Here is a 110,258-nt window from a genome sequence, read left to right as displayed (position 1 = left end):
GACGCTCGCCGTTCTCGAAGCGACCCGGGCCCACGGCCAGGACGACGCCCTCCTGGGGCTTCTCCTTGGCGGTGTCCGGGATGACCAGGCCAGAGGCCGTGGTCTGCTCGGCGTCGAGCGGCTGGACCACAATGCGGTCCTCAAGCGGCTTGATGGCAACCTTGGAGCTGGTGGTCGTCACGATCCGGCCTCCCCCTTCGGAGATCTCGGGGTTAACTGCGGGGTTAACTGTCTGGGGTGGCGACCAGGTGGATCCGTCGTCGCGGGTGCCGGACCTGCCAGTCGCGCAGTACTGCTGGCACTCTCCAGTGGGGAGTGCCAGAGCCGAGACTATGACCGCGATTAGCACTCGGTCAAGCGGAGTGCCAATTCCGTGCGGTCGTGGCGTGGCAGCCCAGGCAAAGCCCCCCCCGGGCGCGGTCCAGGAGCATGCGCCCTGGGCGAGGCCCGCAGGGTGAAGTTCGCGGGCGCGCGAAGTCCACGGGCACGCGTTACCGCCGCTCGCACCCGGCGCCGGGATCCACGGCGCCGTACGACTCCGGCCGGTCCGGCCACCGGTGCCGCTGCCTCTGCGGTGGCGACGGCCGGGAGTCCGCGGGCTCCTGCGACTGCTCCCGCCGCCCGCAGGCGGTGACGGCCCATGACCCGGGTGCCCCGCGATCACCCCGCGCGCCCGCCTTCGGCCCCGACTCCGACGTCCCCCCTGGCCCCGCCGCCGGTACCCGGTGCGGGCCCTGCACCTTCTGGGCGGCCTTCCGGCCCAGTCGTTCGATCGGGTCGACCGACTGCGCGCACCCGGCGGTGGCGGTCAGGAGAGCACCGGCCGCCAGCAGTCCGGCGAGCAGCCGGCGCGCCCGGCTCATGCGCGGCCCTCCGGCCGTGCCACGGCGTACCCCCTTGTCCGCCCCGCCCGGCCGGCCCGCGGTGGGCCCGGCGGCCCGGCGCTCGGCGCGGTCGCCGGACCCGGAGGCGCTACCGGAGCCGACAGCGGCGACGGGGGGCACGACCGGAACCGCGCATCCCGGCCTCCGCCGCAGGTCGACCTGGCTGCGACGGATCGAGCCCGACCTCCGCCCCGTCATGGCAAATTCTTCCTTTTGTCGTAAGACCGCATGATCTTGGATACTGGCAGCAGTCGAACGATCACTCGGCCCGACGCCGCCGCCGGACCCCGAACGGTCCCCCGGCTGGCTCACAATGGGCCGGTGAACGCCTTCGCCCCGACCGGCCCGACAGACCCGCGCGACCCGAGCAGCCCGAGCGCCCCGTCCGGTGCCGCCGACCCGCTCACCGACCCGCTCGCCGCCTTCACGGCGCTGCGCGCCCCGGAGGGCACGGCGCTGCTGACCGAACTGCGGTCCTACGACCCCGCCCAGGAGCTCGCCACCGCGACCCGGCTGCGCCGCAGCCACCCGGCCGCACTGGTTTCCGCGGCGCTGGGGCAGGCGCGGCTGCGGCAGCGGGCGGTGGCGAAGTTCGGTGCCGAGGACGCGTACCGGATGTTCTTCACGCCGAACGGTGTCGAGCAGGCGACCCGTACGTCGGTCGCCACGTACCGGGCCGGCCGGTTCGCCGCGGCCGGCGTCCGCAGCGTCGCCGATCTCTGCTGCGGGATCGGCGGTGACGCCATCGCGCTCGCCCGCGCGGGCATCTCCGTCCTCGCGGTGGACCGCGACCTGCTGACCGCCGAGGTGGCCCGCGCCAACGCCGCCGCGCTCGGGCTGGACGCCCTGATCGAGGTCCGGTGCGCCGATGTCACCGAGATCGACACCGCCGCGTACGACGCCGTCTTCGTCGACCCGGCCCGGCGCGGCGGACGCGGCAGGATCTTCGACCCGGAGGCGTACTCCCCGCCGCTCTCCTGGGCGACCGGCGCCGCCCTGAAGGCCCCCCGCGCCGCGCTGAAGATCGCCCCCGGCATCCCGCACGAGGCGGTCCCGGCGCAGGCGGAGGCCGAGTGGATCTCGGACGGCGGCGATGTGAAGGAGGCGGTGCTCTGGTTCGGCGCGGGATTCACAGCCGGCTCGTGCCGCGCCACGCTGCTCCCGTCCGGCGCGACCCTGTCGGCTCCGGCCACGCTGCCCGCTCCGCCCGTCGGCCCGGTCGGCCGCTATCTGTACGAGCCGGACGGTGCCGTCATCCGTGCGCATCTGGTCGCCGACATCGTGGAGCGGTCGGGCGGCCGGCTGATCGACGAGACGATCGCGTACGTCACGAGCGACGAGCCGTACGACTCCCCGTACACCTCCGCGTACGAGATCACCGACCGGCTGCCGTTCAACATGAAGAAGCTGAAGGCGCTGCTGAGGGAGCGGAAGGTCGGCGTCCTGACCGTCAAGAAGCGGGGCTCGGCCGTCGAACCGGAGGAGTTGCGCCGCAAGATGAAGCTCCAGGGTCCGAACGCCGCGACCGTGTTCCTGACCCGGGTCGCCGGGGCGCCGACCATGCTGATCGGCCACCCCGTGCGGCCGGAGATGCCCTAAGCCAGGTCGGTCAGGTCGTCGGCATACACCTGGGAGAGCGGCTGCGGGCCCACGTACTGCTGGCAGTTGCACTGCCCGGCTTCGAAGCGGACCGGCTTCTTGCTCTCGTCCCAGGCCGTCGGCACCTCGACCCGCTCATGGCACTTGCCCTGCTTGTCATGCTTCGCAAGATGGTGCGTGCAGCCGCAGACCGGCTCAGGCGGCCGGTTCACCGCCTCGACGGCGAGGCGTTCCTGCTTGCTCGCCTCCAGCAGTTCCAGCTTGCGGGTGTGCCGGTTGCGCAGCGCCGTACGGACGTTGTCGACCGCCCATCCGAAGCCGCCGGTCCAGAAGACGATGAGCACCCACCAGTACCACTCCATGTGACACCCTCCCCCTGCGCAGATCCTGCTGCCAGGATAGGGGCGGGGGCGGCGGTGGGCGCCGCCGACGACGGAGAACAGCGGCTCGGGCCCGCGAGCCCCGACGAACACCCGACCGCGGTGCACGAACGCCTTGGTGACGCCGGTCGGACCGAGCGGCCGGCCGATCGTCCGGAGGCCCATGAACGACAAGTGGGACGGGCGGGGCCGGTCGGCAGCGGGGAGCCTCGCCCGTCCCGGTCCGGTTCAGTCGTACTGCTCACTGTCCAGGTAGTCGTCGTACGCGTCGGGCTCGTCGGCCGAGCCGATGTACTCGGAGTCGTGGACGGCATCCGCCACGTCGGGATCGTGCTCCGGTTCGCCGCTGTAGTCGTACGGATCGGACATGGCGCCTCCTCTCTCGACGGGCACCCGATGCGCCCGGTCACGCGGTCAACGAGGCCGCCGAGCCGCTCGGTGCGCCCGCGCGATCGGACTGACTCCATGCGGATGACCGGGGCCACCTCAGTGGCGTACAGCTCGAGCGGACGGTTGACCGGGTGCGACGGCAGACCGGCCGAGTCGGCCACGACCCGGAACGTCAGGCGTTGAGCAGCGCCTCGATGTCGAGCTTCTTCATGCCGAGCATGGCCTTCATGGCCCGGTCCGCCTTGGCCCGGTCCGGGTCGGAGAGCGCCTCGGACAGCCCGCGCGGGACGATCTGCCACGACAGCCCGTACTTGTCCTTGAGCCAGCCGCACTGACTCTCCTCGCCGCCGTCGGTGAGCTTGGCCCACAGCTCGTCGACCTCCGCCTGCGACTCGCAGTCGACGGAGAGCGAGATCGCTTCGGTGAAGGGGAACTGCGGGCCGCCGTTGAGTGCGACGTACTCCTGGCCGGCCAGCCGGAATTCGACGGTCATGACCGCGCCCGGCTCGCCCGGCGACGCCTCGGTGTAGTACGTGACACCCAGCACCTTCGAGTCCCCTCCGAAGATTGAGACGTAGTGGTTCGCGGCCTCCTCGGCCTGGTTGTCGAACCACAGGAAGGTCTTGATCTTCTGCATGGCCTGCTCCTCGGCGACTCGTACGGGAGGTGGTTGTGCAAGGTAGACCGTGCCACCGCCCGGAACTCATCGCGGCGCGCCGCCCTCCACCGCCTCCTTCTCCGCCCGCGCCAGCAGCAGCGCCCGCTCGCGTGCGTTACGGGTCAGCGCCGCCGCCCGTACGAATTCCGCCCGCGCCTCGTCCGCGCGCCCGAGCCGTGCCAGCAGATCGCCGCGCACGCTCGGCAGCAGGTGGTACGCCGCCAGCGCCGGGTCACCGGCCACGGCATCGACCAGTACGAGCCCGGCCTCCGGCCCCTCGGCCATCGACACCGCGACGGCGCGGTTCAGTTCCACCACCGGTGACGGGGCCGCCTTGGCCAGCAGGCCGTAGAGCGTGGCGATGACCGCCCAGTCCGTCTCCTCGTACGTCACCGCGTGGGCGTGGCACGCTGCGATGGCGGCCTGCAGGGCGTACGGGCCGGGGGCCCCGCCCAGCGCGTTCGCCCGCTCCAGGGCCGCGTACCCGCGCCGGATCAGCAACCGGTCCCAGCGGGACCGGTTCTGGTCGGCGAGCAGGACGGGCTCGCCGTCCGGGCCGGTCCTGGCCGCGGTGCGGGACGCCTGGAGCTCCAGCAGGGCGACCAGGCCGTGCACTTCGGGTTCCTGCCCCATCAGCCCGGCCAGCACCCGGGCCAGCCGCAGCGCGTCCTCGCAGAGCCCCGGGCGCAGCCAGTCGTCGCCCGCGGTGGCCGCGTATCCCTCGTTGAAGATCAGGTAGATCACTTCGAGCACGGAGCCGAGCCGGGCCGCGCGGTCGGCGCCGTACGGCACTTCGAAGGGGACGCCGGCCCGGCCCAGGGTGCGTTTCGCGCGGACGATGCGCTGGGCGACGGTCGGCTCGGACACCAGGAACGCCCGGGCGATCTCGTCGGTGGTGAGGCCGCCGAGCAGCCGCAGGGTGAGCGCGATCCGGGCCTCGGTCGACAGCACGGGATGACACGCGGTGAAGATCAGCCGCAGCAGGTCGTCGTCGATGTCGTCGGCGCCGGCGATGTCGTCCGGCCCGGGCGACTGCACGTCCTCCAGGGTCCGCCCGACCTCGGCGAGCTTGCGGGCGTACGTCTCCTTGCGGCGGACCAGATCGATTGCGCGATGCTTGGCGGTGGCCATGAGCCAGGCGCCCGGCCGGTCCGGGACACCCGACTCCGGCCACTGCTCCAGCGCCGCGACCAGGGCGTCCTGCGCGAGTTCCTCGGCAATGCCCACGTCCCGCACGATGCGGGCGACACCGGCGATGATCCGCGCGGACTCGATCCTGAATACGGCCTCGACCGCCGCGGTCGCGCTTGCTTCCGTCACGGCCACCCATCAGAGCAGCCGACCGGAGGCGGAGCAAGCGCGACCGGACCGGAGTCGGGAGCGCGTACTCGCTCAGCCCTCGGCGATCTCGCGGACCTCGGCGGTGACCGTCCAGTTGTTCGGGTGGATCTCCAGGAACCGCTTGGTCCACTCCAGCGCCTCGGCCTTGTCCTTGCACTGCATGAGGGCGTAACCGCCGACGACTTCCTTGGTCTCGGTGAAGGGTCCGTCGGTGTAGCTCAGCTTGCCGTCCTCCCAGCCGACCCTGGTGCCCTGGGAGGTCGGGGCGAGCCCGGCCGTGTCCAGCATGACCCCGGCCTTGGTGATCTCCTCGAACAGCGCCCCCATGCGCGCCTCGAACTCGGGGTCGGGGGTCTGGGCGGGCAGGTTCTGCTCATCGATGCGGATCATCGACAGGAAGCGCGGCATGGTGACTCCTCGGTACGGGAGGGCGGGGGCTTTCCCTGCCTCTCACCCTTGCGTCGAACGGGAGACCCCGCAATCGACACACCTCCGGAAGATTTTTTCGGCCTTTATCGCAGGGACGCCCAGAGCCTGCTCGCGGCGGGCTCCTGCGCCACCACCCGGTTGGGGTCGGACGGGGCCGTGACGACGGGCATGGTGACCGTGGTCAGCCCGGTCACGGGGATGGCGCCCAGGCCCTGCGCCAGGCCCCTCAGCTCGCCGAGCGAGTCGAGGCCGGTGTCCGTGGTCAGACTGCCGGTGATCGCGTCCGCCATCTGGTAAAGGCCGGCCGGGTCGGTCAGCAGATCGGTCTTCCCGGCCTCTTTCAGCAGCGCCTCGACCAACTGCTGCTGGAGCTTTATCCGGCCCAGGTCGCTGCCGTCGCCGATCCCGTGGCGGGTGCGGGCGAAGGCCAGGGCCTGGGTGCCGTCGAGCCGGTGCGTGCCCGCGTCGAGGTGGAGGTGGCTCCTGTCGTCGTCGATGTCCTGCGTCGTGGTGACGGTCACTCCGCCCAGCGCGTCGACGAGACCGGCGAAGCCGGCGAAATCGATCTCGATGTAGTGGTCCATCCGGACGCCGGTGAGCTGCTCCACCGTCTTGACCGCGCAGACGGGGCCGCCGACCGCGTACGCGCTGTTGAACATCGCCCCGTACGCCGCCGCGGTGGTGCCGCCCGAAGACGTCGGACACGAGGGGCGCGTCACCAGGGTGTCGCGCGGGATGCTGACGACCGTGGCCTTCGTACGGTCGGCATCGAGATGGACGACCATCGCCGTGTCGGAGCGGGCGCCCGTGCTGTCACCGCCGCCGAGCGCGGAGTTCTCGCTGCCGCTGCGCGAGTCCGACCCGAGAACCAAGATGTTCAGCGCCCCCGTCGGCAGTGGGGACGCGGAGGCCGATGGCGACGCCGACGCCGAGGGGGCCGCGGTCGGGACGGTGACGGGCGCCCTGGCGGGGCGGTCGTCGCCCAGCGCGCTGTCGATGTCCACGCTGCGGATGTTCTGGTTCAGATGCCAGTACGCCCACGCCGCCCCGGCCGCGGCGAGCACCAGGATGCAGCCCATCACCGCCGCAGCAGCCTTGAGCCGACGGGAACGGCGTCTCTTGTCTCCGGTCACGTCGAGGAACGTAAGTCCGAATTATTACGCCCGGAACCCTTGTTCGGTTTTCTTTCGGGAAATCTCAGGATCCGTTGAGTTTTCTCATGTCCGGCCGACGTCCCGGCCGATGCCCGGACCGGCGACCTCGAACCGCCAGCGGTGCACCGCCCGGGTGATCAACTCCGGCTGGGGCTCGGGAAGTTCGGGGAGCACGTCGCCGTACGCCGCCTCCCACCAGGTGATGACCAGCACCCGGTCCTGCGGCGCGCGCAGCAGCTCGTACCGCAGCGGCTCGTACGCCAGCTCGCCCGTGCGCGCCCGCGCCCACTCCAGCAGCTCGGTGCCCCGGCCGGCCACGGCCCGGGCCTCCCACATGAGGGCGACGGTCATGAGTAGAGGTTGTCCTTGCTGACCTCGTGCACATGATCGTGGTCGTGGTGGTGCGCGCTGCCCGGCACATGCGTGTCCGTCACCGGCAGCGACGAGTCCGCCGACAGCTCCAGGTCCGACGCCGACCGGTTGCGGGCCACCATCTCGGCGCCCAGCGCCGCGACCATCGCGCCGTTGTCCGTGCACAGCCCCGGCCGCGGCACCCGCAGCCGGATACCGGCCCGCTCGCACCGCTCCTGGGCCAGTGCCCGCAGCCGCGAGTTGGCCGCGACCCCGCCGCCGATCATCAGGTGGTCGACGCCCTCGTCCTTGCAGGCCCGGACGGCCTTGCGGGTGAGCACATCCACCACGGCCTCCTGGAAGGACGCCGCCACATCCCGTACCGGCACCTCCTCGCCCGCGGCCCGCCTCGCCTCGACCCAGCGGGCGACGGATGTCTTCAGGCCGGAGAAGGAGAAGTCGTACGCGGGGTCGCGCGAGCCGCTCAGTCCGCGCGGGAACGCGATGGCCTTCGGGTCGCCCTCCTTCGCCAGCCGGTCGATGACCGGCCCGCCGGGGAAGCCGAGGTTCAGCACCCGGGCGATCTTGTCGAAGGCCTCGCCCGCCGCGTCGTCGATGGTCGCACCCATCGGCCGTACGTCATTGGTGATGTCCGGCGCGAGCAGCAGCGACGAGTGGCCGCCACTGACCAGCAGCGCCATCGTCGGCTCGGGCAGCGGGCCGTGCTCCAGCTGGTCGACGCAGATGTGCGAGGCGAGGTGGTTCACGCCGTACAGCGGCTTGTTCAGCGCGTACGCGTACGCCTTCGCCGCCGAGACGCCGACGAGCAGCGCGCCCGCGAGCCCGGGACCGGCCGTGACGGCGATGCCGTCGAGGTCGCGGGCGCTGATGCCGGCTTCCTTCAGGGCGCGTTCGATGGTGGGGACCATCGACTCCAGGTGGGCGCGGGAGGCGATCTCCGGGACGACACCGCCGAAGCGGGCATGGGCGTCGACGCTGGACGCGATGGCGTCGGCGAGCAGCGTCGTACCGCGGACGATACCGACGCCGGTCTCGTCGCAGGAGGTCTCGATGCCGAGTACGAGCGGTTCGTCAGCCATCAGTCAGTCTCTGTCTCTTGTACGGGCTCTTGTGCGGGCTCTTGCACCGTCAGGCGCATGACGAGCGCGTCGATGTTGCCCGGCTGGTAGTAGCCGCGGCGGAAGCCGATCGGTTCGAAGCCGAAGCGTTCGTACAGCTTCTGCGCGCGGGTGTTGTCGACCCGGACCTCGAGCAGCACCTCGGCGCACTCGAAGGCCGTGGCGTGCTTCAGCAGGTCGGTGAGGAGTTCGGAGCCGAGGCCGCCGCCCCAGTGGTCGCGGGTGACGCCGATCGTCTGGACGTCGGCGAGGTCACCGGCCGCGGCGAGCCCCGCGTATCCGACGATCCGGCCGGTGACCGGGGACTCGGCGACGACGTAGCGCCGGGTCGCCCGCGGTCCGCGCGCGTGCGCCAGCTCGGACCAGAACATACCGGCCGACCAGGCGTCCTCCGGGAACAGCTCGTGTTCGAGCTCCAGCACCGGATCGATGTCCCACCAGCGCATTTCGCGCAGTACGGCAGTCGGGGGCGTCACTTCGGGGTGACCACCTTGTAGTTCTTCGGGACCTGGGCGTCGGGCCTGCGCAGATACAGCGGCTGCGGCGGCAGCAACTGCGCTCCCGCGGCGAGTCGCTCGGCGGCCAGGGCTGCGAGCGCACCCGCGGAGACGTGCTCGGGACCGCGGGCGTCCGGGAACGCGTCGGGGTAGAGCGCCGCGCCCGCCCCGACCACCGGAAGACCGGCGAGCTGTTCGGCGATGTCGGCGGGCCGGTCGACGGCGGGCTCGCCGGTGCGGGTACGCGGATCCTCGTACCGCGCCCAGTAGACCTCCTTGCGGCGGGCGTCCGTCGCGACGGCGAACGGCCCCTCCAGGCCGCTGCGTCCGGCGGCGTACGCGAGGCCGTCCAGCGTGCACAGCCCGTACACCGGCACGGAGAGCACCGAGCCGAACGTCGCGGCCGTCACCAGCCCGACCCTCAGGCCCGTGTACGGTCCCGGGCCGACGCCCACGACCACCCCGGTCACGGCGTCGAGTCCCGTCCCGGCCTCGCCGAGGACCCGGTCGACAGCGGGCAGCAGCAGCTCCCCGTGCCGTCGGGCGTCGACCTGACTCGACTCGGCGACGACGGCGGTCCCGTCGTGCAGGGCAACGGTGACGGCGGGGGTGGCGGTATCCACAGCGAGCAAGAGCACGCAAACAGCCTACGGCTCCGGCGACGGCACCACGGCTCCCCGTACGGAGTCCCGTTCCCACCGGTCGCTGCTGCTACCGTCACCCGGTGTACGCGGGTACGACGTAAACGCTTGTACGACATGCGACATACGAAGCGCTTGCGTGACAGACGAAAGCGAAAGGGGCGCGCACGGTGGCAAGGGGCAGCTCGGGAATCGTGGCCGGGCTCACTGCGGCGGCACTCGCCGCGGTCGGTTTCCTGGCCTACCAGGCATCGGCGAACGTCCCCGAGACACTCGCCGCCCCCAGTCCGAAGGCGACCAGCACCGCCCCGCCCGCCGGACATGCCGCCCGGCACAAGGACAAGAAGGACCCGCTCGCGGTCCCCGCCGACTCCGGCACCGGGGCGCGGGTCGTGTACGCGCTGGACGACCAGCGGGTGTGGCTGGTCAATGCGAAGGGGAAGACGATCCGGTCCTTCGCGGTCATGCCGAGTTCCGTGGACCCGCGGCCCGGGTCCTACAAGGTGCGTTCGCGCACGGGCGTCATCAAGGGCTCGGACGGCGTGCCGATCGAGCACGTGGTGCTGTTCGCGGTGGCCGACGGGGGTGTACCCGTCGGGTTCAGTGCGGCGCAGGACGGCTCCATGAAGAGCCCCGACCCGAAGCGGAAGACCGGCGGGGTGCGGATGAAGCGGGCGGACGGCAACGCCATGTGGGCGTTCGCGACGGTCGGCGCCAAGGTGGTCGTCGTCCCGTAACGCCCGTGCGGAAGCCGGCTGCGCGCCGTCTCGCGCGGATACCCGCTACGCGGCGTCGCGCTCCTCGGACGCCGGCGGCTCCGCCGACTCCTGCCGTTCCTCGGACGGCGGGGTGGAGACCGCGGTGGCCGCGGCGCAGGCCGCCAGCAGATCCTTCATCGACACCGCGGACGGCACTGGCGGCTGCGGCTGCGCTTCACGCTCGGGCGTCGGCATGGATGCCTCCTGGGGCTCCGGTGGAAGGCGCGGTTAGGTAGACCTAACCCGCTCTCGGCATCCATGTGACCACGCCCGGCCCGCCCCGCGCAACAATATGCCGACACCCTGTCGGAAAACTGTCCGCGCGGGCTCAGTGCGCCGCTTCCAGCTCCGCCCGCAGCCCGGACCAGCGCGCGCCGATCCCGACCAGCGTCACCGAGCGCCGTTCGTCGTCCGTATCGCCGACCGCACGGTGGATCACCACGTGCAGCCGGTCGTCCGACAGCTCCTCGACCTTGCCGTCGCCCCACTCCACGACCACCACCGACTCCGGCAGCGACACGTCGAGGTCCAGGTCCTCCATCTCGTCCAGCCCGCCGCCCAGCCGGTACGCGTCGACATGGACGAGCGCCGGGCCGGTGCCCAGCGACGGGTGGACACGGGCGATCACGAAGGTGGGAGAGGTCACGGCGCCACGCACCCCGAGCCCCGCACCGAGGCCCCGGGTCAGCGTCGTCTTCCCGGCGCCGAGCTCACCGCTGAGCATCACGAGGTCGCCGGGGCGCAGCAGGCCGGCGATCCGGCGGCCCAGGGCCTGCATCTGTTCGGGGGAAGTGACGTCGAGGCGGGCGGTGACCGGGGGTTCCCCGGCCGGGGCTGCTCCGGCCTGCGTCTCCCCGGGCGCGGCATGCGCGGCCGGGGCGTTCGCGGCGTCAGCCGCCAGGCTGTTGTGCGGTGCTTCCATGCCCGCCAACGTTAGCCGCTGCCGGTACGGCTCCGATCCGGACCAGCAGGTCCGCCATCCGGTCCGTCACCGTCTCCGGGTGCTCCAGCATCACCAGATGCCCGGCGTCCGGCACGATGACCAGCTCCGCGTCCGGCAGCTCGTCGGCGATGGCCTCGCTGTGCGAGCTGGGCGTCACCAGGTCCTTGTCGCCCGCCAGGATCAGCACCGGGATGTCGCGGAACGCGGGCAGCGCCGCACTCTTGTCGTGCTCGGTGAAGGCCGGGTAGAACTCCGCGACCACATCGATCGGGGTGGACTCGATCAGCCGCTCGGCGAACCGCTCGACCGCCGGATCCACGTCCCGCGAACCGAACGAGTACCGCTTGATGAGCCCGGCGAAGAGATCGGCGGTCGCCCGCCTGCCCCGCTCCACCAGCTCCGCCTGCGAGCCGAGCGCCTTCAGCACCCCGGGCAGCACCCGTCGTACGGCGTTCACGCCCGCGACCGGCAGCCCGAAGTTGACCTCGCCGAGCTTCCCGCTCGACGTGCCGACGAACGCGACAGCGGCGACCCGGTCCCGGATCAGCTGCGGGTACTGATCGGCGAGCGCCATGATCGTCATGCCACCCATCGAGTGCCCGACCAGCAGCAGCCGGCCCTCGGGGGCGGCCGCGTCGATGACCGCCTTCAGGTCACGGCCGAGCTGGTCGATGCCGACCGTCACACCCTCGGCCTGCGCCCGGCCGCGCTCGGAGCGGCCGTGGCTGCGCTGGTCCCAGTGCACGGTGCGCACCAGCCCACGCAGTGCCGCCCGCTGGAAGTGCCAGGAGTCCTGGCTGAGGCAGTAGCCGTGGCTGAAGACGACGGTGACGGGACCGGGGGCCTTGCGGCCGAAGAGCCGGCGCCGCCGCGGTCCGGTACCGGTGGCCCCGGCACCCGCCCCCGGTCGGGTGCCCGCGCCCGTACCACCGTCCGGTTCGACCTCGTCGGTCTCGTAGTACAGCTCGGTGCCGTCGTCGGCGGTGGCCCGGCCGGGCATGCCGCGCAGCGACCCGTACGGCCCCGAGGCGTCCAGCGCCAGCCTGGCCCTCCTGCGCATACCCCGGCCGACAGTCATCCGCTCGACCGCGACACCGGCCGCCGCACCGGCCGCGATCACGCCTATGGCGGCTCCGGCAATGCCTGCCCGGCGCCAGCCGACCGCCACAGCGGCCGCAGTCGCCATCGCGTCCCCCGCACTGCTCTCGCTCACCGTGCCGCGCTCCTCGTCGATCGTTGTCCGTCAGGTCTGGTCGGGAGATGCAGGACGTGCCGGATCGGGCTGGATCAGGTCGGATCGGGCGGGGTCTCGTTCTCGTCGGCCCGGATCCCGACCGGGCCGGCCTGGGCGTCGATCTCGTCGGCCGGGGTCTCGTTCACATAGACGCGCGGTACCCGCCCGCCGATGCGGGTGACGATCTCGTACGCGATCGTGCCGGCCGCCTCCGCCCAGTCCTCGGCGCTCGGCTCGCCCCGGTCCCCCGGGCCGAACAGCACCGCGTCGCTGCCCACCTCGACGACGTCCCCACCGAGGTCGACGACGAACTGGTCCATCGCCACCCGGCCCGCGACCCGCCGCAGGGCGCCGCCGACGAGGACCGGGCCGCGCCCGGAGGCGTGGCGCGGGATGCCGTCCGCGTAACCGAGCGGGATCAGGCCGAGCGTCGTCTCGGCGGACGTCGTGTAGTGGTGCCCGTAGCTGACACCGTGACCCGCCGGCACCTGCTTGACCAGAGCGATCGACGCGGCGAGCGTCATCACCGGGCGCAGCCCGAAGTCCGCCGGGGTGCCCAGCTCGGGGCTGGGCGAGATGCCGTACATGGCGATCCCGGTCCGTACGAGGTCGAAGTGCGACTCGGGGATCGTCAGCGTCGCCGGAGAGTTCGCCATGTGCCGTACCTCGGGTTCGACGCCCGCCTTCTCCGCGTACGCCACCATGTCCCGGTACACACCCAGCTGGGCGGCGATCGACGGGTGGCCCGGCTCGTCGGCGCAGGCGAAGTGGGACCAGAGACCGGTGATCCGGACCGTGCCCGCCTGCTCGGCGGTGCGGGCGGCGGAGACCAGCTCCGGCCAGTCGGAGGGCTGGCAGCCGTTGCGCCCGAGGCCCGTGTCTGCCTTGAGCTGGATGCGGGCCGTGCGGCCGGCCTCCTCGGCCGCGGCGACGACCTCGCGCAGTGCCCACATACCGCTCACCGACACATCGATGTCGGCCTCGATCGCCTCGCGCCAGGGGCCGCCCGGCGTCCACAGCCAGCACATCACCCGGCCGCCGAGCCCGGCGGCGCGCAGGGCCAGTGCCTCATGCGGTGTCGCGGTGCCGAGCCAGGTCGCCCCGGCTTCGAGCGCGGCCCTGGCGCAGGGCACCGCCCCGTGCCCGTACGCGTCGGACTTGACGACGGCCATGAGTTCCGCGCCGGCCGCCCTGGCACGCAGCGCACGCACGTTGGCGCGCAGTGCGGCGAGGTCGATCTCGGCTCGGGCTCTCAAGGACGCTGTCTCGTTCATCGCGCCCAGTCTCTCAGAGGCGTACGACAGGGCCCTCAGGTACCGGGCCCGAGGCGCGTCAAGGGCGTCCGGACCGCGCACGACGCCGCCGACGTCACCGGTGGCGCAGCTCATGTTCCACATGGTCGACGAGGACCGGGACATGACTGTGCGGGACGTCCTTCACCGCCGTGACCAGGGTCACCGGCCTGCCCGCGCGGACCAGTTCCACCAGCTCGTCCACCGCCGCGGTGTGCACGGGGTCGGCGAGCTCGGCGCGGTAGCGGTCGACGAAGTCGTCGTAGCGGGTGCCGGTGCGGTCCTCGTGGTACCAGGAGCGGAGTTCGTTCGACGGGGTGAGGTCCTTGAGCCACCGGTCGATCCTTGCCCGCTCCTTGGCGACGCCTCGGGGCCAGAGCCGGTCGACGAGGACGCGGGTCCCGTCACCGTCCTCCTGCGGGTCGTACACCCGGCGTACCCGTACGGAACTGCTGCCCACCGTCGACCACTCCTCACCGGCTCTCATCTGCGGTTCCCTGCCTGCTGGTGCTCAGGATCGCTCAGGCCCGTACGTCCCGCCACGCCGCCGGGATCGCGTCCGCGACGTCCTGCGCGGCGACCGGGCCGCCGTCCGAGGCGTGCCGGGCCGCCAGACCGTGCAGATGGGCACCGACGGAGGCGGCGTCGCGCGGGCCGAGGCCCGCGGCCAGCAGGGATCCCGTCAGCCCGGAGAGGACGTCGCCGCTGCCCGCCGTGGCCAGCCAGGAGGTGCCGGTCGGATTGACCCGTACGGGAGTGCGCTCGGTGTCGGTGGCGACCAGCGTCGTCGACCCCTTGAGCAGCACGGTGGCGCGGTAACGCGCGGCGAGTTCCCGTACGGCGGCGAGCCGCCCCGCCTCGACCTCCTCGCGCGGGACGCCGAGCAGCGCGGCAGCCTCCCCGGCGTGCGGGGTGAGCAGCGTCGGAGCGGTGCGCGACCGCACGACGGAGGCGTCGAGCAGCCGCAGCCCGTCCGCGTCCACCAGCACCGGCACATCGGCGGCCAGCACGTCGACGACCGCCGAGACGGCCGCCGTACCGTCACCGAGCCCGGGGCCGACGACCCATGCCTGCACCCGCCCCGCCTTCGACGGCGGCCCCGAGTGGACCAGTGTCTCGGGATGCCTGGCGATCACGGCGTCGGCTCCCGGGCCGACGTACCGCACCGCCCCCGCGCCGCCCCGCAGCGCCCCGCCGACGGCGAGCACCGCCGCCCCCGGATACCGGGCGGACCCGGCGACGATGCCGACGACCCCGCGCCGGTACTTGTCGCTCTCACTGGCGGGAACGGGCAGCAGCGCGGCGACGTCCGCGTACTGCAGCGCCTCCAGATCGGGTACGCCGGGCAGCTCGTCGTCGAGCCCGATGTCGACGAGGTGCAGGGCGCCCGCCCGGTCGGCAGCCGGATCGATGAGCAGCCCCGGTTTGTACGTGCCGAAGGTGACCGTCGCATCGGCCCGCACGGCGTCGCCGAGCACCTCACCGGTGTCCGCCTCGACACCGCTGGGCAGATCGACGGCGACGATCGGCGCCCCGGTCGCCTCGAGGACCCGCACCAGCGCGGCCGCACCCTCACGCAGCCCGCCGCGGCCGCCGATGCCGGTGATGCCGTCGATGACGAGATCGACACGGCCGATCAGGTCCGTGCTCACCCGGTCGGCGCCGTCCACACGCCCGCCCGCCGCGCGGAGCGCCGCGACGCCGCCCTCGTGGGCCCGGTCCGGCGCGAGCAGCAGGGCGCGGACGCCCGCGCCGCGCCGGGCCAGCCGGGCCCCCGCGTACAGCGCGTCGCCGCCGTTGTCGCCGCTGCCGACGAGCAGGACGACCCGGGACCCGTACACCCGGCCGCTCCGCCGCAGCAGATCGGCGCAGGCCGCCGCGAGACCTGCGGCGGCCCGCTGCATCAGGGCGCCGTCGGGCAGCCGTGCCATCAGGGCGCGCTCGGCGGCCCGTACGGTCTCCACGCTGTACGCAGTTCGCATACGGTCAACCCTCCGCGATCACCACGGCCGACGCCACCCCCGCGTCATGGCTCAACGAGACGTGCCAGTGCCGTACGCCCAGCTCGGCGGCGCGCGCGGCGACCGTGCCGACGACTCGCAGCCGGGGCTGCCCGCTGTCCTCGACGAACACCTCGGCATCCGTCCACAGCAGCCCACCGGGCGCCCCCAGCGCCTTCGCGATGGCCTCCTTGGCGGCGAACCTGGCGGCCAGCGAGGCGATCCCACGCCGCTCGCCGCTGGGCAGCAGCAACTCGCTGTCCAGAAACAGCCGCTGAGCCAGATGCGGCGTACGCTCCAGCGCCGCGTCGAACCGCTCGATCTCCGCCACATCGATCCCGACCCCGATGATCACGCGCTCACTCACTCATTCATTGGTTCACTCGACCGTCACGGACTTCGCCAGATTGCGCGGCTGGTCCACCTCGTTGCCGCGGGCGGTGGCCAGTTCGCAGGCGAAGACCTGCAACGGCACGGTTGCCACCAGTGGCTGAAGCAGCGTAGGCGTAGCGGGGATCCAGATCATATGGTCGGCGTACGGGACGACCGCCTCGTCGCCCTCCTCCGCGATGACGATGGTGCGCGCCCCACGGGCCCGGATCTCCTGGATGTTGGACACGATCTTCTCGTGGAGCACCGACCGGCTGCGCGGCGACGGCACGACCACCACGACCGGCAGATCGTTCTCGATGAGCGCGATCGGCCCGTGCTTGAGCTCACCGGCCGCGAAGCCCTCGGCGTGCATGTACGCGAGTTCCTTGAGCTTCAACGCGCCTTCGAGGGCCACCGGGTAACCCACATGGCGCCCCAGGAAGAGGACGGTGTCCTGGTGCGCCAGCGAGCGGGCCAGCTCACGCACCGGCTCCATCGTCTCCAGGACCCGTTCGACCTGCCCCGGGACCTCGGAGAGCTGCCGGACGACGGTCCGGATCTCGTCGCCCCACTTCGTTCCGCGGGTCTGGCCGAGATACAGGGCGACGAGATAGCAGGCGACGAGCTGCGTCAGGAACGCCTTGGTCGAGGCGACGGCGACCTCCGGTCCGGCGTGCGTGTACAGCACAGCGTCGGACTCACGCGGAATGGTCGACCCGTTCGTATTGCAGATGGCGAGGACCTTCGCCCCCTGCTCGCGGGCGTGCCGCAGAGCCATCAGCGTGTCCATCGTCTCCCCGGACTGGGAGATCGCGATGACGAGGGTGCGCTGGTCGAGGATCGGGTCGCGGTAGCGGAACTCGCTGGCGAGCTCCGTCTCGCAGGGCAGCCGGGTCCAGTGCTCGATGGCGTACTTGGCGATCATCCCGGCGTGGAAGGCGGTCCCGCAGGCGACGATGACGACCTTGTCGACCTCCCGGAGCACGTGCGGCGGGATGCGCACCTCGTCGAGGTGGAGCGAGCCCGCGCGGTCGATCCGGCCCAGCAGGGTGTCGGCGACCGCCTTGGGCTGCTCGGAGATCTCCTTGAGCATGAAGTAGTCGTAGCCGCCCTTCTCGGCCGCGGAAGCGTCCCAGTCCACGTGGTACTTGCGGACATCGGCGGGCTGTCCGTCGAAGTCGGTGACCGTGACGGACTCCCGCCGCAGCTCGACGACCTGATCCTGCCCCAGCTCGATCGCGGACCGGGTGTGCGCGATGAACGCGGCCACATCGGAGGCCAGAAACGCCTCCCCCTCCCCGACCCCGACCACCAGCGGCGAGTTCCGCCGGGCCCCCACCACCACATCCGGCTCATCGGCATGCACGGCCACCAGGGTGAACGCCCCTTCGAGCTGTCGGCAGACCTGCCGCATCGCCTCCGCCGGATCGCCACTCGACGAGTACGCCTCGGCGAGCAGATGGGCGACGACCTCGGTGTCGGTCTCGGACACCAGATCGTGGCCGCGCTCGGCAAGTTCGGCGCGCAGCGCGGCAAAGTTCTCGATGATGCCGTTGTGCACGACGGCGACGCGCCCCGCGTTGTCGAGATGCGGGTGGGCATTGGCATCGGTGGGAGCGCCATGGGTGGCCCAACGGGTGTGCCCGATCCCGGTGGTCCCGGCCGGAAGGGGCTGCTCCACCAGTGCCTTCTCCAGATTGACGAGCTTCCCGGCCTTCTTCACGGAGGCCAGCCCGCCGTCCGCGAGAACGGCGATGCCCGCGGAGTCGTATCCCCGGTATTCGAGGCGCTTGAGCCCGGCGACAACAACATCAAGCGCGGACTGCCCACCGACGTACCCGACGATTCCACACATAACGATCCTTTCGTGGTCGCCCTCCCCTCGCTTGGCATCGTCGCAGAAGGGGCGCGGGGTGGCCGGGATCATTCGTCGGCGCAGTCGCCCTAATCCTCTGCCGGCCGCAGCCCAGGTCCGCTTCCCACTCCTGCGCCCACCGCTGAAGCACTACGATCCGGTGGCCGCTCAGGCGCGGGCCTCGAACTCGGCACCGTCGGTCCGGTACGCCCCGGCCGGCCGCGCCGACGGTCCACGAGGGAGAAGCGGGCACCCGCATTCATCTGGCCGCAGGTGTCGGAGACGCCGGGCGTCGGTGTGGCCTTGACGTGAGGTGAAGTCCCCGACGCTGTACGACCGGCTCGGCCCGGACCGGTTCGCGGTGATCGACGCAGGGGTGCCGGCCGCCGCGGTGGTACGGATGCCGGAACGTTACGCCGACTCCATCCCCCGGCCCGCGTCCTCGCCCGGCGGCGGGCTGAAGAGCCGGACCCGGGCCGTGCTGAGGTCGCTGCGGATCGGCCGCAGAAGCTGATGCCCCCGCGGCTGCGGGCGGGGGCCCGGCGTCCGCCACAGAGGTACGGACAGCGGGCCCCTGCCATCGACGGCGGACACCCACGGGTGCAACATGTCGCTGCCGGATGTCAGCCCACCGGCCGAGCACTCGGGGGTGAGGGCGCATGTCCGGCGCCGAGAGACCGGACGCACCGACACACCCGCCATGGGACCTCCGGCCTTCTCAGCCGCACCCGGGGCCTCCTTCGCCCCATCGGCCGAAGCGCCCGATGACGAACGGGACCGCCGTCGTGCTGGGGCTGTGCATCGGTGCGGGCCTCGTGGTGCTCGTTCCCTTCGGTCTGGTCATCCTGCTGTTCAGCCTGCGCGCCGTGAACGTTCCCCCGGAGCCGGACGGCCCCCCGCTCGTCCTCACAAGGAGCCGGCTGCGGGGAACCTGGCAGGACGACCAGGGCGGACAGCTCGTATTCGCCGAGAACGGCACGTTCAGCGCCACGGATGCCTGTGGCGACTACCGGGACGCCCGCACCGACGCCAGTTCCGGATTCGATTTCCCCTCCACCATGACCGGGACCGGAACCTGGGACTCGCGAGTGTCCGAGTACGACGACAACGCTACGGAGGTGTCCGTCGAGTTCGCCCCCGGCGATGTCAGTGGCGAACTCGTGGCCAGGGGCGAACCCGATACCGCCCTCCTGTGGACCTTCATCGGTGACCCCGACAGCGGAGAGCTCTGTGTGCTCAGGAAAGTGAGCACACAACCGTAGTCGGCACGCCCGGAACGAACCCATTCGTCTCTCCACGTGACCGACCCCACCCCCCACTCCGTTCAAACTCCCGCAACAATGAACCTGTGATCACTTCGCCGCCACGGAGCACCCAGCGACGCGCCGAGCACGCTTCGACGCCGTACGTCGACCTGTCGCGTGCCGAATGGAGTGCCCTGCGCGACAAGACCCCGCTGCCGCTGACCGCCGCCGAGGTCGAGCAGCTGCGCGGGCTCGGGGACGTCATCGACCTCGACGAGGTGCGGGACGTCTACCTGCCGCTCTCCCGGCTCCTGAACCTCTACGTCCAGGCCACCTCCGGCCTGCGCGGCGCCCTCAACACCTTCCTCGGGGACGCGGGCAACGGCCACGGCGCGCAGCGCGGCACTCCCTTCGTCATAGGGGTCGCGGGCAGTGTCGCCGTCGGCAAGTCCACCAGTGCCCGTATCCTCCAGGCGCTGCTGGCCCGCTGGCCCGAGCACCCCCGGGTCGAGCTGGTGACCACGGACGGGTTCCTGCTGCCCATGAAGGAGCTGCAGGCGCGCGGGCTGATGTCGCGCAAGGGGTTCCCGGAGTCCTACGACCGGCGCGCCCTGACCCGTTTCGTCGCCGACATCAAGGCCGGCAAGGACGAGGTGACGGCGCCCGTCTACTCGCACCTGATCTACGACATCGTGCCGGGCGAGCGGCTCACCGTACGCCGCCCCGACATCCTGATCGTCGAGGGCCTCAACGTGCTTCAGCCCGCGCTGCCCGGCAAGGACGGCCGCACCAGGGTCGGGCTCGCCGACTACTTCGACTTCAGTGTGTACGTGGACGCGCGGGCCGAGGACATCGAGACCTGGTATCTCAACCGCTTCCGCAAGCTGCGCGAGACCGCGTTCCAGAACCCGTTCTCGTACTTCCGCAAGTACACACAGGTCTCCGAGGAGGAGGCCATGGAGTACGCCCGCACGATGTGGCGGACCATCAACAAGCCCAACCTGCTGGAAAATGTGGCGCCCACCCGGGGCCGTGCCACTCTGGTGCTGCGCAAGGGCCCGGACCACAAGGTCCAGCGTCTGTCGCTGCGCAAACTCTGAGTCGCCGAGCCTCCCGGGGGTACCCGCGTGCTGCACCTGCGCCTGATCGTCCCCGCCGACCGTACGGACGAGGTGCTGCATCTCGTCGAGCAATCGGTCGGCACCACGCATCTGGTGGTGCTCCCCGCGGCCGCCCGTGACCCGGCGGGCGACGTGGTGCTGTGCGACGTGGCACGCGAGGCGGGTGACGAGCTGATCGGCGCCCTGCGCGCGCTCGGTATCGACGAGTCCGGTTCCATCACCGTCGAGCACTCGGACCTGACGCTCTCCGCCCGCGCCGACCTGGCCAAGGAGGAGGCACCGGGCGAGGGTGTGGATGCCGTGCTGTGGGAGAAGCTGACGGACGCGACCCACGAGGAGTCGACTTTCAGCGTCACCTATGCGGCGTTTCTCGCGGTCGCGACGATGCTCGCCGCCTGCGGTGTGATGCTCGACAACGCGATCCTGATCGTCGGCGCGATGGCGGTGGGCCCGGAGTTCGGGCCGCTGGCCGGTATCTCCACGGCACTGGTGCAGCGTGCCCCGCGTCTGGCGTGGCGGTCACTGTGGACGCTGATCGCCGGGTTCGCCGTCGCGATAGTGGTGACGGTCGGGTTCGCGTGGATGATGAACGCCTTCGGGCTGTTCACGGAGGCGATGATCGAGGCGGCCCGGCCCAACACGGCGTTCATCTGGAAGCCGGACTGGATGTCGTTCGTGGTGGCCTTCCTGGCGGGCATCGCCGGGACGCTCTCCCTCACCTCGACGAAGTCCGGGGCGCTGATCGGCGTCGCGATCTCGGTGACGACCGTGCCGGCCGCGGCCAATGCGGCGGTGGCGTTCAGTTACCGGGACTACGGGCAGATGTGGGGCTCGGTGGGCCAGCTGATGGCGAACCTCGGCGGGATCGTGCTCGCGGGGACGCTGACGCTGCTGCTCCAGAAGGCTCTGTGGGCAGCCCACCGCCACTGGACCGCCGCCGCTGCCCCGGGCGCCGGACGGGCCTGAGAGGAGCGCCGGAGGGGCCCGATGCACGCATCGGGCCCCTCCGGCGTTCTGTGACAGCGGAACGACGCGCTATCCGAGCGCGGACTTCACCACATCGGCCAGCCGCCCGGCCACAGACCGCGCCTGCTCGATGTCGGCCGCCTCGACCATGACCCGCACCAGCGGCTCGGTGCCCGACTGGCGCAGCAGTACGCGGCCGGTGTCACCCAGCTCGCGCTCCGCGTCGTCGATCGCGGCCGCCAGCTCCGCCGACGTCTCCACCCGGGACTTGTCGACGTCCGGGACGTTGATCAGGATCTGCGGGAGCCGCTGCATGACGCCGGCGAGTTCGGCGAGCGTACGGCCGGTGGCGACGACCCGGGCCGCCAGCAGCAGGCCGGTCAGCGTGCCGTCACCGGTCGTGGCGTGGTCGAGGACGATGACATGGCCGGACTGCTCGCCGCCCAGCGCGAAGCCCTCGGCCTTCATCGACTCCAGTACGTACCGGTCGCCGACGGCGGTCTGGACGACGTGTATGCCCTCGCGCTCCATGGCGATCTTGAAGCCGAGGTTGGACATGACCGTGCCGACCACGGTGTCCTTGCGCAGCTGTCCGGCCTCGCGCATGGCGAGGGCGAGCACGGCCAGGATCTGGTCACCGTCGACCTCCTCGCCCGAGGCGTCCACGGCGAGGCAGCGGTCGGCGTCGCCGTCGTGCGCGATACCGAAGTCGGCGCCGTGCTCGACGACGGCGGCCTTCAGCAGGTCCAGATGGGTGGAACCGCAGCCGGCGTTGATGTTCAGACCGTCCGGGGCCGCACCGATCGTGATCACCTCGGCGCCGGCCCGTGCGAAGGCCTCGGGCGAGACCCGGGCGGCCGCGCCGTGCGCCTCGTCGAGGACGATCTTCAGCCCGTCCAGCCGGTTCGGCAGGACCGCGACGAGGTGCGCCACATACCGGTCGAAGCCTTCCGCGTACTCCGTGACACGACCCACACCGGCACCGGTCGGACGCTCCCACGGCGCACCGGTGCGGTGCTGCTCGTACAGGGTCTCGATCCGGTCCTCGAGCTCGTCGGAGAGCTTGTGACCACCGCGGGCGATGAACTTGACCCCGTTGTCCGGCATGGCGTTGTGGCTGGCGGAGAGCATCACGCCGAGGTCGGCGCCCAGCGCGCCGGTGAGGTACGCCACCGCGGGGGTGGGCAGCACACCGACGCGCAGGACGTCCACGCCGGCACTCGCCAGACCGGCCACGACAGCGGCCTCCAGGAACTCTCCCGACGCGCGTGGGTCACGGCCCACCACGGCTGTCGGCCGCCGTCCGCCGTCGAGGGTGCCCGTCTCAGCAAGCACATGCGCCGCCGCGACCGACAGACCGAGCGCGAGCTCGGCCGTCAGATCCGCATTGGCGACACCGCGTACACCGTCCGTACCGAAGAGTCGTCCCACTGATGTCCTCCGAAGATGCTCCGAAACCGAACCGCAAAGACAAAACAAGCCATCACAAGTCAAAACGACTCAGGGCAAGACGCAAGGCGAGACGCGTGGCAACGCGAAGAATGATGCCGACCAGGGCGGGCCTATGAACGTCTCATGCCCTTATGCGCCCGAGGGCGTCTATAGACGAACGCCCCGGAGGCACAAGAAGTGCCGCCGGGGCGAACGTGTAAAGCAGCTGAGCAGGCGGTTTAGCGCTTGCTGTACTGCGGGGCCTTACGGGCCTTCTTGAGACCGGCCTTCTTGCGCTCGACCGCACGGTCGTCGCGGGAGAGGAAGCCGGCCTTCTTCAGCGGGGCGCGGTTGTTGTCCACGTCCGCCTCGTTCAGCGCACGGGCGACACCGAGGCGCAGGGCACCGGCCTGACCCGAGACGCCGCCACCCGAGATGCGGGCGATGACGTCGTAGCGGTTGTCGAGCTCGAGCACCTTGAAGGGCTCGTTGACTTCCTGCTGGTGCACCTTGTTGGGGAAGTAGTCCTCAAGGGTGCGACCGTTGATCTTCCACTTGCCGGTGCCCGGAACGATCCGGACGCGGGCGATGGCGTTCTTCCGACGGCCAAGGCCGGCGGCGGGCTGCGGGTCGCCGAAGCGGGACGCCAGCGACTCGCTGGTGTACTCGCCCTCGACGGGAACCTCGGACTCGAAGGTGGTCACCTCGGCGAAGACCTCTTCGCCCTCGGTGCCCTCGATGGGGTTCTCAACAGTGGTCTCGGCCACGATTCTCCTCAGATCTTTCTTTATGTCTTAGGGGGAGGCCGGAACTACTGCGCGACCTGGGTGATCTCGAACGGGACCGGCTGCTGAGCAGCGTGCGGGTGCTGGTCGCCCGCGTAGACCTTGAGCTTCGAGAGCATCTGACGGCCCAGGGTGTTCTTGGGGATCATGCCCTTGATGGCCTTCTCGATGGCCTTCTCCGGGTTCTTGGAGAGCAGCTCGTCGTAACGCACGGAGCGCAGACCACCCGGGAACCCGGAGTGGCGGTACGCCATCTTCTGGGTCTTCTTGTTGCCGGAGAGGTGAACCTTCTCGGCGTTGATGATGATGACGAAGTCACCCATGTCCATGTGGGGGGCGTAAATCGCCTTGTGCTTGCCTCGGAGGAGGTTCGCGGCCGTGGTGGCCAGACGACCCAGGACGATGTCCTCGGCGTCGATGATGTGCCACTGGCGAGTGACATCGCCGGGCTTGGGGCTGTACGTACGCACTTCGTAGCCTTCGCTTCTTCAGTGGATGAGGTCCAGACACATGGCACCCCTGAAGCGATCATGCAGCTGGGGCCCACAATGCCGGGAACGCTGTCCGTATGCGAGCCACTGGTAACTGCTCCAGAGAACCTACGTAAGGGCTCTTCGCGTGAGAACGACGAAGCCGATACGTATAACAACCCCCGACAGTACCCGCCCCGCCCGGGACGGGTCAAAACGCGCCGGCCCTACCGCTCCCGCTCGACCCTGCGCTCGTCCCACACCGGCTCCACGGTCTCCCGCACCACCCCGTCCGACCCGAACACCAGATAGCGGTCGAACGACTTTGCGAACCACCGGTCGTGCGTGACAGCCATCACAGTTCCGTCGTACGCCTCGAGACCGTCCTGCAGCGCCTCCGCCGACTCCAGGTCCAGGTTGTCCGTCGGCTCGTCCAGCAGCAGCGCAGTGGTCCCCGCCAGCTCCAGCAGCAGGATCTGGAACCGCGCCTGCTGCCCGCCGGACAGCTTCTCGAAGGGCTGGTCCCCCTGCCGCTCCAGCTCGTACCGGCGCAGTACGGACATGGCCCCGCCCCGGTCCTTCGCGTGCCCGGTCCACAGAATCTCGACGAGTGTGTGTCCCATCAGCTCCGGATGGGCGTGCGTCTGCGCGAAGTGCCCGGGCACGACCCGCGCGCCCAGCTTCCACTCGCCCGCGTGCGCCACCGGCTCCCCGGCCAGCAGCCGCAGGAAGTGAGACTTGCCCGACCCGTTCGAGCCGAGGACGGCGACCCGTTCCCCGTAGAAGATCTCCAGGTCGAACGGTTTCATCAGCCCGGTCAGTTCGAGCCCCTTGCAGGTCACGGCCCGCACACCGGTCCGGCCACCGCGCAGCCGCATCTTGATGTCCTGCTCGCGCGGCGGCTCCGGCGGCGGCCCCGCGTCCTCGAACTTCTTGAAGCGGGTCTGCATGGCCCGGTAGCGCGACGCCATGTCGGGGCTGATCGCCGCCTGCTGCCGCAGCCGGTGGACCAGCGCCTTCAGCCGGGCGTGTTCCTCCTCCCAGCGCCGCAGCAGCTCCTCGAACCGCGCGAACCGGTCCTTGCGGGCCTGGTGGTACGTATCGAAGCCGGCGCCGTGCACCCACACATCGCTGCCCGCCGGGCTGGGCTCCACGCTGACGATCTTCTCGGCCGCCCGGGACAGCAGCTCCCGGTCGTGGGAGACGAAGAGCACCGTCTTCCGCGTCTCCTTGAGCTTCGACTCCAGCCACCGCTTGCCGGGGACGTCGAGGTAGTTGTCCGGCTCGTCGAGCAGCAGCACCTCGTCGGGACCGCGCAGCAGCGCCTCCAGCACGAGCCGCTTCTGCTCACCTCCGCTGAGCGTCCGCACCTCACGCCACTGCGCCTTCTCGTACGGAACACCGAGCGCGGCCATGGTGCACATGTCCCAGACGGTCTCGGCCTCGTATCCGCGGACCTCCGCCCAGTCGCTGAGGGCCTGCGCGTACTTCATCTGCGCGGCCTCGTCGTCGACGGTGAGGATCAGCTCCTCGGCCCTGTCGACCGCCTGCGCGGCCTCACGGATGCGCGGCTGGGCGACGGAGACGAGCAGATCCCTGACCGTACGGTCGTCCCGGACCGAGCCCACGAACTGCGGCATCACCCCGAGTCCGCCGCTCACCGACACGGTGCCGCCGTGCGGCTGGAGCTCCCCGGACAAGAGTCGCAGCAGCGTCGTCTTCCCGGCGCCGTTCGCCCCGACGAGGGCGACGACGGCCCCATCCGCGACCCGGAACGAAGCATCGCCGAGCAGCACCCGCCCGTCCGGTAGGTAGTACTCCAGATGGCCCGCTTCAAGATGTCCCATGCACAGCATTGTCACGGCCCGCGAAGCCCTGGCCCAACCGGTTTACGTTCCGTCTAGGATTCGCCGCATGAGCTTTGGGCAAGGGGGGCCCTCCTGGGGGCCCGGGGGCAATCAGACTCCGGACTGGGCGGCGCTGGCCGAGGCATCCGCCGCGCGGAGCCATCGTAAGAAGTGGCTGCTGATCGGCGGCGGCGCGCTCGCCACCGCCGCGGTCGCGGCAATCGTCGCCACAGCCGTCATCTCGACCAACGGCAACGGCGGCTCCACCGGCTCGGACACGAACGCGAGCCAACTGCCGGGACCCGCCGATCTGCCGACCGACTCGACCGCGCCCGAGCCGTCCTTCTCCACGGTGGCGCCGCCGCCCCCGCCGGACCCGAAGGACTACGTCTCCGACGTGAAGAAGGACAAGGCGCCGCTCACCATCGACTCCTTCTACCCGGGCAAGAAGCTGACGATGGGCGACCGCGTGTACGCCAAGGGCGCCACGCACCGCACCACGAACTGCGCGGCGACCACGCAGGGCGCACTCGGCTCGATCCTCACGACCAACGGTTGCGACCAGGTCATCCGTGCCACGTACAGCAGGGCAGGGGTCGCCGTCACCGTCGGTGTCGCGGTCTTCGAGACGGAGGCGCAGGCGAAGAAGTCGGCGCAGCAGGCGTCCGGCGGCCTGGCCTCGCTGAGCGGCGCGGGCGTGCCGACGTTCTGCCGCGGTGGTTCGATCTGCCGTCGTACCACCAACTGGTACGGCCGCTACGCCTACTTCACCATCGGCGGTTTCACGAACGGCAAGAACGTCTCCAAGGCCGACAAGAACGTATTCACCGTCGGCGACGACCTACGGAACTTCACGTTCCGTCAGATACGCCACCGCGGCGAGGTCCAGGCCTCCGCCGCGGCCACCGCATCGACCGGCTGATCCGGTCCCGAGACGTCGTGCGCCTCCCCTTCCTGCTCACGCTGCCCCGGGTACTGCGGCACAGCGCCACGATCGGGGCGGACCTGCCGCCGGACGAGGCCGTGGTCGTCGACCCGCCGGACGCGTCGCTGCGTGCGGCACTGGCGGCGGCCACCGCGGGCGACCACGGCCCCGCCCGTGACCTCCTCGCCGCGACCCGCGCGCACGCCCAGTGGGAGCTGAGGGACGGGTACGTCACGCGTCTCGCCGAGGCCGCGCTGCACAACCCCGGCTGGCTGGACGCATGGCTGGACGGGGCGCCCGATGATCCGGACGCGGCCCTGGTCAAGGCCGAGCTCTGTGTCGACCAGGCCTGGGAGATACGTACGGCGGCCCGCGCCCGGCATGTGTCGCGCGACCAGTTCCAGGCCTTCTTCGCGCTCCTGGAGGACGCGGCCCCGGTGATCGGCGCGGCGGCCGAGCTCAACCCGGCCGACCCGGTCCCCTGGCGCATCGCCCTCACCCACGCACTCGGCAGTCAGGCTCCACGTGCCGTCTTCGACGACTACTGGGCCGAGGCCATCGCCCGCGATCCGCACCACTACGGCTGCCACGCCGCGGCCCTGCAGTACCTGTGCGCGAAGTGGCACGGCTCGCACGAGGAGATGTTCGCCTTCGCCGAGAGCGCGGCCGACACGGCCCCGCCCGGCTCGAAGTTGCACGCGCTGCCCCTGTCGGCGGCGCTGGAGTACGAGGTCCTCACCACCGGCCCGACGACCGCCTCCGCCGGCCCCGACCCGTTCGCGCCCCGCGTGGCGGCCGCCGTCACCCGCGCCCTGGCCCTCTCCGCCGAATACGCCCCGGGCAGCCGCGAGGCCGCCGGCTTCCGCAACCAGCTGGCCCTGATGATGCTGCGCCAGGACCGCTGGCACGACGCCCTCGACACGTTCCGCGCCATCGGCACCGCCGCCACCAAGTACCCCTGGGCGTACTTCGGCGACGACCCGCGCCAGGAGTTCCTCGAGACCCGCTCGGGCGTCCGTATCCATGTCGCGACCAGGACCCCGTTCTTCGCCCGCCCCTCGCACCCCCACTCCGTACCCGCCACCGGCTGGACGGCCGACGCCCCCTGCGCGCTCGCGATAGCGGCCGCCCGCCCGGAGGACGTGGCGCAGGCCGCGCTGATGTGCGGCATCTCCCTGCGTACGGCCCCGGCATCGGCGACGCACACGTACATCGAGGCCGTCCCCGATCTCAAGCCGGCCAAACGCTCGGTCCTGTCCACGGAGGACCGGCTGACGACGGCGGCCGACAACTTCACCACCGGTGAGAAGTGGCCGACGCTGGTCCTGCGCCGCGCCCCCGAGCGCTGCGGCTTCACCGTGTTCCACAAGGGCAGACCGCTGGCAGCGCACGAGTGGAACACCACGTCCCCGGCTCCGGACCACACCACGGTCACCGCCACGGCCGCCACCCTGTCCCGGCTCTTCGCCGTCGCGGACCCGCGCCCCCTGACCCACATCCTCCGCTCCACCGGCAATCCGCCCCGGCACCAGTCCGACCTGCTGGCAGCCCTCGCCCTCCCGCCGCTCCCCACGGCCTTCGGCACCCGCCCGGAGATCCTGGACACCCTCCCCGGCGCCCGGGTCCTCACCCGCCGCGGACTGCTCGCCGGGATGCGCGACACGATGACGACGGAGGACGGCAGCCACCCACCGGCCCCGGGCACCTACGAACCCCGCCCGGCCCGCTGGTGGCTGCTGCGCGCCCTGGGCCTGCCGCTGTTCACGGCGGCCGCGGCCTACGCCTGGTGGAGCCCGGGCATCGGCCCGGTCCGGTCGACGCTGTCGACGCTCGCCGCACTGTTCCTGGCGGGACAGCTGACAGCAGCATGGCGCCGACGGCGAGCACACGCGGGGAAGATGTCCAGCTGAGCCCGGTCCGCCTCAGCAGCACCCGCGTCCCGGCAGCGACCGCACATTGCGCGCCTCCTTGTTGCGTGCGGCAAGCAACTCATCGGCCGGGTAGGCGACTTCCTCCAGCGTCAGGCCGTGCGGCCGCACCACGTGCACTCCCGGATCCCGCACCCCGGCAGCCAGCACCTGGGCGGGCCACGGGTCGGGGCGGCGCCCGTCGCCCACGAACAGCATCGCCCCCACCAGCGCACGCACCATGTTGTGACAGAAGGCATCGGCCTGCACGGTCCCCGTGACGACCCCGGACTCCGCGTCCCGTACCCAACTCAGCTTCTGCAGCGTACGGATGGTCGTCGCGCCCTCGCGCTTCTTGCAGTACGCGGCGAAGTCGTGCTCCCCGAGCATCCGGGCCGACGCCGCATTCATCGCGTCCACGTCCAACGGCCGGTCGTGCCAAAGCACATGACCACGCGTCAGTGGATCGGCCCCACCGGGCCGGTCGGAGATCCGGTACGCGTAACGCCGCCACAACGCGGAGAATCGCGCGTTGAACCCCACCGGGGCCTCGGCCACCCGCCAGATCCGTACGTCGGGTGCCATCCGCCCGGCCATTCGCCGCAGGAGCAGCTCGCCGTGCTCGGCCCACACCTCGGCCGGCAGGTCGACATGCGCGACCTGGCCACGGGCGTGCACCCCGGCATCGGTGCGCCCGGCGACCGTCAGGTCGTACGTCCGCGACGACCTCGTCACGGTCCGCAGTGCGTCCTCGATCTCCCCCTGCACCGTGCGCCGGGCGGTCTGCTTCGCCCAGCCGGAAAAATCCTTGCCGTCGTACGCAAGGTCCAGCCGTACCCGCACGGACCCGGGCTCTACTTCGTCACTCACCCAACGATCCTCTCAAGCCTGAACATACGGAACGGGCCCGCACCGCCCCGAAGGGTGGTGCGGGCCCGTCCAGTGGTCTCAGAACGCTCAGGCGTCCTTGGACTCCTCCGCCGGAGCGGCGTCCTCGACGACCTCAGCGGACTCGGCCGGAGCCGCGTCCTTCTTGAGGGAGTCTTCCTTGACCGCACGCTTCGTCGCGGCCTCGGCCTCACCGGTGGCCTGCTGCGCCACGGTCAGCGCCTCGACCAGCTCGATGACGGCCATCGGGGCGTTGTCGCCGCGACGGTTGCCGATCTTGGTGATGCGCGTGTAACCACCGGGGCGGTTCTCGTAGCGCGGAGCGATCTCGGTGAAGAGCGTGTGCACGATGCCCTTGTCCGTGATCGACTGCAGAACCAGGCGACGGTTGTGGATGTCGCCCTTCTTCGCCTTGGTGATCAGACGCTCGGCGACCGGACGCAGGCGGCGGGCCTTGGCCTCGGTCGTCGTGATGCGGCCGTGCTCGAACAGCGACTTCGCGAGGTTCGCGAGAAGCAGACGCTCGTGCGCGGCGCTGCCGCCCAGACGGGCACCCTTTGCGGGACGCGGCATGGTGTTTCTCCTTGTGTGCTGCACCGGCCGTATCAGGTACCGGTGTCAGTTCCCGTGAAGCGGCCGCCTCACGGAAGATCATGGGCCGTCGGGGCTCGTGGAACCCGTCCGGCGATCGAGGCCGGAGCCTCACCCCGGTCCGGGGTGCCCGGAAATCCGGACACCCCGGCCGGAGGCGTACTAGTACTGCTCGGTCTCGACGAAGCCCGCGTCCGCGTCGTCGTCGGCGCCGAAGGCGTCGGCAGCGGCGGTCGGGTCGAATCCGGGCGGGCTGTCCTTGAGCGCCAGGCCCATACCGGCCAGCTTCGCCTTGACCTCGTCGATCGACTTCGCACCGAAGTTGCGGATGTCGAGCAGGTCGGCCTCGGAACGAGCGACGAGCTCACCCACGGAGTGGATGCCCTCACGCTTGAGGCAGTTGTACGAACGGACTGTGAGCTCGAGCTCCTCGATCGGCAGCGCCAGATCGGCAGCGAGCGCGGCGTCCGTCGGGGACGGGCCCATGTCGATGCCCTCGGCATCGATGTTGAGCTCGCGCGCCAGACCGAACAGCTCGACCAGGGTCTTACCGGCCGACGCCATGGCGTCACGGGGACGCATGGCCTGCTTGGTCTCGACGTCGACGATCAGCTTGTCGAAGTCGGTGCGCTGCTCGACACGGGTCGCCTCGACCTTGTACGTGACCTTGAGCACCGGCGAGTAGATGGAGTCGACCGGGATACGGCCGATCTCCTGGCCCGCCTGCTTGTTCTGGACGGCGGAGACGTAGCCGCGACCGCGCTCGACGGTCAGCTCCATCTCCAGCTTGCCCTTGCTGTTCAGCGTGGCCAGGACCAGGTCCGGGTTGTGGACCTCGACACCGGCCGGCGGGGCGATGTCAGCAGCGGTGACCAGGCCGGGACCCTGCTTGCGCAGGTACATCACGACCGGCTCGTCATGCTCCGAGGAGACGACCAGCTGCTTGATGTTGAGAATGAGGTCGGTGACGTCCTCCTTGACGCCCGGCACGGTGGTGAACTCGTGCAGGACACCGTCGACCCGGATGCTGGTGACAGCAGCGCCGGGGATCGAGGAGAGGAGCGTACGGCGGAGAGAGTTGCCGAGGGTGTAGCCGAAGCCCGGCTCCAGCGGCTCGATCACGAACCGGGAGCGGAACTCGTCAACGACCTCTTCGGTCAGCGAGGGACGCTGAGCGATAAGCATGCTTGGATCCTTCAGTCGTGGGCGCCCACTATTTGACGCCCCCAGATACTGACAAGGGTACGGGCGGCACGACCCGAAAGAGCCGTACCGCCCGGACCCACGAGCTCTCCTACTTGGAGTAGAGCTCGACGATCAGCTGCTCCTGCACCTGGGTGTCGATCACCTGGCGCTCGGGCAGGGAGTGCACGAGGATCCGCATCGTCGACGGCACGGCTTCGAGCCATGCCGGAACGGTGCGCTCGCCGGCCTCGGCCTGGGCCACCTGGAAGGGGGTCAGGGCCTTGGACTTCTGGCGGACCTCGACGACGTCGTTCGCGGCGACGCGGGCCGACGGAATGTCGGTCTTCGTGCCGTTCACGGCAATGTGTCCGTGACGCACCAGCTGACGGGCGTGGTCGCGGGACTTGGCGAAGCCGGCCCGGTAGACCACGTTGTCGAGGCGGGTCTCAAGGATGCGCAGAAGGTTCTCACCGGTCTTGCCGGACTTCTGGTTCGCTTCCTTGTAGTAGTTCACGAACTGCTTTTCAAGGACACCGTAGATCCGCGAGCACTTCTGCTTCTCACGAAGCTGAAGAAGGTACTCGCTGTCCTTGGTGCGCCCGCGTCCGTGCTCACCCGGGGGGTAAGGACGGATCTCGATCGGGCACTTCGCGCTCTCGCACTTGCTGCCCTTAAGGAACAGCTTCTGCTTCTCCCGACGGCAACGCTTGCAGTCGGCCCCGGTGTATCGCGCCATTTTCCAGTTGTCTCCGTTGCTTCAGTGCGTCAGACGCGACGGCGCTTGGGCGGCCGGCATCCGTTGTGCGGAGTGGGGGTGACGTCCTGGATCGAACCGACCTCGAGGCCCGTGGCCTGGAGGGAGCGGATCGCGGTCTCGCGGCCGGAGCCCGGACCCTTCACGAAGACGTCCACCTTGCGCATGCCGTGCTCCTGCGCGCGGCGGGCGGCCGACTCGGCGGCCATCTGCGCGGCGAAGGGGGTGGACTTGCGCGAGCCCTTGAAGCCGACGTGGCCGGCGGAGGCCCAGGAGATCACGTTGCCCGCGGGGTCCGTGATCGAGACGATCGTGTTGTTGAACGTGCTCTTGATGTGCGCGTGGCCGTGAGCGACGTTCTTCTTTTCCTTGCGACGCACCTTCTTGGCTGCGCCCTGACGACCCTTGGGGGGCATGTCTTGACTCCAGATGGAGAGGGGAGGTGATCGGTCCTACAGCGAAGACCGCTGGATGCTGCGACGATCCGGGGATCCGGACTGCCGCAGTGCGTCCGCTGAGGACTACTTCTTGCCCGGCTTCTTCTTACCGGCGATCGCGCGACGCGGGCCCTTGCGGGTACGGGCGTTCGTGCTGGTGCGCTGGCCGTGGACCGGCAGACCACGACGGTGGCGGATGCCCTGGTAGCAGCCGATCTCGATCTTGCGGCGGATGTCGCCCTGGATCTCGCGGCGAAGGTCACCCTCGGTGCGGAGGTTGGCGTCCACGTACTCGCGGATCTTGACCAGGTCCTCTTCGGCCAGGTCACGAACGCGGGTGTTCGGGTTCACGCCGGTGGTGGCGAGGATCTCCTTGGACCGGGTGCGCCCGATACCGAAGACGTAGGTGAGGGCAACCTCCACGCGCTTTTCGCGCGGGATGTCAACACCTGAAACGCGTGCCATTCAATGGCTCCAGTTGTTATTTCGGGGGTCTTCCGCAGTGCCACTCCCGGCCGCCGACCGCTCCGTGGAAGGAGAGGTGGTACGTCCGGGTCCCCGGCCCCCGCCGGAGGTGTCGTCAGCCGTGGCTTGGACGGGCTCTGCGTATGTACGTATTACGTGCGTCGCGCGAAGTGCTGCGAGATGCAGGGGGTCGTGCGTCAGCCCTGGCGCTGCTTGTGGCGCAGGTTGTCGCAGATGACCATGACCCGACCGTGACGGCGGATCACCTTGCACTTGTCGCAGATCTTCTTGACGCTCGGCTTGACCTTCATGGGATGTCAGGTTCTCCGGGTCAGTGCCACCACCCTGCCGAAGCAGGGCGTGGGCAAGATCTACTTGTATCGGTAGACGATCCGGCCACGCGTCAGGTCGTACGGAGAGAGCTCCACCACGACCCGGTCGTCCGGGAGGATTCGGATGTAGTGCATCCGCATCTTGCCGGAGATGTGCGCGAGGACCTTGTGACCGTTCTGGAGTTCCACCTTGAACATGGCGTTCGGGAGGGACTCGATCACGGTGCCCTCAATTTCGATGGCACCTTGCTTCTTGGCCACGCTTCGCCTTTCGAATCGGCTACCTTGATCGACCCTCTACCCCGTATGTGGACACACGGATGCACGAGAGCCGACGAGTCAGTCTACGTCAGCGGACCGCAAAAGACGAATCCGTCAAGTTTGCCCACCAGAGTAGATCCTTAGACCTGCTCGGGGGCGCGTTCTCGGCCCAGCGGGTCGGGGCCACCTCGATGCCGGCCCCTCCCTCACGCAGCCCTCGCGGGCTCGGCGCCGGAGCGCCTCACAGGGTTCGGCCCGCTGAGCCGGACTCCGTCCGCCGGATGGGCGATCAGCCCAGCGGGTCCGGCGCCGCCTCGATGCCGTACTGCGCGAGCTTCGCGCGGCCGCAGTCGGGGGCCGTCAGGACCAGGGGGCCCTGCTCGGTGAGGGCGATCGAGTGCTCCCAGTGGGAGGACCAGGTGCCGTCCGTCGTGATGACCGTCCAGTCGTCCTGGAGCACCTCGGTCTGCGCCGTACCGAGCGAGACCATCGGCTCGATCGCCAGGCAGACCCCGGGCACGAGCTTGATGCCCTTGCCGCGCTTGCGCGCGACATAGTTCAGCAGGTGCGGGTCCATGTGCATCTCGGTGCCGATGCCGTGGCCGCCGTAGTCCTCGATGATTCCGTACTTGCCGGTGGCCGGGCGGGGCTGGCGGCGGATGTAGGACTCGATCGCCTTCGAGATGTCCACGAGGCGGTTGTTCACCTTCATCGCGGCGATCCCGGCCCACATGGACTCCTCAGTCACCCGGGACAGCTCGATGAGCTCCGGAGCGTGACCGGTGCCGACGAACGCGGTGTACGCGGCGTCGCCGTGCCAGCCGTCGACGATCGCGCCGGCGTCGATGGAGATGATGTCGCCGTCCTTGAGGACGGTCTTGTCGTCCGGGATGCCGTGGACGACGACCTCGTTGACCGAGGTGCAGATGGTCGCGGGGAACCCGCCGTACCCCAGGAAGTTCGACTTCGCACCGTGGGCGGCGATCACCTTGCGCGCGACCTGGTCCAGGTCCTGGGTGGTGGCACCCGGCACCGCCGCTTCCCGCGTGGCCGCGTGAATGGCAGCGACCACCAGCCCTGCCTCACGCATCTTCGCGATCTGCTCGGGGGTCTTGATCTGCACCATTACGCGGCGCCTCTCTGCATCGGACGGGTATCGAAGGGTGACGGGTGCTGCGGCGTACTCCACGATACGGCGCAAACAGAGCCGGCCGCGGCGCCCAAGGACGCCGCGGCCGGCTGTACAGCTACTACGAGTGCTTCCTCAGTCCTCGCCGGACTTCTTGAGGGCCTCCATCGCCCGCTCGGTCACGTCCGTGACCTTGCCGAGCGCGGAGATCGTGACCACCAGGCCCTGCGACCTGTAGTAGTCGATGATCGGCTCGGTCTGCGTGTGGTAGACCTCGAGCCGGGTGCGGACCGTGTCTTCCGTGTCGTCGTCGCGCTGGTACAGCTCGCCGCCGCAGATGTCGCAGACACCCTCGGTCTTCGGCTGGTTGTACGTGACGTGGAAGACGTGCGAACCGTCGTTCCGGCAGATGCGGCGGCCGGCAATGCGCTTGACCACCTCGTCCTCGGGGACCTCCAGGTCCAGGACCGCGTCCAGCTTGGTGCTCTCGTCCTTGAGCATCGCGTCAAGGGCCTCGGCCTGTCCCACGTTGCGGGGAAAGCCGTCGAGCAGGAAGCCGTTCGCGGCGTCCGGCTGGGCCATGCGGTCCTTGGCCATCCCGATGGTGACCTCGTCCGGCACCAGCTGACCTGCATCCATGTAGGCGCGGGCCTGCTTGCCAAGGTCAGTGCCCTGGCTGATGTTGGCGCGGAAGAGGTCGCCCGTGGAGATCTGCGGAATCGACAGGTTCTTGGCAAGGTACGCAGCCTGCGTTCCCTTGCCGGCACCGGGCGGCCCGACGAGGACGATTCGCATCAGCGGAGGAACCCTTCGTAATTGCGCTGCTGGAGCTGACTCTCAATCTGCTTCACGGTCTCCAGACCCACACCCACGATGATGAGGATGCTCGTCCCGCCGAACGGGAAGTTCTGGTTAGCGCCACCGAAGCCTGCCAACGCCATCGTCGGCACCAGAGCGATCAGACCCAGGTACAGCGAGCCCGGCCAAGTAATCCTGTTGAGCACGTAGCTCAGGTACTCGGCAGTAGGTCGACCAGCCCGGATACCCGGGATGAAGCCACCATACTTCTTCATGTTGTCGGCGACTTCCTCGGGGTTGAACGAAATCGCCACATAGAAGAAGGCGAAGAAGACGATCAACAGGAAGTACGCCGTGATGTAGTACGGGTGGTCGCCCTTGACGAAGTGGTCCTTGATCCATGTGGCCCAGCCCGCCGTGGAGTTGGAGAACTGGACGATCAGGGCCGGGATGTAGAGCAGCGAAGAAGCGAAGATGACGGGAATCACACCCGCCTGATTCACCTTCAGCGGGATGTACGTGGACGTACCCCCGTAGGACCTGCGGCCGATCATGCGCTTCGCGTACTGCACCGGAATCCGGCGCTGGGCCTGCTCGACGAAGACCACGAGGCCCACCATCACGAAGCCGACCAGGATGACGGTGCCGAACTCGATCCAGCCGTCGGCCAGCTTGCCGCTCTGCTTGATGGCCCACAGGGCGCCGGGGAAGCTGGCGGCGATCGAGATGAACATCAGGATCGACATGCCGTTGCCGATGCCGCGGTCGGTGATGAGCTCACCGAGCCACATGACGGCAGCGGTGCCCGCGGTCATCGTGACCACCATGACGATGGTCGTGAAGATGGAGTGGTTCGGGACGATCTGGTCGGCGACCGGGCAGCCGCTGAACAGCGCGCCGCTGGTGGCGGTGGCCACCAGGCCGGTGCCCTGGAGGATGGCGAGCGCGACGGTCAGATAACGCGTGTACTGCGTGATCTTGGTCTGGCCGGACTGCCCCTCCTTCTTGAGCGCCTCGAGTCGGGGAATGACCACGGTCAGCAGCTGAAGAATGATGCTGGCCGTGATGTACGGCATGATGCCGAGCGCGAAGATCGTGATCTGCAGCAGTGCACCACCGCTGAACATGTTCACCAGGCCGAAGAGGCTGTTGTTGCCCTTACTTGCCTGGTCAACACAGGTCTGGACGTTCTCGTAGCTCACTCCCGGTACCGGGATGTGTGCCCCGAGCCGGTAGAGCACGATGATGCCGAGCGTGAAGAGCAGCTTCTTGCGCAGGTCGGGCGTCTTGAACGCCCGGGCGAACGCGGTGAGCACGGTGCCTCCTGCGACCCCTGCGCAGAGCGAGAGGTGACGGTCTTGAGGATCGACGAATACGTAACAGTCAAAGATTCCCGGGCGTGTGCCCAGGGGTTACCACAGCAACAGTGCTGGCCACCTTACCGGCGACCATGCCCCCCTAGGAACGACCAACCGGGGATGCCCCAAATAAGAGGCATCCCCGGTCGGATGTTCAGGCCATCGAGTTGTCCGAGTTGTCTCAGACGAGCTCAGTGACGGTGCCGCCGGCGGCGGCAATCTTCTCCTTGGCGGAGCCGGAGACGGCGTCAACCGAAACCTGCAGCGCCACGGAGATCTCGCCCTGTCCGAGGACCTTGACGAGGTGGTTGTTGCGCACCGCACCCTTGGCGACCAGGTCGGCCACGGTGACCTCTCCACCCTCGGGGTAGAGCGTCGCGAGCTTGTCCAGGTTCACGACCTGGTACTCGGTGCGGAACGGGTTCTTGAAGCCCTTGAGCTTCGGGAGACGCATGTGGAGGGGCATCTGCCCACCCTCGAAGCGCTCCGGAACCTGGTAACGGGCCTTGGTGCCCTTGGTGCCACGACCGGCGGTCTTACCCTTGGACGCCTCACCACGACCCACACGGGTCTTGGCGGTCTTGGCGCCCGGGGCGGGCCGGAGGTCATGGGCCTTCAGCGGCTTGTTCTCCGCCATGTCAGTCGACCTCCTCAACCGTCACGAGGTGGCGGACGGTGTGCACCATTCCGCGGAACTCGGGGCGGTCCTCCTTGACAACCACGTCGTGCAGGCGCTTGAGCCCGAGCGAACGAAGGGTGTCGCGGTGGTTCTGCTTGCTGCCGATGTACGACTTCGTCTGCGTGATCTTGAGGCGAGCCATTACGCACCCGCTCCCGCACGTGCACGAAGCAGAGCCGCGGGGGCGACGTCCTCGAGGGGCAGACCACGGCGAGCCGCGATCTCCTCGGGACGCTGCAGGCCCTTGAGGGCTGCCACGGTCGCGTGCACGATGTTGATCGCGTTGGACGAGCCAAGCGACTTCGACAGGATGTCGTGAACGCCGGCGCACTCCAGAACGGCGCGCACCGGGCCACCGGCGATAACACCGGTACCGGGGGAAGCCGGCTTCAGCAGCACGACACCCGCGGCCCGCTCGCCCGTGATCGGGTGAGGGATGGTGCCCTGGATGCGCGGAACCTTGAAGAAGTTCTTCTTGGCTTCTTCCACGCCCTTGGCAATGGCCGCGGGAACTTCCTTGGCCTTGCCGTAACCGACACCGACGGTGCCGTCACCATCGCCCACCACGACCAGCGCGGTGAAGCTGAAGCGACGACCACCCTTCACAACCTTGGCGACGCGGTTGATCGCGACAACGCGCTCAACGTACGCGGTCTTCTCGGCGGCAGCTGCGCCGCCGTCACGGCCCTTCCGGTCCCGCCGCTCGCCGCCACCGGCACCGCTTCCGCGGCGCTGGGGTCCAGCCATTGGATTTACCTCTCTCTGTTACGTCCGCTGTGCGTAGGAACCGGGGCTTAGAACTTCAGCCCGGCTTCACGGGCGGCGTCAGCCAGAGCGGCAATCCGCCCGGCGTACTGGTTACCACCGCGGTCAAACACGACGGCCTCGACGCCTGCGGCCTTGGCACGCTCGGCGACCAGGGCCCCGACCTGCTTGGCCTGGGCGCTCTTGTCACCCTCGCCACCACGGATGGACACGTCCAGGCTCGACGCCGACGCGAGCGTGTGGCCCGCGATGTCGTCGATCACCTGAGCGACCATGTGGCGGTTGGATCGCGTCACGACCAAGCGGGGACGCTCCGGCGAACCGGAGATGTGCTTGCGGACGCGGATGTGGCGACGCTTGAGGGCGGCACGCTTGTATGCGTCGCCCTTGGCGATCTTTACGCCGTATGCCATCGCTACTTACCAGCCTTTCCGACCTTGCGGCGGATGACCTCGCCGGCGTACTTGACGCCCTTGGCCTTGTACGGGTCAGGCTTCCGCAGCTTGCGGATCTTGGCCGCGGTCTCGCCGACCTTCTGCTTGTCGATGCCCTCGACGGAGAACTTCGTGGGGGACTCCACCTTGAAGGTGATGCCCTCCGGGGCCTCGATCAGGATCGGGTGGCTGTAGCCCAGGGCGAACTCCAGGTTGGAGCCCTTCGCCTGGACGCGGTAACCGACACCACTGATCTCGAGCGCCTTGATGTATCCCTGGGTCACACCGGTGATCATGTTCGCCACCAGCGTGCGGGACAGGCCGTGAAGGGCCTTGTTCTGACGCTCGTCGTTCGGGCGGACGACGTTCAGAACGCCGTCCTCACCCTTGGTGACCTCGATCGGCGACGCAACGGTGTGCGAGAGGGAACCCTTGGGGCCCTTCACCGCGACCGTACGGCCATCGATGGTGACGTCCACACCGGCGGGAACCTGGATGGGGAGCTTGCCGATTCGCGACATGAGCTATTCCTCCGTTCCCGACTACCAGACGTAGGCGAGGACTTCCCCACCTACGCCCTTCTTCTGAGCCTGCTGGCCGGTCAGGAGACCGTGGGACGTGGAGATGATCGCCACGCCCAGGCCGCCGAGGACCTTCGGCAGGTTGGTGGACTTTGCGTATACACGCAGACCCGGCTTCGAGATTCGCTTGATGCCGGCGATCGAGCGCTCGCGGTTCGGGCCGAACTTCAGCTCGAGGACGAGGTTCTTGCCGACCTCGGCATCCTCGACCTTCCAGCCGGTGATGAAGCCCTCCTGCTGGAGGATCTCCGCGATGTGCGACTTGATCTTGCTGTGCGGCATCACGACGTCGTCGTGGTACGCCGAGTTCGCGTTACGCAGACGCGTGAGCATGTCTGCGATGGGATCAGTCATGGTCATGAATTGGCCTTCGGCCTCTCTCGCCGGGGTTTCCTGTATGCGCCATCCCTCTCCCCACTCAGTGGCGGGACGGGTGCGGTGCGGGGACCTACGGCGTAGTAAGTCGGTCTTGGGCGGCAGGCGCCCAACCCCACAAGCCTACGGCATGTGAGGCCGGGATCCTGCCGACCAGATGCTTACCGAGAGCTTCCGTCAATTCCCAACGCCCAGAGGGCGAAGAAGAATTACCAGGAACTCTTGGTCACGCCCGGCAGCTCGCCACGGTGAGCCATCTCACGAAGGCACACGCGGCACAGGCCGAACTTGCGGTAGACGGAGTGGGGCCGGCCGCAGCGCTGGCAGCGGGTGTACCCGCGAACGCCGAACTTCGGCTTACGGGCGGCCTTAGCGATCAGAGCCTTCTTCGCCACGGTCAGTTCTCCTTGAACGGGAAGCCGAGGTGACGAAGGAGGGCACGACCCTCGTCGTCATTGGTCGCCGTGGTGACCACGGTGATGTCCATGCCCCGGACCCGGTCGATCTTGTCCTGGTCGATCTCGTGGAACATGACCTGCTCCGTGAGACCGAAGGTGTAGTTGCCACGGCCGTCGAACTGCTTCGGCGACAGGCCACGGAAGTCACGGATACGCGGCAGCGCGAGCGACAGCGTGCGGTCCAGGAACTCCCACATCCGGTCACCACGGAGGGTGACGTGGCAGCCGATCGGCTGACCCTCGCGCAGCTTGAACTGCGCGATGGACTTGCGGGCCTTGGTGACGGCCGGCTTCTGGCCGGTGATCGTGGTGAGGTCGCGCACGGCGCCATCGATCAGCTTGGAGTCGCGGGCGGCATCGCCCACACCCATGTTGACCACGATCTTGACCAGACCGGGAACCTGCATGACGTTCTCGTACGAGAACTCCTCACGCAGCTTGCCGGCGATTTCCTCGCGGTAGCGCGTCTTGAGACGCGGCGCAGTGGTGGCAGTCATCAGATGTCCTCACCGGTCCGCTTGGCAACGCGGATCTTCTTGCCCTCGTCGTCAAAGCGGTAGCCGACGCGGGTGACGACCTTCTTGCCGTCCTTCTCCACGATCAGCTGAACGTTGCTGACGTGAATCGGGGCCTCGGTGGTGACAATGCCACCGGTCTGCGAGCCGCGAGCCGTCTGACCGGCCTTCGTGTGCTTCTTGACCCGGTTGACACCCTCGACGAGGACACGGTTCTGCACGGGATAGGCCACGATGACCTTGCCCTGCTTGCCCTTGTCCTTACCGGTGATGACCTGAACCAGGTCGCCCTTCTTGATCTTCATGCTTACAGCACCTCCGGCGCGAGCGAGATGATCTTCATGAACTTCTTCTCGCGCAGCTCACGGCCCACCGGGCCGAAGATACGGGTGCCGCGGGGGTCGCCGTCGTTCTTCAGAATGACGGCGGCGTTCTCGTCGAAGCGGATGTACGAGCCATCCTGACGACGACGCTCCTTGACGGTGCGAACGATGACGGCCTTGACGACGTCACCCTTCTTCACGTTGCCACCGGGGATCGCGTCCTTGACGGTGGCGACGATGACGTCACCGATGCCCGCGTAGCGGCGACCCGAACCACCGAGAACACGGATGGTGAGGATTTCCTTCGCACCCGTGTTGTCGGCGACGCGAAGTCGCGACTCCTGCTGGATCACGTCTATCTCCTGATCGTCTGCCGGTTCCCGGCGGGGTTCGAACCTGGGTAGGTACGAACCCCACCGAGCCTGGCGGAACTTGCCTGAGGGGAGTGCCCCTCAGGAATTACTTGGCCTTCTCGAGGATCTCGACGACGCGCCACCGCTTCGTGGCGGACAGCGGCCGGGTCTCCATGAGGAGGACACGGTCGCCGACGCCGGCGGCGTTCTGCTCGTCGTGCGCCTTGAGCTTGTTCGTACGGCGGATGACCTTGCCGTACAGCGCGTGCTTGACACGGTCCTCGACAGCGACGACGACGGTCTTGTCCATCTTGTCGCTGACGACCAGACCCTCACGGGTCTTGCGGAAACCGCGGTCGGTGTTCGTCTCAGTCACAGTCTTCTCGCTCATCAGGCGCTCTCCACCGTCTCGATGCCCAGCTCGCGCTCGCGCATCAGGGTGTAGATCCGGGCGATGTCCTTACGGACGGACTTGAGCCGGCCGTGGTTCTCGAGCTGACCGGTCGCCGCCTGAAAGCGGAGATTGAACAGCTCTTCCTTGGCCTCGCGGAGCTTGTTGAGGAGCTCCTCGTTGCCCAGCTCGCGCAGCTCGGACGCCTTGGTACCGGCCGACATCACGACTCACCTGCCTCGCGCCGAACGATCCGGCACTTCATCGGAAGCTTGTGAGCAGCGCGGGTAAGCGCCTCACGAGCAATCTTCTCGTTCGGGTAGGACAGCTCGAACATCACCCGACCGGGCTTGACGTTCGCGATCCACCACTCGGGAGAACCCTTACCGGAACCCATGCGGGTCTCGGCAGGCTTCTTCGTCAGGGGGCGGTCCGGGTAGATGTTGATCCAGACCTTGCCGCCACGCTTGATGTGGCGGGTCATCGCGATACGAGCTGCCTCGATCTGGCGGTTCGTCACGTACGCCGGGGTCAGCGCCTGGATGCCGTACTCGCCGAACGCAACCTGCGTGCCACCCTTGGACATACCGCTGCGCTTCGGGTGGTGCTGCTTGCGGTGCTTGACCCTACGGGGGATCAGCATTTCGGTCAGGCCTCCGTTCCGGTGCTCTCAGCCGGAGCAGCGGCGGCGGGAGCCTCGGCCTTGGAGGCCTCGGCTGCCGGCGCGGACTGCTGCGGCTTGCGACCGCGACCGCCACGCTCGCCACCGCGGCCACCACGGCCGGCCGGGCGGTCAGCGCCGCCACGGGCCGGGCGGTTGCCAGCGCGGGCAGCAGCGTTCTCGGCGCGGACCTCGGCGATGTTCTTGACGTCGCCCTTGTAGATCCAGACCTTCACACCGATGCGGCCGAAGGTCGTCTTGGCCTCGAAGAAGCCGTAGTCGACGTTCGCACGGAGCGTGTGCAGGGGCACACGGCCCTCGCGGTAGAACTCCGAGCGGGACATCTCGGCGCCGCCGAGGCGGCCACCGCACTGGATCTTGATGCCCTTGGCGCCGGCCTTCATCGAGCTCTGCATGCTCTTACGCATGGCACGACGGAAGGAGACGCGGGAGGAGAGCTGCTCGGCGACGGCCTGGGCCACCAGCTGAGCGTCCACCTCGGGGTTCTTGACCTCGAGGATGTTCAGCTGGACCTGCTTGCCGGTCAGCTTCTCCAGCTCGCCACGGATGCGGTCGGCCTCGGCGCCACGGCGACCGATGACGATGCCCGGGCGGGCGGTGTGGATGTCGACGCGGACGCGGTCGCGGGTGCGCTCGATCTCAACCTTCGAGATGCCGGCCCGCTCCATGCCCTTCGTCATCATGCGACGAATGGCGACGTCTTCCTTGACGTAGTCCTTGTACAGCTTGTCGGCGTACCAACGGGACTTGAAGTCCGTGGTGATGCCGAGCCGGAACCCGTGCGGGTTTACCTTCTGGCCCATTACCGGGTTCCTTCCTTGCTGCTGACGACCACGGTGATGTGGCTGGTCCGCTTACGGATCCGGTAGGCACGGCCCTGAGCACGCGGACGGAACCGCTTCAGGGTCGGGCCCTCGTCCACGTACGCCTCGCTGATGACCAGCGAAGAGGCGTCGGTGTGGTCGTAGTTGTGTGCAGCGTTGGCAATGGCGCTGTCAAGCACCTTGCCAACCGGCACGCTCGCGGCCTGCGGGGCGAAACGCAGGACCGCCTGAGCCTCCGTGGCATCCATGCCACGGATGAGGTCCACCACGCGGCGGGCCTTCATGGGCGTGACGCGGATGTACCGCGCCTGGGCCCTGGCTTCCATGGTTGTCCCTTCGGTGTAAGTCATAGTCAGTCACCCCGCGTTAGCGGCGCTTCGACTTCCGGTCGTCCTTGACGTGGCCGCGGAAGGTGCGAGTCGGCGAGAACTCGCCGAGCTTGTGGCCGACCATCGACTCGGTGACGAACACCGGGACGTGAATCTTGCCGTTGTGCACCGCGATGGTGTGACCCAGCATGGCCGGGACGATCATCGAGCGACGGGACCAGGTCTTGATGACGTTCTTGGTGCCTGCCTCGTTCTGTACGTCCACCTTCTTGATGAGGTGGCCGTCGACGAAGGGCCCCTTCTTGAGACTGCGCGGCATCTAAACCCGCTCCTAGCGCTTCTTGTTCGTCTTGCGGCGGCGGACGATGTACTTGCTCGATGCCTTCTTCGGCGAGCGAGTACGACCCTCCTTCTGACCCCACGGCGAGACCGGGTGGCGACCACCGGAGGTCTTGCCCTCACCACCACCGTGCGGGTGGTCAACCGGGTTCATCGCGACACCGCGGACGGTCGGGCGAACGCCCTTCCAGCGCATGCGGCCGGCCTTGCCCCAGTTGATGTTCGACTGCTCGGCGTTGCCGACCTCGCCGATCGTGGCGCGGCAGCGGGCGTCGACCAGGCGGATTTCACCCGACGGCATACGAAGGTGGGCCATGGTGCCCTCCTTCGCCAGCAGCTGCACGGAGGCACCCGCGGAACGGGCGAACTTCGCGCCGCCGCCGGGCCGCAGCTCGATGGCGTGGATGGTCGTACCGACCGGGATGTTGCGCAGCGCCAGGTTGTTACCGGGCTTGATGTCGGCGGCCGGGCCGTTCTCGACACGGTCGCCCTGCGACAGTCCACGCGGCGCGATGATGTAGCGCTTCTCGCCGTCCGCGTAGTGCAGGAGCGCGATGCGCGCGGTGCGGTTCGGGTCGTACTCGATGTGCGCGACCTTGGCCGGCACGCCGTCCTTGTCGTGACGACGGAAGTCGATCACTCGGTAGGCGCGCTTGTGGCCACCGCCCTGGTGGCGAACGGTCACACGACCGGCGTTGTTACGGCCGCCCTTGCTGTGCAGGGGGCGGACCAGCGACTTCTCCGGCGTGGACCGCGTGATCTCGACAAAGTCGGCGACGCTGGAGCCACGACGGCCCGGGGTCGTCGGCTTGTACTTGCGGATACCCATTTCTCAGTCCTCGTCCGATTTCGGACGATCCAGACCGCCCTTAGGCGGTCGGACCGCCGAAGATGTCGATACGGTCGCCCTCGGCGAGGGTCACGATGGCGCGCTTCGTGTCGGCGCGCTTGCCGAAGCCGGTCTTGGTGCGCTTGCGCTTACCCTGCCGGTTGATCGTGTTGACCCCGGTGACCTTGACCGAGAAGACCGCTTCCACGGCCTGCTTGATCTGGGTCTTGTTGGAGCCGGGCGCGACGATGAACGTGTACTTGTTCTCGTCGAGCAGCGCGTAGCTCTTCTCGGAAACGACCGGCTTGACGAGAACGTCGCGCGGGTCCGTGAAGGTCTTGCTGGTTACGGTCGCCTCGCTCATCAGGCGTCGCTCCCTTCGGTCTCATCGGCCTTGGGGCCAGACACGAAGGACTCGAAAGCGGCCTGGGTGAAGACCACGTCGTCGGAGACGATCACGTCGTACGTGTTGAGCTGGCCCGGCTCCAGGATGTGCACCTGGGGCAGGTTACGGGCGGACAGCCACGCGGCCTCGTCGGCGCGGTCGACGACCAGGAGCAGGTTCTTGCGCTCCGAGATCTTGCCGAACAGCGTCTTGGCGGCCTTCGTGGAGACTGCACCGTCGACCACGCCGGTGACGACGTGGATGCGGGAGTGGCGTGCCCGGTCGGAGAGGGCACCGCGCAGGGCGGCGGCCTTCATCTTCTTCGGGGTGCGCTGCGAGTAGTCACGCGGCTGCGGGCCGTGGACGACGCCACCGCCGACGAACTGCGGCGCACGGGTCGAACCCTGGCGGGCGCGGCCGGTGCCCTTCTGGCGGTACGGCTTGCGGCCACCACCACGGACTTCGCCGCGACGCTTGGTCTTGTGCGTGCCCTGACGGGCAGCAGCCAGCTGAGCGACAACGACCTGGTGGATCAGCGGAACGCTGGTCTTCGCGTCGAAGATCTCCGCGGGGAGGTCGACGCTACCGGCCTTGTCGCCTGCCGGCGAAAGGATGTCAATGGTGCTCATTACCTCAAGCCCCCTTGGCCGCGGTACGGACCAGGACGAGGCCGCCGTTCGGACCGGGGACTGCGCCCTTGATGAGGAGCAGACCCTTCTCCGCGTCAACCGCGTGGATGGTCAGGTTCTGGGTGGTGACGCGCTCGTTGCCCATGCGACCCGCCATGCGCATGCCCTTGAAGACACGGCCGGGGGTGGCACAGCCACCGATGGAGCCGGGCATGCGGTGCACACGGTGGGCACCGTGGGACGCCTTGCCACCCTTGAAGTTGTGGCGCTTCATCACACCGGCGAAGCCCTTGCCCTTGCTCTTGCCCGTGACGTCAACCTTGACGCCGGACTCGAACACTGCGGCAGTGACCTCCTGGCCCAGCGTGTACTCGCTGGCGTCAGGGGTGCGGAGCTCCACCAGGTGGCGGCGCGGGGTCACGTCGGCCTTGGCGAAGTGGCCCTTGAGGGGCTTGTTCACCTTGCGCGGGTCGATCTCGCCGAAGGCGATCTGGACCGACTCGTAGCCGTCGCTGTCGTTGCTGCGGACCTGGGTGACGACGCAGGGCCCGGCCTTGACGACGGTCACCGGGACAACCCGGTTGTTCTCGTCCCAGACCTGGGTCATGCCGAGCTTCTCGCCCAGGACGCCCTTAATGTTCTTAGCCATCTCGCGCGTCACCTCAGAGCTTGATCTCGATGTCGACGCCGGCCGGCAGGTCGAGACGCATGAGCGAGTCAACCGTCTTCGGCGTGGGGTCGAGGATGTCGATGAGGCGCTTGTGCGTGCGCATCTCGAAGTGCTCGCGCGAGTCCTTGTACTTGTGCGGCGACTTGATGACGCAGTACACGTTCTTCTCAGTGGGCAGCGGCACCGGGCCTGCGACCGACGCACCAGTGCGGGTCACCGTCTCGACGATCTTCTTCGCCGAGGAGTCGATGACCTCGTGGTCGTAGGCCTTGAGCCGGATGCGGATCTTCTGTCCCGCCATGGCTACTAGTAGTCCTGTCTCTCGTAACGCTCTGGAACCCGAGGGCTCTCGTAACTCCACCTCCGACCCACGCGGTCGGGCGTGTCGCATCCCCTCTACGCAGAACTCCCGAAGGAATTCCCAACCAAGGGGGTGCGGGCCGTAAGACCGCGGAACCGGGGGCGGAACACCCACCGGGTGCCTGGTCGGCGCCCCACTGTCACTTCCCGGAAGATTCCCGTACGTCCGGCCCGCATGGGGCCGACGAGTACTGTGGGACTCGCTTCCGGTCCTCCCGGCGGGAGGCGCGCAGCATTGACACTCAACCGAGCAACCTGGTCAGTGTGCCATATGCGGCACGGCGCTGGCCAATCGGGCGGAGGATCTTACCCCCCGTGGCCGACTGGTCAAACGCGGCCGGACGTCGCCCGGGAGCTGCGGCGATGCCGACAGGTCCGGACACAGCCGTTCGGGGCCGCCCCGCCACCGTGACCGACAGCACGCAGCACGCCCTTCACCGGGCCCGCTCCGGCCTGCCGCACGGCGGCTGGAATACTCCGGACATGGATACGATCACCGAGCCGGCCTGGACGCTGCGCACGGCGGAACCGGCGGACCTCGAGGCCATGATCGAACTCCGGGCGCTCGTCATGCGCCCGGATCTGGAACGCCTCGGCCGGTACGACGAACATCGCGTACGGCAACGACTGCGGGACATCTTCGCGCCCGAACACACCTCGGTCGTCCTCGCGGATGGCGAGTTCGCCGGCTGCGTCACCATGCGTCCGGTCGAGAACGGCTGGTGGGTGGAGAACTTCTACCTGTCCCCCGCTCTCCACGGCCAGGGGATCGGCTCGGCCGTCCTGCGGACTCTGCTGGAGCGCGCCGACGCGGAAGGGACGGACGTCCGCCTCGATGTCCTGCAGGGCAGCGCGGCCCGTCGGCTGTACGAACGTCACGGGTTCACGCTGGAGCACGAGGACCCGATCGATGTCTATCTGGTGCGCCGCTCCGGCGTGTAGCCGCGACACGCACCGTCAACGCCCCGATCGCCGTCTAATCTGCCGCGGGAAGCGGCACGCGACCCGCCGCTCGGACAGGGTGAGCGGACGGAGTGCGGCGCGTGACAGATCGATCCCACCCTGAGTGCGGCAGTGGCGGGGTACGGCGGCGCAGCGTCGTCCGGGCCGCCGCCGCGGCCGCCCTGATGGGCGTCGGCGCCTGCTCCGTACCGGCTCCGCGGCGCGGTGGCCCCATGGCGGACCCGGCCCCCGGCCTTCCGGTCGCCGACGCCGGGCCGGCCCTGATGATGCAGCTCCTCGCCCACCCGGACGACGACCTGTACTTCATGAACCCGGACACCCAGCAGGCCCTGGCGGCCGGGACACCGCTGGTCTGTGTGTACCTCACCGCCGGTGAGGTCCTCGGTCTCAACAGGATCCCCGGCCGGGCACGGCCCGCCCCCGACCGGGCCGCCTACTCCTCGGCCCGGCACCAGGGGCTGCGCCAGACCTACGCCGCCCAGCTCGGGCTGCCGATGTTCACCCTCTGGCACAAGTCCGTCCTCGATCTGGCCGACGGACACCGGGCGGAGATCAACACCCTGCTGGGCGGCGGCCGGCGGGTCGAGCTGATCTTCCTCAATACGGCGATGCAGATCGGCCACGGCCGGCTCGGGCTGCCCAGCCTCTGGCACGACCGGGCGCTGAACCTGCGCACCGTCGTCGCCGCCGATTCACCGCTGGAGCGGGTGGGTGCGTACACGTACGACGGGCTGATCGATGTCCTCGTCGGGCTGCTCGACCGGTACCGGCCGACCGTCGTCCACACGCTCGACCCGGACCCGGACATCCAGCACAGCACCGAGGCCGTTCGTCGGCAGGACATCGAGCAGCCCGGCTACTCCGACCATGCCGACCACACCGCGGCCGCCTCGTTCGCCTGGGCGGCGCTGATCCGGTGGGTGGCCCGCGCGACCCAGGACGGCGGGGGCGTGCCGCGGTTCGTCACCACTGCGTTCCGCGGCTACTACAACCGGCACTGGCCGAAGAACCTCCCGGGCGGGGTGCTGAAGGAGAAGGCCGCGCACCTGGTCCCGTACGGCGGCGAGGCCGACTGGCGGTGCGGGAACCGGGCGGGCTGCGGCGACTACAACGTCGGCGGCGACCGGCCCCTGACCAACAGGAAGGGCTGGGTCCGCTCCACCCGGTACCGCTACCCCGGCCCTCGCCCCACCGTCACCACCGAACCGGACGGGCGGCTCGCCGTCTACGGGGTACTGGGGCTGCGAGTGGTTCGGTGGCGCGAGAGCGCGCCCGGCAGCGGGGTCTGGGACGGGCCGGACGATCTCGGCGGCGGGCCTTTCGCGCCGGTACTGGGCCAGGCCGTGACGGTGGACGGCAGGCTGTTCCTGTTCGGGCTGCGCTTCGCAGCGCTCGGCGGACACGGGGCGGAGAACGAACGGGAGATCGCACTCCTGGAGCAGAGCTCCCGGGGCGGCACCTTCCGTGCCTGGCGCGGACTGGGCAACCCGGAACCGGCCCCGGACCGGGGCCGCCGGATCGGCGTCCCGGTGGCGGTGACCGCACCCGACGGGCGGATCCATCTCTTCGTACGGAACGCGGACAAGGGCGTGAGCACACGGGTGCGAGGCGCGTCCGGCCGGTGGGGCGAATGGACGGACCTGGGCGGCGGCGAGATCCAGGACGGGCTGAACGCCGTGGTGGACGGGCACGGCCTGGTCCATGTGTACGGCGCCGGCCATCACGCGGTGCACCACTGGACGCAGGAGACACCCGGAGCGCGGCTGACCGCCCGACGGGAGATCGACGGGGCGCCGGTGCCGGGTGACGGGCCCGCCGCTCGGATCACCACGGGCGGTTCCGTCGAACTGCTGTACCGGGCGGCGGCGCGGGCCCGGCTGACGGCCGTCACCGGGGGGACGGCGGCGGAGCGGACGGACTTCGACGGCTACGGGCCGGTGAACGTCGCCGACTCGCCGCTCGGGCCGGTGCTGCTGGGCCGCACCGAGGAGGGCCGGCTCCAGCTGCGTGCCGGCGAACGACTGTCCGTACGGACGCAGGGACCGGGGGCGCTCGACGGTCCCGCGCTGTACGTCGCGGGCCTGGGACGCCCGGCGGTGGTCGGCCTGGGACCGGACGCCGCCCCCTGGCTCTGGCGTCCGTAACCCGGCACGAGACATGCGGAAGGGCCCCGGTCCACCGCTTGCGCGGCGGGCCGGGGCCCTCCTTGGTGCTCTGTGCGGAGCAACCAGGTCAGACAGTCAGGTAATTACTTGACGATCTTGGTGACCTGGCCGGCGCCCACGGTCCGGCCACCCTCGCGGATGGCGAACTTCAGGCCCTCTTCCATGGCGACCGGCTGGATCAGCACGACGTTCATGAGGGTGTTGTCACCCGGCATGACCATCTCGGTGCCCTCGGGAAGGGTCACAACGCCCGTCACGTCCGTGGTACGGAAGTAGAACTGCGGGCGGTAGTTGTTGAAGAACGGGGTGTGACGGCCACCCTCGTCCTTCGACAGGATGTAGGACTGCGCCTGGAACTCGGTGTGCGGCGTGACCGAACCCGGCTTGATGATGACCTGGCCGCGCTCGACGTCCTCGCGCTTGATGCCACGAAGAAGCAGACCGACGTTCTCACCGGCCTGGCCCTCGTCGAGCAGCTTGCGGAACATCTCGATGCCGGTGACCGTGGTGGTGGTCTTCTCCTGCTTGATGCCCACGATGTCAACGGTCTCGTTGACCTTGAGGACACCACGCTCGATACGACCGGTGACGACGGTGCCACGACCGGTGATCGTGAAGACGTCCTCGATCGGCATCAGGAACGGCTTCTCGACGTCACGCTCGGGCTGCGGGATCGACTCGTCGACGGCCTTCATCAGGTCGAGGACGGTCTGGCCCCACTCCTTGTCACCCTCAAGAGCCTTGAGCGCCGAGACCTTGACGACCGGAAGGTCGTCGCCCGGGAACTCGTACTCGGAGAGGAGCTCACGAACCTCGAGCTCGACGAGCTCCAGGATCTCCTCGTCGTCCACCATGTCGGCCTTGTTCAGCGCGACAACGATGTACGGAACGCCGACCTGGCGGGCCAGGAGCACGTGCTCCTTGGTCTGCGGCATCGGGCCGTCGGTGGCGGCGACCACGAGGATGGCGCCGTCCATCTGCGCCGCACCCGTGATCATGTTCTTGATGTAGTCGGCGTGACCCGGGCAGTCGACGTGCGCGTAGTGACGCGACTCCGTCTGGTACTCGACGTGCGCGATCGAGATCGTGATACCGCGCTGGCGCTCCTCAGGAGCCTTGTCGATCTGGTCGAAGGCCGAGGCCTCGTTCAGGTCCGGGTACGCGTCGTGCAGCACCTTGGTAATGGCGGCCGTGAGGGTCGTCTTACCGTGGTCAATGTGACCGATGGTGCCGATGTTGACGTGCGGCTTAGTCCGCTCGAACTTCGCCTTCGCCACTGGGTCCTCCTGTGGAGTGGTTCTGTACGCCTTGCTTCATCGGCGCCAGGTGATCTTTGCTGGGATGCCGGGGCCGGGGGCATTCACCACATTGCTTGCGCTCTGCGACGAATGCCCCACCAGGCTCCGGTGACAAGCCTAAAGCGTGAGCTCGGGAGAGTTACTCGCCCTTGGCCTTCGCGATGATCTCCTCGGCGACGTTCCGCGGAACCTCGGCGTAGGAGTCGAACTGCATCGAGTAGCTTGCGCGACCCGAGGTCTTGCTGCGGAGGTCTCCGACGTAGCCGAACATCTCCGAGAGGGGCACGAGGCCCTTCACGACGCGAGCGCCGCTGCGCTCCTCCATGGCCTGGATCTGGCCACGGCGGGAGTTGAGGTCACCGATGACGTCGCCCATGTAGTCCTCGGGCGTGGTGACCTCGACTGCCATCATCGGCTCGAGGAGCACGGGGGACGCCTTGCGGGCACCCTCCTTGAACGCCTGCGAACCGGCGATCTTGAAGGCGAGCTCGGAGGAGTCGACCTCGTGGTAACCACCGTCGAGAAGGGTGACGCGAACGCCGACCATCTCGTAACCGGCCAGGATGCCGAACTGCATGGCTTCCTGAGCACCCGCGTCCACCGAGGGGATGTACTCACGGGGGATGCGGCCACCGGTGACCTTGTTGACGAACTCGTAGGACGCGTCGCCACCCTCGATGGGCTCAAGGGCGATCTGCACCTTCGCGAACTGGCCGGTACCACCAGTCTGCTTCTTGTGCGTGTAGTCGATGCGCTCGACGGCCTTACGGATCGTCTCGCGGTACGCGACCTGCGGCTTGCCGACGTTCGCCTCGACGCGGAACTCGCGCTTCATGCGGTCGACGAGCACCTCGAGGTGAAGCTCGCCCATACCACCGATGATGGTCTGGCCGGTCTCCTCGTCGGAGTGCACCTGGAAGGACGGGTCCTCCTCGGAGAGGCGCTGGATGGCGACACCCAGCTTCTCCTGGTCACCCTTGGACTTGGGCTCGATGGCGACCTGAATGACCGGCGCCGGGAAGTCCATGGACTCCAGGATCACCGGGTTCTTGTCGTCACACAGCGTCTCACCGGTGGTGGTCTGCTTCAGGCCCATGACGGCGATGATGTCACCGGCGCCCACCGACGCGATCTCCTCACGCTTGTTCGCGTGCATGCGGTAGATCTTGCCGATGCGCTCCTTCTTGCCCTTGACCGAGTTCAGCACCGCGGTGCCGGCCTCGAGGCGACCGGAGTAGATCCGGACGAAGGTGAGCTTGCCGAGGTGCGGGTCGCTAGCGATCTTGAACGCCAGGCCGGAGAACGGCTCGTCGTCCGAGGGCTTGCGCTTGACGACAACCTCGGGGTCCTTGACGTCGTGGCCCTCGATGGCCTCGACGTCCAGGGGGGAAGGCAGGTAGCGGACGACCGCGTCGAGCAGGGGCTGGACGCCCTTGTTCTTGAACGCCGTGCCACAGAACACCGGGGTGACGGTGACGGAGCCCGCGCCGCCCTTCGATGCGAGGGTGATCCGGCGGATCGCCTCGTGCAGCTGCTCCTCGGTGGGCTCGACGCCCTCCAGGTACAGCTCCATCATCTCGTCGTCGTTCTCGGAAACGGCCTCGAGCAGCTTGCCGCGCCACTCCTGAGCCGCCTCGATGTGGGTGTCCGGGATGTCGACGGTGTCGTACATCTCGCCCTTGACGGCCTCTTCCGGCCACACAAAGGCCTTCATCGACACGAGGTCGACGACGCCCTTGAAGTCGGCTTCGGCACCGATGGGGAGCTGCATGACGAGCGGGACCGCACCGAGGCGTTCGACGATCATGTCGACGCAGCGGTGGAACTCGGCACCCGTGCGGTCGAGCTTGTTGACGAAGCAGATACGCGGCACGCCGTAGCGGTCCGCCTGACGCCAAACGGTCTCGGACTGCGGCTCGACGCCCGCGACACCGTCGAACACGGTGACAGCGCCGTCGAGGACGCGGAGCGAACGCTCCACCTCGACGGTGAAGTCGACGTGACCCGGGGTGTCGATGATGTTGATGGTGTGGTCAACATCATTGAGCGGCCAGTGACAGGTCGTCGCGGCGGACGTGATCGTGATGCCGCGCTCCTGCTCCTGCTCCATCCAGTCCATCGTGGCAGCGCCGTCGTGGACTTCACCGATCTTGTACGAAACACCGGTGTAGAACAGGATCCGCTCGGTGGTGGTCGTCTTGCCCGCGTCGATGTGGGCCATGATCCCGATGTTGCGGACCTTGGCCAGGTCAAGCGAAGTGGTGGCCATAAGGCTCAATCTTCTCTCGGTCTCGATGTGGGTAGCGACTACCAGCGGTAGTGCGCGAAGGCCTTGTTGGACTCGGCCATCTTGTGGGTGTCCTCGCGCTTCTTGACGGCAGCGCCAAGACCGTTGGAGGCGTCGAGCAGCTCGTTCATGAGGCGCTCGGTCATCGTCTTCTCGCGGCGGGCGCGGGAGTAACCCACGACCCAGCGAAGCGCGAGGGTGGCGGCGCGACCGGGCTTGACCTCGATCGGCACCTGGTAGGTGGCGCCACCGACACGGCGGGACTTGACCTCGAGCGAGGGCTTGACGTTCTCAAGCGCGCGCTTCAGCGTGATGACCGGGTCGTTGCCGGTCTTCTCGCGGAGGCCTTCCATGGCGCCGTACACGATCCGCTCGGCAGTGGAACGCTTGCCGTTGAGCAGGATCTTGTTGATCAGCGAGGTGACAAGAGGAGAACCGTAGACCGGGTCGATGATGACCGGGCGCTTCGGGGCGGGGCCCTTACGAGGCATTCTTACTTCTCCTTCTTGGCGCCGTAGCGGCTGCGGGCCTGCTTGCGGTTCTTGACACCCTGGGTGTCAAGGGAGCCGCGGATGATCTTGTAACGAACACCCGGCAGGTCCTTCACACGGCCACCACGCACGAGCACGATGGAGTGCTCCTGCAGGTTGTGTCCCTCACCCGGGATGTAGGCCGTGACCTCGATGCCGGAGGTCAGACGCACACGCGCGACCTTACGGAGTGCCGAGTTCGGCTTCTTCGGGGTGGTCGTGAACACACGCGTGCAGACGCCGCGGCGCTGGGGCGAACCCTCGAGCGCGGGCGTCTTGTTCTTCTCGACCTTGTCCTGCCGGCCCTTCCGGACCAGCTGCTGGATCGTAGGCACTACTTCTCCGGTTTCTGTGTGCCGTTCGTGAAACTAACCTGGAACGTCGCCGACCCACGCGGTCGGGTGTGTCGAATGCTGCAGGCTTCTGCCCTAGGGCAGAAGGGGCGCAGATTGCGGTGGCCAAAGACAAGCTCGCCATGCGGTTGAGGACACGCACACGAGCCCAGGCACACCCCAGGCACAAGGTCTGAGCGTACCTACCTCACGGACTCCGGTCAAAACAAATGCTGTCCACGACGACGCGCTGCGCGTGACATTCCCGACAGTACCGCTGTTCCGGCACCGACGGTGCAACGCCGCAGGGCGGCCACCCCGTACGAAACGGGGTGACCGCCCTGCGGACGGGACATGCGCCTTACTGGTTGTACGGACCGTAGTCGTAGTCCTCCAGCGGAACGGCCTGGCCGGAGCCCGTGCCGAACGGCGAGTAGTCGATGTCGTCGTAGCCGACGGCCGAGTACATCGCGGCCTTGGCTTCCTCGGTCGGCTCGACCCGGATGTTGCGGTAGCGGGACAGACCCGTACCGGCCGGGATGAGCTTACCGATGATGACGTTCTCCTTGAGGCCGATCAGGGAGTCCGACTTGGCGTTGATCGCCGCGTCGGTCAGAACCCTGGTCGTCTCCTGGAAGGACGCCGCCGACAGCCACGACTCGGTGGCGAGCGAGGCCTTGGTGATACCCATCAGCTGCGGACGGCCGGAGGCGGGGTGACCGCCCTCGGTGACCACACGACGGTTCTCGGTCTCGAACTTCGAGCGCTCGACGAGCTCGCCCGGCAGCAGCTCCGCGTCGCCGGACTCGATGATCGTCACCCGGCGCAGCATCTGCCGGATGATGATCTCGATGTGCTTGTCGTGGATCGACACACCCTGCGAGTTGTAGACCTTCTGGACCTCGCCGACCAGGTGGACCTGGACCGCGCGCTGACCGAGGATCCGCAGCACGTCGTGCGGGTTGGTGGCACCCACGGTGAGCTTCTGGCCCACCTCGACGTGGTCGCCCTCGCCCACCAGCAGACGGGCACGCTTCGAGATCGGGAACGGCGTCTCGTCGCTGCCGTCGTCCGGGGTGACGACGATCTTCTTGGTCTTCTCGGTCTCCTCGATACGGATGCGGCCGGCCGCCTCCGAGATCGGGGCGACACCCTTGGGCGTACGGGCTTCGAAGAGCTCGACGACTCGGGGCAGACCCTGGGTGATGTCGTCACCGGCCACACCACCGGTGTGGAAGGTACGCATCGTCAGCTGGGTACCGGGCTCACCGATGGACTGGGCGGCGATGATGCCGACCGCCTCACCGATGTCGACCAGCTTGCCGGTGGCGAGCGAGCGTCCGTAGCAGAAGGCACAGGTGCCGACCGCGGACTCACAGGTCAGGACCGAACGGGTCTTGACCTCCTCGACGCCGGCGCCCACGAGGGCGTCGATCAGGACGTCACCGAGGTCGACGTTGGCAGGCGCGATGACCTTGCCGTCGACAACGACGTCCTCGGCGAGCATGCGGGCGTAGACCGAGGTCTCGACGTCCTCCGTCTTGCGGAGCACACCGTCCGCACCCTTGACGGCGATCTTCAGCTTGAGGCCACGGTCGGTGCCGCAGTCCTCCTCGCGAATGATCACGTCCTGCGAGACGTCCACCAGACGACGGGTCAGGTAACCCGAGTCGGCGGTACGCAGGGCGGTGTCCGCCAGACCCTTACGGGCACCGTGCGTGGAGATGAAGTACTCCAGAACGGTCAGGCCCTCACGGAACGACGCCTTGATGGGACGCGGGATCGTCTCGTTCTTCGCGTTCGACACCAGACCACGCATACCCGCGATCTGACGCATCTGCATCATGTTTCCTCGGGCACCCGAGTCGACCATCATGAAGATGGGGTTCGTCTTCGGGAAGTTCGCGTTCATCGCCTCGGCAACCTCATTGGTCGCCTTGGTCCAGATCGCGATGAGCTCCTGCGTGCGCTCGTCCTTGGTGATGAGACCGCGCTCGTACTGCTTCTGGACCTTCTCGTCCTGCGCCTCGTAGCCCTGGACGATGGCCTTCTTGGCCTCCGGCACGACGATGTCCGAAACGGAGACGGTGACGCCGGAACGGGTCGCCCAGTGGAAACCGGCCGCCTTCAGGTTGTCGAGCGTCGCCGCCACGATGACCTTGGGGTAGCGCTCGGCCAGGTCGTTGACGATCTCGGAGAGCTGCTTCTTGCCCACCGAGTAGTCGACGAACGGGTAGTCCTCGGGCAGCAGCTCGTTGAAGAGCGCGCGGCCCAGGCTCGTACGCAGCCGGAAGGTGTCACCCGGCTGGTACTCCGGCTCGCCCTCTTCAGCGACCGGCGGCACCCAGCCGCGCGGCGGGATGGTGCCCACCGGGAAGCGGATGTCGACCTGCGTCTGGAGCGAGAGCTCCCGGGCGTCGAAGGCCATGATCGCCTCGGCGGTGGAACCGAACGCGCGGCCCTGACCGATGACCTTGCGCTCCTCCTCGTCCGTGGTGAGGAAGAACAGGCCCAGCACCATGTCCTGGGTCGGCATGGTGACGGGACGACCGTCGGCCGGCTTCAGGATGTTGTTCGAGGACAGCATCAGGATGCGTGCCTCGGCCTGCGCCTCCGCGGAGAGCGGCAGGTGCACGGCCATCTGGTCACCGTCGAAGTCCGCGTTGAACGCGGTGCAGACGAGCGGGTGGATCTGGATGGCCTTGCCCTCGACCAGCTGCGGCTCGAAGGCCTGGATGCCGAGGCGGTGCAGGGTCGGTGCACGGTTCAGCAGCACCGGGTGCTCGGCGATGACCTCTTCGAGGACGTCGTACACCACGGTGCGGCCACGCTCGACCATGCGCTTGGCCGACTTGATGTTCTGCGCGTGGTTCAGGTCGACCAGGCGCTTCATCACGAACGGCTTGAAGAGCTCCAGCGCCATGGCCTTCGGCAGACCGCACTGGTGCAGCTTCAGCTGCGGACCGACGACGATCACGGAACGCGCGGAGTAGTCCACACGCTTACCGAGAAGGTTCTGACGGAAACGACCCTGCTTGCCCTTGAGCATGTCGCTCAGGGACTTCAGCGGGCGGTTACCCGGACCGGTGACCGGGCGACCACGGCGGCCGTTGTCGAACAGCGCGTCGACGGCCTCCTGCAGCATCCGCTTCTCGTTGTTCACGATGATCTCGGGGGCACCGAGGTCAAGGAGACGCTTGAGGCGGTTGTTGCGGTTGATCACACGGCGGTACAGGTCGTTCAGGTCGGAGGTCGCGAAGCGGCCACCGTCCAGCTGCACCATCGGACGCAGGTCCGGCGGGATGACCGGCACGCAGTCGAGCACCATGCCCTTGGGGCTGTTGCTGGTCTGCAGGAACGCGGAGACGACCTTGAGGCGCTTGAGCGCACGAGTCTTCTTCTGGCCCTTGCCGGTACGGATGATCTCGCGGAGGCGCTCGGCCTCCTCGTTGAGGTCGAAGGACTCCAGGCGCTTCTGCAGAGCAGCGGCACCCATGGAGCCGTCGAAGTATGTGCCGAAGCGGTCACGCAGTTCGCGGTAGAGCAGCTCGTCGCCCTCGAGGTCCTGGACCTTGAGGTTCTTGAAGCGGTTCCACACCTCGTCGAGACGGTCGATCTCGCGCTGCGCACGGTCGCGCAGCTGCTTCATCTCACGCTCGGCACCTTCGCGCACCTTGCGGCGTACGTCGGCCTTGGCGCCCTCGGCCTCGAGCTCGGCCAGGTCGGTCTCGAGCTTCTTGGCGCGAGCCTCCAGGTCGGAGTCGCGACGGTTCTCGACCTGCTGACGCTCGACGGAGACGTGCGCCTCCAGCGAGGGCAGGTCACGCGTACGGCGCTCCTCGTCCACGAACGTGATCATGTACGCGGCGAAGTAGATGACCTTTTCGAGGTCCTTCGGCGCGAGATCAAGCAGGTAGCCGAGGCGCGACGGGACGCCCTTGAAATACCAGATGTGAGTGACGGGAGCGGCAAGCTCGATGTGGCCCATGCGCTCACGACGCACCTTGGCGCGCGTGACCTCCACGCCACAACGCTCACAAATGATGCCCTTGAAGCGGACACGCTTGTACTTGCCGCAGTAGCACTCCCAGTCCCGGGTCGGACCGAAGATCTTCTCGCAGAAGAGTCCGTCCTTTTCGGGCTTGAGCGTGCGGTAGTTGATGGTCTCCGGCTTCTTCACTTCGCCGTGCGACCAGGTCCGGATGTCGTCCGCGGTGGCAAGGCCGATCCGCAGCTCGTCGAAGAAGTTGACGTCGAGCACTTGTCGTCAATCCCTCTTTCGGGGTCGAGTCTCAATCAATGGTCTGAACGGGTCCGGGGCAGGGCCGGGGCCTCATGAGCGAGGCCCCGGCCAGACCCGTCAGACCTCTTCGACGCTGCTCGGCTCGCGCCGGGACAGGTCGATACCGAGCTCCTCCGCCGCGCGGAAGACGTCCTCGTCCGTGTCACGCATCTCGATGGACATGCCGTCCGAGGAGAGCACCTCCACGTTGAGGCAGAGCGACTGCATTTCCTTGATGAGCACCTTGAAGGACTCGGGGATGCCCGGCTCGGGGATGTTCTCGCCCTTGACGATGGCCTCGTAGACCTTCACGCGGCCGGTCACGTCGTCGGACTTGATCGTCAGCAGCTCCTGGAGGGCGTAAGCGGCGCCATATGCCTCCAGCGCCCACACCTCCATCTCACCGAAGCGCTGTCCACCGAACTGAGCCTTACCACCCAGCGGCTGCTGGGTGATCATGGAGTACGGGCCCGTCGACCGAGCGTGCAGCTTGTCGTCGACGAGGTGGTGGAGCTTGAGGATGTACATGTAGCCGACCGAAACCGGCTCGGGGAACGGCTCACCGGAGCGGCCGTCGAACAGGTTGGCCTTGCCCGAAGGCTGGACCAGCCGGTTGCCGTCGCGGTTCGGGATCGTGGCCTCGAAGAGACCGGAGATCTCGTCCTCGCGCGCACCGTCGAAGACGGGCGTGGCGACGTTGGTGCCGGGGGCGACCTGGTCGGCGCCGATGGCCTGCAGGCGCTTGGCCCACTCGTCACCGAGGCCGGAGACGTCCCAGCCACGGCTGGCGAGCCAGCCGAGGTGGATCTCCAGGACCTGTCCCGGGTTCATTCGGGACGGGACACCCAGCGGGTTGAGGATGATGTCGACCGGGGTGCCGTCCTCCAGGAACGGCATGTCCTCGATCGGGAGGATCTTCGAGATGACGCCCTTGTTGCCGTGACGGCCGGCGAGCTTGTCACCATCGGTGATCTTGCGCTTCTGCGCGACGTAGACGCGGACCAGCTGGTTCACGCCCGGCGGCAGCTCGTCGCCCTCTTCGCGGTCGAAGACGCGGACGCCGATGACCTTGCCGATCTCGCCGTGCGGGACCTTCAGCGAGGTGTCGCGCACCTCGCGCGCCTTCTCACCGAAGATCGCGCGGAGCAGGCGCTCCTCGGGGGTCAGCTCGGTCTCACCCTTGGGCGTGACCTTGCCGACGAGGATGTCACCGGCGACGACCTCGGCACCGATACGGATGATGCCGCGCTCGTCGAGGTCGGCGAGGACCTCTTCGGAGACGTTCGGGATGTCCCGGGTGATCTCCTCCGGGCCGAGCTTGGTGTCACGGGCGTCGACCTCGTGCTCCTCGATGTGGATCGAGGAGAGGACGTCGTCCTGCACGAGGCGCTGCGACAGGATGATCGCGTCCTCGTAGTTGTGACCCTCCCACGGCATGAACGCCACGAGCAGGTTCTTGCCGAGCGCCATCTCACCGTTCTCGGTGGCCGGCCCGTCGGCGAGGACCTGGCCCTCGATGACCCGGTCGCCCTCGGAGACGACGACCTTCTGGTTGACCGAGGTGCCCTGGTTGGAGCGCGAGAACTTGGCGATGCGGTACGTGGTGTACGTGCCGTCGTCGTTGGTGACGGTGATGTAGTCCGCGGAGACCTCCTGGACGACACCGTCCTTCTCGGCCTTCAGGACGTCACCGGCGTCGGTGGCGCAGCGGTACTCCATGCCCGTACCGACGAGCGGGGCCTCCGACTTGATCAGCGGCACCGCCTGACGCATCATGTTCGCGCCCATGAGGGCACGGTTGGCGTCGTCGTGCTCCAGGAAGGGGATCATCGCGGTGGCGACGGACACCATCTGGCGCGGCGAGACGTCCATGTAGTCGACGTCGTCGCCCGGGATGTAGTCGACCTCTCCGCCACGACGGCGGACCAGGACGCGGGGCTCGGTGAACCGCATGTCCTCGGAGAGCGTCGCGTTCGCCTGGGCGATCACGAAGCGGTCTTCCTCGTCGGCGGTGATGTAGTCGACCTCGTCGGTGACCTGGCCGTCGACGACCTTGCGGTACGGCGTCTCGATGAAGCCGAACGCGTTGACACGTCCGTACGAGGCGAGCGAACCGATCAGACCGATGTTCGGGCCTTCAGGGGTCTCGATCGGGCACATGCGTCCGTAGTGGGACGGGTGCACGTCACGGACCTCGAAGCCGGCCCGCTCACGGGAGAGACCACCCGGGCCAAGAGCCGACAGACGGCGCTTGTGGGTGAGACCCGACAGCGGGTTGTTCTGGTCCATGAACTGCGACAGCTGGCTGGTGCCGAAGAACTCCTTGATGGAGGCGACGACCGGCCGGATGTTGATCAGGGTCTGCGGCGTGATCGCCTCGACGTCCTGAGTCGTCATACGCTCACGCACGACGCGCTCCATACGAGCCAGACCCGTACGGACCTGGTTCTGGATGAGCTCGCCGACGTTACGCAGACGACGGTTGCCGAAGTGGTCGATGTCGTCGGTCTCGACGACGATCGAACGACCGGACTCACCGACCGTCTCGGTCTCCCCCGCGTGCAGCTTGACCAGGTACTTGATGGTCGCGATGACGTCGTCGGAGGTGAGCACACCGGCGTCCAGCGGCTCTTCGGCGCCGAGCTTCTTGTTCACCTTGTAGCGGCCGACCTTCGCGAGGTCGTAGCGCTTCGGGTTGAAGTAGAGGTTCTCGAGCAGCGTCTGAGCAGCCTCGCGGGTGGGCGGCTCGCCCGGGCGGAGCTTGCGGTAGATGTCGAGCAGCGCGTCGTCCTGGCCCTGGGTGTGGTCCTTCTCCAGGGTGGCGCGCATGGACTCGTACTCGCCGAACTCCTCGAGGATCTGCTCGGTGGTCCAACCGAGAGCCTTCAGGAGGACGGTCACGGACTGCTTGCGCTTGCGGTCGATACGGACACCGACCATGTCGCGCTTGTCGATCTCCATCTCCAGCCAGGCACCCCGGGACGGGATGATCTTGGCGGAGAAGATGTCCTTGTCGGACGTCTTGTCGATCGAGGAGTCGAAGTAGACACCCGGCGAGCGCACGAGCTGCGACACGACGACACGCTCGGTGCCGTTGATGACGAAGGTGCCCTTGTTCGTCATGAGCGGGAAGTCGCCCATGAAGACCGTCTGGGACTTGATCTCGCCGGTCTCGTTGTTGGTGAACTCGGCCGTGACGAAGAGCGGGGCGGCGAACGTGAAGTCGCGCTCCTTGCACTCGTCGATCGAGTTCTTCGGGGGCTCGAAGCGGTGGTCGCGGAACGTAAGCGACATCGACCCGGAGAAGTCCTCAATCGGTGAAATCTCCTCGAAGATCTCCTCCAGGCCGGACTTGGTGGGGACGTCTTGTCCACTGTCCAGAGCAGCCTCGACGCGAGCCTTCCAGGCGGCATTGCCGAGGAGCCAGTCAAAGCTCTCGGTCTGCAGCGCGAGGAGGTTCGGAACCTCGAGGGGCTCCTTGATCTTTGCAAAAGAGATGCGCAGCGGGGCGGTGCTGGCACCGTTGTTCGTATTCGCGGTCGAGGCGTTGCGCGAGGCGGCCAAGAGGGGGTCCTTCCGAGGGCTCGGACTCACTACGCGCGTACCGGTCCCAAGTTGGACACGGTGACGGAAATCCCAGGTCAGGGAGAATCAGTCATCGGTGTTCAAGCATCGGGTATGCCCCTGGTGACGGGCAGGAGGCAGCTAACAGGCAGCGCAAAGGGTCAGTGTAGCCAAACGGCACACTGATGTCCAGTCCGGGTTCTCAGAGACCCTCGAAGCTCGCAACAGCTGTTCTCAACACCTATGAATCGCCCTCGCGCGGATGCGCTCTTCTTTACTGCCCTCTTCGCCCACGATCCATGCATCGGATCCGGATCGAGTGACGACGCGTCCTGAGAATTGCGCGCCGCGTGCGGTTCGTCAAGGCCCCCCTGCCGGAGAGAGCCCTGAGACCCTCATCCGCCGCCCCTCGGCACCGGCCGTGAGCCCCTGTCCGAGGCGTACGGCGAAGATCACGATACTCGTCAACCACGGAAGAGCAAGGCGAGCGCCTCGGGTACGCCGAAGGGCGACCACCCGGATGGGTGATCGCCCTTCGCGATGTGACGTCCGTGCCGTGCGGTACGGGTGTCCAGACGAGTCAGAGGACTCGCAGGGTCACTTGACCTCGACCGAGGCGCCGGCGCCCTTGAGGGACTCGGCAGCCTTCTCGGCGGCCTCCTTGGCGACCTTCTCGAGGACGGGCTTCGGGGCGCCGTCGACGAGGTCCTTGGCCTCCTTCAGACCCAGGGAGGTCAGCTCACGCACGACCTTGATGACCTGGATCTTCTTCTCGCCGGCACCGGTGAGGATGACGTCGAACTCGTCCTGCTCCTCGACGGCCTCGGCGGCAGCAGCAGCGCCACCGCCGGCGGCAACGGCGACCGGAGCGGCAGCCTTGACGTCGAACTTCTCCTCGAACGCCTTGACGAACTCGGAGAGCTCGATGAGGGTCAGGGTCTCGAACTGCTCGAGCAGCTCGTCCTGGGACAGCTTCGCCATGATGGCGTCCTTCCACTAAGTCGGCAGGTGCCGGGTGTATATGAAGGCGGGCGTACGGGCCCGCTGCGAGCCGTGGAGCGGAGTGTTACTCCGCCACCTCGGCGTCGGCGGGAGCCGGCGTACCGGCACCGCCCTGCTCGACCTTGGCGCGAAGAGCGTCCGCGGTGCGGACGAACTCCGACAGCGGGGCCTGGAAAGTCGCCGCGGCCTTGGCCATCGACGCCTTGATTCCACCGGCCACCTTGGCGAGCAGAACCTCGCGGGACTCGAGGTCCGCGAGCTTCTTGATCTCATCGGCGGACAGCGCCTTACCGTCAAGGACACCGCCCTTGATGATGAGGTTGGGGTTGTCCTTGGCGAAGTCACGAAGACCCTTCGCCGACTCCACCGGGTCACCGGTGACGAAGGCAACCGCCGTCGGGCCTGCGAACAGGTCGTCCAGCGTGTCGATCCCGGCCTCGTTGGCCGCAATCTTGGTCAGCGTGTTCTTCACCACGGCGTACTGGGCGTTCTCACCGAGCGAACGGCGCAGCTGCTTGAGCTGTGCCACGGTGAGACCCCGGTACTCGGTCAGCACAGCGGCGTTCGAGCTGCGGAACTGGTCCGCGAGCTCGGCTACCGCGGCAGCCTTGTCGGGCCTTGCCATGAGCGTCGGCCTCCTTCCGGGTGATGAGGACCGCTCAGAAGGGGCCGGGAAAGACGAAACGCCCCGGCACAAGTGCCAGGGCGCAGCTCGACCGGACAAAAGTCCGGGAGCGTTCCACAGTCACCTGCGCAGGTCGTCCGCACTCAACGGATCCTTCGGTCACTGCCCCCTCTTACGAGAGCACAGCAACGACCAGCGGTCTTTGGCTTCTGTAGGAGAGTACGCGACCGGGGCCGCGCCGAGCAAATCCGTCCCGGTTCGGGCGGTGCGGGAGGTTTAAGACGCGCCGGCAGCGCTGCCCTGCTGCTGCTCCAGAAGCTTCTGGAAGTCGACGGTGTCGGAGGCCGGGGGCTCCTCGACCGTGACGTCGGTGCCGTAGTCGCTGTAGAACACCGTGGAGTTCAGCTCGCCGGTCTTCATCCGGCCGCGCTCGGTCTTCTTCACCAGCAGCTCGTCCTTGTCGACCCAAATGTCGACCTTCTCCGTCGTGATGCCGGCGTCGCTCAGCTGCTTCTTGAGCTCGGCGAGCTGATCGCCGTCGATGGCGGAGTTCTCGGCACTCAGCTCGGCGACGTCGACCGTGCCGGAGTAGTGCGTCGTGGCGACGCCCCGTACGTCCTCCTGGCCGACCTTCTTCACGTCACCCGAGGCCAGCAGCGCCTGCACTCCCTGGCCGGGGGTGCTGCTCTGCAGCTGGTCCTTCATCACGTCGCCGGAGGCGCCCGCCAGCTCGGCCAGGTCGTCGTAGGAGTAACGGATCCAGTGCTTGCCGCCCGCCTGCCTGGCGAACGTCTCGCCCATGTTGGCGACGTACCCGTCCTTGAAGTAGCGGGCCTGCATCGTGCCGTCACCGCCGGCCTGCTTCAGTGCATCACCCATGGTGCCGCCGGTGTACGTGATCTCCATGGTGCCGGTCATGCCGTCGGACCAGTCCATGGCACCGGTCTGCTTCATGGACATCGTCGTGCCCATCACCGTGGTGCCTTCGATCCTGGCCGAGCTGGCACCGCTGGTCTTCTTCTGCACACTGCGCAGCGCCGCGATCGGGTCGGCCCTGACGACGCCACCGGCGCCGCTGCCGGTGTCGTCCCCTCCCCCGCAGGCCGCCACCGCTGTCAGCGCCGCCAACACCGCAGCCGACAGACACACGCGTCGCACGGTCATCGTCGTCATCGTCTTCTCCACCCTCGCTCCGTACGGTCGCCTCACGCCGACGCACGGCGCGGACGGCCACTGCTGCGTACAAGAACGAGGACGGGCCCCGCACCTCGAAAGGTTGCGGGGCCCGCCCATGTCACTCGAGACGCGGCTTTCGTACGAGCGCGGAGGCTCAGACGGCGGCCGGGTCCTCCTCGACGAGGAGGTTACGGGTGCGGTTGCCGTCCAGCGGGATGCCGGGACCCATCGTGGTGGCCAGGGTGGCCTTCTTGATGTAGCGGCCCTTGGCGGCGGACGGCTTCAGACGGAGGATCTCGTCCAGCGCCGCGGCGTAGTTCTCGACCAGCTTCGTCTCGTCGAAGGAGACCTTGCCGATGATGAAGTGCAGGTTCGAGTGCTTGTCGACGCGGAACTCGATCTTGCCGCCCTTGATGTCGTTGACAGCCTTCACGACATCGGGGGTGACCGTACCGGTCTTCGGGTTCGGCATCAGACCACGCGGACCGAGCACGCGGCCGAGGCGGCCGACCTTGCCCATGAGGTCCGGAGTGGCGACGACGGCGTCGAAGTCCAGACGGCCCTTCGCCACCTCGTCGATGAGCTCGTCGGCGCCGACGATGTCGGCGCCCGCGGCTTCCGCGGCCGCAGCACGGTCACCGGTCGCGAAGACCAGGACCCGGGCGGTCTTGCCGGTGCCGTGCGGGAGGTTCACGGTGCCACGGACCATCTGGTCGGCCTTGCGCGGGTCTACACCCAGGCAGAACGCGACCTCGACGGTGCCGTCGAACTTGGTGCTGGCGGTGTCCTTGGCGAGACGGACGGCCTCGAGGGGGGCGTAGTTGCGCTCCCGGTCGATCTTGGCGTCCGCAGCGCGGAGGTTCTTGCTGCGCTTCACTGCTGCTCCTGTGGTTTCAGGTGTGGAGGCGTGGTGCGGGCCAGCGCTTGGCCCTACCACTGAGGGACGACGGGGCTGATCAGCCTTCGACCGTGATGCCCATGGAACGGGCGGTGCCGGCGATGATCTTCGACGCGGCGTCCAGGTCGTTGGCGTTCAGGTCGGGCATCTTGACCGTGGCGATCTCGCGGACCTGGGCGCTCGTGAGCTTCGCGACCTTGGTCTTGTGCGGCTCGCCGGAGCCCTTGTCCACACCTGCGGCCTTGAGGATGAGCTTGGCAGCCGGCGGGGTCTTCGTCACGAAGGTGAAGGAGCGGTCGTCGTAGACCGTGATCTCCACCGGCACGACCATGCCACGCTGCGACTCGGTCGCGGCGTTGTAGGCCTTGCAGAACTCCATGATGTTGACGCCGTGCTGGCCGAGCGCGGGGCCGACCGGCGGGGCCGGGTTGGCCGCACCGGCGTTGATCTGGAGCTTGATAAGCCCCGTGACCTTCTTCTTCTTGGGAGGCATTGCTCTCTCCGGGTCCTAGTGAGAGTTTTTCGCCGTCATCCGGATCATCCGGATGCAGGCATACCGCACAACGATAACGGGTATAGCTGCGCGACCAAAAACCGAGCAGGTCAGACAGGCTGTAGAGCCTGTCTGACCTGCTCGGTAGGCATGTGTCCAGAAGTCGGCGAAAACCGTCAGTTCTTCTGGATCTGGTCGAAGCTGAGCTCGACCGGGGTTTCGCGACCGAAGATCTCGACGAGGCCCTTGACCTTCTTCGAGTCGGCGTTGATCTCGTTGATCGTCGCCTGCAGCGTCGCGAACGGGCCGTCGGTGACGGTGACCGAGTCGCCCACCTCGAAGTCCAGCACCTGGACCTCGACCTTGCGGGACGGAACCGGCTTGCCCTCGGCCTCGGCGGCCTCGCGGGCGGCCTTCTCCTCGGCCTCCGGGGCGAGCATCTTGACGATCTCGTCCAGGGTCAGCGGGTACGGGTCGTAGGCGTTGCCCACGAAGCCGGTGACACCGGGAGTGTTGCGCACGACGCCCCAGGACTCGTTCGTCAGATCCATGCGCACCAGGACGTAACCCGGGAGCTTGTTCTGACGGACGTTCTTGCGCTCGCCGTTCTTGATCTGGACGATCTCTTCCTCGGGCACTTCGGCCTGGTAGATGAAGTCCTCGACGTTGAGCGAGACGGCGCGCTGCTCCAGGTTGGCCTTCACACGCTTCTCGTAACCGGCGTACGTGTGGATGACGTACCACTCGCCGGGGAGACCACGGAGCTCGTCACGCAGAGCGGTGACGGCGTCGACCGGAGCGGCCGGCTCGGCCTCTTCCTCGGTCTCGTCGTCGCCCTCGTCCTCGGTCTCGTCGTCGCCCTCGGCGGCCTCGTCCTCGCCGGACTCCTCGTCGGAGTCGGCCGCAGCGGCCTCGTCCTCGACGTTCACGGCGGCCTGCTCGGCGGGCTCACCCGCGGCGTCGGCGTCGGCAGCTTCGGCCTGGTCCGGCTCCACAGCGTCAGCCGCCTCGACGATCTCGGCCTCGTCCTCGGCGGACTCGAAGGCGCCCGCCGTCGGCTCGACGGCGTCGTTCAGGTTCGGGTCAGACACGGTGGCTGCTTCTTCCTGGATACAAATGGGTGGAACATGCGAAAGGGGCGCCCATGAGGCGCCCTCCGCGGGATCAGCCGAAGACGTACTTGATGACCCGCTGGAATCCGAAGTCAATCACGGTCACAAGACCAATCATGACGACCACGAAAACAATCACCACGGACGTGTACGTCGTCAGCTGATTGCGAGTCGGCCAGACAACCTTGCGCAACTCGGCGACGATCTGACGGTAGAACAGCGCGAGACGACCCATGGGGCCCTTCTTTCCGCGCTTGCCGCCCTTCCGAGTCCTCTTCTTGGACTCGGGTACTTCATCCTCAGCATCAGGCATGTCGATGGAGCCCACGGCGTCCGTCACGCTTCTCACCTGATTCCGGGTCATGGCCGTGCCGCGCCCGGTGGAGCCGCACGGCGGTGCATTGAAGTACGTACATGCGCACACATCCTGGCGAAGGAGTGTGTAGCAGGGCCGGAGGGACTTGAACCCCCAACCGCTGGTTTTGGAGACCAGTGCTCTACCAATTGAGCTACGACCCTTTGTGGTTTCCACCAACCTACCGCATCTCCCCCGATGCTCCGGGTGCAGGAAGGGTCCGGCTGGTGAAGGCCAACGACAGGTGAGTGTACGTGCTCAGCGGCCCGGCGTCGAACAGATAGCTCCGGACAACTCCTGTCCGGTTCTTGTCCGCATGCTGTCCGGGTGCTGTCCGGTCCCTGAAACCCCTGTGCCGACCGGGATTGCGGTCTGGGAGCATGGGCCCATGAGCGCTGCAACTTCTCCCTCCGAGCGCCGGGTCTCCGCCCGCATCGGTGCAATCTCCGAGTCCGCCACTCTCGCCGTCGACGCCAAGGCCAAGGCCCTCAAGGCCGCCGGCCGTCCGGTGATCGGCTTCGGTGCCGGTGAGCCCGACTTCCCGACCCCCGGCTACATCGTCGATGCCGCGGTCGAGGCCTGCCGCAACCCGAAGTACCACCGCTACACCCCGGCGGGCGGGCTCCCCGAGCTCAAGGCCGCCATTGCAGAGAAGACGCTGCGCGACTCCGGGTACCAGGTCGACGCCTCCCAGATCCTGGTGACCAACGGCGGCAAGCAGGCCATCTACGAGGCGTTCGCCGCGATCCTCGACCCGGGCGACGAGGTCATCGTCCCGGCGCCGTACTGGACCACCTACCCCGAGTCGATCCGTCTCGCCGGCGGTGTCCCGGTGGAGGTCGTGGCCGACGAGACCACCGGCTACCGGGTCTCCGTCGAGCAGCTGGAGGCGGCACGCACCGAGCGCACGAAGGTCGTCCTCTTCGTCTCCCCGTCGAACCCGACCGGTGCGGTGTACAGCGAGGCCGACGCCAAGGCGATCGGTGAGTGGGCCGTCGAGCACGGCCTGTGGGTGCTCACCGACGAGATCTACGAGCACCTGGTCTACGGCACCGCGAAGTTCACCTCGCTGCCCGCGCTCGTGCCCGCCCTGCGCGACAAGTGCATCGTGGTCAACGGTGTCGCCAAGACGTACGCGATGACCGGCTGGCGCGTGGGCTGGCTCATCGGCCCCAAGGACGTCGTCAAGGCCGCGACCAACCTGCAGTCGCACGCCACGTCCAACGTCTCCAACGTCGCCCAGGTCGCCGCGCTGGCCGCCGTCTCGGGGAACCTGGACGCGGTCGCCGAGATGCGGACCGCCTTCGACCGCCGCCGCCAGACCATCGTGCGGATGCTCAACGAGATCGACGGCGTGCTGTGCCCGGAGCCCGAGGGCGCGTTCTACGCGTACCCGTCGGTGAAGGCGCTGCTCGGCAAGGAGATCCGCGGCAAGCGTCCGGCCACCTCGGTCGAGCTGGCGGCGCTGATCCTGGACGAGGCCGAGGTCGCGGTCGTTCCGGGCGAGGCCTTCGGCACGCCGGGCTACCTGCGGCTGTCCTACGCACTGGGCGACGAGGACCTCGTCGAGGGCGTGTCGCGGCTCCAGAAGCTGCTGGGCGAGGCGAAGGACTGACCTCCGCGCCCTTCCGCTCAGGTGCCCCCCGGCCGAGGCCGGGGGGCACCTTTTTTGTGCACGCTTTCGATCGAGCTGTCGTACGAGCTTGCGTTCGAGGATCAACTCAATGGGGAATCCCGCTACCGCCACAGCCCTCGGGTACGGCAGGATCTTCGAATGGAGCGTGACGTACGGCTGTTGCCCAAGGCCCACCTGCACTTGCATTTCACCGGGTCGATGCGGCCCACGACGCTGCTCGAACTCGCCGACAAGTACGGCGTACGGCTGCCCGAGGCGCTGACCGGTGGCGAGCCGCCCAGACTGCGGGCGACGGACGAGCGCGGCTGGTTCCGCTTCCAGCGGCTCTACGACATCGCCCGGTCCTGCCTGCGGGCGCCCGAGGACATCCAGCGGCTGGTGCGCGAGACGGCCCAGGAGGACGTCGCGGACGGCTCCGGCTGGCTGGAGATCCAGGTCGACCCCACCTCGTACGCCCCGCTGCTCGGCGGGCTCATCCCGGCGATCGAGATCATCCTGGACGCGGTGGACTCCGCGGCGCGCGAGACCGGGCTCGGGATCCGTGTGGTGATCGCGGCGAACCGGATGAAGCACCCCTTGGACGCGCGGACGCTGGCCCGGCTCGCGGTGCGGTACGCGGACCGCGGTGTCGTCGGCTTCGGGCTCTCCAACGACGAGCGGCGCGGGATGGCGCGCGACTTCGACCGGGCCTTCTCCATCGCCCGGGAGGGCGGGCTGCTGGCGGCTCCGCACGGCGGCGAACTGGCCGGACCGTCGAGCGTGCGGGACTGCCTGGACGACCTCGACGCGGCCAGGATCGGCCACGGCGTCCGGGCCGCCGAGGACCCGCGCCTGCTGCGCAAGCTGGCGGAGCGCGGGGTGACCTGCGAGGTGTGCCCGGCGTCGAACGTCGCCCTGGGCGTCTACGAGAAGCCTGCGGACGTACCCCTGCGCACCCTGTTCGAGGCCGGCGTGCCGATGGCGCTCGGCGCGGACGATCCGCTGCTCTTCGGGTCCCGCCTCGCCGCGCAGTACGAGCTCGTACGGCACCACCACGCGTTCACCGACGAGGAGCTGGCGGAGCTGGCACGGCAGTCGGTGCGGGGGTCGGCGGCGCCCCCCGACGTACGGGCGCGGCTGCTGGCTGGGGTCGACGACTGGCTGGCAAAGCCGGCCGACTGAGGGCACCCCTGTGGCGGGCCTGAGCCTGTGCGTGGACTCAGGCCTGTGTGCCGATCCCGTGCAGCACTGTCCGTGCGACGGAAGCGGCGAACTCGTCCAGAGACTGCGGCGGTCGGCCCTCCTCCGTCGCGTCGTACGCGAACGCGCGCTGGACACAGGCGCCGAGCAGCAGCGACGCGGCCGCGTAGGTGTCGGCGCCGGGCCGCACGCGGCCGGCCGCCTGTTCGCTGTGGAGATAGCCGGCGACGCCCCGGATCGGCACGTGCGGGCCGGTGCCGAGCTCGCGCATGGCCGCGTCGTGGCGGCTCTTGAGCCGCGGCTCGGCATAGAGCGAGGCGGCGATCGGGAAGCTCTGGGCGTAGAAGAGCGCGGCCTCTCGGGCGATGTCGGTGAGATTCTCCTCGACGGTCCGCTCCCCCGCCCCCGCGTCGGCGGTCAGCCGCTGCAGCAGCCGGTTGAGCTTGGGCAGCCGTTCCTTGAGCACGGCCACGAACAGTTCTTCCTTGCTGGGGAAGTGCTTGTAGAGCGCCGCCTCCGAGCAGCCCGCGGCCCGGGCGATCTCCTTGGTGGTGGCCCGTGCCAGGCCGATGGTGAGCATCAGCTCGTGGGCGGCGTCGACGATGCGGACGCGGGCCGGCTTCTGCTCCATGGGCACTCCAATGAGGCTTGACGCGTGGTGAGTATCCGCTCACTCTAGGGGTGAGTGAATACTTACCCACCTTGGGAGGGTGCGCAATGAGACTCACGGTGTTCGGCGCGACAGGCGGCATCGGCCAGGAGATCGTCCGCCAGGCCGTGGCAGCGGGCCACGAAGTGACGGCGGTGGTCCGCGATCCGGCGCGGCTGCCGGTTCCGCTCTCCGACGTCACGGTCCACACCGCGGCGCGGATCGACGATCCGGAGGGGCTGCGCGAGGCGGTCGCCGGGCGGGACGCGGTGCTCTCGGGGCTCGGCTCGCACGGCCGGAAGGCCGACGGGATCGCCGAACGCCTCACCGGCTCGGTGATCCGCGCCATGGAGGCCGAGGGGACGCGGCGGCTGCTCGTGGTGAGCGCGGCCCCGGTCGCACCGAAGCCCGCGGACGATCCGCTGCTGGACCGGATGATGCTGAAGACGATCGGCGCGATCCTCAAGGAGGTCTACGCCGACCTGACGCTGATGGAAGGTGCGCTGGCCCGCAGCGCCACGGACTGGACGTCGGTGCGGCCGCCGAAGCTCACCAACGGGCCGCTGACGGGGACGTACCGGACGGTCTACGGCAGCAACCCGCGCAGCGGCAGGTCCATCTCGCGGGCCGATGTGGCACACGCGATGCTGGCACTGATCGACGATCCGGCGGCGGTCAAGCAGGGCGTGGGCGTGGCGTACTGACGCCCTGCCCCCGCACACCTCCAGCGGCCCTCGAAAGGCCCGTAAGGCGGGGACTCAGAGGCTGACGCCGACCGTCACCGGCTCATTGACGAGCGTGACGCCGAAGACGTCCTGGACCCCTGCCACGACCTCGCGGGCCAGCGCGAGCAGATCCTCGGTGGTCGCCCCGCCGCGGTTGGTGAGGGCGAGCGTGTGCTTGGTGGAGATACGGGCGGGGCCGGTGCCGTACCCCTTGGTGAAGCCGGCCCTGTCGATGAGCCAGGCCGCCGAGGTCTTGGTGTGTCCCCCGTCCGCCGGGAAGGCGGGGGGCGTCACCTCGGGACCGAGCCGGTCCTTGGCGCGGGCGAGGAATGCCGCGTACTGCGCGGCGTCGAGGATCGGGTTGGTGAAGAAGGAGCCCGCCGACCAGGTGTCGTGGTCCTCGGGGTCGAGCACCATGCCCTTGCCTGCGCGGAGCCGCAGGACGGTCTCGCGGGCGGCCGTCGCAGGCACCCGTTCGCCCTGCTCGACGCCCATGGCGCGGGCCGTTTCGGGGTACTTCAGGGGCGCGGAGAGACCACCCGCGTCTTCCAGCTCGAACCGGACCCGCAGCACCACAAAGCGGTCGGGTTCGGCCTTGAAGCGACTGTGCCGGTACGAGAATGCGCACTCGCCGTTCGGGATGGTGACCGTTTCGCGGGCGTACCGGTCGTAGGCGACGACCTCCGTGATGGTCGACGCCACCTCCTGACCGTACGCACCGACGTTCTGGATCGGCGTCGCGCCCGCGGAGCCGGGGATTCCGGCCAGGCATTCGATACCGGCGAGGCCGGCTTCGACGGTCCGGGCGACCGCGTCCGTCCAGACCTCTCCGGCGGCCAGTTCCAGCGCCGTGCCGGCCAGCTCGAACCCCTTGGTCGCGATGCGTAGGGCGGTGCCGTCGAAGCCCTTGTCGCCGATGACCAGGTTGCTGCCGCCGCCGATGACGAGGAGCGGCGTACCGCTGTCGTCGGCCTCGCGCACGGCTGCGACCACCTCGGCGTCGGTCGTCGCCGTGAGGAGGCGGGCCGCGGGGCCGCCGAGCCGGAAGGTGGTCAGGGGGGCGAGGGGGGCGTCGTGGAGTTCCTGCACGGGGACAAGAGTACGGTCCGTGGCCCCGCCGCTCGGGCGGGGCCACGGACCGCGTACGCAGTGGGCCATGGATCAGGCGGCGACCGGGGCCCGCCCCTCGGCCGGCTCCGCACCCGCCATCGCGGCCGACTCCGGGTCCGCCTGGGGCGCCTGTGCGGTGCGGCGGCCCGGGATCAGCAGGGCGGCGGCCGCGGCGAGCGCCACCACCCCGGCGCCGATCCAGACCGCCGGAACGGTCCCGTCCGTGAAGGACTCCGCGGAGCCGTAACCGCCCTGCGCCGAGAAGACCGAGCCGAGCACCGCGACACCGAGGGCGCCACCGACCTCGCGCAGGGAGTTGTTGGCGCCGGAGGCGATGCCCTGCTCGGCGGGGCGGACGCTGGACATCACCAGGCTGGCGGCCGGCGCGAAGTAGAGCGCCATTCCGATGCCGCCGATCATCAGGGCGGGCAGCTGGGCGGCGTACGGGGCGTCGGGGGCGATGACCATGGCGAAGAGGGCCAGTCCGACGGCCTGGAGCGCGAGGCCGGTGACCACGACCGGACGGCCGCCGAACCGGTCGGAGAGATATCCGGCGATCGGGGCGACCAGCATCGGCATGCCCGTCCAGGGCAGCATCCGCAGCCCGGCCTCACTCGGCGAGTAGCCCAGCACACCCTGGAAGTACTGGCTGAGCAGGAAGATCGAGCCGAACATCCCGAGGAACATCAGCAGGCCGGCCATGTTGATCCCGAAGAAGCCGCGGTTGCGGAAGAGCCGCATGGGCAGCATCGGGTTCTTCGCGTGAAAGCCGTGGTGGATGAATCCGCCGATCAGCGCGGTGCCGGCGATCAGCCCGGTGAGGACCGTGGGGCTGGTCCAGCCGTCGGCGTTGGCGTTGACCAGCCCGTAGACGATGCCGAAGAGGCCGCCGCTGACCAAGAGGGTGCCGGGAATGTCGAGACGGGCGTTCGGGGCGTACGACTCCGCCAGGCGCAGCCGGGCCAGCGGCAGCAGAACCAGGCCGATCGGCACGTTCAGCCAGAAGATCCACTGCCAGGAGAGGTGCTCGGTGAGGCTGCCGCCGATCAGGGGCCCGCTGGCGACGGCCAGTCCGGTGAAGGCGCTGAAGATGCCGAGCGCCATGCCGCGGCGGGCGGCCGGCACGGCGACCGTGAGCAGGGTGAGCGTCAGCGGCATCATGATCGCCGCACCGACCCCCTGGACGGCCCGGAAGGCGATCAGCTCGTTGATCCCGGACGACAGGGCCGCGGCGGCGGAGGCGCCGGTGAAGACGGTGAGCCCGGCGAGGAAGAGCCGTCGCCGCCCGAACCGGTCACCGAGGGCCGCACCGAACATCAGCAGAACGGCGAAGGTCAGGGTGTACGCGTTCACCGTCCATTCGAGCTCCGCCAGTTCGCCGCCGAGGCTCTTGCGGATGGAGGGCAGGGCGGTGGTGACGACGAGATTGTCGAGCGCCGCCATGAAGCCGGCGACGCTGGTGATCACGAGGGCCCAAACCGCTCCTGAGCGGCCTGCGGCGTGCTGGTTCACTGCTCCCCCTGAGGGTTAGTTATTGATGACTAACTTTTCTGGGCAGAAAACCGGGCCGAACCCGGGTCGCGCTGTTCAGACGGTCGGCCGAGCCGAGGGGTAGAAACCGGCCCACACCCGATGGTCGGACGGGAAGCCGAGCGAGGCCAAGGTGTTGATGAGCATGCCGTAGGCGAGGAATGTCGTGGTCTCGCCGGCATCGGCGCCGAGCGCGAGGTGGATCTCGTCCCACATCTGCAGCCAGCCGGCCCGCGCCGACTCGCCGAACTCGTGGTCCCCGGCGGCCTCGGCCGCGGCGATCGCCGCGTACATCTGCATCTGCATCTGCAGCTTGTCGGGGTCGTCGACGATGAGGCGCTGATACGCCTCCGCCATGGCCTGGAGCGCTTCCTCGCCCTCCAGGCCGTCACCGGCCTCGGCGAAGACCTTCCGGGTGTCCGCCAGGCAGCGGTCGGAGGCGGCGAGGAACATGGCCTGCTTGCTCGGGAAGAGGCGGAAGAGGTACGGCTGCGAGACACCGACCCGCTTGGCGATCGCCTCCGTGGAGGTGCCGTTGTACCCGCCGCGGGCGAACTCGGCGATCGCCGCGAGGATGACGCTCTCGCGTCGCTCTTCTGCACTCATCCTGGCCATGCAGCTAAGTTAGTACTCAATCACTAACTTGGTCAAGCGATATGCGTGAGCCCAGGAAAGCCGCACAAGGAGCCGACGCGTAAGGGGCACCCACCATGAGCGGGTGCCCCTTACGCACAGATCGACTCAGCAGCTCAGGCGAGCCGCACGACGGCGCGGGACATGCCCAGCACCTTCTTGCCCTCACTCATCGCCGTCAGGTCCACCCGCACCTGGTTGTCGTCCAGCAGGGCCGCCACCTTGGCGCTGACCTCGACCAGCGCACCCATGTCGTCGTTCGGCACGACGACCGGCTTGGTGAACCGCACCCCGTACTCCACGACCGCACCCGGGTCCCCGGCCCAGTCCGTGACCACCCGGATCGCCTCGGCCATGGTGAACATGCCGTGCGCGATCACATCCGGCAGCCCGACCTCACGCGCGAACTTCTCGTTCCAGTGGATCGGGTTGAAGTCACCGGAGGCACCCGCGTACTGCACCAGCATCGCGCGGGTCACCGGGAACGACTGCGCGGGCAGCTCCGTACCGACCTCGACCGACTTGTACGCAACCTTCGCCGTCATCACGCCTCCTCGGCGGCGCGCGCCACCAGCTTCGTCCACGCGGTCACGACATGCTCGCCGGCCTCGTCGTGGACCTCGCCACGGATGTCGAGGATGTCGTTGCCCGCCAGGGACTTGATGCCCTCGATCGTCGAGGTGACCGTCAGCCGGTCCCCCGCCCGCACCGGACGCACATACGTGAACCTCTGGTCACCGTGCACGACACGGCTGTAGTCCAGGCCCAGCTGCGGGTCCTGCACCACCTGCCCCGCAGCCTTGAACGTGATCGAGAAGACAAAGGTGGGCGGCGCGATCACATCGGAATACCCGAGCGCACGAGCAGCCGCTGGATCCACATACGCCGGATCGGAGTCGCCCACCGCCTCGGCGAACTCACGGATCTTCTCCCGGCCGACCTCGTACGGCGCGGTGGGCGGATAGGTCCGCCCCACGAAGGACTGGTCGAGCGCCATGGGCTCGCTACCTCCTGATGGAAAGACGAATGGGCCGAAGAGCAGCCCTGCACAGAACAGCCCTATACAACGACACGAGGCCGCCCCCAGTGGGGACGGCCTCGTGTACGAGCCTGTTTCAGCGGGTTTCGCGGTGCGCAGTGTGCGAGTTGCAGCGCGGGCAGTGCTTCTTCATCTCAAGACGGTCCGGGTTGTTACGCCGGTTCTTCTTGGTGATGTAGTTCCGCTCCTTGCACTCCACGCAGGCCAGCGTGATCTTCGGGCGGACGTCGGTGGCAGCCACGTGAGTGCTCCTTGGACGGACGGATGGACGGATGAACGCAAAAAAGAGTAGCCGATCGAAGGACCGACCCCACAATCGGCTACCGTAAGTAGCGGTGACCGGACTTGAACCGGTGACACAGCGATTATGAGCCGCTTGCTCTACCGACTGAGCTACACCGCTTTGATGCCGAGTCCCCCCGCCGCGAGGCGGGGTTCCCCGATCACCAGAGCCCCAATACGGAATCGAACCGTAGACCTTCTCCTTACCATGGAGACGCTCTACCGACTGAGCTATTGGGGCGAGCGATGAAGACATTACACGGTCCTTCGCCGATCGCCCAAATCCGTTTCGGAGCCCCCCGCCGAGACGTAGATCGCCGCCGCCCCGATCCCTTGGATCGGCCACTCGTCCCCAGCCGGTCGAAGACCGGACCGGCCACCTGATCAGCGACTTGATCCACCCCCGGCCACCCCCGGTCCGGCCACCGCACCGACCGTCCCGGCCCCCCACACCCGCCCCGTACGCCGCGTCAGGCCACACCGGTACGACTATTTCGCCCCTGCTCGAACCGGGACGAACACGCCCCTAGGCTCGACTCACTCTGCGTGATCTTGCAACCCGTTCAGGAGCACGATGCCCGACAGCCAGCCACGGCAGCCGGACGACCCCGCCGCCGACTCCACCAGCACCACCGAAGCCACCCCGCTGGTGCTGTGCGGCGCCCGTCTCACCGACGGCCGCATCGTGGACGTACGGCTCGGCAGCGGCCGCATCGAAGCTGTCGGCACCACAGGCAGCCTGACCGCACCCGGCGCCCGTGTGGACCTCCGCGGCTACCTGCTGCTCCCCGCCCCCGCCGAACCCCATGCCCACAGCGACACCGCCCTCACGGCCGACAGCGCAGGCCCACACAGCCTCGGACCCGCCTCGCACCACCCCGAGGACATCCAGCGCCGCGCCACCGAAGCTGCCCTCCTGCAACTCGGCCACGGCGCCACCGCACTGCGCTCACACGTACGGATCGGCGACGCAACCGGGCTCGCCCCGCTCGAAGCGATACTGCAGGCACGCCACTCACTGCGCGGACTCACCGACCTCACCCCGGTCGCCGTACCCCGCCTGCTCACCGGAACCGCGGGCGCCGACAGCCTCGCGATGCTCCGGGACGCGGTGAAGATGGGCGCCGGCGTCGTCGGCGGCTGCCCCGACCTCGACCCCGACCCGGCCGGGTACGCCGAAGCCGTCCTGGACATCGCCGCCGAACACGGCTGCCCCGTCGACCTGCATACGGACGGTGACGATCCCGCCCGCCTCACCCGCCTCGCCGCAATGGCAGCCGGACTGCGGCCCGGAGTCTCGATCGGCCCGTGCGCCGGCCTCTCCCACCTCCCCCCGCAGACCACGATCCGCGCCGCCGATCAGCTCGCCGCCGCCGGAGTGACCGTCATCTGCCTCCCCCAGGGCGGCTGCTGCGGGGCGGAACGTCGAGGCACGGCACCGGTACGGCTCCTGCGCGCGGCCGGGGTACACGTAGCGGCCGGCAGCGGGGCGCTGCGCGACGTCGCCAATCCGGTCGGCCGAGGCGACCCGCTGGAGGCCGCCTACCTGCTCGCCTCACAGAGCGGACTACGGGCCGAGGACGCGTACGACACGGTGTCCACCGCCGCCAGAAGGGCCATGGGGTTGCCCGAAGTCCGCGTCGAAGCGGGCTTCCCCGCCGAACTCCTCGCCGTACGCGGCGAACAACTCCCGGGCGTGCTCTCCCTCGCGTACAGCCGGATCGTCGTGCATCGCGGACGAGTAGTGGCACGCACGAGCGCGGTACGCGAGTACTGCGACTCGGAGGCCGTCGTGGCCCTCGACCTGCCACGCCAGGGGCGACCGGATTTCGGTCCGGGCGGCGGGCCTTGAGCGAGGCGGCGCGCTGCGGCGTACGGTCGTGACCATGCGCATTGTCATCGCAGGTGGACATGGTCAGATCGCGCTGCGGCTGGAGCGGCTGCTCGCTGCGCGCGGGGATGAAGCGGCAGGCATCATCCGCAATCCGGAACAGCGCGAGGACCTCCGGGCGGCCGGCGCCGAACCGGTCGTCCTGGACCTCGAATCGGCCACCGTGGACCAGACGGCCGAGGTCCTGCGCGGCGCCGACGCCGCGGTCTTCGCAGCCGGCGCGGGCCCCAACAGCGGTACGGAACGCAAGGACACGGTGGACCGCGGCGCGGCAGTGCTCTTCGCGGACGCCGCGGAACGGGCCGGCGTACGGCGCTACATCGTGGTGTCGGCCATGGGTGCCGATCCGGACCACCCGGGCAACGAGGTCTTCGACGCATACCTGAGAGCCAAGGGCGCCGCCGACGCGTACGTACGTTCCAGGACGGCACTCGACTGGACGATCCTGCGCCCCGGAATGCTGACGAGCGACGCAGGCACCGGCCAGGTCCAGCTGTCCGTCTCGACGGGACGCGCACCGGTGCCGCGCGACGACGTGGCGGCAGCGCTGCTGGAACTGCTGGACACCCCGGCGACGGCCGGCCTGACGCTGGAACTGATCTCGGGGAGCGTGCCGGTGACGGTGGCGGTGAAGGACGTCGCCGGGAACTGAGGGGCCGGCTGCGCGGCTCCGGGTTCCCGGAACCCGTTCGACGGTGATCACACGCAACCACCGTCGAACGCCCCCTCATGCCCCTCACCAACTCTTGATCGCACGGGCGTTCTTGGGCCGGACGAGTGACGACCTCTACGCATGTCGTTGTCGCATTCAGCGCCCCGTCCGGCTGTCCGGCCGCGACGGGAGGAGGAAGCGTGAGTCGCACAACGGCCCTGATCCGCACGGCCACCTGCCGCGTCGCGCGTGGCCTCCATGAAGCCATCGGAAGCCAACAGCTGACCGCACGCCAGTCGGCCCAGCACGTGGGGCCGGCTGGGCAGTCTCGTCGCCGAGGCCGGACAGGCAACGGGCGATGCCCACCGGGACCAGGCGTCGGCAGCCCTCACCGCGGACATCGCTCCCACCGGCGCCAAGCCGTCCAGCCAGTGCTTGACTGCCTGCCGACAGCTGTGAGGCGCCCCGGGCTCCCTGCAGGCGCCGCCGGTCCTCCGGTCGGTCCTATGCTGCGGGCGGCCACGTGCGGCCGGCCTGAGGGGGGCGTTCATGCGGCTTCCCCCGCGATGCACTGATCGCAGCCAAGTCGGCGATCAACGCCATCAGCCTGCCGGCTCCTGCCGAAGTACGCGCAGACGCCGCGCTGTTCCAGCAGCTCGTCCGAGGCGAGGGAGTACAGCAGCGCACCGCTGAGTTGTTCAAGCAGGGCTTACAGACCCGCGGTGCCACCGAACTCGGCCTCGGAGACGCCCTGGGCGACTTGAAGGCCGTCGACTGACTCACTGAAGACGGTGTCCTACGTGGTGGCCTCGACGATCGCTGTTGAACTGGCCGGCCAGGTCCGGGTCACCCAACGCACGACTGATATCCCGGTCCGTAACGTGAAATGCACCGGCGCGTCGGTTGGCCCTGATTTCCTGTACCTCGGCCCACACATGCCCCACGGCCACCCGAGTCGAGCACATGGCGAACGCCCCCACTCCGGTCGGGTACGCGTCGACTCGCCGGCGAACCACAGGGTCGACTACCTCACCAGCACCCAGTGCTGCATTTCGCCGCGTGTCACCGTCTGTAACTGCGAGTGTCCCCGTCCGGTCATGGAGGGTTGAACATCCTCCGGTCGGTCTCAGTCGGCGGCGGCTCGGCGGCAGCGCCTTACCCGTCGTGGCCGTCCCTCCCGTTCCTTCCCCTATGGCCAGGCCTACCGTAATGACCGTGTTCCCCGTCTCGCCCGTGCCTGCCGTCCCTGCCTGGCGGACCGGAGGGGCCGCGCGGACCGGGAGGGCCGGAGGGTCCGGGCTCGACGTGGTGCGCCTGGAGGTCGATGTGCTGTGTCTGCAGATCGTCGATCTGCATTTGGTGGGCGACGAGTGCAGCCGACTGCGCGACAAGCACGCCGATCAGCACGGCGCCGAGCGCAAGGGGGCGCCACGGTCTACGCGGCGTTTCGTTTACGGTGCTCACATCATCCCTCACAGTGCGTGACGGCGAAAGTGTAGATGCCGAGGAGCTGGAGGAGGCGGACCTCCTCCTCGAGTCCGCCCCGCGCCGACCCGACAGCCCCCGAGTTCGCCCATCCCTGCACGGAGCCGCTGAAGCATTGAGGCGAAGCGCGACCTCACGGTTCGCCGGCACAGGACAACGGCCACCCAAGTCGAGCGCATGGCCGCGCGTCGGCTTATGGCCAACCACAGGATCGACTACCTCACCAGCATCCAGTGCCGCAGTTCATCGCGTGTTGCCGTCTGTAACTGCGAGCGCCCCCGTCCGGTGATGAAAGGGGTGAACATCTTCTAGTGCATGACGGAGGAGCTGCCCGGGAAGGCTCTGCCGTCGGCCTCTCCACGGCGACTCCGGGTCTCAGTCGGCGCGGGCTCGGCTGCAGCGTCTTGACCGTCCTTCCCGTCCTTGCCCGGCGGGCCGTCACGGCCCTCGCGCCCATCCCGCCCGTCCTTCCCGTCCTGCCCGTCCTTCCCGTCCTTGCCCGGCGGGCCGGGGGGGCCGGACGGACCAGGCGGGCCGGACGGAGCGGAGGCACTGGGTTCGACGAGGTGCCCCTGGATGTCGATGTGCTGCGTCTTCAGATCGTCGAGCTGCTCTTGCTGGGCGACGATCGCAGCCGACTCCACGATGAGCGCGACGATCAGCGCTGCCCCGAGCACAAGGGGGCGCCACGGTTTACGCAACATTTCAGTTACCCTGCTCACGTGTTGCCTCACTATGTGTGACGGCGGAAGTCTAAACGACGAGACGTTGGAGGAGGCGGACCTCCTCGTCGAGTGTCTGCCCCGTGGCGACCTCGAAGGCCCCACACGCACTGGTCAAAGCTGGGACAGCACGAATCAGGGTGAGACGAGGTGGACGCTGCCCGCCCATCTGGGGTGCGGTCCCTGACCTCGGATCAGGGCGCCGTGATGGCCGCCCACGGCTCGTTCACCATCGCCACCGACGTCCCGGCCTACTGCTGCGACCCGGCCAGCCCCTGGCGACGTGGCTCGCACGAAAACACCAACGGCCTGCTACGGCAGTACTTCCCCAAGGGCACCGGCCTGGCCGTCCACACCCGCGAACACCTCGACGCCATCGCCGCCGAACTCAACGGCCGACCACGCGAAACGCTCCGCTGGGAAACCCCGGCCGAGCGCCTGCATAAACTGCTCGCGGCCCGATGGGCTGAGGCACGATGCTCACCGCGCGGTAGTCGTGCCCGTCCTGTTTGAAGCCGGGGGCCTCCCAGTGGTCAGTGGTCCCGGCATTTGTCGTCGCCACCGCCGTTGTGGGGAGCCGACTTGTGGTCCGGGCGGTGCTTGCACTGTTTGACGGTCGGGGTGAGGGTTTCGGGATTTCCGCTGTTGGAGGAGTAGTTGGTGTCGCCGGAGTAGATCGCCGTGATGGTGTGCGTGCCGGTGCACTACTAACGGGTCAGCGTCTCGAAGCCGACATCTTCGCAGTACTGCACGACATGCGCCTCCGCGTTGCCGTCACCGTTGTTTATCGCCAACACCGTCTCCTCCCCCAAGGTGCGGCTTCCGCTGACGGTCTCATCCCGGAGCGGTCGCATCGCGAGGAAGACGTCCGGAGCGACGAGCCCGGCCTCCTCGTACGCTGGTGACTCCGGCGTGACCCCGACCGCGGCGTTCCGCGCCTTCTGCCACGTCCCCAGTTGCAGGCAGTAGTTCTCCCGCAGCCCGGTCAGCCGCTGCTCGTCCTTGCCCTCGGACGAGGAGCACCCCGCCGCCACCGCCACCGCCACCGCCACCAGGGCGAGGACTGGGACTACCGCCTTAAGCATGTGCACCACGTCATCCCCGGCTGAAACTGCGTCCGTTCGCCCCTGGCACCTGTATCTCCCGCAGCAGGGTACCCGTGTGGGACATCCAGGCCGCCTCGGCGGTCGCTGACTGAGCGGTGCAGCGCCCGTAGTGGCCAGGCCGGTGTGTCCCCGTAGTGCTGGATCCATGCCCGGGGGCGGGCGCGGCCGCTGGGGGACTGCTGGACTCCCGCTCTGCGCCTGCCGCTAAAGTGCGATGCTTGTTCGATTCGCCGCGGGGCGGAGGGGGAGGGGTTGTGAGCGCACAACTGAGGGACACCGCAGCTGAGTTGGCGGAGATATTGTGGCGGGAACACACCGTGTATAGGGAGCGGTCCGGCGGTGTGGTCATCCGGGGTGAGCATGTACGACGGTGGATCAGCCTCGCTCCGGCGGGCGGCCGGGACGAGCTTCTCGTACGCGCGGGGCGCATCCTGGACGGCGGCACCACCGCTCCGGCGCGTTCGGAGGCCGTGGTGCCCCTCTCCGCCGGTACGGGCGTGCTCGCCGCGACCTGCCGTCGCCTGCTCGCCGAGGCGGCGGCCGATGTGGCGCCGGTCGCGCCGGGACGGGCAGCGCCCAGGCGGTCCAAGCGATCCAATCGGTCCAATCGGTCCGGGAAGACCGCGCGGCCCAAAGGCACTGGGAAACACACCGGTTTCGGTTCATGGGTGATCCTCGCCTGCGTCGCCGGTGTCATCGCCCTGTACGTCTACAGCACCGCGATGCACGGCTGACCAGGGCGTGCGTGAGGCCGTGATCAATGTCCGGGTTCTGCCTGTCGGTTGGTCCGGTGTGCGGCGTCCTGTGACAGCGAACCTTGATCATTGCCATCGAAGTTCGGCGATCGTGACGTCGCGCCGCCGAAGGTTGACCATGCAGGCGCGCACCCATTGAGCTCGACGAAGCCCTCTCGTCCACTGCTCCACTCGGATCCCACGATCCGTTCCGCCCTTCGACTGCCCCCATCGCGGCTGGCATTGCCGGGTTACGGAAGCCACTACCTCTCCCGGACTGCCGTCCGACCTCGTTGTGTTCCGACTTGCGGCTACTGGAAGCTGGGCGGAGGGGGTAAGCGATGACAACACGGGCGAGGGCCCACAGCACGGGCAGGCGGCCGGGCAAGGATGGTGCCGGCCGACGATCGCCGGGCCGGACGCGATTCACGGGCGTGTTACTGATCCTGCTGTCCCTGATATCGGCAGCAGCCTGCTACTTGGTGTTCGCCTGGTGGCTGCCCTCCGACAGTGAGCGCTACAAGGACTACCGCGCGGCCGAGCCGTGCTCCTCCCGCGCAATGCGGCAGGGCCGGACGGACTGCCTGAGCACCTGGCACCTCACCGTGGTGAAGACGGCGGTGGACAAGGCCGTCGGGAGGAGCGTCGCCAACGAGGCGACACTGACGTATCAGGACTCCTGGCGGGGAACCGTGTCCTTCGGCAACCCGGGACCGCTCCTGAGACGGCTCAAGCCCGGCGACCGGGTCACGGCCACCGCCTGGCGGCACGACATCGTGGTGCTCAGCAAGGACGGCGTAGGGCAGAACACCTCGGAGGCCCCCCGTGACGAGATCCAGATGAACGCCGCGGTCGGCGTGCTCGCCGCGCTCTTCGCGGCTCAGGCCTTCGTGTTCGGTGCGGTGCGCCTTGCCAGTCCCCGTGACTACGAGCCCTTCATCTGGGACCCGTACGGCAAGCAGCTGCTCATCACCAGCACCGCGGCCTCTTTCGGGGTGGGCCTGCCGGCGGCGTGGATCGGAATCCCGTGGTGGGCCGTGCCCGTCATCGCCGTCCCCGCAGTGGTGTGCGCAACGGAGATCACCCACCACCGCCTGCGCCGCAACGCCGCAGGCAGGGGCAGTGCCGTACGCCGCACCCGATAGCGATCAGCCGCCGGAACGACAACTGCAACCACATACGACGAAGGGTCCCACCGCGGACGGTGGGGCCTTTCGTCATCGTGCCCGGTGAGGAACTGGCGGAGGATACGAGATTCGAACTGACTGTGGGCCTGGCACCACGATCGGCGTCTGCGGGGCATCGTCGATCGACGTGGGCGGCCGGCCAGCCTTTTCGGGCTTCCAGCATGAGCTTGGGAATCACGGACAGTCCAGCCGGTAGCGCTGTCGTGACGGGCCTACCGGCCGCCATGACGCCAGGGCCGTCATGCCCCGCCCATCTGGTCCGGCGCGCTCAGGTAATGCTTTCCGAGCGCCCGTCGGGGAAGTTGCACATGGAGGAGCGGTAGGGGCCGCCAGGGCTGACCGTTCCGCCCTGGGCCGTGCACTGTTCGGACGAGACGGCCGGATACGTCGCTGCCTGAGCGGCAGCGCCGCCGACGGCGCTCACGCCGGCGAGGGTTGCTGTGGCGAGGGCGAGGCCTAGCAGTCGTCGTATACGCATGGCTTTCTCCTCCCGAGTGCCCCTGGTTCGGTGCTTCGGGATGACCGGGCTTATGCCAGGGACGCCCTATTACCCAGAATGGGTGACGGTGAGCAGACCTGCGAATCGTGGCAGGCAGGAGCCGCAACCCCTCGGCGCTGGACGGGGCGAAGACAGAGGCAACCCCCAGCCGGGGTCTACGGCGCGCGCCGCGCTTGCGAGGCGCCTTGATGGGAAACACACCGGTTTCGATTCATGGGTGATCCTCGCCTGCGTCGCCGGTGTGATCGCCCTGTACGTCTACAGCACCGCGATGCACGGCTGACCAGTACTACAGAGACACATCAGCCTGGCCATACGGGAAGGGGCCGGGTCCCAGAGGCGGCCAGGCGGCGGCCCTTGCACATCGCCGCAGGTCGCAACCAGATGCACGGTCCCCCGCCGGTGACCTGTGGTCTCCGGCGGGGCGGACAGTCGGTACGGGGCGCGGGAATTCGCCCGTTGGGGCGTGATCAGATGCGCACCGCGGCCTGGAAGCTGCCGATGGTGTTCATCGACTCGTAGCGGACGTAGGCGCCCGGATACGGGGCGTGCAGCACGGTGTTGTTGCCCGCGTAGAGGCCCACGTGCGTGGTGTTGTTGAAGAAGACCAGGTCGCCCGGCTTCAGTTGGCTGCGCGCGATCCGGGTGCCCTGGTTGATCTGGGTGTACGTGGTGCGGGTGATCTGGGCACCGGCCTGGGCGTAGGCCCACTGGGTCAGGCCCGAGCAGTCGAAGGAGCCGGGACCCGTGGCGGAGCGGACATACGGCATACCCACCCGGGTGTCGGCGGCCTGGAGGGCGGCGGCACCGAGGGCGGAGGCGGGGGCCTCGTTGCCGAGGTCGACCCGGTCACCGGCGGCGCGGCTGGCACGCAGGTCGTCCTGGCGCATCTTGTTGCGCTCGGCGACGGTGAGAGTGTTGAGCACCTCGCGGGCCTCGGCGAGCTTGGCCTGCTGTTTCTTCTTCTTCTCGCCAAGCGTCTTGCGGATGTCCGCGAGGTCGCTCAGCTTGCCCTGGGCCTCTTCGCGCTCCTGCGCGAGGGACCGCTGCTTCTCCTGGATCTTCGCCAGCGAATCGGCCTGCTTGGCCGTCAACTGGTCGAGCGCGGAGGCCTGGTCAAGGAAGCTGTCCGGGTCGGAGGCGAGGAAGAGCTGCACGGAGGGGTCGATGCCACCGGAGCGGTACTGTGCGGCGGCGAGCGAACCGAGGCCGCTGCGGAGCGTGTTGAGTTCCTGCTGGCTGCGGGCCACCTTGTCCTGGAGCGCGCCGATCTGCTTCTGGAGCTTTTCCTGCTTCTCCTTGGCCAGGCTGTGCTGCTCGGTTGCCTCCTCCGCCTCGTGGTAGAGCTTGTCGACCTTCGCCTTGACCTCGCTCTTGGTCGGCTTGGGGTCGGCATGGGCGGCCTGGGAGGTCAGGGCAACGGCTGCAGCGGCGGTCGCGGTGAGCACGGTCACGCGGGTACGGCTCGGCTGCTTGGGACGACGGTGGGACGCCACGAAGGCGAGCTCCTTCTTCCTCGAGCCGCCTACCGGGCTATGAGGGGACGTGAATCCCCGGCTCCGTGCACGTCACGGACTCGGCGGTTCCTTCGCTGCCACCCCGGATGGGTGATCAATCGTTCGAAGGTTCGATGCCCGACCCTAGTGACCATCTTGTGATCTGTTCAAAGCTTTACAGGAAGAATCTCTTCACAGGAGGTACTTATTTGCTCACATCACACAGGGCGTAGCGGCTACTTGACGGTCCGTTCCATAAATCCCGGCAAGTCACCACAACTGACACTGGACGCGCGAAAGCCTCTTCAGGGGCAAGACGGTCCGCCTCGAACACCTCCGTGCCGATACCGAGGCCGGCCGCACCGGCCAAGGCGGCCGCCCGCCGCTCCTTCGGCCCCGACCCCGCCGGTCCAGCCCGATCTCGGCGGCGATGGAGTGCGCGCGGCGAGCGGGGATAGAAGCGAACCGCCGGGCTCCGGCCATTCAAGCCGCCGGGGTGAGGAACTGGTGGGCGCCGCGCAGCGTGGTGCGCAGTTTGCGCTGTGTTGCGCGGCCGTCGAGGCGTACGTCGAGGGCCCCGGGAACGGCGCTGTCTGCGCGCAGACCCGTGGGCAGTCGGGAGTCGTCAAGTCCGTCGCGCCTGGCTATCAGGATGCCGAGATCGTGACGGCTCAGGGCCTCGTTTCCACCGAGATGGTGGATGCCGCTCGCATCTCCCGACGCGAGTTCCATGAGAGCTGCGGCCAAGTCGGTCACATGCACCGGGCAACGGATGTCGTCTGTGAACAGGACGCCGGCGCGGGCCCCGGTGGCAAGTTCGTGTACAGCACGTTCGTGTACGGACTGCCCGTCACCGATGATCAGCGAGGTGCGGGCGACCACGGCGTCCGGATGCACGAGAAGAACCGCTGTCTCCGCCGCGGCCTTCGCCGCCCCGTACGGGGTGATGGGATCGGGCAGGCAGGACTCGTCGTAGTGGACGCGGGCGCCGGAGAACACGGCGTCACTGGAGACATGGATCAGACGGCTGCCGGACTTCGCCGCCGCCATCGCCAGACGGGCAGGCCCCTCGGCCGTGACCGCCCAGTTCGCCCCGCCGCTCGACGCGTTGACGACGACACGAGGGCCGACCTCGGCCACGAGCGCTTCCACATTTCCGGGATCCCGCAGGTCGAGGGCGTGCCACGCGACCTCTCGAGTGCTCCCGGGCCTGGTTGCGTAAGTCGCGGCCGTCGTGAGCCCGGCCACTGCCGCTTGCCGGACCAGCTCGGCACCCAAGAACCCGGAACCACCAACGATCAAAACTGTCACGACGCGCCCCCCTGAACCGGCCGTGCCAGGGCCCGTTCTCGTGGACAGAGCCGCGCAGCCCTGGTCGTGGGCCACCCGCTCCCGGAGCCCCAGTCACGTGCCTACGGCCCACAGACTGCCGGCTCGGTACCCTGCAGATTTACAGCGGGCTCCATCTACCCCGCCTGACCTGCTGTTTTCTTCCCAGACCCTGCCGTTGGGGACACCTGGGGAAATCAAGATTGCGACTGCCATGGTGGCGCGAGACTAGATGACGACCCGCACCTGTGGGACCTGGATGTACGGTCCACAACCAGCCCCGCTCCAGTCCTTGATCAGCGGATGAAGGGGAAGAGCGCGGTACCGCGAAGAATGGTGGGGGCATGAACGCTCGGCGCGTGAACTGGCAACGCTTCCTGAAGTCTGCCGGTGGCCAGTTCACCGTGGTCACCCTGCTCGTCCTAGCGCTGTTCGCGTTGGTCGGCCTCGGCGTCTCATATGTTGGGGCCCTTTTCGGGGGCGGCTGGTCCGTTTTCTGACCACTGCGGCAGGGGTGCTACTGGACACCTACCGCTGGGTCGTCAAACGCAGCTTCGCCCACCGACAACTCGGCTCACGGTGTGAGCCGTTGTGAGGTCGCGGCGCCGGTCCGGTTACTTCCAGACGGTGAAGTAGTCCTTGGTGGGGAAGGTGAGTTTGAATACCATCCCGTACTTGCGACGCAGATCAGCCACGCTGGTGGAGGTCGGCTCGTGCAGACACCGCCGCACCGGCGGATCATGGGGTGCGCACGGGCGCGGCTCTTCGATCAGTTCACGCGTGCCTCTGGTGTGCACCTGGTCCCAGTTGAGAGTGATCGTGCCTGCGCTGAACAGCTCCTTCGGTTCGCCGGTCCCAGGCCCTTGCGGGTCGCCCGCCTTCCCCCGGTAGTAGTCGACGACTGTGCGCGCGTACTGGAAGTCGTGGCCGAAAGGGATGGGGGATCCGGTGCGGTCCCCTGCGGTGAGGACACCGTCGACAGTGTCGGCCACATGGCGGGGGTCGGCGCCGAAGTAGGCAGTGACGTACATCGTGCAGCGGATCTTGTACCGGTCGTCACCCGTTTGGAAGAACCACTCCTTCGCTTGCCCGCCAGCGCACGCATCCTCCAAAACGACCAGACCGAGCGTGAGCGGGGTATCGGTGTCCCAGACGGCGATGGTGTCCCGGCTCGCAGACTCGGCTTCCTGCCGTGCCTTCACTGCTTCTGGGTTGCCAGCGAGTCTGCGCACGGTCTTCTCGCTGGTCGCGCGACCGCACGCTGCGAGAGCAAGCACCAGGACGACACCGAGAGGTAAGAAGAGGACGCGGCGTATGCGGGACCTCTGCTGTTGGCGTGGAGCTGAGGAGCCGGGCCAGGCCGCAACGGCAGAAACCAAAAGAACAGCCGGGACGAGCATCACGATCCACGAGGTGGTGGTCATGACGGCCATCATTTGTTAAATGTACGGACCACTGCTACCCGTACAGATACTCAAAGAGCCTGGGGCGTTCGGAAGCGCCTCTGGCACTGCGGCAGCAGCGGTTCCAGGCGATCCGATAGCCCATCCGACACGAGCCACAGCGACGACGTCCCCGCACACCAACCGACGTCGCGACGTTCCTCGCTACCGACGACACCTGAACCAAGGTCAAACAGACGAGTTAAAGATCTGCACGCCCCAGAAGACGCGCCGGTTCGGCGCACTGTCTGCGGCTTTCAGCCGGTCGGGGTGAGCGTCATCCTGAGAGGGCCGACAGCGGCCGACCACTGCTTACCGCGCGACGTCGCACTGTCTGCTTCGTCGAGCATCCGGGCGCGCAGGAGCCGCGCGCACTGGCCGAGCCGATCGGACTCAAATGGGGGCAGGCCCGCGCGCTCCTGGATCCGCATCACTGACCCGTCCAGCCAGTACACAGCTTCTTGCACGTCGCGCACGGTCTGCCCTGCCGCCCCAGAGAAGGGGCCTTCAATCGACCACTCCATGCGAAGCGCCATAACTCGACCCTACCGGCCGTCCCATAACCCCTGATGGATCTACGCGCGGCGTCGGATGCGGTACATCGCCAGGCAGAGGGCGTCCTCATACAGGTCATATACGGGCATTCCGACAAACGGTGAGGTGCCGTAGCTGTCGTCGTGCGCCTACCAGGGGGCAGCCCTCAGTTAGGGCGTGTTTCTTCGATCACGTGGTTCGTTGTCGGTCATGACTGCGACTGGCCCTGAGTGGGAGCGGCTTGAGCCGTTGCTGCCGGTGCGGTTCTGGGTCCGGTGTAGGCGGCATTGGGCGCGGGCCAGTCCAGGCACAGGACGGTGGCGTCGTCGCGGGGGTCGTGGTTCGAGAATTCGAGGACGGCTTCGGTGAAGACACGTACAGCGTCGCGTGGGTGCCACTCGCTGGTTTGTCGGATCAGGTCGCACAGGTCGGCTTCGGGCCCGTGGGGATCCAGCATTCCGTCGGTGAGCAGGATCAGTCGGTCGCCCTGACGCAGGTCGAGGCTCTGGACGCGGTATCCCGGGTTCGGGGTGATACCGAAGGGCAGGTCGACCAGGGGAGCGATTTCCTCGACCTGCCCGTCGCGCAGGCGCAATGGCCAGACGTGGCCGGCGTTGACGAAGGTGGTCTGGCCGGTGTCGAGACTGACACGCAGCAGTTGACCGGTGGCCATGGCCTGTCCCCCGTGCTGGGCGACGGCCTGATGTACCTGGTCCGATTGGTTGGCGTACGCCTGATGTGCTTGGTGGGCGTAGTCGACGACGGCCTGATGGGCATCGTTTGCCTGGTCGAGGAGGCTGCCGCTCCCTCGGCGGGCATTGCGCAGGGCTCCGACGATCACGGTCGCCAGCAGTGCCGCCTGTACGTCGTGGCCCATGGCGTCGGTGAGGGACAGGTGCAGGGCGTGACGGTCGAGCGTGTAGTCGAACGTGTCCCCGCCGATGTCGGCAGCTGGTTCCAGTGCACCCGCGACGATGAACCGGCCGGTGTCGCACGTGAAGGAGTCGGGGAGCAGACGGTGCTGGATCTCGGCGGCCAGCGACAGCCGTGTGGTGCGCCGGCCCCATTCGTACAGATCGGTGAAGCGCCGGTTGACGATCACCACGTAGGCCAGCGCGTGGGCGGCCTCCACGATGAGCTGCATCGTCTGACGGTCGGGGCGGGCGGGCAGAGTCAGCTCCAGCAAACCGATCGCATCCCCGCGGTCGGATACCGGCGCGATGACCTCGACCGGGCCTGGTCCGGCCTCTCCCGCCCGCTCGCCACTCGCCACGTGCGCTTGCTGGGAACGGACCACTCGGTCGTAGATCGAGCCGCGCAACTCGATCCGCTGCGGCTGCTCCGGCCCGCCCTCCCCAGCGGCCCCGGTCAGCCGTACGACGGCCTTGCCGCCAAGGTCCGTGATCAGAAAGGACACCTCGGTCGCGGCAAGCCTCCTCATCAGCAGCTCGGCCAGTACGGCGACAGCCACCTCCGGGGGTGCTGACTCCACTGATGCCAACAACTCGCCCAACCATGCCCGTTCATCAGCCACGCGGCACACCTCCTCGGCGACATCAACCGACCAGTCGACCGGTCCCCCTGGCCAGGACCGCTCGGACGAGTCATGACGGAACAACGAACCACGTGATCAGAGAGACACGCCCCTAGGCGTAAGGCCATGCGGCAGCCCGCAGCCCACGCCGGTGCTGTGGGTGACGTACAGCCGCCCCGCGCGTTGGACTTCCTATGACAACGCTGCTGATTACGCCGCAGCTCCTACCGATAGTGCCAGCCATCGCTGGGCAACTCGTGACGGGTGCCAGCGACCGCGGGCAGGCTCGCCCGACCGGGCTACTCCGACGGCGGGCCGGGGCTCGGGACGCGATGCGCTCGCCTTGGTTAATTAGGCGGCCCTTACGACACGGGGTCATTGGCGCGGGTCCAGCAGCCGCCGATGGCGTTGGTGTCCTTGGGCAGCCGGTCGTCGGTCAGGCGCCGCAGAGCCTCGCGGATCACCGGCTCGACGGCGCGGTCGCGCCAGGACGTCCTACTGGTGCGGATCGATTGGAGTGGGAGCACCGGTGCTACTCCTTCGACTCCGCCTGGGCCGTGGGTGAAGAGATGGCCGCCCCGCGAAGGCGGCCGTCGGGGCGAGGTGTGAAGTGCCCGATCGGAGAGGCGACCGCCGTGGTTCGCCCGATTGGGTCGCTGGGTTGCCATTCGACCAAGGCCGCTCACATTTCACTTGTCGGCCGACTTGGTTCCGAAAACCCCGCCGAAGCGGTGAGTCACCTCGTCACCTCTTGGACCTCACCGTATTTCTTTACGCGGGCTACGCTTCGCTGGCGATGCGAGAGGATTTGCCTGCTGTTCTGTAGAAATAAATTACCGGGAGGGTTGACTGTACTTTCGCGAGAGCGAAGGTGTGTGTAAATGGATTGACTGTTCGTTTTCATGGTATAGTCCTAATGAATTTACAGGACGCCACGAAAAAAGGGGAATGGCGTGAATACCGAGAAGGTTACGGCTCGACGTCTTACGGTCGGAGAGGTTTCGGAATTGGGCCTCCAGGACGCCATCTTCGTCTCGGCGGAGATGGATGGCCTTCCTCTCGACTGCTACGCCCCGGCTTTCCTTACGGGGCCGGGTAAGAATTTCGAGGGAGGGTCCTTCACTGCGAGGACAATCTTCGGTGAGGAAATTCATGTCCTCCCGGACAATGCCGAAGAGCGCGGGATCTGGATTGCCGACAAGACAGGGGAAGAAATCGAGGTTCTCCAGAGTGCCGGCGTCCTCCTGAACCTCGCGCTCTTCGTGCCTGACGGGAAAAAGGAATCCCTGGAGTCGCTCTACTCCGCCGCACGGGACGCGTTCGGCGCGGGGATCGTTCAGCGCTGGAGCGAGGAAACCGTCGCGGTGCCGGACGTCAAGGTCGACCTGTACGAGGAGCCGGCCCGGGGGCGGAAGAACACGAACAGCCAAAACCGCGACCGCCGTGCCCTGGACATCTACCCGACCCGAGTGCGGTTCCTGGAGCCCAGCGATGGCTGGAGGTTCATTGTCGAACCGCACAAGGAGATCGTCGATGACACACCGACGATCTGACCTGATGGCAGGTTAGCCTCGAAATTTCGCGGGAGCCCGTCAGCTTGCTGACGGGCTCTTCTTCGCTTGTTGGGGCGTGTGGGCAGGCCGCCGGCCCGAATGAGTCCACGTACTCTGCGAGAGTCATCGGTCCGGGCGCGCTGACGATCTCGACTTGCGGCCGGAGCTTGCGCGCGGTCGCGTGGGCTCTCCGTTCCTCGTAGGGCTTGCTGACGAGCAGGACGGACAAGATGTCGACCCCGCATTCTGCGAGCAGTGAGCGCGAAAAACGGATGTTCTCGCCGGTGTTTCGCGCATTCGGTTCGACTAGTACGGCGTCCGTCGGTACGCCCAGCTCCAGTGCCCGCTCCCGGTAGTGCTCTGCCTCTCCCCTGGGCATCCGCTCACGCGTGGTGCGGCTCGTGGCACACGTGAAGACGATGAGCGGCATCATGCCGCGCTGGTACAGGTCGACCGTTGCATCGGCCACCCCCAAGTCGTGGCTGCCTAGTCCGATGCCCACCGAACAGGGACGCGGCTCATGGTGCATCTGCTGGAAGTTCCAGAGCCGTTGGGCATCGGCGGTGTACGTGGTGCGGTGAAGTTCCACGACCCATTCCCCTGGCGACAACTGGAGCAATGCTGCCTCCTCGGGCGACGCGATCCTCGCGAACAGCTCTTCGCGCATGTGGTCGATCTCGTATCCCGCGTCATACAGCACGCGGAAGCCACCGCCCCGGCCGGCAGGCCCTGGCGTCGGGTCGACGATCCGCGTGCCCTCGACATGCTCGGGCGGGTAATAGCTCGTGAGGGAGGTAGTGGCGCAACGCGCCGACCACAGCGTGGCCGTGCTGTTCCACGTCTACGCCAAGTGTCTGGATGGTGCCGCAACGACAGCGAACGCTCGGATCGAGGCGACGCTGCGGGGCGGAAGGTAGCCCGCTGAACGCTGCCCCACGCCTGCCCCACACAAGCTGGCCACCACGCGAGATCCGACGCGACAAGGTGAGACAAAAGTCCTATAGCGAGCTGTCGGGTCCGACCAAAGCGAAAGGGTCTGCGACCAACGTTTCCGCTGGTCGCAGACCCCTTTGTTCGTGTGGCGGCGCCAGGGTTCGAACCTGGGTAGGCTGAGCCGGCAGATTTGCAGAGGGCTCCCCTTAACCCCTCTCACCTGCGACTTCTCCGTTGCTAGACGCCCCTGGGGCACACCCGGGGGAAGGGGCCGCAGGAACACCGCTTTAGGAGTTCCTTCCGGCGGCCCAAGGGCCGGGTATGCGGCTCGCTAGCGTCCTGCGCAGCGTCCGGCATCGACTTTCCTGGTACGGCAGGGTGCACCGGTGTTGCCGTCAAAGACTGCAGTCAGACCAGCGGTCTCGATGCCCTCCGGCGACAGAGTTCTTCAGGTGGTCACGTCACCTGAATGGCTGCCGCGAATCCCAACCATTCCGATCACGTGCCCGAGGGTCGTGGCACCCCGCTCCGATGCTGCCCGAGGGTCGTGGCACCCCGCTCCGATCCTGCCCGAGCGCGGTCCCATAGCGGGCGGCGGTCAACGGCGCATCCCATCCGACGACACATGATGTGGCGTCAGTCTGTATTTGGCGAAGGGCTACTGAGTTCACGTCAGGCATTGATCTCACAGCCTCAAAGGCAGGTTCGGCAGCCGTGTGGCGCCGCCGCGAACTGGGTCGCTTCTCTACCGCCTCGGGAGACATCCGCCGAGGTGTCACACACCCACACGAGGGTGGTCACTGTTTGTGCATGAACGAGCACTCTTAGGCTGATCTAGGTACGTTCATGGAGGGTTCCGATCGATCACCCCAGTCCACGCCGGATTGCCCAAGGGGTCCCACCCCAGCTGCATGAATGTCTTCGGTGCCGTTGGGGCCGATATCAGGCAACCAATGGGCTGCGAAGTCCTTCCGGCACATCCAGTCACACAGGAGGTACGTCATGAGCGCATTCTCGATCTTCAACGGCCGCGGTGGCCGAGGTGGTGGCCGCGGTGGTGGCCGTGGCGGACGTGGCGGCTACGGCGGCCGTGGCGGCTACGGCGGACGCGGCGGCTACGGCGGACGCGGCGGCCGTGGCGGCCGTGGCGGCCGTGGCGGCGGCTACGGCGGCGGCTTCGGCGGCGGCTACGGCGGCGGTTACTAAGCATCGCCGCCTCACCCGAGGATCGTCATCGGGGGGGGCGACGGCGCGTCCCGTCCGTCGCCCCCCTTCCGCCGCATGCCCCCACCCGGCTCCCTCCCCGAGAAGGTGACCCCGCTTGGCGGACGCGACACCCGCCGACTCGGCTCACATCAAGCCCGTGGCCCCGGCAGCCGAGGACAGTCCAGTGCCCCTTGCGGCGGGCGTGTCTTCGGCCGACGCGTTCCTCCGCTTCTGGCCGTGGGCACGCCCCGACCGGTACCGGCTCGCCGCGAGTGTCGTCCTCCTCATCTCGAGGTCCGCGGGTGAAGTCGCTTCGGTGTGGCTCTTCAAGAACCTGGTCGACCAAGTCCTGATCCCCCACCGGTTCACAGCGTTCCTGCCGCTGGCCGGACTCATGGCCGCTGTGGCTGTGGTCGCGGCGCGCCACGGCATCCGCTTCGACCATTCGCAGGAAGCGAGCGATCTTCCACTACGCGCTCGGCTACGCGGTCGACGCCGGGCTTCTGCCCCAGAACCCTCTCCCCCAGGTCCAGTGGAAGGCGCCTGAGCAGGTGGAAGAGGAGTTGGCCCCTCGCATCCAGAAGCTGCCCAACGGTCAGCTCCGTGTGAGCCGTGCAGACCTGGACGCATGGTGGGAGCGCTGCGAGCAGCGCGCTGCCGCCTGACCCGAAGCGATGCACGCACCCCCGAGGGCCCGCCGTAGCGGCGGGCCCTCGGCCCGTTCCTGGAGAGTCATGCCCCTTACGTACGACGTGCGCCTCTATACGATCGGGGCGCGACCGGACCGCCCTAAGCCTTATCGGGTGCGCTGGGTGGTCGGGCAACGCAAGCATTCCAAGAGCTACAAGCTCAAGGTGCAAGCCGACGGCCGACGGTCGGAGTTGATGGCCTCGGTTCGCCGCGGCGAGCAGTTCGACGAGGACAAGGGCCTGCCCACCTCCGAACTACGGGCCCTGCACGGCTCGATCACCTGGTACGAGCACACCCGGGCCTACATCGACCGCAAGTGGTCGGTGGCGCCGGCCAAGTCACGTAAGAACTACGCGGATGCCCTGGCAACGATCACCCCGGCGCTCGTGAAGTCGACCGCCGGGAAGCCCGACTCCGCGCTGCTGCGGCGAGCCCTGTACGGGTGGGCGTACAACCGAAACCGGTGGGAGGAGGAACCACCCGAGGACATCGCCCGCGCTCTGCAATGGATGGCCAAGAACTCGGTACCGGTCTCCACCCTCGAGGACGCAGCCATGGTCCGCGTGGCACTGGACGCCCTGGGGTTGAAGATCGATGGAAAGCCGGCCGCGCCTCGCACCGCCCGGCGCAAGCGCGCCTGCCTCAGTGACGTGCTGGGCCTCGCGGTCGAAGAGAGGTACTTCACCACGCCCGTGAACCCGCTGACGACCGTCAAGTGGGCCGCGCCGAAGTCTGCCGAGGAAGTCGACCCCGAGAGCGTCGCCAATCCTCGCCAGGCTCGCTCGCTGCTCAAGGGTGTGCGCGAGCAGGGGCCGCGCGGTGCGCACTTGGAAGCATTCTTCGGTTGCCTGTACTACGCGGCCATGCGGCCGGCCGAAGCAACCGCCCTTCGTCGCGAGCAATGCCACCTGCCGGAAACGGGATGGGGCTCCCTGACGCTGCGCCAGGGGGCTACTCGGGCTGGGCGGAATTGGACCGACGACGGGCAGGCGCACGAGATGCGGCACCTCAAGGCGCGGGCGGTCAAGGACTCGCGGCCCGTACCGATCCCGCCGCATTTCGTACGGCTGCTGCGTCAGCACATCGCCACACACGGCGTCGCTCCGGACGGTCGGCTGTTCCGGACGAGCCGTGGAGGGCTGCTCCAGGAGACTGGATACGGCGAAGTCTGGGCGCGGGCCCGCAAGGACGTGCTGACCGAGCAGGAGGCCGCGTCTTTGCTCGCGCGCCGTCCTTATGATCTGCGCCACGCCGGGGTCTCGTTCTGGCCCAGTTCCGGGGTGGATCCGATGGAGTGCGCGCGGCGGGCGGGGCACACCATCGCCGTTCTGTTCCGGGTGTACGCGAAGGTGCTGGCACAGACGCAGGAGCGTGCCAACCATCGGATCGATGCGGCGCTGCGTGAGTGGAACGAACCGGAGTGAGCATGCCACCTGTCCCCCGGGGGACAGGTGGGGGACACGACCTGATCAGAGGCGGGATACCGGCGGTATGAGGTGAGACAAGCCGCGCATTTCGGCACCCTCCCCCGGGGACGTCCGGAGCATGCAAAAACCCCCGCTGATCTGCTGTGTTGGCAGGTCAGCGGGGGTTTCCCGTTCTGTGGCGGCGCCAGGGTTCGAACCTGGGTAGGCGAAGCCGGCAGATTTACAGTCTGCTCCCTTTGGCCACTCGGGCACACCGCCTCGAACGACGCATTGGAACTCCGTTTGACTGGGGCTCCTTGGCGACGACGTAAACGATACCTGATGACCGGGGGTGCTCCGCCACCTGATTGATCAGTGCTCGCGGCGGTCGGCGGTGGCTAGGCTTTGCCCTGTACCCACCGCATACGACGCAAGGAGCCACACGTCATGGCCGACTCCAGTTTCGACATCGTCTCGAAGGTCGAGCGGCAGGAGGTCGACAACGCCCTCAACCAGGCCGCCAAGGAGATCTCGCAGCGCTACGACTTCAAGGGCACGGGTGCCTCGATCTCCTGGTCCGGCGAGAAGATCCTGATGGAGGCGAACGGCGAGGAGCGCGTGAAGGCGATCCTCGACATCTTCCAGTCCAAGCTGATCAAGCGGGGCATCTCACTGAAGTCGCTGGACGCGGGCGAGCCGCAGCTGTCCGGCAAGGAGTACAAGATCTTCGCCACGATCGAGGAAGGTATCTCCCAGGAGAACGCCAAGAAGGTGGCCAAGATCATTCGCGATGAGGGCCCGAAGGGCGTCAAGGCGCAGGTCCAGGGCGATGAGCTGCGGGTCAGCTCGAAGAGCCGGGACGACCTGCAGGCCGTGCAGGCGCTACTGAAGGGGCAGGACTTCGACTTCGCCGTGCAGTTCGTGAACTACCGGTAGGTTCTTCAGCCGCCCCGGCCGGGCGCGGCGCGAGGTCGGGGCGGGGTGGCATGTGCCGGCCGGCCTCGCACCTCCGGGTGCGATGTCCGAATACCGCCGGGCGCAGGGGGCGGGCGGGCGCAGACTTGTCCGTACGGAACGACGAATCGGGTGATTCGCGCGATACGGGTGGCTCGGTGATTCGTCGCCCTGTACGGAGTCACTCTGTACGGAGTCGCCCAGCACGGATGAAGAGAGGGACCGGCCATGACCATGTACGCGACCGTCGACAGCCCGCTGGGCGAACTGCTGCTGGTCGGCGAGGAAGCGGCTGCCGAGGCGGGCGGTGTGGCGCTCGCGTCGCTCTCCATGCCCGGCCAGAAGGGCGCCGCGGTCGTCAAGGACGGCTGGATCCACGCGCCGGAGGCCTTCGCCGGGATCGCCGGCCAGCTGCGGGCCTACTTCGAGGGCCGGCTGACTCACTTCGACATCGCGTACGTGCAGGGGCAGGGCACGGAGTTCCAGCGCCGGGTCTGGGGCGCGCTGGACACCGTCCCGTACGGGGAGACGGTGTCGTACGGACAGATTGCCGAGCGGATCGGCACGCCCGGGGCGGGCGTGCGGGCCGTGGGGGCGGCGATCGGGCGCAATCCTCTGCTGGTCGTGCGCCCGTGCCATCGGGTGATCGGTGCGGACGGGGCACTGCGCGGTTACGCAGCCGGCCTGGAGCGCAAGGAGCGGCTTCTGGGGCTGGAAGGTGCGCTGAGGAGCCGTGTGCTCCGTGGATGTGCGCTGAGCGGCTGAGTGCCGAATGACGCTGGGTACCGAATGGCGGTGTGCTGAATGGCGGGCCTCTTCCCCAGGCCGCGGACCGTTGTGGCGCCGGGGGCGGTGCATGTGCCGGAGTGGCTGTCGGTGGAGCGGCAGCGGGAGCTGGTCGAGGTGTGCCGGGGGTGGGCGCGGGGGCCTGTGCCGCTGCGGCACACGGTGTTGCCGGGCGGCGGGGTGATGTCTGTGCAGACGGCCTGTGTGGGCTGGCACTGGCAGCCGTACCGCTATTCGCGTACCGCGGATGATGTGAACGGCGCCCGGGTGGCCGAATTCCCGGACTGGTTGGCTGAGTTGGGTCGGGAGGCGCTGGTCGAGGCGTACGGGGAGGAGTACTCGGCCCAGGCGTATGCGCCGGACACCGGACTGATCAACTTCTATGACGGTGCGGCAAGGATGGGCATGCACCAGGACAAGGAGGAGCGGTCGGGCGCTCCGGTCGTCTCGCTCAGCATCGGCGATACGTGCGTCTTCCGATTCGGCAATACGGAGGACCGTGGACGGCCTTTCACGGATGTGGAGTTGGCTTCCGGTGACCTGTTCGTCTTCGGCGGGCCGTCACGCTTCGCGTTTCACGGCGTGCCGAAGGTCCGTCCCGGGACGGCTGATCCTGCGACGGGTATGAGCGGTGGCCGGCTCAATGTGACGTTGCGCGAGACCGGGTTGGGCGGACCGGGTGCGGGCGGGCGTCAGTGACGTTCTCGCGAGTTCCCGAAGAGCAGCCGGTAGATGATGAGCAGCACGAGTGAGCCGCCGATGGCGGAGATCCACGTCGTGGTGTCGTAGAAGTCGTTGGATATCGGGCGGTCGAGGAAGCGCGACGATATCCAGCCGCCGATGAAGGCGCCGATGATTCCGATGACGGTGGTGCCGACCAGCCCGCCCGGGTCGCGGCCGGGGAGCAGGATCTTGGCAATGGCTCCGGCCAGCAGTCCGAGAATGATCCAACCGATGATGCTCATGTTGCCGAACCTACCCTTCGCCTGGTTGTGAAACCCAAGACGTTGCACGGGCCTGCGTGGTTGCCGGTTGAGCAGAAAGAGCGGCAGGTCACAGCAGGCTCAGATGCGGGCGTTGTAGTCCGGCCAGGATTGCAGTTCCGGTGCGTCGTCGTCGGGGTCCTCTCCGTACCAGCCGGTTCCGTCCAGCAGGGCGACGAGGGACTGCTGCCCGTAGAGGGCGGTTCCGCCGGTGAACGGCAGCAGCCCGTGTCCCGGGCCGAGGTCGCCGTCGGTGATTCGGTTACGGAGGACGGTGGGCAGTGGCGGCGGGAAAAAGCCGGGGGCCGCTGCCGCACGGGCGACGTCTTCGGCGGGGACTGAGGGGAGCGGGAGCGGGTGCTTCACCCGTCGCGGAGCGGTGTGCGCTGTCTTCTCGGCGGCTGTCGGCAACTGCTCGGTGTCGTTCATGGGTTCATGGTGGACGACGGCACTGACAGTGGGCCGTTGACGGGTCGACGAGGTGGTCCTCGGCGGCTGCGCCGCCTCGCTGTCCGGTTGTCCGGCCTGCGTCAGCGTCCGGCGAACGGCTGGTCCGTTCGGACGATTTCCTTGCCGAAGGGCAGGAGGGAGACCGGGATCAGCTTGAAGTTGGCGATGCCCAGTGGGATGCCGATGATCGTGAGGCAGAGGAGGATGCCGGTCGTGATGTGGCCGAGGGCGAGCCACCAGCCGGCGAGGATCAGCCAGAGGACGTTGCCCACGCAGGAGGGCGCGCCGGCGTCGCGGCGGTCGACGACTGTGTAGCCGAAGGGCCAGAGGGCGTAGAGGCCGATGCGGAAGGCGGCCAGGCCGAACGGGATTCCGATGATGGTGATGCAGAGGAGAATGCCGGCGGCTATGTAGGCGAGGAACATCCAGAAGCCGCACAGGACCAGCCATATGACGTTCAGGATTGTCTTCACGGGCGATGACCTGCCATCTGCTCGAGTCGGGCGATGCGCTCCGCCATCGGTGGATGTGTCGAGAACATCTTGGACATCCCCTGGCCGGGGCGGAACGGGTTCGCGATCATCATGTGGCTCGCGGTCTCGATCTTCGGCTCGGGGGGCAGGGGGAGCTGTTTTGTTCCGGCGTCCAGTTTGCGCAGGGCGCCGGCGAGGGCCAGGGGATCGCCGGTCAGCCGGGCGCCCGAGGCGTCTGCTTCGTACTCGCGGGAGCGGCTGACGGCGAGCTGGATGACGGAGGCGGCGAGGGGGCCCAGGATCATGATCAGCAGCATGCCGAGGATGCCGGGGCCTTCGTCGTCGTTGGATCGGCCCACGGGGATCAGCCAGGCGAAGTTCACCAGGAACATGACGACGGAGGCGAGTGCTCCGGCGACGGATGAGATCAGGATGTCGCGGTTGTAGACATGGCTGAGTTCGTGGCCGAGGACGCCACGCAGTTCGCGTTCGTCCAGGATCTGGAGGATGCCTTCGGTGCAGCAGACTGCCGCGTTGCGCGGGTTGCGTCCGGTGGCGAATGCGTTGGGTGCCTGGGTCGGGGAGATGTAGAGCCGTGGCATGGGCTGCCGGGCTGCGGTGGAGAGTTCACGGACGATGCGGTAGAGCTGTGGTGCTTCGAACTCGCTGACCGGGCGGGCCCGCATGGCTCTGAGTGCGAGCTTGTCACTGTTCCAGTAGGCGTAGACGTTGGTGCCTACTGCTACGACGAGCGCGACGACGAGGCCTGTACGTCCGAAGAAGCTGCCGATGACGATGATGAGTGCTGACAGGCCCCCGAGGAGTACGGCGGTTCTCAGCCCGTTGTGCCGGCGGTGCACGGTACGCCCTCCAAGTGGTGCAGCAGGGGAACCCTTTGCTGGTGGTGCTCCACTCCCCAGTGGAGCCTCCTGTACTGGTCAACGCCAGGCGAGGAGAGCTAGTTCCCTTGTGCGCACGGCCGGAGGGCGGGCCGTGTCCGGCGGCTTGTCCGGCTGTTCGGGCCGGAGCAGGCATTGGGCCGTACGGGTGTCGGGGGGTGCGATGCGCGGCGACGCCGGGCGGGTCAGCGCTGGGCGGGGAGTTTGACGAGCGCGAGGGCCTCGGGGTCGGGCTTGACCTCGCTGGTGCAGTGGGCGCAGCGGGAGGCGATGGCGGGGATCTCGGTGTAGCAGCGGGGGCAGTCGCGCAGGGCTGCCTTGATGTCGACCTTCTGGTCCTTGCTGGACGCGAAGCGGTTCTGGACCTTGGTCATCGGGACGACGACGCAGAAGTAGAGCACCGCGGCGGTGATCAGGAAGGCGATGGCGGCGGCGAGGAACTTGCCGTACGGGAAGATGGCGCCCTCGACCGTGAACCGGGCCGTGCTGAAGTCACCGACGGAGCCGGTGGCGAGGCCGATCAGGGGTGTGATGAAGGCGGTGCTGAAGCCGGTGACGACTGCGGTGAACGCGGCTCCGACAGCGAGTCCGATCGCCATGGAGATGACGTTTCCGCGCAGGATGAAGTCCTTGAACCCGTTCAGCACTGCTCTCGCTCCTCTTCGCTGTGTGCGTGTGTGTGTCGTACGTCTGTGTCGTTGTGCGGGCATGACCCTGCCCTGTTCGGTCCGCCCGGGGCAAACCGATCTTGGGCGGGGGTGTGCGGTCAGAAAAGGTTGACCGCGGCGAACCGGAGTACGAGCTGCGGGGCGCCGGAGAGCACGATGCCGACTGCGGCGGTCAGGGCGATCGCGGTGCTGAGGGAGACGGGTGCGCGCAGGGTCTGGACCCCGATCGCCGGGCCGTCGGCCAGAGCGGCGGCCGGGGCCGGAGCGGCCGGCTCGGCCTCTTCCGGGGCGCGGAACAGCGCCGCCGTCCACTGCAGGTAGTAGTAGAGCGCGATCACGACGTTCACGGCCATGATGACGGCGAGCCAGCCGAGTCCCGCGTCCACGGCCGAGGAGAAGACCGTGACCTTGGCGAAGAGGCCGACGATGCCCGGCGGGAGGCCGGCCAGGCAGAGCAGGAAGAAGCCCATCGCAAGGGCGGTGAGGGGGCGGGTGGCGTACAGGCCCCGGTAGTCGGAGAGGCGGTTGTCCGGCTTCGTGCGGGCGACAAGGGCGGCCACTGCGAAGGCGCCGAGGTTCACGACGGCGTACATGAGGGCGTACGCGACGGTGGAGCCGATCTGTTCGTCGCTGGAGTAGGCGGCGGAGGCGATCGGCACGAGGAGGTAGCCGGCCTGGGCGATGGACGACCAGGCGAGCAGACGTACGGCGCTGCGGGCGCGGGTGGCGGTCTGGCGCAGGGCGGCGACGTTGCCGACGGTCATGGTGAGAGCGGCGACGACGGCGAGGGCCGGTCCCCAGACGTCGGCGTACGACGGGAACGCGATCACGGTGACGAGGATCAGCCCGGAGAAGCCCACGGCCTTGCCGACGACCGACAGGTAGGCGGCGACCGGCAGCGGGGCGCCGACGTAGGTGTCGGGGACCCAGAAGTGGAACGGTGCGGCTGCCGTTTTGAAGGCGAAGCCGACAAGAGTGAGGGCGACGCCCGCCTTGGCGAGGGTGGAGAGCTGGTCGGGGACGTCGTGGAGGCGGGTGGCGAGTTCCGTGAGGTGGAGGGTGCCGGTCGTGGCGTACACGAAGCTGACGCCGAGGAGCATCACGGCGGTCGCGACGACGGAGGAGAGGAAGAACTTGAGGGCCGCCTCGGAGGAGCGCCGGTCGTCGCGCTTGATGCCGACGAGGGCGAAGGCGGGCAGGGATGCGACTTCGAGGGCGACGACGAGGGTGGCGAGGTCCCGGGCGGCGGGCAGGAGTGCGGCGCCTGCCGCGGAGGACAGGAGCAGGAACCAGAATTCGCCGGCCGGGAGTCTGCGGGTGTCACCGAAGGAGAGCAGCGCGGTGAGCAGGGCGCCGCCGAGGACGAGGACCTGGATGATCAGGGCGAAGTGGTCGGCGGTGTAGCTGCAGGCTTCGGTGCCGGTTCCCGTGGTGAGGCAGAAGGTGGAGTGGCTGCCGTCGCGCAGCGGGATGAGGAGGGCGAGGGCGGCGACGAGTCCGGCGATGCTCGCCAGGCCGAGGAGGGGTTTGCGTTCCTCGGGGAGGAAGAGGTCGGCGACCAGGACGATCAGGGCGACCGTCGCGACGACGACGGGAGGCGCGATGGCGAGCCAGTCGACGGACTGGACGAGGCTGGTGGTGCTGTCGGCCGCTGTGGTCACGACTTGCCTCCTGCGAGGAGCTTCTGCACGGCCGGGTCGGTGAGGCCGAGGAGGACGGCGGGCCACAGGCCGGCGAGGACGGTGAGGGCGGCGAGCGGGGTCCAGGCGGCGAACTCGTACGTCTGGATGTCTGCGATCCGGTGCGGTTCCTCGCGCTTCTCGCCCATGCAGACGCGGCGTACCACGATGAGCATGTATGCGGCGGTGAGCAGGGTGCCGAACGCGCCGATCGACATGAAGGTGAGGAAGGCCGGGCGGCTGAGGCCCCGGGCCGGGTCGAAGGCGCCGAACAGAGTGAGCATCTCGCCCCAGAATCCGGCGAGCCCGGGCAGGCCGAGCGAGGCTACGGCGGCGAAGGCGAGGAGGCCGCCGAGGCGGGGGGCGCGGCCGTAGAGGGCGGCTCCGGTGGCGCCGGAGAGGGTGTCGAGGTCGGCGGTGCCGTATCGGTCCTTGACGGCGCCGACCAGGAAGAACAGCAGGCCGGTGATGAGGCCGTGGGCGATGTTGGCGAAGAGCGCGCCGTTGACGCCGGTGGGGGTCATGGTCGCGATGCCGAGCAGTACGAAGCCCATGTGGCCGACGGAGGAGTACGCGATCAGGCGCTTCAGGTCGCCCTTGGAGCCGGGGCGGGCGAGTGCCAGGCAGGCGAGCGATCCGTAGACGATGCCGACGACTGCGAACGCGGCGAGGTACGGCGCGAAGGTGTGCATTCCGTCGGGGGTGATGGGCAGCAGGATGCGGACGAATCCGTACGTGCCCATTTTCAGCAGGACGCCTGCGAGGAGCACCGAGCCGACGGTCGGGGCGGCGGTGTGGGCGTCCGGCAGCCAGCTGTGGAGCGGCCACATCGGGGTCTTCACGGCGAGCCCGATGCCGATCGCGAGTACGGCGATGACCTGCACGGACGAGGTGAGCCCACGGCCGTTGTCAGTGGCGAGTGCCACCATGTCGAAGGTGCCGCTCTTCAGCCCGATGAGGAGCAGGCCCAGCAGCATGATCACGGAGCCGAGCAGCGTGTAGAGGATGAATTTCCAGGCGGCGGCCTGCCTCTGTGCGCCGCCCCAGCGGGCGATGAGGAAGTACATCGGGATGAGGACCATCTCGAACGCCAGGAAGAACAGCAGCAGGTCGAGGACGGCGAAGGTCGCGAGGGTCCCGGACTCGAGGACGAGGACAAGTGCGACGAAGGCCTTCGGGGAAGGGCCGTCGGGCATCTTGAAGTAGCTGTAGAGCGCGCAGAGGAAGGTCAGCAACGCGGTCAGTACGAGAAGGGGGAGCGAGATACCGTCGATGCCGAGGTGGATACGGACGTCGAGCGCCGGGATCCAACTGATGTCGGTGGTGGCCTGCATCTTCGACGGGTGGTCGTGGTCGAAGCCGAGGGCCAGCACGATCGCGGCGACGAGGATCGCGCCGGTGACGGTCACGCCGTGGCGGAGCACGGCCTGGTCGCGGTTCTTTCCCCGCAGCCCGGGCGGGGCCGGCAGGAGGGCGGCGACGGCGCCGATGAGCGGGCCCACGACGATGAACGCGAGAAGGAACTGCATCACGGATTCGCTGATATCGATCACGGCTCACGCCCCGGCGTTGACGGTGGCAAAAACGACGGCGGCGATCGCCAGGACAAGGGAACCGGCGAGCAGTGCGCTGAGGTAGGTCTGCACATTGCCGGTCTGGGCGCGGCGGACGGCGGTGCCGAGCAGGCGTGCGCCGGTGCCGGAGCCGCGTACGTACGTGTCGACGACCTCGCGGTCCAGGAAGCGGACGAGGCTCGCCGCGGCCTGGACGGGGCGGACGAACAGTTTCGTGTAGAGGGCGTCCAGATGGAAGCCGGTGGCGGCGTGGCGGTGGAGCGGGCCGAGCAGCAGACGGCCCGGGTCGGCCGGGTCGGGGGCGCCCGGGGTGTCGCCGTAACCGGCGGTGTGGTGGGTCATGGCCTCGGCCTCGACGAGTGCGGGTTCGGCGTCGGGGTGGGCGACGACGGCGCCGACGGGGATGCGGGCGGCGAGGGCCGTGGTGTGGCGCCAGGCGGCGTAGGTGACGAGGCCGCCGACGAGGGCGACGCCTGTGGAGAGGACGGCGGTGGTCACGGTCGGGGTGAGGCTGTGGCCGTCGAACCAGTCGGTGATCACGCCGACGGTCAGTCCGAAGGCGATGGTGGGGATGGCCAGGACCCAGAGGACGGCGGTCATCGCGACGGGCTGCCTGCCGTGGTCGGGGACCTCGGCGCCGCGGCCGCGGAAGGCGAGGAGCCAGAGGCGGGTGGCGTACGCGGCGGTGAGGACGGCGGCGAGCAGTCCGGCGACGAGGACGGTCCACCCGGCGGCGGCCGGGGCGACGTGCCGGTCGCCGAGCGCGGTGTGTTCGGCGGCGACGAGGACGGCTTCCTTGGAGAAGAAGCCGGCGAACGGCGGGATGGCGGCGAGCGCGAGGAGGGCGACGGTCATCGTCCAGTAGGCGTCCGGGATGCGCTTGGCCAGTCCGCCCATGCGGGACATGGCGGCCAGCGAGTTGGTCCCGGAGGCGTGGATGACGACGCCCGCCGCGAGGAAGAGGACGGCCTTGAACGCGCCGTGCGAGAGGAGGTGGAAGACGGCGGCCCCGCGGTCGCCGACGGCCAGTGCACCGGACATGTAGCCGAGCTGGCCGATCGTCGAGTACGCGAGGACGCGTTTGATGTCGTCCTGGGCGAGCGCTGCGAGCCCTGATCCGATCATCGTGACCGCCGCCATCACGGCGAGGACGACGAGGGCGGCGCCGGATTCGGCGAAGACGGGGAGGAGCCGGGCCACGAAGTAGATGCCGGCGGCGACCATCGTCGCGGCGTGGATCAGCGCGGAGACGGGGGTCGGGCCGGCCATCGCATCGGGCAGCCAGGTGTGCAGGGGGAACTGGGCGGACTTGCCGGCAACCCCTGCGAGGAGCAGCAGGGCGATGACGGTGGGGTGGTCCAGGCCGCCGTTGGCGACGGCGCCGAGGATGCCGGTGATCCGGAAGGTGCCGGTGTCGGCGGCGAGCGCGAACAGCCCGATCAGGAAGGGGACGTCGCCGAGCTTGGTGACCAGGAAGGCCTTGAGGGAGGCGGCGCGCGCTTCGGGTGTCTCCCAGTAGTGGCCGACGAGGAAGTACGAGCAGATGCCCATGATTTCCCAGCCGACCATCAGCACCATCAGGTCGCCGGAGTAGACGACGAGCAGCATCGCGGCGGTGAAGAGGGAGACGAGGGCCGCGTACGAGGGGTAGCGGGGGTCGTCGCGCAGGTAGCCGGTCGAGTAGATCTGCACGCAGGTCGCGACGAGCCCGACCAGGACGGCGACGAGGACCGCGAAGCCGTCGAGATGGAGGGCGAGGTCGATCGGGACCGAACCGGTGGGGGTGAGCCGGGTCGCGGCGTCGATGGCCGGACCGCCGCCCTGGCGTGCGGCGACGACAACGGCGAGTACGGCCGCGACGAGGGTGGGGAGGACGGCGAGGGGGCGTACGTAGCCGGGGGCGGTGCGCCCGAGGAGCAGGCCGGCCGCGGCGCCGAGGAACGGGAGGAGGGGGACGAGGACGGCGAGGGTCGTGGTGGTCACGCGGTGGCCTCTGCCTTCTTTGCCTTCCCTGCCGGAGCAGTGGCCTGGTCTTCGGTGCTGTCGCCGGGGAGGGCTTCGGCAGCGTCGGTTTCGGCGGTGTCACGGAGGCGGTCGACGTCCGAGCTGCCTCGGTTGCGGTAGACGGCGAGGACGATCGCCAGGCCGATTCCGATCTCCGCCGCCGCGATGGCGATGGTGAAGAGGGTGAGGGCCTGGCCGGAGTGGAGGGCGTCGCGGAGCCAGACGTCGAAGGCGACCAGGTTGAGGTTGACGGCGTTGAGCATCAGCTCGACGGACATCAGGACCAGGATCGCGTTGCGGCGTGCGAGGACTCCGTACAGCCCGGTGCAGAAGAGGAGGGCGGCGAGCACGGCGGGGTAGGCGAGGTGCATCAGCTCTGCTCCTTACTGCGCTTGCGGGACAGGACGATCGCGCCGACGAGGGCGGCGAGCAGCAGGACGGAGAGTGCCTCGAAGGGCAGGACCCAGTGCCGGAAGAGGAAGGCGCCGGTCGCCTCGGTGGACCCGTGGGCCGGTCCGTCCAGGTCGATCCAGGTGGTGCGGAAGGCGTCGACGACGACCCAGACGAGGGCCGCCGCGGCGGCGAACGCCACGCCGAGGGCCGCCCAGCGGTTGCCGGAGTCGGCGTCCGGCGAGGGGCCGATGGGGGCCTTGGTGAGCATCAGCCCGAAGAGAAGGAGGACGACGACGGAACCGACGTAGATCAGCACCTGCACCCAGGCGATGAACTCGGCGGTGAGCAGGAGGTACTCGACGGCGAGGCCGCCGAGCGCGACGACCAGCCAGAGGGCGGCATGGACCAGCTGCTTGGTCGTGACGGTGATGAGGGCCGCTCCGAGGGTGGCGATGCCGACCAGGAGGAAGGCGATCTCGATGCCGGTAGGGGAGAGGAAGCCTGGGTGGGCCGTGGCCGCGGTGGCTGCGAGTGTCACTCCTCCCCCTCTTCCTCTTCGTGGGCCTGCTGGGACGGCTGGGCTGCTGCCTTGGCCTGCTCGGCCTCTTGGGCGCGCTGGGCTTCGAGTTTCTCCGCCGTCTTGCGGGCGGCGGCGATCTCCTTCGGGTCCTCCGCGCCGGGGTCGAGCGCGGGCGGTTCGGGCACCGTCCACATCCATTCGCGGAGCTTGTCCCGCTCATGGGTGAGGTCGTGGATGTCCGTCTCCGCGTACTCGAACTCCGGCGACCAGAACAGCGCGTCGAAGGGACAGACCTCGATGCAGATACCGCAGTACATGCAGAGCGAGAAGTCGATCGCGAAGCGGTCGAGGACGTTGCGGCTGCGCTCGCGGCCGCCCGGGGCGGCGGCAGGCACCGTCTCCTTGTGGGAGTCGATGTAGATGCACCAGTCCGGGCACTCACGGGCGCACAGCATGCAGACCGTGCAGTTCTCCTCGAACAGCCCGATGACACCGCGGGAGCGGGGCGGGAGTTCTGGCTGGACGTCCGGGTACTGCGCGGTGACCGTCTTCTTCGTCATCGTCCGCAGGGTGACGGCCAGGCCCTTGGCCAGGCCTGAGCCGGGGATCGGAGGCATTAGTTGATCGCCACCTTCACGATGCCGGTGAGCGCGATCTGCGCGAGGGCGAGCGGGATGAGTGTGGTCCAGGCGAACTTCTGCAGCTGGTCCTCGCGGAGGCGAGGGTAGCTCACCCGCAGCCAGATGACGACGAAGGCGAGGACCGCGGTCTTGAGGAGCGTCCAGACCCAGCCGAGTCCGTCGGCGCCGAGCGGGCCGTGCCAGCCGCCGAGGAAGAGGACGGTGGTCAGCCCGCAGAGGACGACGATGCCCGCGTACTCGGCGAGCAGGAACAGTGCGAACCGCAGACCGGTGTACTCGGTGTACGCCCCGAAGATGATCTCCGAGTCGGCGACCGGCATGTCGAACGGCGGGCGCTGCAGTTCGGCGAGTCCGGCCACGAAGAAGACCAGGGCGCCGACGATCTGCCAGGGCAGCCACCACCACTCGAAGGCATTGACAATGCCGGGGAGGGAGACGGTGCCGGCCGCCATCGCGACGGATGCCGCGGCGAGCAGCATCGGCAGTTCGTAGGCGAGGAGCTGGGCGGCGGTGCGGAGGCCGCCGAGGAGGGAGAACTTGTTCGCCGATGCCCAGCCGGCCATCAGCGAACCGAGCACTCCCACGCCCATGACGGCGAGCACGAAGAAGATGCCCGCGTCGACCACCTGGCCGACCGCGCCCTCGCTCGGGCCGATCGGGATGGCGACGAGCACCAGGAGGTACGGGAGGAGGGCGACGGCCGGCGCGAGCTGGAAGATACGGCGGTCGGCGTCGGCCGGGACGATGTCTTCCTTCTGGGCGAACTTCACACCGTCGGCGACGAGCTGGGCCCAGCCGTGGAAGCCACCCGCGTACATGGGGCCGAGGCGGCCCTGCATGTGGGCCATCACCTTGTGCTCGGTCTGGCCCACGACGAGTGGGACGACCATGAACACCCCGAAGACGATGACGAGCCGGAGGGCGACGTCGAGTACGTCGTTCACGCGGTATCGCCTCCGGCGGGGGGGTTGGGGGTCGGCTCGGGTGCGGGGTCAGGGTCCGGGGTGCCGGGCTGGTCCGGGGTGCCGGGCTGCGCCTGGGACTCAGGCTCGTCCGGGGCGCCGGGCTGCGCCGGGGTACCGGGCTGCGCCTGGGACTCAGGCTCGTCCGAGGTGCCGGGCTGGTCCGAGGTGTCGGGCTGCGCCGGGGTGCCGGGCTGCGCCTGGGACTCAGGCTCGTCCGGGGCGCCGGGCTGCGCCGGGGTACCGGGCTGCGCCTGGGACTCAGGCTCGTCCGAG

The 110,258-nt window shown here is 68.4% G+C and carries 122 protein-coding genes, 4 tRNA genes and 3 pseudogenes (1 of these 129 cut by a window edge); 26 read left to right on the top strand and 103 right to left on the bottom strand.

All coding sequences use genetic code 11. The annotated features are described in order from the left end of the window. Nucleotides 1-181, bottom strand: partial view of a co-chaperone GroES gene (gene groES, locus ACIA8E_RS16290; RefSeq protein ID WP_030914297.1) — the 5' portion only. It extends 128 nt beyond the left edge of the window; 181 of the gene's 309 nt are visible here — the first part of the coding sequence; its start codon is at nt 179-181; its stop codon lies off the left edge, out of view. 310 nt (nt 182-491) lie between these two features. Continuing rightward, entirely contained in the window at nt 492-1,082 is a 591-nt protein-coding gene (locus ACIA8E_RS16285; protein ID WP_399298444.1) for a hypothetical protein, read from the bottom strand. Nucleotides 1,083-1,112: 30 nt separating this feature from the next. On the opposite strand from ACIA8E_RS16285, the gene ACIA8E_RS16280 reads away from it, so the two are divergent. Further along, complete coding sequence (locus ACIA8E_RS16280; RefSeq protein WP_399298442.1) at nt 1,113-2,483, top strand: methyltransferase domain-containing protein; 1,371 nt, start codon at nt 1,113-1,115, stop codon at nt 2,481-2,483. On the opposite strand, the gene ACIA8E_RS16275 is transcribed toward ACIA8E_RS16280, so the two are convergent. The 10 genes from ACIA8E_RS16275 to tsaB all read right to left on the bottom strand — a co-directional run bounded on the left by ACIA8E_RS16275 (nt 2,480) and on the right by tsaB (nt 9,460). Then, nucleotides 2,480-2,845, bottom strand: coding sequence for a hypothetical protein (locus tag ACIA8E_RS16275; protein WP_399298711.1), 366 nt, complete (start codon nt 2,843-2,845; stop codon nt 2,480-2,482). The genes ACIA8E_RS16280 and ACIA8E_RS16275 overlap by 4 nt on opposite strands. A gap of 246 nt (nt 2,846-3,091) precedes the next feature. Next, nucleotides 3,092-3,232 carry a hypothetical protein gene (locus ACIA8E_RS16270; protein ID WP_399298440.1) on the bottom strand — a complete coding sequence of 47 codons (141 nt, stop codon included), beginning with the start codon at nt 3,230-3,232 and terminating at the stop codon, nt 3,092-3,094. A 193-nt stretch (nt 3,233-3,425) separates the two neighbouring features. Then, a complete protein-coding gene (locus ACIA8E_RS16265) occupies nt 3,426-3,890 on the bottom strand; it encodes a VOC family protein (RefSeq protein ID WP_399298438.1) in 465 nt (154 codons plus the stop codon). A 66-nt stretch (nt 3,891-3,956) separates the two neighbouring features. Then, complete coding sequence (locus ACIA8E_RS16260) at nt 3,957-5,237, bottom strand: RNA polymerase sigma factor (protein WP_399298436.1); 1,281 nt, start codon at nt 5,235-5,237, stop codon at nt 3,957-3,959. 66 nt (nt 5,238-5,303) lie between these two features. Next, nucleotides 5,304-5,660: a YciI family protein gene (locus ACIA8E_RS16255; protein WP_326628018.1), complete on the bottom strand. Its 357-nt coding sequence runs from the start codon at nt 5,658-5,660 to the stop codon at nt 5,304-5,306. Between the two features lie 104 nt (nt 5,661-5,764). Beyond that, nucleotides 5,765-6,760 (bottom strand): LCP family protein, encoded by a 996-nt coding sequence (locus ACIA8E_RS16250; protein WP_399298709.1) that lies wholly within the window; start codon nt 6,758-6,760, stop codon nt 5,765-5,767. A 138-nt stretch (nt 6,761-6,898) separates the two neighbouring features. After that, nucleotides 6,899-7,186: a hypothetical protein gene (locus ACIA8E_RS16245; protein WP_399298434.1), complete on the bottom strand. Its 288-nt coding sequence runs from the start codon at nt 7,184-7,186 to the stop codon at nt 6,899-6,901. Further along, nucleotides 7,183-8,286 carry a tRNA (adenosine(37)-N6)-threonylcarbamoyltransferase complex transferase subunit TsaD gene (tsaD, locus tag ACIA8E_RS16240; protein WP_399298432.1) on the bottom strand — a complete coding sequence of 368 codons (1,104 nt, stop codon included), beginning with the start codon at nt 8,284-8,286 and terminating at the stop codon, nt 7,183-7,185. The genes ACIA8E_RS16245 and tsaD overlap by 4 nt, the downstream gene beginning before the upstream one ends. Further along, a complete protein-coding gene (rimI, locus tag ACIA8E_RS16235) occupies nt 8,286-8,801 on the bottom strand; it encodes a ribosomal protein S18-alanine N-acetyltransferase (RefSeq protein ID WP_327126389.1) in 516 nt (171 codons plus the stop codon). Before rimI ends, tsaD begins: the two co-directional genes overlap by 1 nt. After that, nucleotides 8,798-9,460 carry a tRNA (adenosine(37)-N6)-threonylcarbamoyltransferase complex dimerization subunit type 1 TsaB gene (gene tsaB, locus ACIA8E_RS16230; RefSeq protein ID WP_399298430.1) on the bottom strand — a complete coding sequence of 221 codons (663 nt, stop codon included), beginning with the start codon at nt 9,458-9,460 and terminating at the stop codon, nt 8,798-8,800. The genes rimI and tsaB overlap by 4 nt, the downstream gene beginning before the upstream one ends. Before the next feature lie 197 nt (nt 9,461-9,657). Between tsaB and ACIA8E_RS16225 the strand changes: the two genes are divergently transcribed. Continuing rightward, nucleotides 9,658-10,200 carry a hypothetical protein gene (locus tag ACIA8E_RS16225; protein ID WP_399298707.1) on the top strand — a complete coding sequence of 181 codons (543 nt, stop codon included), beginning with the start codon at nt 9,658-9,660 and terminating at the stop codon, nt 10,198-10,200. 45 nt (nt 10,201-10,245) lie between these two features. Here ACIA8E_RS16225 and ACIA8E_RS16220 read toward each other — a convergent pair whose 3' ends face one another. The 8 genes from ACIA8E_RS16220 to glmS all read right to left on the bottom strand — a co-directional run bounded on the left by ACIA8E_RS16220 (nt 10,246) and on the right by glmS (nt 17,917). After that, nucleotides 10,246-10,416: a hypothetical protein gene (locus ACIA8E_RS16220; protein WP_399298428.1), complete on the bottom strand. Its 171-nt coding sequence runs from the start codon at nt 10,414-10,416 to the stop codon at nt 10,246-10,248. Between the two features lie 133 nt (nt 10,417-10,549). Then, nucleotides 10,550-11,143: a tRNA (adenosine(37)-N6)-threonylcarbamoyltransferase complex ATPase subunit type 1 TsaE gene (gene tsaE, locus ACIA8E_RS16215; RefSeq protein WP_399298426.1), complete on the bottom strand. Its 594-nt coding sequence runs from the start codon at nt 11,141-11,143 to the stop codon at nt 10,550-10,552. Further along, nucleotides 11,112-12,377, bottom strand: a complete 1,266-nt coding sequence (locus ACIA8E_RS16210) for an alpha/beta fold hydrolase (RefSeq protein ID WP_399298424.1) — start codon at nt 12,375-12,377, stop codon at nt 11,112-11,114. The genes tsaE and ACIA8E_RS16210 overlap by 32 nt, the downstream gene beginning before the upstream one ends. 74 nt (nt 12,378-12,451) lie before the next feature. Next, entirely contained in the window at nt 12,452-13,672 is a 1,221-nt protein-coding gene (alr, locus tag ACIA8E_RS16205) for an alanine racemase (protein ID WP_399298422.1), read from the bottom strand. A 94-nt stretch (nt 13,673-13,766) separates the two neighbouring features. Then, nucleotides 13,767-14,177: a DUF488 domain-containing protein gene (locus ACIA8E_RS16200; RefSeq protein ID WP_399298420.1), complete on the bottom strand. Its 411-nt coding sequence runs from the start codon at nt 14,175-14,177 to the stop codon at nt 13,767-13,769. 34 nt (nt 14,178-14,211) lie between these two features. Further along, on the bottom strand, nt 14,212-15,672 hold the full coding sequence (locus ACIA8E_RS16195; RefSeq protein ID WP_399298418.1) for an NAD(P)H-hydrate dehydratase: 1,461 nt from the start codon (nt 15,670-15,672) through the stop codon (nt 14,212-14,214). Between the two features lie 4 nt (nt 15,673-15,676). Then, a complete protein-coding gene (locus ACIA8E_RS16190; RefSeq protein WP_399298705.1) occupies nt 15,677-16,045 on the bottom strand; it encodes a holo-ACP synthase in 369 nt (122 codons plus the stop codon). 24 nt (nt 16,046-16,069) lie between these two features. After that, nucleotides 16,070-17,917 (bottom strand): glutamine--fructose-6-phosphate transaminase (isomerizing), encoded by a 1,848-nt coding sequence (glmS, locus tag ACIA8E_RS16185; RefSeq protein ID WP_399298416.1) that lies wholly within the window; start codon nt 17,915-17,917, stop codon nt 16,070-16,072. A 313-nt stretch (nt 17,918-18,230) separates the two neighbouring features. On the opposite strand from glmS, the gene ACIA8E_RS16180 reads away from it, so the two are divergent. From ACIA8E_RS16180 to ACIA8E_RS16165, 4 genes are all read left to right on the top strand, one after another. After that, entirely contained in the window at nt 18,231-18,431 is a 201-nt protein-coding gene (locus ACIA8E_RS16180) for a hypothetical protein (protein WP_399298414.1), read from the top strand. A 250-nt stretch (nt 18,432-18,681) separates the two neighbouring features. After that, nucleotides 18,682-19,179: a hypothetical protein gene (locus ACIA8E_RS16175; protein ID WP_399298412.1), complete on the top strand. Its 498-nt coding sequence runs from the start codon at nt 18,682-18,684 to the stop codon at nt 19,177-19,179. An 86-nt stretch (nt 19,180-19,265) separates the two neighbouring features. Then, a complete protein-coding gene (gene coaA, locus ACIA8E_RS16170; protein WP_030914205.1) occupies nt 19,266-20,261 on the top strand; it encodes a type I pantothenate kinase in 996 nt (331 codons plus the stop codon). 27 nt (nt 20,262-20,288) lie between these two features. After that, nucleotides 20,289-21,248: a DUF389 domain-containing protein gene (locus tag ACIA8E_RS16165; RefSeq protein WP_399298410.1), complete on the top strand. Its 960-nt coding sequence runs from the start codon at nt 20,289-20,291 to the stop codon at nt 21,246-21,248. Between the two features lie 69 nt (nt 21,249-21,317). On the opposite strand, the gene glmM is transcribed toward ACIA8E_RS16165, so the two are convergent. The 4 genes from glmM to ACIA8E_RS16145 form a co-directional block, all read right to left on the bottom strand. After that, entirely contained in the window at nt 21,318-22,679 is a 1,362-nt protein-coding gene (gene glmM / locus ACIA8E_RS16160) for a phosphoglucosamine mutase (RefSeq protein ID WP_399298408.1), read from the bottom strand. A 239-nt stretch (nt 22,680-22,918) separates the two neighbouring features. Continuing rightward, the gene (rpsI, locus tag ACIA8E_RS16155) at nt 22,919-23,446 is read right to left on the bottom strand and encodes a 30S ribosomal protein S9 (RefSeq protein ID WP_030979658.1); all 528 of its coding nucleotides are present in this window, start codon (nt 23,444-23,446) and stop codon (nt 22,919-22,921) included. Nucleotides 23,447-23,490: 44 nt separating this feature from the next. Further along, the gene (gene rplM / locus ACIA8E_RS16150; RefSeq protein ID WP_030979660.1) at nt 23,491-23,934 is read right to left on the bottom strand and encodes a 50S ribosomal protein L13; all 444 of its coding nucleotides are present in this window, start codon (nt 23,932-23,934) and stop codon (nt 23,491-23,493) included. Between the two features lie 227 nt (nt 23,935-24,161). Further along, entirely contained in the window at nt 24,162-25,790 is a 1,629-nt protein-coding gene (locus ACIA8E_RS16145; protein WP_399298703.1) for an ABC-F family ATP-binding cassette domain-containing protein, read from the bottom strand. Between the two features lie 58 nt (nt 25,791-25,848). On the opposite strand from ACIA8E_RS16145, the gene ACIA8E_RS16140 reads away from it, so the two are divergent. Next, entirely contained in the window at nt 25,849-26,703 is an 855-nt protein-coding gene (locus ACIA8E_RS16140) for a hypothetical protein (RefSeq protein ID WP_399298405.1), read from the top strand. Between the two features lie 17 nt (nt 26,704-26,720). Further along, nucleotides 26,721-28,616 carry a hypothetical protein gene (locus tag ACIA8E_RS16135; RefSeq protein ID WP_399298403.1) on the top strand — a complete coding sequence of 632 codons (1,896 nt, stop codon included), beginning with the start codon at nt 26,721-26,723 and terminating at the stop codon, nt 28,614-28,616. 12 nt (nt 28,617-28,628) lie between these two features. Here ACIA8E_RS16135 and truA read toward each other — a convergent pair whose 3' ends face one another. The 32 genes from truA to rpsJ all read right to left on the bottom strand — a co-directional run bounded on the left by truA (nt 28,629) and on the right by rpsJ (nt 46,673). After that, nucleotides 28,629-29,483: a tRNA pseudouridine(38-40) synthase TruA gene (gene truA, locus ACIA8E_RS16130; protein WP_399298401.1), complete on the bottom strand. Its 855-nt coding sequence runs from the start codon at nt 29,481-29,483 to the stop codon at nt 28,629-28,631. An 87-nt stretch (nt 29,484-29,570) separates the two neighbouring features. Then, complete coding sequence (gene rplQ, locus ACIA8E_RS16125; RefSeq protein WP_399298399.1) at nt 29,571-30,074, bottom strand: 50S ribosomal protein L17; 504 nt, start codon at nt 30,072-30,074, stop codon at nt 29,571-29,573. A gap of 180 nt (nt 30,075-30,254) precedes the next feature. After that, complete coding sequence (locus ACIA8E_RS16120; protein WP_399298397.1) at nt 30,255-31,277, bottom strand: DNA-directed RNA polymerase subunit alpha; 1,023 nt, start codon at nt 31,275-31,277, stop codon at nt 30,255-30,257. 109 nt (nt 31,278-31,386) lie between these two features. Further along, nucleotides 31,387-32,013: a 30S ribosomal protein S4 gene (gene rpsD, locus ACIA8E_RS16115; RefSeq protein WP_399298395.1), complete on the bottom strand. Its 627-nt coding sequence runs from the start codon at nt 32,011-32,013 to the stop codon at nt 31,387-31,389. 29 nt (nt 32,014-32,042) lie between these two features. Then, nucleotides 32,043-32,447, bottom strand: a complete 405-nt coding sequence (gene rpsK, locus ACIA8E_RS16110) for a 30S ribosomal protein S11 (RefSeq protein WP_006376016.1) — start codon at nt 32,445-32,447, stop codon at nt 32,043-32,045. Between the two features lie 105 nt (nt 32,448-32,552). After that, nucleotides 32,553-32,933 carry a 30S ribosomal protein S13 gene (gene rpsM, locus ACIA8E_RS16105; RefSeq protein WP_014047799.1) on the bottom strand — a complete coding sequence of 127 codons (381 nt, stop codon included), beginning with the start codon at nt 32,931-32,933 and terminating at the stop codon, nt 32,553-32,555. Between the two features lie 197 nt (nt 32,934-33,130). Next, the gene (gene rpmJ / locus ACIA8E_RS16100; protein WP_003956441.1) at nt 33,131-33,244 is read right to left on the bottom strand and encodes a 50S ribosomal protein L36; all 114 of its coding nucleotides are present in this window, start codon (nt 33,242-33,244) and stop codon (nt 33,131-33,133) included. A gap of 60 nt (nt 33,245-33,304) precedes the next feature. Beyond that, complete coding sequence (infA, locus tag ACIA8E_RS16095; protein WP_003956442.1) at nt 33,305-33,526, bottom strand: translation initiation factor IF-1; 222 nt, start codon at nt 33,524-33,526, stop codon at nt 33,305-33,307. A 289-nt stretch (nt 33,527-33,815) separates the two neighbouring features. Further along, nucleotides 33,816-34,652: a type I methionyl aminopeptidase gene (map, locus tag ACIA8E_RS16090; RefSeq protein ID WP_399298392.1), complete on the bottom strand. Its 837-nt coding sequence runs from the start codon at nt 34,650-34,652 to the stop codon at nt 33,816-33,818. 138 nt (nt 34,653-34,790) lie between these two features. Further along, nucleotides 34,791-35,450, bottom strand: a complete 660-nt coding sequence (locus tag ACIA8E_RS16085) for an adenylate kinase (protein ID WP_399298390.1) — start codon at nt 35,448-35,450, stop codon at nt 34,791-34,793. Further along, nucleotides 35,450-36,769 carry a preprotein translocase subunit SecY gene (gene secY / locus ACIA8E_RS16080; protein WP_355995963.1) on the bottom strand — a complete coding sequence of 440 codons (1,320 nt, stop codon included), beginning with the start codon at nt 36,767-36,769 and terminating at the stop codon, nt 35,450-35,452. The genes ACIA8E_RS16085 and secY overlap by 1 nt, the downstream gene beginning before the upstream one ends. Nucleotides 36,770-36,992: 223 nt before the next feature. Beyond that, nucleotides 36,993-37,448, bottom strand: a complete 456-nt coding sequence (gene rplO / locus ACIA8E_RS16075; RefSeq protein WP_018550610.1) for a 50S ribosomal protein L15 — start codon at nt 37,446-37,448, stop codon at nt 36,993-36,995. 1 nt (nt 37,449) lies between these two features. Continuing rightward, the gene (rpmD, locus tag ACIA8E_RS16070; RefSeq protein WP_018550611.1) at nt 37,450-37,632 is read right to left on the bottom strand and encodes a 50S ribosomal protein L30; all 183 of its coding nucleotides are present in this window, start codon (nt 37,630-37,632) and stop codon (nt 37,450-37,452) included. Next, nucleotides 37,632-38,237, bottom strand: coding sequence for a 30S ribosomal protein S5 (gene rpsE, locus ACIA8E_RS16065; RefSeq protein ID WP_030977962.1), 606 nt, complete (start codon nt 38,235-38,237; stop codon nt 37,632-37,634). The genes rpmD and rpsE overlap by 1 nt, the downstream gene beginning before the upstream one ends. Nucleotides 38,238-38,284: 47 nt before the next feature. Next, nucleotides 38,285-38,668: a 50S ribosomal protein L18 gene (rplR, locus tag ACIA8E_RS16060; RefSeq protein WP_356640234.1), complete on the bottom strand. Its 384-nt coding sequence runs from the start codon at nt 38,666-38,668 to the stop codon at nt 38,285-38,287. 2 nt (nt 38,669-38,670) lie between these two features. Continuing rightward, nucleotides 38,671-39,210 (bottom strand): 50S ribosomal protein L6, encoded by a 540-nt coding sequence (gene rplF / locus ACIA8E_RS16055; RefSeq protein WP_399298387.1) that lies wholly within the window; start codon nt 39,208-39,210, stop codon nt 38,671-38,673. 21 nt (nt 39,211-39,231) lie between these two features. After that, entirely contained in the window at nt 39,232-39,630 is a 399-nt protein-coding gene (gene rpsH, locus ACIA8E_RS16050; RefSeq protein ID WP_030977958.1) for a 30S ribosomal protein S8, read from the bottom strand. Between the two features lie 224 nt (nt 39,631-39,854). Continuing rightward, a complete protein-coding gene (locus ACIA8E_RS16045; protein ID WP_003948630.1) occupies nt 39,855-40,040 on the bottom strand; it encodes a type Z 30S ribosomal protein S14 in 186 nt (61 codons plus the stop codon). A 2-nt stretch (nt 40,041-40,042) separates the two neighbouring features. Then, nucleotides 40,043-40,600, bottom strand: coding sequence for a 50S ribosomal protein L5 (gene rplE, locus ACIA8E_RS16040; RefSeq protein WP_006126888.1), 558 nt, complete (start codon nt 40,598-40,600; stop codon nt 40,043-40,045). Then, nucleotides 40,600-40,923, bottom strand: a complete 324-nt coding sequence (gene rplX / locus ACIA8E_RS16035) for a 50S ribosomal protein L24 (RefSeq protein WP_266982596.1) — start codon at nt 40,921-40,923, stop codon at nt 40,600-40,602. Before rplX ends, rplE begins: the two co-directional genes overlap by 1 nt. A 2-nt stretch (nt 40,924-40,925) precedes the next feature. Further along, the gene (gene rplN, locus ACIA8E_RS16030; RefSeq protein ID WP_003966950.1) at nt 40,926-41,294 is read right to left on the bottom strand and encodes a 50S ribosomal protein L14; all 369 of its coding nucleotides are present in this window, start codon (nt 41,292-41,294) and stop codon (nt 40,926-40,928) included. 106 nt (nt 41,295-41,400) lie between these two features. Next, a complete protein-coding gene (rpsQ, locus tag ACIA8E_RS16025) occupies nt 41,401-41,685 on the bottom strand; it encodes a 30S ribosomal protein S17 (RefSeq protein ID WP_030977953.1) in 285 nt (94 codons plus the stop codon). Continuing rightward, complete coding sequence (gene rpmC / locus ACIA8E_RS16020) at nt 41,685-41,909, bottom strand: 50S ribosomal protein L29 (RefSeq protein ID WP_015035581.1); 225 nt, start codon at nt 41,907-41,909, stop codon at nt 41,685-41,687. Before rpmC ends, rpsQ begins: the two co-directional genes overlap by 1 nt. After that, nucleotides 41,909-42,328 (bottom strand): 50S ribosomal protein L16, encoded by a 420-nt coding sequence (rplP, locus tag ACIA8E_RS16015; protein ID WP_014047785.1) that lies wholly within the window; start codon nt 42,326-42,328, stop codon nt 41,909-41,911. The genes rpmC and rplP overlap by 1 nt, the downstream gene beginning before the upstream one ends. A 5-nt stretch (nt 42,329-42,333) precedes the next feature. After that, entirely contained in the window at nt 42,334-43,170 is an 837-nt protein-coding gene (gene rpsC, locus ACIA8E_RS16010) for a 30S ribosomal protein S3 (protein ID WP_399298382.1), read from the bottom strand. Further along, nucleotides 43,170-43,517: a 50S ribosomal protein L22 gene (gene rplV / locus ACIA8E_RS16005; protein WP_004571827.1), complete on the bottom strand. Its 348-nt coding sequence runs from the start codon at nt 43,515-43,517 to the stop codon at nt 43,170-43,172. The genes rpsC and rplV overlap by 1 nt, the downstream gene beginning before the upstream one ends. A 40-nt stretch (nt 43,518-43,557) precedes the next feature. Further along, entirely contained in the window at nt 43,558-43,839 is a 282-nt protein-coding gene (rpsS, locus tag ACIA8E_RS16000; RefSeq protein ID WP_003966956.1) for a 30S ribosomal protein S19, read from the bottom strand. A 12-nt stretch (nt 43,840-43,851) separates the two neighbouring features. Next, entirely contained in the window at nt 43,852-44,688 is an 837-nt protein-coding gene (gene rplB, locus ACIA8E_RS15995; RefSeq protein WP_030914137.1) for a 50S ribosomal protein L2, read from the bottom strand. A gap of 40 nt (nt 44,689-44,728) precedes the next feature. Further along, nucleotides 44,729-45,052: a 50S ribosomal protein L23 gene (gene rplW / locus ACIA8E_RS15990; protein WP_030914135.1), complete on the bottom strand. Its 324-nt coding sequence runs from the start codon at nt 45,050-45,052 to the stop codon at nt 44,729-44,731. Beyond that, a complete protein-coding gene (rplD, locus tag ACIA8E_RS15985; protein ID WP_399298379.1) occupies nt 45,052-45,702 on the bottom strand; it encodes a 50S ribosomal protein L4 in 651 nt (216 codons plus the stop codon). Before rplD ends, rplW begins: the two co-directional genes overlap by 1 nt. 4 nt (nt 45,703-45,706) lie before the next feature. Next, nucleotides 45,707-46,351: a 50S ribosomal protein L3 gene (rplC, locus tag ACIA8E_RS15980; protein ID WP_399298377.1), complete on the bottom strand. Its 645-nt coding sequence runs from the start codon at nt 46,349-46,351 to the stop codon at nt 45,707-45,709. Nucleotides 46,352-46,364: 13 nt separating this feature from the next. Beyond that, nucleotides 46,365-46,673, bottom strand: a complete 309-nt coding sequence (rpsJ, locus tag ACIA8E_RS15975) for a 30S ribosomal protein S10 (protein WP_003948644.1) — start codon at nt 46,671-46,673, stop codon at nt 46,365-46,367. A 542-nt stretch (nt 46,674-47,215) separates the two neighbouring features. Here rpsJ and ACIA8E_RS15970 point away from each other — a divergent pair. Together ACIA8E_RS15970 and ACIA8E_RS15965 are read left to right on the top strand one after the other, a co-directional pair. Continuing rightward, nucleotides 47,216-47,674 carry a GNAT family N-acetyltransferase gene (locus ACIA8E_RS15970; protein ID WP_399298374.1) on the top strand — a complete coding sequence of 153 codons (459 nt, stop codon included), beginning with the start codon at nt 47,216-47,218 and terminating at the stop codon, nt 47,672-47,674. 101 nt (nt 47,675-47,775) lie between these two features. Continuing rightward, nucleotides 47,776-49,839, top strand: a complete 2,064-nt coding sequence (locus tag ACIA8E_RS15965) for a PIG-L family deacetylase (RefSeq protein ID WP_399298372.1) — start codon at nt 47,776-47,778, stop codon at nt 49,837-49,839. A 104-nt stretch (nt 49,840-49,943) separates the two neighbouring features. Here ACIA8E_RS15965 and tuf read toward each other — a convergent pair whose 3' ends face one another. From tuf to ACIA8E_RS15895, 14 genes are all read right to left on the bottom strand, one after another. Continuing rightward, nucleotides 49,944-51,137, bottom strand: coding sequence for an elongation factor Tu (gene tuf / locus ACIA8E_RS15960; RefSeq protein WP_030977937.1), 1,194 nt, complete (start codon nt 51,135-51,137; stop codon nt 49,944-49,946). Nucleotides 51,138-51,297: 160 nt separating this feature from the next. Continuing rightward, entirely contained in the window at nt 51,298-53,427 is a 2,130-nt protein-coding gene (gene fusA, locus ACIA8E_RS15955) for an elongation factor G (RefSeq protein WP_327126364.1), read from the bottom strand. A gap of 38 nt (nt 53,428-53,465) precedes the next feature. Beyond that, entirely contained in the window at nt 53,466-53,936 is a 471-nt protein-coding gene (gene rpsG, locus ACIA8E_RS15950; RefSeq protein ID WP_030977935.1) for a 30S ribosomal protein S7, read from the bottom strand. A gap of 2 nt (nt 53,937-53,938) precedes the next feature. Beyond that, nucleotides 53,939-54,310: a 30S ribosomal protein S12 gene (gene rpsL / locus ACIA8E_RS15945; protein WP_003948652.1), complete on the bottom strand. Its 372-nt coding sequence runs from the start codon at nt 54,308-54,310 to the stop codon at nt 53,939-53,941. Between the two features lie 358 nt (nt 54,311-54,668). Next, nucleotides 54,669-58,568, bottom strand: a complete 3,900-nt coding sequence (locus ACIA8E_RS15940) for a DNA-directed RNA polymerase subunit beta' (protein WP_030977930.1) — start codon at nt 58,566-58,568, stop codon at nt 54,669-54,671. A gap of 99 nt (nt 58,569-58,667) precedes the next feature. Next, a complete protein-coding gene (rpoB, locus tag ACIA8E_RS15935) occupies nt 58,668-62,153 on the bottom strand; it encodes a DNA-directed RNA polymerase subunit beta (RefSeq protein WP_392752055.1) in 3,486 nt (1,161 codons plus the stop codon). Nucleotides 62,154-62,750: 597 nt separating this feature from the next. Then, nucleotides 62,751-63,134, bottom strand: coding sequence for a 50S ribosomal protein L7/L12 (rplL, locus tag ACIA8E_RS15930; RefSeq protein WP_030977928.1), 384 nt, complete (start codon nt 63,132-63,134; stop codon nt 62,751-62,753). An 85-nt stretch (nt 63,135-63,219) separates the two neighbouring features. After that, nucleotides 63,220-63,780, bottom strand: a complete 561-nt coding sequence (rplJ, locus tag ACIA8E_RS15925; RefSeq protein ID WP_030914107.1) for a 50S ribosomal protein L10 — start codon at nt 63,778-63,780, stop codon at nt 63,220-63,222. Between the two features lie 276 nt (nt 63,781-64,056). After that, nucleotides 64,057-64,953, bottom strand: a complete 897-nt coding sequence (locus ACIA8E_RS15920; protein WP_399298368.1) for a hypothetical protein — start codon at nt 64,951-64,953, stop codon at nt 64,057-64,059. A 157-nt stretch (nt 64,954-65,110) separates the two neighbouring features. After that, nucleotides 65,111-65,833, bottom strand: a complete 723-nt coding sequence (rplA, locus tag ACIA8E_RS15915; RefSeq protein ID WP_399298366.1) for a 50S ribosomal protein L1 — start codon at nt 65,831-65,833, stop codon at nt 65,111-65,113. 79 nt (nt 65,834-65,912) lie between these two features. Next, nucleotides 65,913-66,347, bottom strand: coding sequence for a 50S ribosomal protein L11 (gene rplK / locus ACIA8E_RS15910; protein ID WP_030977920.1), 435 nt, complete (start codon nt 66,345-66,347; stop codon nt 65,913-65,915). Between the two features lie 176 nt (nt 66,348-66,523). Further along, nucleotides 66,524-67,438, bottom strand: a complete 915-nt coding sequence (gene nusG, locus ACIA8E_RS15905) for a transcription termination/antitermination protein NusG (RefSeq protein ID WP_399298364.1) — start codon at nt 67,436-67,438, stop codon at nt 66,524-66,526. Between the two features lie 73 nt (nt 67,439-67,511). Further along, a complete protein-coding gene (gene secE / locus ACIA8E_RS15900) occupies nt 67,512-67,799 on the bottom strand; it encodes a preprotein translocase subunit SecE (RefSeq protein WP_267003030.1) in 288 nt (95 codons plus the stop codon). Between the two features lie 106 nt (nt 67,800-67,905). Next, nucleotides 67,906-67,978, bottom strand: a tRNA-Trp gene (locus ACIA8E_RS15895). 224 nt (nt 67,979-68,202) lie between these two features. Between ACIA8E_RS15895 and ACIA8E_RS15890 the strand changes: the two genes are divergently transcribed. Together ACIA8E_RS15890 and ACIA8E_RS15885 are read left to right on the top strand one after the other, a co-directional pair. After that, entirely contained in the window at nt 68,203-69,429 is a 1,227-nt protein-coding gene (locus tag ACIA8E_RS15890) for an aminotransferase class I/II-fold pyridoxal phosphate-dependent enzyme (protein ID WP_391092055.1), read from the top strand. A 159-nt stretch (nt 69,430-69,588) separates the two neighbouring features. Next, nucleotides 69,589-70,611: an adenosine deaminase gene (locus ACIA8E_RS15885; protein WP_399298361.1), complete on the top strand. Its 1,023-nt coding sequence runs from the start codon at nt 69,589-69,591 to the stop codon at nt 70,609-70,611. 37 nt (nt 70,612-70,648) lie between these two features. On the opposite strand, the gene ACIA8E_RS15880 is transcribed toward ACIA8E_RS15885, so the two are convergent. After that, nucleotides 70,649-71,260, bottom strand: a complete 612-nt coding sequence (locus ACIA8E_RS15880) for a TetR/AcrR family transcriptional regulator (protein ID WP_399298359.1) — start codon at nt 71,258-71,260, stop codon at nt 70,649-70,651. An 86-nt stretch (nt 71,261-71,346) separates the two neighbouring features. Between ACIA8E_RS15880 and ACIA8E_RS15875 the strand changes: the two genes are divergently transcribed. Then, a complete protein-coding gene (locus ACIA8E_RS15875) occupies nt 71,347-71,982 on the top strand; it encodes an NAD(P)-dependent oxidoreductase (protein ID WP_399298357.1) in 636 nt (211 codons plus the stop codon). Nucleotides 71,983-72,036: 54 nt separating this feature from the next. Here the strand turns inward: ACIA8E_RS15875 and ACIA8E_RS15870 are convergent, their stop codons facing one another. The 8 genes from ACIA8E_RS15870 to ACIA8E_RS15835 all read right to left on the bottom strand — a co-directional run bounded on the left by ACIA8E_RS15870 (nt 72,037) and on the right by ACIA8E_RS15835 (nt 76,838). After that, nucleotides 72,037-73,092 carry a UDP-N-acetylmuramate dehydrogenase gene (locus tag ACIA8E_RS15870; protein WP_399298355.1) on the bottom strand — a complete coding sequence of 352 codons (1,056 nt, stop codon included), beginning with the start codon at nt 73,090-73,092 and terminating at the stop codon, nt 72,037-72,039. 72 nt (nt 73,093-73,164) lie between these two features. Next, nucleotides 73,165-74,625: an MFS transporter gene (locus ACIA8E_RS15865; RefSeq protein ID WP_399298353.1), complete on the bottom strand. Its 1,461-nt coding sequence runs from the start codon at nt 74,623-74,625 to the stop codon at nt 73,165-73,167. A 75-nt stretch (nt 74,626-74,700) separates the two neighbouring features. Next, entirely contained in the window at nt 74,701-75,249 is a 549-nt protein-coding gene (locus ACIA8E_RS15860) for a TetR/AcrR family transcriptional regulator (protein WP_399298351.1), read from the bottom strand. A 143-nt stretch (nt 75,250-75,392) separates the two neighbouring features. After that, on the bottom strand, nt 75,393-75,821 hold the full coding sequence (locus tag ACIA8E_RS15855) for a MaoC family dehydratase (protein WP_399298349.1): 429 nt from the start codon (nt 75,819-75,821) through the stop codon (nt 75,393-75,395). Continuing rightward, complete coding sequence (locus ACIA8E_RS15850) at nt 75,821-76,273, bottom strand: MaoC family dehydratase N-terminal domain-containing protein (protein WP_399298347.1); 453 nt, start codon at nt 76,271-76,273, stop codon at nt 75,821-75,823. Before ACIA8E_RS15850 ends, ACIA8E_RS15855 begins: the two co-directional genes overlap by 1 nt. Nucleotides 76,274-76,391: 118 nt before the next feature. After that, on the bottom strand, nt 76,392-76,556 hold the full coding sequence (gene rpmG, locus ACIA8E_RS15845) for a 50S ribosomal protein L33 (RefSeq protein WP_003956487.1): 165 nt from the start codon (nt 76,554-76,556) through the stop codon (nt 76,392-76,394). Nucleotides 76,557-76,645: 89 nt separating this feature from the next. Further along, nucleotides 76,646-76,718, bottom strand: a tRNA-Met gene (locus ACIA8E_RS15840). A 47-nt stretch (nt 76,719-76,765) separates the two neighbouring features. Beyond that, a tRNA-Thr gene (locus tag ACIA8E_RS15835) sits at nt 76,766-76,838 on the bottom strand. Between the two features lie 333 nt (nt 76,839-77,171). Here ACIA8E_RS15835 and ACIA8E_RS15830 point away from each other — a divergent pair. The 3 genes from ACIA8E_RS15830 to ACIA8E_RS15820 all read left to right on the top strand — a co-directional run bounded on the left by ACIA8E_RS15830 (nt 77,172) and on the right by ACIA8E_RS15820 (nt 80,625). Then, nucleotides 77,172-78,449 (top strand): amidohydrolase family protein, encoded by a 1,278-nt coding sequence (locus ACIA8E_RS15830; RefSeq protein ID WP_399298345.1) that lies wholly within the window; start codon nt 77,172-77,174, stop codon nt 78,447-78,449. A 34-nt stretch (nt 78,450-78,483) separates the two neighbouring features. Next, on the top strand, nt 78,484-79,140 hold the full coding sequence (locus tag ACIA8E_RS15825; RefSeq protein WP_399298343.1) for an SDR family oxidoreductase: 657 nt from the start codon (nt 78,484-78,486) through the stop codon (nt 79,138-79,140). A gap of 1,305 nt (nt 79,141-80,445) precedes the next feature. Further along, entirely contained in the window at nt 80,446-80,625 is a 180-nt protein-coding gene (locus ACIA8E_RS15820; protein WP_399298341.1) for a hypothetical protein, read from the top strand. A 308-nt stretch (nt 80,626-80,933) separates the two neighbouring features. Here the strand turns inward: ACIA8E_RS15820 and ACIA8E_RS15815 are convergent, their stop codons facing one another. Then, nucleotides 80,934-81,329: a hypothetical protein gene (locus ACIA8E_RS15815; protein ID WP_399298339.1), complete on the bottom strand. Its 396-nt coding sequence runs from the start codon at nt 81,327-81,329 to the stop codon at nt 80,934-80,936. 195 nt (nt 81,330-81,524) lie between these two features. Between ACIA8E_RS15815 and ACIA8E_RS15810 the strand changes: the two are divergent. Next, a pseudogene (locus tag ACIA8E_RS15810) lies at nt 81,525-81,860 on the top strand (IS30 family transposase); the annotation flags it as partial. A 194-nt stretch (nt 81,861-82,054) separates the two neighbouring features. On the opposite strand, the gene ACIA8E_RS15805 reads toward ACIA8E_RS15810, so the two are convergent. Then, entirely contained in the window at nt 82,055-82,432 is a 378-nt protein-coding gene (locus ACIA8E_RS15805) for a hypothetical protein (RefSeq protein WP_399298337.1), read from the bottom strand. 275 nt (nt 82,433-82,707) lie between these two features. On the opposite strand from ACIA8E_RS15805, the gene ACIA8E_RS15800 reads away from it, so the two are divergent. Then, the gene (locus tag ACIA8E_RS15800) at nt 82,708-83,187 is read left to right on the top strand and encodes a hypothetical protein (protein WP_399298335.1); all 480 of its coding nucleotides are present in this window, start codon (nt 82,708-82,710) and stop codon (nt 83,185-83,187) included. Nucleotides 83,188-83,621: 434 nt separating this feature from the next. Further along, entirely contained in the window at nt 83,622-84,332 is a 711-nt protein-coding gene (locus tag ACIA8E_RS15795; protein ID WP_399298333.1) for a hypothetical protein, read from the top strand. Nucleotides 84,333-84,642: 310 nt separating this feature from the next. Here the strand turns inward: ACIA8E_RS15795 and ACIA8E_RS15790 are convergent, their stop codons facing one another. The 7 genes from ACIA8E_RS15790 to ACIA8E_RS15760 all read right to left on the bottom strand — a co-directional run bounded on the left by ACIA8E_RS15790 (nt 84,643) and on the right by ACIA8E_RS15760 (nt 91,735). After that, entirely contained in the window at nt 84,643-84,852 is a 210-nt protein-coding gene (locus ACIA8E_RS15790) for a hypothetical protein (protein WP_399298331.1), read from the bottom strand. A gap of 491 nt (nt 84,853-85,343) precedes the next feature. Then, entirely contained in the window at nt 85,344-86,369 is a 1,026-nt protein-coding gene (locus tag ACIA8E_RS15785) for an NlpC/P60 family protein (protein ID WP_399298330.1), read from the bottom strand. Between the two features lie 483 nt (nt 86,370-86,852). Beyond that, nucleotides 86,853-87,680 carry an SDR family oxidoreductase gene (locus ACIA8E_RS15780; RefSeq protein ID WP_399298328.1) on the bottom strand — a complete coding sequence of 276 codons (828 nt, stop codon included), beginning with the start codon at nt 87,678-87,680 and terminating at the stop codon, nt 86,853-86,855. A gap of 632 nt (nt 87,681-88,312) precedes the next feature. Further along, nucleotides 88,313-89,122: a hypothetical protein gene (locus ACIA8E_RS15775; protein ID WP_399298326.1), complete on the bottom strand. Its 810-nt coding sequence runs from the start codon at nt 89,120-89,122 to the stop codon at nt 88,313-88,315. Between the two features lie 275 nt (nt 89,123-89,397). After that, on the bottom strand, nt 89,398-89,676 hold the full coding sequence (locus tag ACIA8E_RS15770; RefSeq protein ID WP_399298324.1) for a hypothetical protein: 279 nt from the start codon (nt 89,674-89,676) through the stop codon (nt 89,398-89,400). Nucleotides 89,677-89,882: 206 nt separating this feature from the next. Next, nucleotides 89,883-91,208 carry a PP2C family protein-serine/threonine phosphatase gene (locus ACIA8E_RS15765; RefSeq protein ID WP_399298322.1) on the bottom strand — a complete coding sequence of 442 codons (1,326 nt, stop codon included), beginning with the start codon at nt 91,206-91,208 and terminating at the stop codon, nt 89,883-89,885. 362 nt (nt 91,209-91,570) lie between these two features. Further along, nucleotides 91,571-91,735 (bottom strand): hypothetical protein, encoded by a 165-nt coding sequence (locus ACIA8E_RS15760; RefSeq protein WP_399298320.1) that lies wholly within the window; start codon nt 91,733-91,735, stop codon nt 91,571-91,573. Nucleotides 91,736-92,161: 426 nt separating this feature from the next. Here ACIA8E_RS15760 and ACIA8E_RS15755 point away from each other — a divergent pair, with 426 nt between their 5' ends. Next, nucleotides 92,162-92,761 carry a hypothetical protein gene (locus tag ACIA8E_RS15755; protein ID WP_399298318.1) on the top strand — a complete coding sequence of 200 codons (600 nt, stop codon included), beginning with the start codon at nt 92,162-92,164 and terminating at the stop codon, nt 92,759-92,761. On the opposite strand, the gene ACIA8E_RS15750 is transcribed toward ACIA8E_RS15755, so the two are convergent. Beyond that, nucleotides 92,712-93,509 carry an ElyC/SanA/YdcF family protein gene (locus tag ACIA8E_RS15750; RefSeq protein ID WP_399298701.1) on the bottom strand — a complete coding sequence of 266 codons (798 nt, stop codon included), beginning with the start codon at nt 93,507-93,509 and terminating at the stop codon, nt 92,712-92,714. The genes ACIA8E_RS15755 and ACIA8E_RS15750 overlap by 50 nt on opposite strands. A 1,187-nt stretch (nt 93,510-94,696) precedes the next feature. On the opposite strand from ACIA8E_RS15750, the gene ACIA8E_RS15745 reads away from it, so the two are divergent. The 3 genes and pseudogenes from ACIA8E_RS15745 to ACIA8E_RS15735 all read left to right on the top strand — a co-directional run bounded on the left by ACIA8E_RS15745 (nt 94,697) and on the right by ACIA8E_RS15735 (nt 97,014). Beyond that, nucleotides 94,697-94,900: a hypothetical protein gene (locus ACIA8E_RS15745; protein ID WP_399298316.1), complete on the top strand. Its 204-nt coding sequence runs from the start codon at nt 94,697-94,699 to the stop codon at nt 94,898-94,900. A 566-nt stretch (nt 94,901-95,466) separates the two neighbouring features. Beyond that, nucleotides 95,467-95,565, top strand: a pseudogene (locus ACIA8E_RS15740) (excisionase); the annotation flags it as partial. A gap of 69 nt (nt 95,566-95,634) precedes the next feature. Further along, nucleotides 95,635-97,014: a tyrosine-type recombinase/integrase gene (locus tag ACIA8E_RS15735; RefSeq protein ID WP_399298314.1), complete on the top strand. Its 1,380-nt coding sequence runs from the start codon at nt 95,635-95,637 to the stop codon at nt 97,012-97,014. Between the two features lie 179 nt (nt 97,015-97,193). Here the strand turns inward: ACIA8E_RS15735 and ACIA8E_RS15730 are convergent. Beyond that, a tRNA-Tyr gene (locus ACIA8E_RS15730) sits at nt 97,194-97,275 on the bottom strand. Between the two features lie 168 nt (nt 97,276-97,443). Between ACIA8E_RS15730 and ACIA8E_RS15725 the strand changes: the two genes are divergently transcribed. The 3 genes from ACIA8E_RS15725 (at nt 97,444) to ACIA8E_RS15715 (ending at nt 99,435) form a co-directional block, all read left to right on the top strand. Beyond that, nucleotides 97,444-97,932 (top strand): YajQ family cyclic di-GMP-binding protein, encoded by a 489-nt coding sequence (locus ACIA8E_RS15725; RefSeq protein WP_030926258.1) that lies wholly within the window; start codon nt 97,444-97,446, stop codon nt 97,930-97,932. A 246-nt stretch (nt 97,933-98,178) separates the two neighbouring features. After that, nucleotides 98,179-98,715: a methylated-DNA--[protein]-cysteine S-methyltransferase gene (locus ACIA8E_RS15720; RefSeq protein WP_399298312.1), complete on the top strand. Its 537-nt coding sequence runs from the start codon at nt 98,179-98,181 to the stop codon at nt 98,713-98,715. Nucleotides 98,716-98,754: 39 nt separating this feature from the next. Further along, nucleotides 98,755-99,435: an alpha-ketoglutarate-dependent dioxygenase AlkB family protein gene (locus ACIA8E_RS15715; RefSeq protein ID WP_399298310.1), complete on the top strand. Its 681-nt coding sequence runs from the start codon at nt 98,755-98,757 to the stop codon at nt 99,433-99,435. On the opposite strand, the gene ACIA8E_RS15710 is transcribed toward ACIA8E_RS15715, so the two are convergent. The 13 genes and pseudogenes from ACIA8E_RS15710 to ACIA8E_RS15650 form a co-directional block, all read right to left on the bottom strand. Further along, nucleotides 99,429-99,701 (bottom strand): GlsB/YeaQ/YmgE family stress response membrane protein, encoded by a 273-nt coding sequence (locus ACIA8E_RS15710; RefSeq protein WP_399298308.1) that lies wholly within the window; start codon nt 99,699-99,701, stop codon nt 99,429-99,431. The two genes, ACIA8E_RS15715 and ACIA8E_RS15710, sit on opposite strands and share 7 nt — an antisense overlap. Nucleotides 99,702-99,800: 99 nt before the next feature. Then, nucleotides 99,801-100,148, bottom strand: coding sequence for a hypothetical protein (locus tag ACIA8E_RS15705; RefSeq protein ID WP_399298307.1), 348 nt, complete (start codon nt 100,146-100,148; stop codon nt 99,801-99,803). A 101-nt stretch (nt 100,149-100,249) separates the two neighbouring features. Beyond that, a complete protein-coding gene (locus tag ACIA8E_RS15700) occupies nt 100,250-100,642 on the bottom strand; it encodes a YccF domain-containing protein (protein WP_399298305.1) in 393 nt (130 codons plus the stop codon). Continuing rightward, nucleotides 100,639-101,502, bottom strand: a complete 864-nt coding sequence (gene htpX, locus ACIA8E_RS15695; RefSeq protein WP_399298303.1) for a zinc metalloprotease HtpX — start codon at nt 101,500-101,502, stop codon at nt 100,639-100,641. Before htpX ends, ACIA8E_RS15700 begins: the two co-directional genes overlap by 4 nt. A 224-nt stretch (nt 101,503-101,726) precedes the next feature. Continuing rightward, nucleotides 101,727-102,188: an MscL family protein gene (locus ACIA8E_RS15690; RefSeq protein WP_399298301.1), complete on the bottom strand. Its 462-nt coding sequence runs from the start codon at nt 102,186-102,188 to the stop codon at nt 101,727-101,729. A gap of 119 nt (nt 102,189-102,307) precedes the next feature. Continuing rightward, nucleotides 102,308-103,870: an NADH-quinone oxidoreductase subunit N gene (locus tag ACIA8E_RS15685; protein ID WP_399298299.1), complete on the bottom strand. Its 1,563-nt coding sequence runs from the start codon at nt 103,868-103,870 to the stop codon at nt 102,308-102,310. Then, complete coding sequence (locus ACIA8E_RS15680; protein WP_399298699.1) at nt 103,867-105,417, bottom strand: NuoM family protein; 1,551 nt, start codon at nt 105,415-105,417, stop codon at nt 103,867-103,869. The genes ACIA8E_RS15685 and ACIA8E_RS15680 overlap by 4 nt, the downstream gene beginning before the upstream one ends. 27 nt (nt 105,418-105,444) lie before the next feature. After that, a complete protein-coding gene (locus ACIA8E_RS15675; protein ID WP_399298297.1) occupies nt 105,445-107,445 on the bottom strand; it encodes an NADH-quinone oxidoreductase subunit L in 2,001 nt (666 codons plus the stop codon). Beyond that, nucleotides 107,442-107,837 carry an NADH-quinone oxidoreductase subunit NuoK gene (gene nuoK / locus ACIA8E_RS15670; protein WP_030926276.1) on the bottom strand — a complete coding sequence of 132 codons (396 nt, stop codon included), beginning with the start codon at nt 107,835-107,837 and terminating at the stop codon, nt 107,442-107,444. The genes ACIA8E_RS15675 and nuoK overlap by 4 nt, the downstream gene beginning before the upstream one ends. Next, the gene (locus tag ACIA8E_RS15665) at nt 107,837-108,397 is read right to left on the bottom strand and encodes an NADH-quinone oxidoreductase subunit J (RefSeq protein WP_399298295.1); all 561 of its coding nucleotides are present in this window, start codon (nt 108,395-108,397) and stop codon (nt 107,837-107,839) included. The genes nuoK and ACIA8E_RS15665 overlap by 1 nt, the downstream gene beginning before the upstream one ends. Then, nucleotides 108,394-108,996 carry a NuoI/complex I 23 kDa subunit family protein gene (locus tag ACIA8E_RS15660; RefSeq protein WP_399298293.1) on the bottom strand — a complete coding sequence of 201 codons (603 nt, stop codon included), beginning with the start codon at nt 108,994-108,996 and terminating at the stop codon, nt 108,394-108,396. The genes ACIA8E_RS15665 and ACIA8E_RS15660 overlap by 4 nt, the downstream gene beginning before the upstream one ends. After that, nucleotides 108,996-109,964, bottom strand: a complete 969-nt coding sequence (locus ACIA8E_RS15655; RefSeq protein WP_399298291.1) for an NADH-quinone oxidoreductase subunit H — start codon at nt 109,962-109,964, stop codon at nt 108,996-108,998. Before ACIA8E_RS15655 ends, ACIA8E_RS15660 begins: the two co-directional genes overlap by 1 nt. After that, nucleotides 109,961-110,258 (bottom strand): annotated as a pseudogene (locus ACIA8E_RS15650) (hypothetical protein); the annotation flags it as partial. The pseudogene ACIA8E_RS15650 and the gene ACIA8E_RS15655, both read right to left, overlap by 4 nt.

It is taken from the genome of Streptomyces sp. NPDC051664 (genome assembly GCF_044453545.1).
Taxonomy (GTDB): Bacteria; Actinomycetota; Actinomycetes; order Streptomycetales; family Streptomycetaceae; genus Streptomyces.
This window is presented reverse-complemented; position numbering and strand designations above follow the sequence as displayed.

What these genes read in the sequence shown, in the direction of transcription:
- ACIA8E_RS16285 (WP_399298444.1), bottom strand. Translation starts at nt 1,082, where the DNA reads ATGACGGGGCGGAGGTCGGGCTCGATCCGTCGCAGCCAGGTCGACCTG.
- ACIA8E_RS16280 (WP_399298442.1), top strand. Translation starts at nt 1,113, where the DNA reads ATGATCTTGGATACTGGCAGCAGTCGAACGATCACTCGGCCCGACGCC.
- ACIA8E_RS16275 (WP_399298711.1), bottom strand. Translation starts at nt 2,845, where the DNA reads ATGGAGTGGTACTGGTGGGTGCTCATCGTCTTCTGGACCGGCGGCTTC.
- ACIA8E_RS16270 (WP_399298440.1), bottom strand. Translation starts at nt 3,232, where the DNA reads ATGTCCGATCCGTACGACTACAGCGGCGAACCGGAGCACGATCCCGAC.
- ACIA8E_RS16265 (WP_399298438.1), bottom strand. Translation starts at nt 3,890, where the DNA reads ATGCAGAAGATCAAGACCTTCCTGTGGTTCGACAACCAGGCCGAGGAG.
- ACIA8E_RS16255 (WP_326628018.1), bottom strand. Translation starts at nt 5,660, where the DNA reads ATGCCGCGCTTCCTGTCGATGATCCGCATCGATGAGCAGAACCTGCCC.
- ACIA8E_RS16250 (WP_399298709.1), bottom strand. Translation starts at nt 6,760, where the DNA reads ATGGGCTGCATCCTGGTGCTCGCCGCGGCCGGGGCGGCGTGGGCGTAC.
- ACIA8E_RS16245 (WP_399298434.1), bottom strand. Translation starts at nt 7,186, where the DNA reads ATGACCGTCGCCCTCATGTGGGAGGCCCGGGCCGTGGCCGGCCGGGGC.
- tsaD (WP_399298432.1), bottom strand. Translation starts at nt 8,286, where the DNA reads ATGGCTGACGAACCGCTCGTACTCGGCATCGAGACCTCCTGCGACGAG.
- ACIA8E_RS16220 (WP_399298428.1), bottom strand. Translation starts at nt 10,416, where the DNA reads ATGCCGACGCCCGAGCGTGAAGCGCAGCCGCAGCCGCCAGTGCCGTCC.
- tsaE (WP_399298426.1), bottom strand. Translation starts at nt 11,143, where the DNA reads ATGGAAGCACCGCACAACAGCCTGGCGGCTGACGCCGCGAACGCCCCG.
- alr (WP_399298422.1), bottom strand. Translation starts at nt 13,672, where the DNA reads ATGAACGAGACAGCGTCCTTGAGAGCCCGAGCCGAGATCGACCTCGCC.
- ACIA8E_RS16200 (WP_399298420.1), bottom strand. Translation starts at nt 14,177, where the DNA reads ATGAGAGCCGGTGAGGAGTGGTCGACGGTGGGCAGCAGTTCCGTACGG.
- ACIA8E_RS16195 (WP_399298418.1), bottom strand. Translation starts at nt 15,672, where the DNA reads ATGCGAACTGCGTACAGCGTGGAGACCGTACGGGCCGCCGAGCGCGCC.
- glmS (WP_399298416.1), bottom strand. Translation starts at nt 17,917, where the DNA reads ATGTGTGGAATCGTCGGGTACGTCGGTGGGCAGTCCGCGCTTGATGTT.
- ACIA8E_RS16175 (WP_399298412.1), top strand. Translation starts at nt 18,682, where the DNA reads ATGACGAACGGGACCGCCGTCGTGCTGGGGCTGTGCATCGGTGCGGGC.
- ACIA8E_RS16145 (WP_399298703.1), bottom strand. Translation starts at nt 25,790, where the DNA reads ATGCTGTGCATGGGACATCTTGAAGCGGGCCATCTGGAGTACTACCTA.
- ACIA8E_RS16140 (WP_399298405.1), top strand. Translation starts at nt 25,849, where the DNA reads ATGAGCTTTGGGCAAGGGGGGCCCTCCTGGGGGCCCGGGGGCAATCAG.
- rplQ (WP_399298399.1), bottom strand. Translation starts at nt 30,074, where the DNA reads ATGCCGCGTCCCGCAAAGGGTGCCCGTCTGGGCGGCAGCGCCGCGCAC.
- ACIA8E_RS16120 (WP_399298397.1), bottom strand. Translation starts at nt 31,277, where the DNA reads ATGCTTATCGCTCAGCGTCCCTCGCTGACCGAAGAGGTCGTTGACGAG.
- rpsD (WP_399298395.1), bottom strand. Translation starts at nt 32,013, where the DNA reads ATGGCGCGATACACCGGGGCCGACTGCAAGCGTTGCCGTCGGGAGAAG.
- rpsK (WP_006376016.1), bottom strand. Translation starts at nt 32,447, where the DNA reads ATGCCCCCCAAGGGTCGTCAGGGCGCAGCCAAGAAGGTGCGTCGCAAG.
- rpsM (WP_014047799.1), bottom strand. Translation starts at nt 32,933, where the DNA reads ATGGCACGCGTTTCAGGTGTTGACATCCCGCGCGAAAAGCGCGTGGAG.
- rpmJ (WP_003956441.1), bottom strand. Translation starts at nt 33,244, where the DNA reads ATGAAGGTCAAGCCGAGCGTCAAGAAGATCTGCGACAAGTGCAAGGTG.
- map (WP_399298392.1), bottom strand. Translation starts at nt 34,652, where the DNA reads ATGGTGCAGATCAAGACCCCCGAGCAGATCGCGAAGATGCGTGAGGCA.
- ACIA8E_RS16085 (WP_399298390.1), bottom strand. Translation starts at nt 35,450, where the DNA reads ATGCGAATCGTCCTCGTCGGGCCGCCCGGTGCCGGCAAGGGAACGCAG.
- rplO (WP_018550610.1), bottom strand. Translation starts at nt 37,448, where the DNA reads ATGGCGGAGAACAAGCCGCTGAAGGCCCATGACCTCCGGCCCGCCCCG.
- rpmD (WP_018550611.1), bottom strand. Translation starts at nt 37,632, where the DNA reads ATGGCTCGCCTCAAGATCACGCAGACGAAGTCGTACATCGGCAGCAAG.
- rpsE (WP_030977962.1), bottom strand. Translation starts at nt 38,237, where the DNA reads ATGGCTGGACCCCAGCGCCGCGGAAGCGGTGCCGGTGGCGGCGAGCGG.
- rplR (WP_356640234.1), bottom strand. Translation starts at nt 38,668, where the DNA reads ATGGCATACGGCGTAAAGATCGCCAAGGGCGACGCATACAAGCGTGCC.
- rplF (WP_399298387.1), bottom strand. Translation starts at nt 39,210, where the DNA reads ATGTCGCGAATCGGCAAGCTCCCCATCCAGGTTCCCGCCGGTGTGGAC.
- rpsH (WP_030977958.1), bottom strand. Translation starts at nt 39,630, where the DNA reads ATGACCATGACTGATCCCATCGCAGACATGCTCACGCGTCTGCGTAAC.
- rplE (WP_006126888.1), bottom strand. Translation starts at nt 40,600, where the DNA reads ATGACTGCCACCACTGCGCCGCGTCTCAAGACGCGCTACCGCGAGGAA.
- rplX (WP_266982596.1), bottom strand. Translation starts at nt 40,923, where the DNA reads ATGAAGATCAAGAAGGGCGACCTGGTTCAGGTCATCACCGGTAAGGAC.
- rpsQ (WP_030977953.1), bottom strand. Translation starts at nt 41,685, where the DNA reads ATGAGCGAGAAGACTGTGACTGAGACGAACACCGACCGCGGTTTCCGC.
- rpmC (WP_015035581.1), bottom strand. Translation starts at nt 41,909, where the DNA reads ATGTCGGCCGGTACCAAGGCGTCCGAGCTGCGCGAGCTGGGCAACGAG.
- rplP (WP_014047785.1), bottom strand. Translation starts at nt 42,328, where the DNA reads ATGCTGATCCCCCGTAGGGTCAAGCACCGCAAGCAGCACCACCCGAAG.
- rpsC (WP_399298382.1), bottom strand. Translation starts at nt 43,170, where the DNA reads ATGGGCCAGAAGGTAAACCCGCACGGGTTCCGGCTCGGCATCACCACG.
- rplV (WP_004571827.1), bottom strand. Translation starts at nt 43,517, where the DNA reads ATGGAAGCCAGGGCCCAGGCGCGGTACATCCGCGTCACGCCCATGAAG.
- rpsS (WP_003966956.1), bottom strand. Translation starts at nt 43,839, where the DNA reads ATGCCGCGCAGTCTCAAGAAGGGGCCCTTCGTCGACGGCCACCTCATC.
- rplB (WP_030914137.1), bottom strand. Translation starts at nt 44,688, where the DNA reads ATGGGTATCCGCAAGTACAAGCCGACGACCCCGGGCCGTCGTGGCTCC.
- rplW (WP_030914135.1), bottom strand. Translation starts at nt 45,052, where the DNA reads ATGAGCGAGGCGACCGTAACCAGCAAGACCTTCACGGACCCGCGCGAC.
- rplD (WP_399298379.1), bottom strand. Translation starts at nt 45,702, where the DNA reads ATGAGCACCATTGACATCCTTTCGCCGGCAGGCGACAAGGCCGGTAGC.
- rplC (WP_399298377.1), bottom strand. Translation starts at nt 46,351, where the DNA reads ATGGCTAAGAACATTAAGGGCGTCCTGGGCGAGAAGCTCGGCATGACC.
- rpsJ (WP_003948644.1), bottom strand. Translation starts at nt 46,673, where the DNA reads ATGGCGGGACAGAAGATCCGCATCCGGCTCAAGGCCTACGACCACGAG.
- ACIA8E_RS15970 (WP_399298374.1), top strand. Translation starts at nt 47,216, where the DNA reads ATGGATACGATCACCGAGCCGGCCTGGACGCTGCGCACGGCGGAACCG.
- fusA (WP_327126364.1), bottom strand. Translation starts at nt 53,427, where the DNA reads ATGGCCACCACTTCGCTTGACCTGGCCAAGGTCCGCAACATCGGGATC.
- rpsG (WP_030977935.1), bottom strand. Translation starts at nt 53,936, where the DNA reads ATGCCTCGTAAGGGCCCCGCCCCGAAGCGCCCGGTCATCATCGACCCG.
- rplL (WP_030977928.1), bottom strand. Translation starts at nt 63,134, where the DNA reads ATGGCGAAGCTGTCCCAGGACGAGCTGCTCGAGCAGTTCGAGACCCTG.
- rplJ (WP_030914107.1), bottom strand. Translation starts at nt 63,780, where the DNA reads ATGGCAAGGCCCGACAAGGCTGCCGCGGTAGCCGAGCTCGCGGACCAG.
- ACIA8E_RS15920 (WP_399298368.1), bottom strand. Translation starts at nt 64,953, where the DNA reads ATGACGACGATGACCGTGCGACGCGTGTGTCTGTCGGCTGCGGTGTTG.
- rplK (WP_030977920.1), bottom strand. Translation starts at nt 66,347, where the DNA reads ATGCCTCCCAAGAAGAAGAAGGTCACGGGGCTTATCAAGCTCCAGATC.
- ACIA8E_RS15890 (WP_391092055.1), top strand. Translation starts at nt 68,203, where the DNA reads ATGAGCGCTGCAACTTCTCCCTCCGAGCGCCGGGTCTCCGCCCGCATC.
- ACIA8E_RS15885 (WP_399298361.1), top strand. Translation starts at nt 69,589, where the DNA reads ATGGAGCGTGACGTACGGCTGTTGCCCAAGGCCCACCTGCACTTGCAT.
- ACIA8E_RS15880 (WP_399298359.1), bottom strand. Translation starts at nt 71,260, where the DNA reads ATGGAGCAGAAGCCGGCCCGCGTCCGCATCGTCGACGCCGCCCACGAG.
- ACIA8E_RS15875 (WP_399298357.1), top strand. Translation starts at nt 71,347, where the DNA reads ATGAGACTCACGGTGTTCGGCGCGACAGGCGGCATCGGCCAGGAGATC.
- ACIA8E_RS15860 (WP_399298351.1), bottom strand. Translation starts at nt 75,249, where the DNA reads ATGAGTGCAGAAGAGCGACGCGAGAGCGTCATCCTCGCGGCGATCGCC.
- ACIA8E_RS15855 (WP_399298349.1), bottom strand. Translation starts at nt 75,821, where the DNA reads ATGACGGCGAAGGTTGCGTACAAGTCGGTCGAGGTCGGTACGGAGCTG.
- ACIA8E_RS15850 (WP_399298347.1), bottom strand. Translation starts at nt 76,273, where the DNA reads ATGGCGCTCGACCAGTCCTTCGTGGGGCGGACCTATCCGCCCACCGCG.
- ACIA8E_RS15830 (WP_399298345.1), top strand. Translation starts at nt 77,172, where the DNA reads ATGCCCGACAGCCAGCCACGGCAGCCGGACGACCCCGCCGCCGACTCC.
- ACIA8E_RS15825 (WP_399298343.1), top strand. Translation starts at nt 78,484, where the DNA reads ATGCGCATTGTCATCGCAGGTGGACATGGTCAGATCGCGCTGCGGCTG.
- ACIA8E_RS15815 (WP_399298339.1), bottom strand. Translation starts at nt 81,329, where the DNA reads ATGTTGCGTAAACCGTGGCGCCCCCTTGTGCTCGGGGCAGCGCTGATC.
- ACIA8E_RS15805 (WP_399298337.1), bottom strand. Translation starts at nt 82,432, where the DNA reads ATGCTTAAGGCGGTAGTCCCAGTCCTCGCCCTGGTGGCGGTGGCGGTG.
- ACIA8E_RS15790 (WP_399298331.1), bottom strand. Translation starts at nt 84,852, where the DNA reads ATGCGTATACGACGACTGCTAGGCCTCGCCCTCGCCACAGCAACCCTC.
- ACIA8E_RS15775 (WP_399298326.1), bottom strand. Translation starts at nt 89,122, where the DNA reads ATGACCACCACCTCGTGGATCGTGATGCTCGTCCCGGCTGTTCTTTTG.
- ACIA8E_RS15770 (WP_399298324.1), bottom strand. Translation starts at nt 89,676, where the DNA reads ATGGCGCTTCGCATGGAGTGGTCGATTGAAGGCCCCTTCTCTGGGGCG.
- ACIA8E_RS15745 (WP_399298316.1), top strand. Translation starts at nt 94,697, where the DNA reads ATGAGCGCATTCTCGATCTTCAACGGCCGCGGTGGCCGAGGTGGTGGC.
- ACIA8E_RS15735 (WP_399298314.1), top strand. Translation starts at nt 95,635, where the DNA reads ATGCCCCTTACGTACGACGTGCGCCTCTATACGATCGGGGCGCGACCG.
- ACIA8E_RS15725 (WP_030926258.1), top strand. Translation starts at nt 97,444, where the DNA reads ATGGCCGACTCCAGTTTCGACATCGTCTCGAAGGTCGAGCGGCAGGAG.
- ACIA8E_RS15720 (WP_399298312.1), top strand. Translation starts at nt 98,179, where the DNA reads ATGACCATGTACGCGACCGTCGACAGCCCGCTGGGCGAACTGCTGCTG.
- ACIA8E_RS15715 (WP_399298310.1), top strand. Translation starts at nt 98,755, where the DNA reads ATGGCGGGCCTCTTCCCCAGGCCGCGGACCGTTGTGGCGCCGGGGGCG.
- ACIA8E_RS15710 (WP_399298308.1), bottom strand. Translation starts at nt 99,701, where the DNA reads ATGAGCATCATCGGTTGGATCATTCTCGGACTGCTGGCCGGAGCCATT.
- ACIA8E_RS15705 (WP_399298307.1), bottom strand. Translation starts at nt 100,148, where the DNA reads ATGAACGACACCGAGCAGTTGCCGACAGCCGCCGAGAAGACAGCGCAC.
- ACIA8E_RS15680 (WP_399298699.1), bottom strand. Translation starts at nt 105,417, where the DNA reads ATGCAGTTCCTTCTCGCGTTCATCGTCGTGGGCCCGCTCATCGGCGCC.
- nuoK (WP_030926276.1), bottom strand. Translation starts at nt 107,837, where the DNA reads ATGCACCTCGCCTACCCCGCCGTGCTCGCCGCCCTCCTCTTCTGCACC.
- ACIA8E_RS15660 (WP_399298293.1), bottom strand. Translation starts at nt 108,996, where the DNA reads ATGCCTCCGATCCCCGGCTCAGGCCTGGCCAAGGGCCTGGCCGTCACC.